The sequence below is a fragment of the Polaromonas sp. P1_F6 genome (assembly GCF_056405695.1).
Genome location: NZ_JBFUBQ010000003.1, coordinates 336,876 through 448,277 on the forward strand (window position 1 = coordinate 336,876; position 111,402 = coordinate 448,277).

A 111,402-nucleotide genomic window follows, 5' to 3' on the forward strand; every position below is an offset into this window, starting at 1 on the left:
TTGACGGTGATGTCGGTGAAGGGCTTGAGCAGGGTGTCGGCAATCCAGTCTTCCGTGCCGGTAGCCGCCGCAGCCTTCGTGCGCCGCTCAGGCGGCGGCGTGCCGCCATCGACCAGCGACATGGTCACGGAGATCAGCGCAATGCCGTCGGCGATGCAATGATGGATGCGCACGATCATCGCGCTGCCCTTGACGCCATCGGGCCCGGTGTAATCCTCGATCAGGTGGATTTGCCACAGCGGGCGTCTCGGATCCAGGCGCTGGGTGGCAAGCACGGCCACGCGGTCCTGCAGGGCCTGCTCCTGGTTGGCTGATTTGGCCAACTTCTCCTGCACGACATGGTTGGCCAGGTCGAAGTTGCGGTCCATCACCCAGGTGGCGCCGGCGGCGTCTTCCATCACGCGCTGCCTGAAACGGTCGTACTTCAGCAGGCTGTTTTCGATGCGTTCGCAGACGGCAGCGTACTTGACGCCCGGCGCCAGCTGCCAGACGCCCACGATCATCATGAGGTTGGCATCGTTGTCCATGCGCAGCCAGGCCGTGTCGACCTTGCTCATGCGCTCCCCTGAAATGCCCAGGGTTCCCGAGACGGCCCGCTTGACGTTCTTCTGGACGTTTTTTGCCACTTTGCGGCCTGCGGCCTGAGCGGTAACGCGTGTAACCATGAGCACTCCCGAATGCAAAACTGATGCGAACTCACCCCGGATGGGGTAAGTTCCCTATTTTGCAAGGAACGGCCTGGCTAAGATACCGGGCAGTTACCCCAAGCCACCTCATTGGTGACCCACTTCTAAAAACGGAGATTCTTCATGTCAGACCTGAAAGCCGCCTTCGACAAAGCCATGGCCGATTCGAAAAACCTCAGCGAGCGCCCTGACAACGCCACGCTGCTGAAGATTTATGCGCTCTACAAGCAGGGCAGCATCGGCGACAACGCCGAGAAAAAGCCCGGCTTCGGCGACATGGTCGCACGTGCCAAGTGGGACGCCTGGAACAACCTCAAGGGCACCTCGCAGGATGACGCGATGCAGCAGTACATCGATTTGATCGCCGATCTGAGCTAAGACTCTCTTCCACAAAAAAGCGGCACAGCCCTGGCGCAATTTGCACCGGGGCTGTGCCGCTTTTTGCTGGCTGTTAAAGACTTCAGTCGGCTTTAATGTTCGCCAGTTTCACGATCCGGTCCCACATCTTGCGCTCGTTGTCACCCAGGGTAGCCAGCTCGGCGCCGCTCATCACAACCGCTTTCGCGCCTTGCTCTTCGGCGCGCTTCCTGAAGCCTTCCGATTCCACCACCTGCTTGATGGCCAGCGAGAGTCGGCCTTGCAGGTCGGCGGACAGTCCCGTCGGCCCGTAGACCGCGAACCACGACGATGCCACCAGCGGCACACCCGTCTCGATAGCGGTCGGCACATTGGGTTGCGCGGCCAGGCGCGTGCGGCCGGTCACCATCAGCGCCTTGAGCTTGCCTGCGCGGATGTGCGGCAGCAGCGGCGGCGGTGTGGTGATGGTGAAGTCCACCGTGCCGGCCAGCAGGTCGTTAAGCGCCGGGCCCGTACCGCGGTAGGGGATGTGCACCATGAAAGTCTTGGTCAGGTCCTTGAGCAGCTCGGTCGTCACATGCTGCAGCGAGCCGTTGCCGCTGGATGCATAGTTGACCTTGCCTGGGTTGGCCTTGACGTACTTGATGAAGTCCACAAAGTTGTCGGCGGGAAAGTTGCCGCGTACCACCAGCAGCTGCGGCGCGTCAATCAAATGGCCTAGCGGCTTGAGGTTGGTCGCCGGGTCAAAGCCAGGCACCGGCTGGATCAGCGGCGTGATGCATTGGTAGCCCGAGTACTGCACCAGCAGGCTGGTGCCATCGGCCGGGCCTCGCGCGACCATCTGGCCGGCGATGTTGCCGTTGCCGCCGCCGCGGTTGTCCACGACCACCGAGGTTTGCAGAATCCTGCCCAAGGGCTCGGCCAGCATGCGTGCCGCAATGTCGGTGGTGCCACCGGCCGCTGTGGGCACAATGAGTGTGATGGGTTTGCCGGCGAGCTGCGCACGCACCGGGTTGAGCCATGCGGCCGTGCTCAGGCTGGCGACGGTCATGAGGGTTCTGCGGGAAATAAGGGTCATGGTTGTCTCCGGATAGTATTTTTTCGGGGAAGGGTGGCTCAGGCCGGGCAATGTCCGACCAGGTTTTGGCTGAAGGGCGGTGGATCAGTCGATGCGGGCGCCAGAGTCCTTGACGATCTTGTTCCAGCGCGGCAGGTCGCCCTGGATCAACGCAGCAAACTGCGCTGGGCTGGCGGTCATCACGTCGCAGCCTTGTGCCGCGAGCTTGTCCGCCACGTCCTTGCTGGCCAGGGTCTTTTCAAGGGCGGCCTGCAGCTTGACGATGACTTCCCTGGGCGTACCGGCGGGCGCCAACAGCCCATACCATGGTGTCGAGCCGAAGCCTGGCAGGGTTTCGCCAATCGTCGGCGCATTGGGCAAGGAGGCCAGACGCTTTTCGTTCACCACGCCAAGCACCTTGATTTTTCCGGACTGCAGGAAGGGCAGCGCCGACGGCAGGCTCTGCACCGACACCGGAATCTGTCCGCCGGCAACATCGGTGGCTGCGGCAGCCGAAGCCTTGTAGGGAACGTGCAGCATGTCCACGCCGGCCGCCCGCTTGAACATTTCGCCGATCAGGTGGTTCAGCGTGCCGTTGCCGGCCGAGGCATAGCTGATCTGGCCGGGGCTGGCTTTTGCCTGGGCAATCAGCTCGACCACCGAATTGGCGGGAAAGGCCGAGTTGGCAACCAGCACATAGCCGGCGTTGGCCACCAGGCCGACCGGCTCGAAATCCTTCACGGGGTCGAAACCGGTGCTTTTGTAGATGGCGGGATTGATGACGTGCGCGCTGTTGGTCGTCAGCAGCAGGGTGTAGCCGTCGGGCCTGGCTTTGGCCACCTGGGCGGTACCGACATTACCGCCCGCGCCGGGCCGGTTATCAACCAGAAAGGTCTGGCCCATGATTTCGCCGAGCTTTTGGGACACGATGCGCGCAATGGCATCGTTGGCGCCGCCCGCCGCCTGCGGCACGATGACGGTGACCGGGCGGCCGGGATAGGCCTGCTGCGCCGCGGCAGGCAGTATTGCCAGACCGGTCATCGCCCCTGCCAGGATGGCGAGATGGTGGAAGAAATTACGTTGTCTCATGTCGTTGTCTCCGGTTGTAGTTTTGGGATGCTGTTTCAGGCGGGTTCGGAAATCTCTATCAAATTCAGGTCGGGGTCGCGCACATAGACCGAGCGGATCTTTTGTGTGGCGCCGGTACGCAGCACGGGGCCTTCAATGATTGGACAGCGCTCCCGCTCGAGATGGGTGATCACGTCAGCAAGCGGGACACCGGCCAGAAAGCACAGGTCCAGAGCGCCGGGCACCGGCAGGTGGGCTCTGGGTTCAAACTCGCGCCCTTTGACATGCAGGTTGATCTTCTGCTTGCCGAACTTGAAGGCCTTGCGCTCTACAGGTGGTGTGCCGCCGGTGAAGGTTTCCAGCGTCATGCCCAGCACGCGGGTGTAGAAGTCCACGCAGGGGGCTTCGTCCGAGGTGGTCAGCACCAGGTGATCCAGTTGCCGAATCATGCCGAGGCGGCCCTTAGCTCGGCCACATAAGGCGGTGGCTCATGCAAATCGGTAATCCGGCCGGCCTTGGCCACCTGCCCAGGCACGTCATGGCCGACGATGCCGGGCATTTGCCGCGCCACCGCAAGCAGCTTTTCAAGGTCCATACCGGTGTCGTAACCCATCGCATGCAGCATGTGTACCGCGTCTTCGCTGCTGATGTTGCCGCTGGCACCGGGCGCGTAGGGGCAGCCACCCAGGCCACCCAGCGAGCCGTCAAAGCGCGTGATGCCGCCCTGCACGGCCGCCAGCACATTGGCCAGGCCCATGCCGCGCGTGTTGTGAAAGTGCAAGGTCAGCTGCAGGCCTTCAAAGCGTTGTTGCAGCGCTTCCACCATGCGGCCGACTTGAGCCGGGTGGGCCATGCCGGTGGTGTCGCAGATCGTGAGGCCGCGCACGCGGTCTGCGCCGAAGGCGGCGAAGCGATCGCTCCAGCGCAGCACTTCGTCCTCGACCACTTCGCCTTCCATCGGGCAGCCGAAGCAGCACGACAGCGAAATGTTGATGGGCGTGCGGCCGTCAACATGGCGAATGACATCAGAGAGCGCGGCAAAGCTTTTCTCGCGGGGCATGCGCAGGTTGGCCAGGTTGTGGGTTTCCGACACCGACATCACCAGGTTGAGTTCGTCGGCCCGCGACTCCAGCGCTCGCTCCGCCCCGCGCAGGTTGGGCACCAGCACGGTGTACTCCACGCCGGGCACACGGCGTATGCGGCCCATCACCTCTTCGGCATCGCGCAGCATGGGGATGGCCTTGGGCGAGGTAAACGATGTCACTTCGATCTTGGCGTAGCCGCATACGCTGAGGGCATCGACCAGCGCGACCTTGTCATCGGTTGGGATGAAATTCGGCTCGATCTGGAAGCCGTCACGCGTGGCGACCTCGTTGAAATGGATCTTGACCCCCACGCTTTTCACTTCGTGTAATACGCTGCCCCCCGAGGGGGCTAAGCTTGCTTGGGGCGGCCCGGCGCGGCGCACTTCACGTTTCAGGGTGTTCACGATTTGACATCCTTTCCAGCCACGATGCCTTTGTCCTTGAGCGCCTGAATCTGTTCGATTGAAAGCCCGATCTCGCGCAGCACCGCATCGGTGTCTTGCCCCACCTGCGGCGCATTTCGGCGGTGCCCGCCCGGCGTGCGCGAAAGCTTGGGCACGATGCCGGGAACGGCCAGCAGGCTTCCGTCGTCCATCTTTACTTCATCGAGCATGCCGCGCGCCTGGTAGTGCGGGTCAGCAACGATATCGGCCACGGTGTAGATGCGGCCGGCGGGCACCGAGACCTTGTCGAGCGCCGCCAGCACCTCGTCTACTGTGAGATTCAACGTCCATTGGCCGATGGCCGCATCGATCTCGGCCACGCGCGCCACGCGGCCCGCGTTATCGGCCAGCGCCGGGTCGTTGCCGAGATCGCTGCGGCCTATGGTGGTCATCAGCCGTTTAAAGATGCTGTCGCCGTTGCCGGCCACCAGCGCATAGCCGCCGTCCTTGCACAGATAAGCGTTGCTGGGCGCAATGCCGGGCAGGGCGCTGCCGGCCGCGCCGCGCACCGCGCCAAAGGCGCTGTATTCAGGCAGCAGGCTTTCCATGCAGTTGAACACCGCTTCATAAAGCGCCACGTCAATCACCTGGCCTTTGCCGGAGCGCTGGCGTTCCTGCATCGCCAGCAGGATGCCGATCACGCCGTGCAGCGCGGCCAGCGTGTCACCAATGCTCACGCCGACGCGCACCGGCACACGGCCCGGCTCGGCCGTCAGGTGGCGCAGGCCGCTCATGGCCTCGGCCACCACGCCGAAGCCCGGCTTGTCGCGGTAAGGGCCGGTCTGGCCGTAGCCGCTGATGCGAAGCATGATGAGTCGTGGGTTCAGCGCCAGCAATTCGTCGGGTCCCAGGCCCCAGCCTTCCATGGCGCCCGGGCGGAAGTTCTCGATCAGCACGTCGGCGTCAAGCGCGAGCTGGCGCACGATGGCCTGCGCTTCAGGACTCTTCAAATCCAGCGCCACCGAGCGCTTGTTGCGCGACTGCACCTGCCACCACACGGAAGTGCCGTCTTTCAGCAGGCGCCATTTGCGCAGCGGGTCGCCCGTGCCCGGCGTTTCGACCTTGATGATGTCGGCGCCGAAGTCCGCCAGCGTCTTGGCGGCAAAAGGCCCGGCAATCAGTTGGCCGAGTTCCAGCACTTTGAGCCCGGTGAGCGGGCCCTGGCCGGGAGCGTGGGTAGAAGCCGCGAGGGATTTTTCAGGGGAGGGCATGGGCGGCAGTGTGCCGCCGCGGTCCGGCTCCGTCTATTTCCGTTTTAGGGCTTTAGGTTTCGCGTTTTGCGAAAGCGGGGTAAGAAAATCCACCAGCGATGCAATCCCCGCATCTGACTGGCCCACCATGGTGGCCGTCAGCAGGCGGCGCTGGGCCCAGGCGTCGGCCAGCGGCCGCCAGCTGAGCTTCATGCTTTTGACCATGGGTAGCGTCGCGGCCTTGGGCAGGATGGCGACGCCCAGGCCGGAGGACACCATGTGGCAGACGGCGTCAAAGCTGCGGACCTGCATGCGCAGCTTCAGCGGTCGGTTGGCGGCCAGCGCGGCTTGCTGCTGCTTTTGCAGCATGGCGGCGCCGGCGGTCAGGCTGATCCATTCTTCGTCGAGCGCATCGACAAAGGCCAGCGGCGTTTTGCCTGCCAGCGTGTGGCCGGCCGGCAGGATCAGCACCAGCTCGTCTTCGCGAAAGAGACGCGTGTCCAGCCCTGTGGTGTCGGGCCCTTCCACAAATACCGCCACATCGGCCCGGCCTTCGCGCAGAGTGGCCGCCACGGCTTCCGACACCTGCTCTTCCAGGTCGATATGCACCTGCGGATGCAGCTCGCCATAGCGCGCCAGCAAGGGCGGCAAAAACTGGCTGATGGCGGCGCTACTCGCGCACAGGCGGATGTGGCGCGCGATGCCGCGCCGCAGGTCGGCCAGTTCGCCGCCCAACTGTTCCATGGTCTGCAGCAGCGTGAGCCCGTGTTTGACGAAGACGCGGCCCGCCGCCGTGGGGAGTAGCCCGCGTGGATGGCGTTCGAACAGCGCGTCGCCCAGGGCGTCTTCAAGCTCCCGGATGCGCCGGCTGGCGGCAGCCAGCGCCAGGTGCGAATCGCGTGCAGCGGCCGTCAGGCTGCCTGTCTGGGCGCAGGCCACCGCCAGGCGCACCGACACCAGGTCAAACCGGGCGAGGTTGTAGCTCACGGGGAAATGAGCCTGAAAACTCAGGCCGCTTTCTTTTTGGCGGTGGCTTTTTTGGCTGCAGGCTTTTTCGCGATCAGGGTGTCCAGGTTTTTCACGATTTCGTCCTCGATCCTGTCCTTGAAGGCGCCGAGCAGGAAACCCAGCTTGGCCTGGAGATCGAAGCGGTCCTTGGTGACGGTCAGCGTGCCGCTGACACCCGAGCGGGTAAAGCTGACCAGGTCTTCGTCCTTGCCCTCTTCGTAGGTGCATTCCATGTCGAATTTTTCTTCGGCCTGCTCGGCCCATTTGAAGGCGATCTTGCGCGCCTCCGCAAGGCCCAGGGTGTGTTCGCGCTGGATCTGGATGTCAGCCATTGGTGGTCTCCGTGTTGTTGATTTGAAGCGCCTTGTGCCGTTCGTCTTTGGCAGCCGGGCCAGCCGTTTGACTGCATCATAAAACGCTTACCGGTGCCGACGTTTCGTTCAGGCAGTATTTCAAAGCGGGCTACGCTTTCGGCCCTGTTCAAGACACTGCGTTGTGATGTGATACTGAGCACTGTTGACGCACCCCCATCTACCCGTGCGTTGTCAGACAAATTTGCAACAGCCCCCTCTTTTGAAGAATCCAAATTCCATTCATTTTTGCAAAAGCGCCGATGGAACGGCCATCGCTTTCACTGCAACTGGCTGCGGGCCGCCAGTCGTGTGGGTCACCCTGCAGTACACCGACAACGACCTGACATCGCCTGGACCCGCGAGCAGGCACTGGATGGACGCGCTGGCCGCCCGCCACACCGTGATCAGGCTCGATATGCGGGGCTGTGGGCTTTCGGAGCGAAAACCTGAGCGCATGTCCCTGGATGCCTGGGTGGAAGACATTGAGGCGGTCGTCAATGCAGCGGGTCTGACGCGCTTTGCCATGGTGGCGGTGTGTACGGGGGCGTATGCGGCAATCGAGTATGCCGCCCGCCATCCTGCCCGGTTGACGCGCCTGGTTATCTATGGAGGGGCCGTTCGCGGGCGTTTGCGGCGTGAACTGACTCCCGCGCAACGGGACGATGCCATGGCGGCGTTGCAGGTGTATGAATCCGGACTGGATGGGCGAAGCGAGTTTGCGGTGTCTTTCCGGCGCATATTCACGGCACAATTTCTCCCGGACGCCTCGGCCGGGCAACTTGAGGCCCATGATCGAATCGTCAGCCAGCGCATGAACGGCGCCATCGCTGCGCAGAGCGTCCGGGCGTTCTATGACCTTGACCTCAGCGAAAGTGCGAAGCGGATTGACACTGCATGCCTGGTTCTACACGCCCGCCGAGACATTTTGTATCCGATAGACGAAGGGCAAAGACTGGCCACACTCATTCCTGCCGCACGCTTCGTTCCGATTGACTCGCACAACAACATCCCTTTGGTGGAGGAGCCGGCATGGCCCGGGGTGCGCGATACCGTGCTTGAATTTCTCGCCGGCAACGAGGGCGCTGTGGCACCTGCTTTCCGGCTGACAGTGCGCCAAGCCGAGGTGCTGAGGCAGGTAGCGCAAGGACAGACCGACAAACAGATCGCACGCACACTATCCCTGAGTCCTCGTACGGTTGAAATGCATGTGAGCGCTGCCTTGAAAGCCCTGGGTAGCAAGACGCGGGCTGAAGCTGCGCACCGGGCCGCGCAATACGGGATTTTCTAGCCCGGTCGTGGTCAGAGAGTCGGCTTGGCTACGGTATTGCCTACCGGGCCGAGATCTCTGGATACCGTAGTTCACACACTGTGCAGAGCCTTGCAGGGGCTGGATACTGCTCTTTCGAGAATCACGTTGCTGGCGTCACATCGACGATGTATGCCTGACCGATTGGGGCATCCCGTGCGGGCACTTTGCCGCAGCTCTGGAACGACATGACAACCAAAAAAAAGGATCCATGAAGGATGAAAAGCTACCCGCTGCACAGCAGTGAAAAAGAGCGCGACAGGTTGAAAATGCAGGGGCTGGCGATACTGCCGCTTACCGAGAACCTGTTGACAGGGGCCGGCGTACAGCCTGGGTCCCAGGTCCTGGAACTGGGCTGTGGAAGCGGTGATATGACCTTGTTGCTGGCAAGCCGTGTGGGGCCCGGCGGCGAAGTGACGGCGGTGGACCGGAACCCGGCCCAGCTTGATGCCGCTGCGTTGCGCATCGCTGATTCGGGTTTTCAGAATGTGAAGTTTGTTTTGGCTGATCTGGACGATTTTGAGCCACCCCGGATGTTTGACGCTGTGGTTGGGCGGTACTTCCTGCTGTACATCGCAAGTCCCGAGGCTGCTGTTGCACGCGTGGCCAATTGGGTCCGGCCGGGAGGAGCGATGGCGTTTCTGGAAATGGATTTTTTCCGCGGCGTACACAGCAGCATCTGGCCGCCTGCATCGCCAGAAACACATGAGGCGATTGTGTTCATAGGCGATGTCATGCTGGACGCAGGCATCAATCCGTACATGGCAGCAAGGCTCCCAAGTATTTTGACGCGCTACGGCAGTGTGCAGGTGCAGACATCAGCACCTCTTCAGTATGGTGCACGTTCAATCGAACTGCCTCTGGAGGCGGTCAGGTCGGTCACACCCATGGCTCGAAAGCTCGGGCGTGCTGATGCGGATCATCACGATGTCGACGCGTTGCTGGCCCGGGAATTGGCGGGCCGCGACGAGCACACTGTGACCGTGCCGCCCATGTCTGTTGCTGCCTGGGTTCAACTGGCATGAGGCACGCAGCATCTCCTGTGTGCATTGGCCATCTTGCCGACCACCCGCAGCATCTCGCGGCGCTGGCCGTGTGGCACCAGGCGCAATTCGGCTATCTCAATACATCGGTTACGGTTGAGCAGCGCACGCAGAGGCTGAAGGCATCCGCGCAGAAGGGCGCGTTGCCGATGACCTTTGTGGCGGTCTGCGAAGGCCGGCTTCTGGGGTCGGCAAGTCTGCTGCCGCAAACGATTACCCATTCCCACTTATCGCCTTGGTTGTCCAGCGTTTATGTCGCGTCCGAGCACAGGAACAAGGGGATTGGGTCGGCGCTGGTCCGGCATGTGGTTCGGGAGGCCGCCGGCATGGGCAAAGACAAGGTCTACCTGTTTACGCCGAACAGCGAAGCCTTGTATGCCCGGCTCGGCTGGAAAGTCGTCGAACATACGGAACATCAGGGACACCGCCTCACGATCATGTGCGTGTAAGCCTATAGATACGCCCCTCGCCGCATGTGCTGGGACGCTGCCCAGGCTGAACTACTCTTTGGGCTGTCCGGCCTTGCGTTGGTGACTGTGTGCCTGCGCAAGGTTCACCATGTTGTGTTCAAGTGCCTTGCGCCGTTCGTCCTTGGGTAGCCGGGACAGCTTTTTGACCGCATCATAAAACCGTTGCCAGTCGCGGCCCTCGCGTTCGAACAGCGCTTCAAAGCCCGGTACCAGTTCGTCGTACGCGGCCTGTGCGCCAAACGAGGCATTGTTGGCGTTCGCCACCCACTGGTCGTAGCCGGCAAAGCCGCCCCATGATGCCTTGAGTTCAGCATAGGCGTCGCGAAAGCGCTGGTGCGCTATCATTTTGCTAGCTATTTGCGCAGGTTCTGATTGGGCTGCGGCATCTTTTTGATCATAAATTGCGGCCAATTCGCGGCGCGTGGCCAGTGCCAGCGCGCGGAACTGCCGGCGCCGGCCGTCAAATACGGCGTAGGCCTTGCGTGCGTCGTCACCGGCTTGCGTGGCCAGCCAGCGCTCGCTGCCCAGGCGCTCGACGGCAGTGGCAAACGATTCATTGAACATCATGTCACCCGGCGCATACACCACCTGATGGGACAGTTCATGAAAGATCAGCCGGGCGAGTTCCCCCTCAGGGTAGCCGATGAAGGTGTTGAGCAAGGGGTCGCCGCCGGCCCAGTTCATCCAGCCCAGTGTGGAATACGCGGGCACGCCGTAAACGCTGGCTTCCAGGCCTTCGGCCTTGAGCCGCGCCGCTTCGGCGCGCGCGTCGGCCTCGTTGAAGTAGCCGCGGTAGCCGACACAGCCTGTGACCGGGAAGCACCAGGTTTTGAGCGTGAGTGAAAACGCCGGCGCCGCCACCACGTTCCAGACCACGGCGCTGCGGCGCAGGTCGGCATAGCGGCGGTAGCTGGCGTTGTCCGGCAGTTTCAGCTCGGTCACCGCAAAGCTGCGGATGCGCTGCGACAGTTCCAGCCGGCTTTTTAATGAGGCCGATGTTTGCGCTTCGCCGAGCCAGTCGTCCACCGGCCGGGCGGCGTTGAGCATCTGCATGTGGCCGCTGACGGACTGCCAGTAGTAACCCAGGTCAGCACACCCCGTGAGGCATAACGCGGCTGCGGCCAGCGCAGCAGCCAGGCCGGTCAGTGTCTTGGCGCGCGTTCGGCTCACCGTGCCTCAGGCTGTTTCAGCGTCGCGCTGCACCTGCACCAGGCAATCGTAAAAGACGGGGCCGCGGCCCATGTCGGTCAGGTGCTGGCTGGTGAGCTGGTTCACGTTGGTGCCGTCCAGGCCCAGCTTGCGCCACCAGATACCCAGGCCGTTGACCACGCCGGGGCGTGCCCGCGTGGAGACTTCAGCCTTGACCCGGTACTCGCCGCGCTGGTTGAACACCTTGACGACCGCGCCCGTGGTGATGCCGCGTGCAGCGGCATCGTCCGCATGAATCTCCAGCACCGGTTCGGTTTCCATATCGCGCAGGCTTTTCACGTTGACGAAGGTGGAGTTGAGGAAGTTGCGCGCGGGCGGTGAGATCATGGCCAGCGGGAACTGGTCGGATGTGTTGGCTGCTTCGTAATTGGGCACGTGGCCGGGCAGGCCGTCGGCGCCGGTGGCCGCGAGGCGCGCACTGAAGAACTCGCAGCGCCCGGAGGCGGTGGGGAAGTTGCCGGTGGCAAACGGCGCATCGGGCAGCGCCAGCGTGGCAAAGCCCGTGTCCAGCAATTGCCCAAAGTCCACCTTGTCGCCAAACGTGGCGCGGCACAGCTGCTCATCGTTGTCGGCAAAGCAGGGGTCGGTAAAGCCCATGTGGGCGGCCAGCTCGCGAAAGATCTGCGTATTGGGTTTGGCCTGGCCCATGGGCGCGATAGCGGGGCGATTCAGCAGCACGTCGGTGTGGCCATAGGAGGCATGCATATCCCAATGCTCCAGCTGTGTGGTGGCCGGCAGGATGTAGTCGGCGTAGTCGGCCGTGTCGGTCTGGAAGTGCTCAAGCACGACAGTGAAGAGGTCTTCACGCGCGAAGCCCCGAACCACTTTTCCGGATTCCGGCGCCACTGCCACCGGGTTGCTGTTGTAGACGATCAGCGCCTCGATCTTCGGGCCAAATTGAGGCGATGCAGCTTCGAGCAAGGCGTTGCCGATGGTGCTCATGTTGATGGTGCGCGGCTGGCGGCCCTGCAGCAGGTCGGGCCGCTGCAGGGCGGCTTTGTCGACGGGAAAGAGCCCCGAGCTGCTGAGCAGCACGCCACCGGCGCGATGCCGCCACGCGCCCGTCAGCGCGGGCAGGCAGGCAATGGCACGCGCCGCATTGCCGCCGCCGTGAACGCGCTGCATGCCGTAGTTCAGGCGGATCGCTGCGGGCTGTTTTTTGACAAAGCATTCGCCATAATCGCGCGCCAGCGAGCGGATCTGTTCCGCCGGCACACCGCAGACTTCGGCCGCCCGTTCAGGCGGCCACTGCAGCGCGCGTTCGCGCAACCCGCCATCCGGGCTTTGCCAGCCCAGTGTGTGCTGCGCGATGTAGTCGTGGTCGAGCCAGTCGTGGGTGATCAGCTCGTGCATCAGGGCCAGCGCCAGCGCGGCGTCGGTACCCGGCAGCAGCGAGATGTGCTCATGGCATTTCTCGGCGGTTTCGCTTTTTCGCGGATCGATGCAGACAAGTTTTGCGCCATCGCGCTTGGCTTGTTGTGCGTAACGCCAGAAGTGCAGGTTGCTGCCGATGGAGTTGCTGCCCCAGATGATGATGAGCTTCGATTCGGCAAAAAACTCCACCCGCATGCCGACCTTGCCGCCCAGTGTTTGCGTCAGGGCCTCGCCGCCGGCTGATGAGCAGATGGTGCGGTCCAGGAATGACGCACCGAGTTGGTTGAAAAACCGGCCCGCCATGCTTTCGCCCTGCACCTGGCCCATGGTGCCGGCATAGCTGTAAGGAACGATCGCTTCGGGATTGCGTGCGGCGATGGGCTTGAGGCGGGCCGCAATGTCGGCCAGCGCCGCTTCCCAGCTCACCGGCTCGAACTGTCCGCTGCCTTTCGGGCCGCTGCGCTTGAGCGGGCTCAGCAGGCGCTCCGGATGGTAGGTGCGTTCGGTGTAACGCGACACCTTGTTGCACAGCACGCCGCCGGTATGCGGATGGTCCGGGTTGCCCTGCACGCGGATGGCCACGCCGTCCTCCACTGTGGTCAGCAGCGAGCAGGTGTCGGGGCAGTCGTGCGGGCAGGCACCCAGCACCTGTACGGCCGCAGGCTTCAGCCCGGTGTCAGGTTTGACCTCGGTCCTAGGGGAGATGCTGATGGTATTGCTCATGGTTCAACTTTATATTGACAGCCATACCGGCCCCCGGGGATGAGGAGACAACATGACAACAAAAACAGGAATGCAGTCATTCCGCGCGCTGGTCAGGATCACCATGGTAGCGGCACTGGTCGCCCTGATGGCGCCGTGGGTGTATGCCGAGGACGGCATCAGCAAAACCGCTGTAACGCTGGGGCAGTCACTGGCCATGACGGGGCCCGGCAGCACACTGGCTGTGCCGTTTGCCCAGGGCGCGCGCCTTTACTTCGACCACGTCAATGCCGGCGGCGGCGTCAACGGCCGCAAGATCGAACTGACGACGCTGGACGATGCGGGCAACCCCGATACCGCCGCGGCCAACACCCGCAAGCTGCTGGACCAGAAGGTGTTTTCGCTCTTCGGCTACTACGGCTCGCCGCAGGTCACGGCCGTCAACCCGCTGCTGAAAGACACCGACATTTTGCTGTTCGCCCCCATGGCCGGCGCCGACGAGTTGCGCGGCTCGCTGTACCCCAATGTGTATTCCGTGCGCCCCGGCTATTCGGAAGAAGCCGCCATGATCACGCGGCACGCCGAAACCCTGGGCATGCGCAAGCTGGCCATACTGCACGGCAAGGATGCCGAATCGCTGGCGGCACTGGATTCAGCCGAGCGCACCATGGGCGGGCTGGGCGCCAACCTGGTGGCCAAGTCGGCCCTCTCGGGCGGCAGTGTGGCCGCGAGCGTTGAACAGATTCTGGGCAAGAAGCCTGAATCCGTACTGGTCATCAGCGACGCTGCCGGCGCCGCCAGCGCGATACGCGATTTGCGCGCCAAGGGATTTCGCGGGCCCATCTACGGCTTTTCCAGCACTGGCGAAAGCCTGTTGGCCGAGCAGCTGGGTGCGGCCGGTGCCGGTGTGGTGGTGGTGCGCGTCACACCCAAGTCGGACAACGCCAAGAGCGTCCTGGTCCGTGAACTGCAGGCCGACGCTACAGCGGCCAAACTGGGCAAACCCAATGTGTACATGCTCGAAGGCTACATCGCTGCCTGGACGTATGTCGAAGCCCTGCGCAAGGCCGGAAAGGACCCGACCCGCGTCAAACTGCGCAAGGCACTGGACACCATGCAGGAGTTGAACCTGGGCGGTTTTCGGGTGCACTTTGACGGGGACCGCGTGGGCTCCAAACTGGTGGAACTCAGCCTGATCGATGCCACCGGACGGGTGCGGGAATAGGAAGAGTGAGATAGCGGAAATTGGCGAGTGTTGTGGGTTGGATGATGCAAAAGGTGACAAATTACCGGCTGTTGCGTTGCTGGCTTCCGCTAAAGTAGTGACCTATCTCACGTATTTGTAACTTAGTTTTTACAAATCAAACCGTTTGTAAATTTTTGTTGCGAAGATAGCGTCATGAACATTACTCGCAGAACCTTTTCCACCGCTGCCGGCGCTTCCGTGCTCGCGGGTTTCAACATCGCGCATGCCCAGACCGACAAGATCATCCTGGGCCAGTCAGCGCCTTTCACCGGCCCGGCTGCGCAGTTGGGCATCCAGTTCTACCAGGGCGCGAAGGTGTACTTCGACCAGGTCAACGAACAGGGCGGCGTCAACAAGCGCCTGATTGAAATCCGCAACCTGGATGACGGCTATGAACCTGCTCGCTGCGCCGAAAACACCCGCAAGCTGATCGAGGATGAGGTGTTTGCATTGTTTGGCTACATCGGCACCCCCACCAGCATCGCTGCCCTGCCGCTGGCCATCAAGGACAAGGTTCCGTTCATCGCGCCGTTCACCGGTGCCATGGCTTTGCGTGAACCTTTCAACAAAAATGTCTTCCATGTGCGCGCGTCCTACAACGACGAAACCGGCCTCATCGTCAAACAGCTGACCGCCCTGGGGCTGAAGAAAATCGCCGTGTTCTACCAGAACGACGCCTACGGCAAGGCCGGGCTGGACGGCGTCACGCTGGCCCTGGGTGCGCAGAACCTGAAGCCGGTGGCGCAGGCGACTGTTGAACGCAACACGGTGGACGTGGCCAAGGCCGTCACCACGCTGGTGGCCGCGGGCCCCGATGCGGTGGTGCAGATCGGTGCTTACAAGGCCTGCGCAGCTTTCATCCGCGAAGCCCGCAAGGCCGGCTACGGCGGCACGTTCTACAACGTATCGTTTGTCGGCACGCAGGCGCTGGCCGACGAGCTGGGCAAGGAAGGCGCAGGCGTGGTGGTGTCGCAGGTCATGCCTTCGCCCTACAACGGAGCGCGGCCGATTGTGCGCGAGTTTACCGATGCGGTGAAGGCGGCCGGCAAGGACGCGAAGGTCAATTTCTCCAGCATGGAAGGCTATGTGGCCGCCAGGATTCTGGTGGACGGCCTCAAGCGCGGCGGCCCCAAGATGAGCCGTGATTCGCTGATTTCCGGCCTGGAAGCCATCGGCACCCAGTCGCTCGGCGGGTTTTCCGTGACGTTCTCGCCGACCGACCATGTGGCGTCCCACTTCGTGGAGCTGTCGATGCTGACGGGCGACGGCCGGATACGGACGTAACCCCCGAAGCGGCCTGCGGCCGCCTCCCCCTAAGGGGGCGCCACCTGCGGCCCGGCAAAGCCGGTTCCGCGATGGCCTGCGCGAAAGCCCGCCTCTAGCGAAGCTCGCCGGTGTTCGCCAAGCCTTCCATGAACGCCTGGCAGCGCGCGAGCTGCTCCAGGCTCACAAACTCGTCGGGCTGATGCGCCTGGTTGATGCTGCCGGGCCCGCACACTACCGTGGGAATGCCGGCGTTTTTGAACAGGCCTGCTTCGGTGCCGAAAGCGACCAGCGTGGTCTCTCGTGTGCCGGCCAGGCGCTGCGCCAGTTGGGTCACCGCATCGCCGGCGGAGCCGAGAAAGGCCGGTACTTCACAAATCGTCTCAAAGCTGAAACCGGCGTCGGGCGCTATCTTTTTCATAGCTGGTTGCGCAAGTTCCGCATAGGCTACAAGCTCTTTTTGCATTAAAACTGCATCCGCCGTAGGCAGGTTGCGGAATTCGTAGCGGAACTCCGCGTCGCGCGGCACCACGTTGTCGGCAATGCCGCCGTGGAACTGGCCGACGCTGGCGGTGCTGAAGGGCACATCGAAGCCTTCATAGCGCGGCTCGTTCGCTTCAAAGCCGTCGGCCATGTCGCGCAGCTTGCCGACGACACGCGCCGCCATCTCGATGGCGTTGACGGATTGCGGCGTGAGCGAGGAGTGCGCCTCCTTGCCGCGCACGCAGCATTTGTAGCGGTACACGCCCTTGTGCGCGGTGGCCGGCACCATGCTCGTCGGTTCGCCCACGATGCAGGCGAGCGGCTTGATGCCCGCGTCCTTCATGTCGGCAATCAGTTCCTTCACGCCCATGCAGCCGACTTCCTCGTCGTAGCTCAGCGCCAGGTGCACCGCAAAAGGCGCCTGGCTGTTCAAAAAATCTCCGGCGTGGGCCAGTGCCAGGCCAATAAAGCCCTTCATGTCGCAGCTGCCACGGCCATACAGCCTGCCATCGCTGACCGTGGCCGACAGCGGATCCAGCGTCCAGTCCTGGCCGTCCCAGGGCACCGTGTCGGTGTGGCCTGACAGGATGATGCCGGCCGGTTTGCCTTCGCCCAGCGTGGCAAACAGGTTGGCCTTGGTTTTGTCGGCATTGGTGGTGATGCGGCTGGCAACGCCGAGCTTTTGCAGCTCGTCGCGCACGAAATGAATCAGCGCCAGGTTGCTGTTGTCGCTGACCGTGTTCATGCGGACCAGGGTCTGGACCAGTTGCAGGGCGCGGGGGGACACGGGAGGAAGCGAAGGGGATGGGATCAAGGTGGGGCCCGGGAAGATGGAGGAGGAAGGCGCGGAATCCATCGCCTATTTTGGCCGCATTCCCGGATATCTGGCGCCGGTCCTGTCAGGTATGCTTCAACGTCGCTTTCCTCCGGGGCGTTTTCGCCCATCCTGATGTCTTCCTTGTCCCCTTCTTCGTCCTCTTCCCCGCTTGCGCTGATACGGCTCATGCGGCCGCACCAGTGGCTCAAAAACGCCTTTGTGTTTGCCGGCCTGGTGTTCAGCCAGAACTGGCAGGACACCGCGCTGGACCTGCGCGTCTTCTACGCCTTTGCGGCGTTCTGCTGCCTCTCAAGCATGGTCTACATCATCAACGACTGGCATGACCGCGCGAGCGACGCCCTGCACCCCACCAAGCGCCACCGGCCGCTGGCCAGCGGCGCAGTGGCTGCCCCGGTGGCGCTGGTGCTGGCGGTCCTGTTGCTGATGGCGGGCCTGCTGCTGGCCGCGGGCAACCGCACGCTGCTGGTGCTGCTGGGCCTGTACACGGTGCTGAACCTGGCGTATTCGTGGCGGCTCAAGCAGGTGCCGGTGGTCGATGTGTCCATCATTGCCTCGGGCTTCATGCTGCGCCTGCTTGCCGGCACCGTGGCGGTGGGGATTCCGCCTTCGCGCTGGCTGCTGCTCACCGGCATTTTTGTGGCCCTGTTCCTCGGTTTTTCCAAACGCAAGGCCGAAACTTTTCATGAAGAAGCCAGCCAGCGCGCCGTGCTGGCGCACTACCCGGCGGCCCTGCTCGACACCTTTATGGCCGCGACCATGACAGCCACGCTCACCACCTACAGCCTGTTTGCCACCAGCCCCGAGGCGCAGCTGCAGCATGGCGAGCGCCTGCTCTACACCGTGCCGGTGGTCATTTTCGGCATGCTGCGCTACACCTACCAGGTGCACCGCGGCCGCGGCGAAGACGTGGCGCGTGACATGCTGCGGGACCCGTGGATCCTGGCGGCCGGCGCGCTCTGGCTGGCCATTTTCCTGAGCCGCCGCCTGTGATTCCCGAGGGCGCTCCGCCGCCCGCGCGCGGTACCTTGCCGTTCAAGCAGCTGTTGCTGGTGCTCGGCGTGGTAGCCACGGCTTATGCGGCCGTGCTGCTGATCTGGGGTGACAGCCCCAGGGCCTCGCTCGCGTTGCTGTGGTCGTGGACGGGCGCCCAGGCAGCAGGCCTTTGCCTGCTCAACTATTTGCTGCGAGGCCTCCGTTGGCGGCTCTGGATGGCCCACTTCGGGCGCCATTTCGGCTGGCTGCAGGGGCTGAGGCTCTACCTGGCCGGTTATGCCTTCACGCCCACGCCGGGCAATGTGGGTGAAGCGGTGCGCGGCCTGATGCTGGCCCAGCGCCCGCTAGGCACCGCGCAAAGCCTGGCCATCTTCGGCGCCGAGCGGCTGGCCGATTTGCTGTGCCTGTTGCTGCTGTGTTTGCCCGCCGTGTGGTGGGGCCTGAACCATGGCGCGATGCCGGCATCACCCGCCTGGCTGGCCGGGCTGCTGGCTGCCGCAGCCCTGCTGCTGGCGTTGGTGCTGGGCCTGCTGTTCAAGCACCGCGCACGGCTGTTCCTGCGCTTTGCCTGGCTGCAGGAAGCCTGGTTGTGCCTGGCGGTGCGTCCGCTGCTCTGGTTTGGCCTGACGTTCGCGGCCTGGGCAGCCCAGGGCGTCGCGGTCTGGCTGGTATGCCGCGAGATGAATGTCCCCCTCGGCCTGCTGACGGCCACCGGGTTTTACGCGACCGCCATGGTGGCCGGTGCGCTGTCTGCCTTGCCGGCGGGCCTGGGCGGCACCGAAGCCGTGCTGACCGGCCTGCTGGTGGCACAGGGCGCCACACCGGCTGCAGCCCTTTCCATCACGGTGCTGGTGCGGCTGCTGACCCTGTGGCTGGCCGTCGCCATTGGCGTGGTGGCCTTGCTTTATAGTGCGGCCATCCGCAAGGAAATCAGTTTTCGCTAGCCCCTGCGGGCCTTCTTTCCTGGCCTTCCCCGCACCATGCAAAGCCGCCAGACCTACCCGTTCCCCTAGTTTTCATGCCCCAGAACCAAGACACCGCCGCTTTTCCCGTTTCGCTGAGCCGCTGGCTGCTGGCCGCCGGCCTTCTGTCACTGCTGCTGCGGTTCTGGATCGCCGTCACCTTTCCGGTCACCGGTGACGAGGCCTTTTTCTATTGGTGGGGGGTGTACCCCGCGTGGGGTTATTCAGACCACCCGCCCATGGTGGGTTGGCTGATCGCGCTGATGCGCGCCACGCTGGGCGACAGCCTCTGGTCGATACGCTTGCCCATCGTGCTGCTGCCGCTGGCTCTGGGCGGGGCGCTTTGGTGGGCCCTCAAGCCGGCGGGCAAGGTGCGCGCTGCCTGGGCCGTGCTGTTTTTCTGGCTGGCGCCGCTGAACTGGCTTAACGTCCTGATCACCACCGACACACCGCTGATTTTCTGGTCGGCACTGTCGGTGGCCGCGCTGATGCGCGCCGAGCGACGGGCGCAGCTGGACCGCGCCGCTTACGGCCTCTACGCCCTGTCGGGCCTTTTCCTGGGCTGTGCCTTCCTGTCGAAGTATTTCTCGGTGGTGCTTGGCTTCACCTACTTCGTTTACTTCGTGTTGTACCGGCGTGAGCGGCTCGCGGGTTTTGCGCTGCTGGTGCTGTGTGCCTTGCCCGGCCCGGCGATCAACATCACCTACAACATGTCGCACGGCTGGTCGAACATCATGTTCAACGTCTACAACCGCAATGAAGACGCGGTGTTCGAATGGCGCAAGCCGCTGACTTACATCGGCATGATGGTCTACCTGATCACGCCCGTGGCGGTGTGGATGGCTGTGCGCTACCGTGATGCGCTGATGGCCGCCGCACGGAACCAGCGCCTGCTGGCCTGCCTGGTGGTGGTGCCGCTGCTGTTTTTTGCGCTGCTGTCAGGCAAGAAGGTGATTGGCCTGCATTGGGTGCTGTCGTTTTACCCTTTTGGCTTCGCCTTTTTGGCGTTTGCCTTGCCGGCTGACAGGCTCAAGGCCTGCGCCAAGGGGCTGGCCGTGTTTGCCGGCCTGCATGTGCTGGCGGTGGCCGGGCTGTACATGACGTCGCTGGATACCTGGAAAACGACCAAGCTTTATCCGCAGATCATCCGCAGCTACAAGACCGCCGAAATGCTGCAGCAGGTCACCGTGCCCGGCGTGGTGCTGATGGGCGAGGCCTACACGCCCGCGTCGATTTTCGGTTTCGAACGCCGCGAATACATGCCGGTGTTCGGCGTCGGCAAGTTCCATGCGCGCCAGGACGACATGCTGGTCGACTTTTCGCTCTACCAGGGCAAGACGGTGCGTGTCATCGTTGCCGACAAGCCGAAGCTGGAAGAGTTTTCGCCTTACTTCGAGTCGGTGCGTGTGCTCAGCTTCGAGCAGGACGGCGTGCCCTTTTACGCGGTTGAAGGCACGGGCTTTAAATACCAGGCCTACCGCGAAGGTGTGCTGGGCACGATTTTCAAGCGCTACTTCAACATCCCTTCGTGGCTGCCGATGACGGGCTGCCCGTTCTGCGTGCGCTACTGCGGGCAGGTGCGATGCACGAGGTGAGCGCTGCCGGGGCCGGTCCCGTCGTTGCGGCCTTTGACTTCGACGGCACGCTGACCCGGCGCGACACCTTCATGCCTTTCCTGGCGCGCGGCCTGGGCTGGCCGCGGTTCCTGGTGGCCGTGTTGCGCTGCCTTCCCTGGTTGGCCGGCTATGCGCTGCGCCTGGTGCCCAACCACGTCGCCAAAGGCAAGCTGATGCAGGCCACGCTGGCCGGCCGCAGCCTGGCCGAGATGGAGAGCTGGACGGCCCGCTGGCTGGCCCACGATTTTCCCGGCCAGCTGCGCGAGGACGCCATGGCGCGCCTGGCCTGGCACCGCGAGGCCGGGCATTGCTGCGTCATGGTCAGCGCGTCGCCCGACATCTACCTGCCCGTGGTGGCACGGCAGCTGGGGTTTGACGCGCTGCTCTGCACGGAAATGGAAGTGGTGGACGAGGGTGAGGACGGGCATCTCACCGGCCGCCTCACTGGTCGCATGAGCACCCCCAACTGCCATGGCGAGCAGAAGGTGCTGCGACTGCAGGCCTGGGCGCTGGCGCGCTATGGGGAAACAGCGCTGGACGGCGTCACCCTGTATGCCTACGGCGATACCTCCGGCGACAAGCCCATGCTGCGGCTGGCCCGGCATGCGTGGTACCGGGGCAAGCCTTGGGTGGATGCGGCACGGCCGGTGTGAGGGCTTGAGCCGGCCTGGCCGGCGCCTGACGCAGGTCGGTTCACATGGTGCTATGGTTTTGATAGCTACTTGCGCAAGACCCCTATGCCTTTCAGCCCTGTTTGGCACTCAAAAAATGCCTCAAAACCTGCTTTGCGATGCTGAAAATCGCCAAAACCGGCTCCAAAGCACCAGTTTGAAGGCCACTTCGACCTGTTTTTGAGCATCAATTTGGCCTCCAGCCCAATATTCACTTGCGCAAGTAGCTATCAAAACCATAGCAAAAAACAGGCAAGGCCCGTGCGCCTTGCGACGCGCGGGCCCTGCCGGGAGTGTTGAGTGAAGCTTCGCTGCCGGCTCAGTCTTCGAGTTCGGCCTTGGCCATCTCCACGTCCAGCCGTTCAGTGGCGTCCAGCGGCTTGCTGGCTGCGGCCTGCTCGTACAGCTTGGTGGCTTCCTTCATTCTCTTGTCGCCTTCCAGCATGACCAGGCCATTGGCGTATTCGATCATGCCGATGGCCGAGCCCGGGTGCAGCTTGAGCGCGTCCTTGTAGAGCGCCAGGCCGATGTCTTTTTTGGCGCCATAGGTCATGCCGCCGATCAGCGAACCCACCTTGTCGATCACCTCGGCATGGAAGGCCGCCAGTGCAATGTGCGCGTCTGCGTGCTTGGGCGACAGCTTGATGGCTTGCTCCAGCGAATTCTTCACCTTGGTCCCGAGGCCTTGGGCCAGCGCCTTGGCCACGCTGATGCCCTGGCTGTAGCGGCCCAGCGCGTAGGCCTGCCAGTACCACGCGTTGGCGTTCTTCGGGTCAGCTTTTTGCTGGGCTTCGGCGCGTGCGGCCACTTCCATGAACATGTCCAGCTTGGCTTTTTCCTTGGTTTCCAGGTAGGTGGCGTACATGCTGGTGGCCTTGTTGGCCACGGTGATGCCGTCGCCGCCGGCCTTGGCGCCGGCTTCAGCCGCTTTCTGAAAGTCGCCGTTATGAAACAGCACCCAGGCCTGCAATACATCGGCATCCTTGGGCAGGGGCTCACAGTCGCCCTGGTGCAGTCGGGCCCAGCTCTTCTTCAGGCTGGCAGCATCAAATGTGTAGTCGCCGGCGTGGGGAAAGGCAGTCCATTTGGCCATGTGTGTTGTCTCCTTGGTAAAAATTGTTGGTGTTATGAATGACGGCAGTTTGACGGAATTCAAGCCGGGTTGCTGTAAGCCCCGACCAGCGCCTGCAGATGCGCGCGCTGGCCTTGCTCAAGATAGGGAATCAGCAGGTTGAGCACGTGGTGCGCACCGCGCAGCAGGGCGGCCTGCGCGTTGGCAGGTTCCAGCGCGTTGCGTGGGTCGCGCACGTACTCAAAGCTCAGCCAGTAAGTGAGCACCACCACCATGCTGGTGGCCGTGGCCTCGACCTCGCGCGAATCAATCGTCACGGCGCCTGAGCGGCTCATGCCGTCCAGCAGGGCTTTCACGGCGCGGGTCTTGTTTTTGAGCACCCACTGGAAGTGGGTTTCGAGGCGGCGGTTCTTGCTCAGCAGGTCATTGAGGTCGCGGTACAAAAAGCGGTACTGCCAGATCAGCTCGAACAGCGTATGCATGAAAAACCAGGCGTCTTCCACGTCGCGAACGCCGTCGCTGGCATTGAGCAGCTCGCTCAGGGATTTTTCGTAGCGGTCAAACAGCGAGTTGATGAGCTCGTCTTTGGCGGGGTAGTGGTAGTACAGGTTGCCTGGGCTGATGCTGAGCTCGGCGGAGATCAGCGTGGTCGACACATTGGGCTCGCCAAAGCGGTTGAACAGGTCCAGGGTGACCTCCAGGATCCGCTCTGCTGTACGGCGCGGCGCTTTTTTCGCCATAAGTTGTCTACCTCGTGTTGTTCTTTACTCTAACCCAGCGTTTCCCCGGGCGACACTAGGGAAGTCCATCAATCCGCACGGCGGTTTGCAACAGGGTGAACGGCATGGCATGCACCTTTGGCAAACCTTTGGGTTAAGCCCGGGCCGACGCGGGCAGCTTGTGCGCGGCGGGCCGCAGCGCGTGGCTCAGATCTTCCATCACGTCTTCGAGCGAGGCAATGGCGCGGCCCACGCGGGTGGCGGCAGGCCTTTCCGCCACCAGGTGGCGCCTGGGGTCTTCCAGAACGTCCAGGTTCAGCGACACGCCGTGCCGCGCCAGCGTGGCAGACAGCGTGGTCTTGCGCGAGCGCAGCATTTGACGGGTGTTCTGGTAGGCGTGTTCGGCCAGCTCGCGGCGCTGCCGGTAACTGAAGGTATTGGCCAGGAACATCTCGGTGTCGCGGGCGTCGGGTTCCATCAGCACGATGTCAGTGCCGGGATAGGCGTGCGCGTAGTGCTTCATGCCGAGCTCCAGCCGCGAGTGGATCATCGAGCGGAAGGTCTGGCTCATCACGGCGGGCAGGCCGCCGTGCACGATGCGCGGAATGGCCTGCTTTTCAGCCGGCAGGCCGCGGCGCATGACGCGCTGGTTCATGGCCAGTGCGGGTGCGCGGGTGGCGTTGAAGGGCACCAGCGGGTTCAGGCAAAACATCAGGTCAACGCCGTCGTCCAGTGCCACGCCGGCGTGCATGGTCTTTTTCAGCGCGCCGTCCACGTAGTAGTGGCTGTCGATCTCCACCGGCGGAAACAGGCCCGGCAGGGCCGAGCTGGCCTGCACGGCTTTGGAAATGGGCACGTGGTCCCAGCCGGGGCGGCCGAAGGGCGCGGCGTCCCCGCTGTCAAGATTCGTCGCGACCAGTGTCAGCCGTGTGCGGAGCTGGCGAAAGTCGTTGGTGCGGCCGGGTTTGGAAAACAATGCGGTCAGGCGCGTGTCGATTTCGTCATTGGAGAAAACGCCGGTGGGCAAGGCCGGGCCCAGCGCCTCCAGCGCATTGACCAGTGACTTGCGCCCGAAGGTGGCGCGCCAGGCCGCCGACGCCAGCAGGCCGGGCAGCATGATGCCGCGCCGCAAAAATTCGCCATAGGCCGGCACCATGAGCCAGGCCGGGTCAAACACCTCCGACGCCTGGTCGCCGTTTTCAATGAAGGCGGCACACAGTTCGCGCGGCGTCATGCCGTTGGCAAGGCCCGCCGCGATAAAACCGCCGGCTGACACGCCGACATAGTGGTCCAGTTCGGTGAATGAAAGCCCCTGCAGGGATTCGTCGAGCGCGCACAGCGCACCGATTTCGTAGATGGCGCCCAACGGGCCGCCGCCAGAGAGTGCCAAAGCAATGCGCGGCCGGGCGGCGCACCGTTTCGTCATCTTTGCCGGGTCGGCTGGCTGCGTAGCAGCTAGATGACCACCGCCCGACAACGCAAGGGCGATGCGCGGTTTTGCAGGGCGTTTATTTTTTGCGGGCTTCGCTTGGGTCATGGCTGGAAAGTGTAGACGGCGGCCCTGGAACTATTTGCTGCTTTGCAGCAAAGTCAGGGCGCTGGGTGATTGCGCGCAGGCGTAAAAAAAGGGACGGCATGTCCCTTTTCTTGTGAGGCCGCCGTGCTTAAGCCGATTTGCGTGCGGCTGGGCGTTTGGCCGCGGGGCGGGCCGCCTTTTTTGCTGCGGGTTTTGCCGCTGCGGTTTTGGCTGCTGGCTTGCCGCCCATTTTTTGCACATTGCGGTTGAGCTCGTCAATGCGTGCGATCAGGGCGTCCACGTCTTTGGCGGAAGGTACGCCGAGTTTGTTCAGGGCCTTGGCTACGCGGTCTTCAAAGATATTTTCCAGCTTGTCCCACTGGTGGCCGGCCTTGGACTGGATGTCGGTGGCCATGCTGGCCATCTTGTTGGTGGCTTCAGAAATTTTGCCTTCAGCCACGGCCTGGGTCTTGCGCTGGATGGACAGGCCTTCCTTGACCAGGGTCTCAAACACTTTGCCGCCTTCTTCCTGCGCTTTCGAGAATGCGCCGAGGCCGGCCAGCCAGATTTGCTGGGCGGATTCCTTGACAGCACCGGACAGCTGTGGGCCGGACTTCTTGTCGGCGCTCATTTTTTGCAGTTTCTTGACCATGGTTTACTCCAGACAGTTTGTGGTTATGGAACTTCGCGGGCAGTATGCCGCACGCATGGGGAAAATATAAGCCCTCCTCGCGGTGGCGTTTAGGTGCGGCGTTCTAGAACCGTGAACAGGTTCTAGGCATGCGGCTCTACGGAAAAGCACGTGCAGTCAGGCTGAGCGCGGGTTTCTGCTGAATAGAGAGTCATGCCGTTTAAGCAAGAATCACTTTTTGACTTGGCCGTTCAGCGGAGGAAACACAAATGCATTATTTCGTTACAGGGGCCACAGGCTTCATTGGCAAGCGCCTGGTAAAAAAACTTCTGGAACGAAAAGGAACGACCGTTCATTTCCTGATCCGCAAGGAAAGCGCCGGCAAAGTGGCGGCGCTGCGCGAGTACTGGGGCGTGCCTGCTGCCCGTGCGGTGGCCGTGCACGGCGACCTGACCAGCAAAAAGCTGGGTGTCAGCAGTGAAGACATCAAGAAACTCAAGGGCGAGATCGGGCATTTTTACCATCTCGCCGCCGTGTATGACCTGAGCGCCGACGAGGAAAGCCAGGTGGCCGTCAACATTGACGGCACCCGCAACACGGTGGAGTTTGCCAAGGCGATTGACGCCGGCCACTTTCACCATGTGAGCTCCATCGCCGCTGCCGGCCTCTATGAAGGCGTGTTCCGCGAGGACATGTTCGAGGAAGCTGAAAACTACGAACACCCGTATTTCATGACCAAGCACGAGAGCGAAAAAATCGTGCGCAAGGAATGCAAGGTTCCGTGGACGGTGTTTCGCCCCGCCATGGTGGTCGGCGACAGCACCACCGGCGAAATGGACAAGATCGACGGGCCTTATTACTTCTTCAAGCTGATTCAGCGCATGCGGCAGCTGCTGCCGCCCTGGATGCCGGCGGTGGGGCTGGAAGGCGGGCGAGTCAATATCGTTCCGGTCGACTTTGTTGTCGATGCGCTGGACCACCTCAGCCACAAAACCGGCATTGCCAAAAAATGCTTTCACCTGGTGGACCCGGTGGGTTACCGCGTCGGTGATGTGCTGGACATCTTCAGCCGCGCGGCCCATGCGCCCAAGATGAACCTGTTCGTGAATGCCGCCCTGCTGGGCTTCATTCCGCGCGGCGTCAAAAAGAGCCTGATGGCACTTGCGCCGGTGCGCCGCGTACGCAATGCGGTGCTGGCCGACCTGGGCCTGCCGGAAGACATGCTGACGTTTGTCAACTACCCGACCCGCTTTGACTGCCGCGACACCATGGCTGCGCTCAAGGGTTCGAACATCGAATGTCCCAACCTGAAAGACTACGCCTGGCGCCTCTGGGATTACTGGGAACGCCACCTGGATCCAGACCTGCATATCGACCGGTCGCTGCGCGGCACCGTCAATGGCAAGGTGGTGCTGGTCACCGGTGGTTCATCCGGCATCGGTCTGGCGGCGGCGCACAAGTTTGCCGATGCGGGTGCCATCACCATCATCTGCGGGCGCGACCAGGACAAGCTCGACGAAGCCTGCAAGGAAGCCAAGGCCAAGGGCTATAACTTCGTGGCTTACCCGGCCGACATCGCCGACATGGTGGATTGCGACCGTTTCATCAAGGAACTGATCGCCAACCATGGCGGCGTGGACTTCCTCATCAACAACGCGGGCCGCTCCATCCGCCGCGCCATTGAGGCCAGCTACGACCGTTTTCACGATTACGAGCGCACCATGCAGCTCAATTACTTTGGCTGCCTGCGCGTGACCATGGGGCTGTTGCCCGGCATGGCGGCCAAGCGCAAGGGCCATGTGGTCAACATCAGCTCCATCGGTGTGCTGACCAATGCGCCGCGCTTTTCGGCCTATGTAGCCTCCAAGGCCGCGCTGGACGCCTGGACGCGCTGCGCATCCAGTGAATTTGCCGACGTCGGCATCAGCTTTACCACCATCAACATGCCGCTGGTGCGCACGCCCATGATCGCGCCGACCAACCTGTACAACAACGTGCCCACGCTCTCCCCTGAAGAGGCCGCCGACATGATTGCGCAGGCCTGCATCTTCAAGCCGGTACGCGTGGCCACCCGCCTGGGCATCACCGGCCAGCTCATGCATGCGCTGGTGCCACGCATCGCCCAGATCGCCATGAACACCAGCTTCCGTATGTTCCCCGACTCATCGGCTGCCAAGGGCGACAAGAGCGCCAAACCGACGCTGTCGGCCGAAGCGGTGGCGATGCAGCAGATGATGCGCGGGATTCATTTCTGAGAAAGCGAATAAGCGCGTGATCAGCGCTTTTAACGGGTGTCACCTGCTCGCAGCTCTCTTGGCTCGCCCGCTTTTTCATCGCCTCACCGCAGGGCGAGGGCATAATGCGAGCGTGGTGTCACGCTGCACCGGCACGTAGAAGGTGAGTACATGATTCTGGTTACCGGAGGCGCGGGCTTCGTTGGCATTAATTTTGTTCTTGACTGGCTGGCAAGCCACGAGGAACCGATCGTCAACCTGGACAAGCTCACCTACGCCGGCAATATGGAAGCTTTGGCACCTCTGCAGGGTGATTCGCGTCATATTTTTGTCAGGGGAGACATCTGCGACGGCCTTCTTGTTGCGGACCTGCTGGCCAGGCACACGCCACGCGCCGTCATCCACTTTGCCGCGGAATCTCATGTTGACCGGTCCATCGAAGACCCTGAAGCGTTTATTCAAACCAATATCATTGGTACATTTCGCCTGCTGGAAGCTGTACGGCAGTTCTGGACCGGCCTGCATGGCGATGCCCGTGGCGCTTTTCGCTTTCTACAGATATCTACAGATGAAGTCTATGGTTCGCTGCAGCCGGCAGATCCTTCTTTCAAAGAGACGAGCCGCTACGAGCCGAACAGTCCTTATTCAGCCAGCAAGGCTGCCGGTGATCATCTTGTTCGGGCTTACCACCAGACTTATGGCCTGCCAGTGCTCACCACCAACTGCGCCAACAACTACGGCCCCTATCATTTTCCCGAAAAACTGATTCCCCTCATGATTGTCAATGCGCTGGCGGGCAAGCCCCTGCCGGTGTATGGGGATGGCCAGCATGTGCGCGACTGGCTGCATGTCCGAGACCACTGCAGCGGAATCCGCCGTGTGCTTGAAGCCGGAACACCCGGAGAAACCTACAACATAGGAGGTGGCAACGAAAAGCCAAACCTCGAAATCGTTCACGCGGTCTGTGCCGTGCTGGATGAGTTGTGCCCACGTGACCGTGGCAGTTATCGCGAGCAGGTGATCTTTGTCAAAGACAGGCCCGGGCACGACCGACGCTATGCTATTGATGCCCGCAAGATCACACAGGAGCTGGGGTGGAGGCCGACTGAAACCTTCGAAACCGGCATTCGCAAGACTGTACAGTGGTATCTGGAAAATCCCGAATGGATAACACGCGCACAAAGTGGTGCCTGTCGCGATTGGGTCGGGGCCCGGCATGCGGCGGATGTTCTTTGATCGCCCCGCATGAAGATATTGCTCTTTGGCAAGAACGGACAGTTGGGTTGGGAACTGCAGCGTAGCCTGGCACCTCTTGGTGAGCTGGTTGCCCTGGATCGGCACAGCAAAGACCTGTGCGGTGACCTTGCCAACCTGAGCGGGATCCGTGAGACAGTGGGACGTGTCCGACCTGCATTCATCATTAATGCCGCAGCCTATACAGACGTCGACAAGGCCGAGGGCGACGCGACCCTAGCGCATGTTATCAATGCCCAAGCACCGGGCGTGCTAGCGGAGGCCGCTGGCATTATCGGTTCATGGCTGGTGCATTATTCGACGGACTATGTGTTCGACGGAAGTGGCAGCAGACCTTGGGAAGAAACCGACCTGACCGGCCCGCTCAATGTTTATGGTCGAACCAAGCTTGAGAGCGAGCAGCGCATCGCGACCCAATGCCCTCACCACCTGATTTTGCGGACCAGCTGGGTTTATGCAGCGCGGGATGGTAATTTCCCCAGAACGATACTGCGCCTCGCTACGGAGCGTGATCGCCTGGCAGTCGTCGACGACCAGTTTGGTGCGCCGACGGGAGCAGATCTGCTGGCTGATGTGACGGCTCACATGCTGCGTGTTGCGATGATGGGACCTAATGCGCGCGTGGCGGGGACTTATCATGTGGTCGCCGCGGGTGAGACGTCCTGGCACGGATACGCGCGATTCGTCATTGACTGCGCAGTAAAAAGCGGGATGGCACTCCAAACCTCCGTGGATACTGTTGACGCTATTCCCGCCTCGACTTTTCCCACGCTGGCCCTGCGCCCGCAGAATTCGCGCTTGAATACCTCTAAACTTTGCGCTGTGTTCGGTCTGCGGCCGCCGCCTTGGCAGCACGGCGTGGCTCGCATGCTGGCCGAATTAACCTGATCCCTCATATGACCCAACGTAAAGGCATCATCCTGGCCGGTGGCTCGGGTACTAGGCTGCATCCGGCGACATTGGCCATCAGCAAGCAGCTGCTGCCGGTGTATGACAAGCCCATGATCTACTACCCGCTGAGTACCCTTATGTTGGCGGGTATACGGGATATCCTGATTATCAGCACGCCTCAGGACACTCCGCGTTTCTTCCAGCTTTTTGGGGATGGATCTCATTGGGGAATGAATTTTCAGTATGCGGTACAGCCCAGTCCTGAGGGGTTGGCGCAGGCTTTTCTAATTGGTGAAGAATTCATCGGCGGATCAAGTAGTGCTCTTGTCCTTGGCGACAATATTTTTTATGGGCACAACCTGGCTGAATTGCTGACAACCGCTGGCACCCAAAGTTCTGGAGCTACGATTTTTGCTTATCACGTGCAGGAGCCCGAACGCTACGGCGTCGTATCTTTTGACGCCAGCGGACGGGCTAGCAGTATTGAGGAGAAACCGAAGCACCCGAGGAGCAGCTTCGCTGTGACCGGGCTCTATTTCTACGACAACCGTGTCGTCGATATCGCGAAGACCATTCGACCTAGCGCTCGAGGTGAGCTTGAAATCACCGCTGTGAATCAGATGTACATGCAGGCGGGAGAACTCGACGTCAAAATCCTGCAACGTGGATACGCGTGGTTGGATACTGGCACACATGACAGTCTGCTGGAGGCCGGTCAGTTTATTTCAACCCTTGAGCACCGACAAGGATTGAAGATTGCATGTCCTGAGGAAATCGCTTGGCGGCAGCGATTTATTACCGATGTGCAGCTGGAGGCATTGGCTTTGCCTCTGACGAAGAACGGCTATGGCCGATACTTGCTGCGGATTCTTAAGGAGGGTATGGTGCCGTGAAAGTCATTCCTACCGACTTGCCCGGCATGCTGGTGATTGAGCCGCAAGTTTTTTTTGATGGGCGTGGTTTCTTTCTTGAAAGTTTTAATACCCGAGACTTTGTGCAAACTACCGGGGTTTCTGCAGAGTTCGTTCAGGATAATCATTCGCGCTCAAGCAGGGGCGTGTTGCGAGGCCTGCATTATCAAATCGGCCAGCCGCAAGGAAAATTGGTACGGGTTGTTCAAGGCAAGGTGTTTGATGTGGCGGTTGACTTGAGACGCTCATCCGCCACCTTCCTGAAATGGGTTGGTGTTGAATTGACCGAAGACAATCGCCGGCAGCTGTGGATACCCCCTGGTTTTGCGCACGGATTCCTGGTGCTCAGCGAGTTTGCCGACGTGTTATACAAAACCACCGACTACTACGCTGCAGAACACGAACGATGCATCCGTTGGGATGATCCGGATCTGGCGATTGCGTGGCCACTGGCAGGAGGGGACGAGCCTCTGCTTTCTGCCAGGGATTGCCGCGGCTTGGCGTCGGCGCAGGCGGAGCTTCCACCGTAACGTCTTCGCGCACTACTTCTTCGACCAGACGACCCGGTTGATGTAGTCGATGTAGCTCGTCACGACACGCACGATCTGCGTCGAGACGAACGGGTTTTCGTAGTCGGAGATGGGTAGCACCGGGCGCCGGTTGCGGTCATATTGCGACGTCACGATCTCGATGGCGTCTATCACGCGGTCCTTCTTGAGGCCGCTCATGATGAGGGTGCCGACATCCATTCCTTCCGGGCGCTCGTGGGCATTGCGCAGGGTGATGGAGCAGAGGTTGAGCAGCGAAGTTTCTTCCGTGATCGTGCCGCTGTCGGACAGCACGCATTTGGCTTCGACCTGCAGCTTCATGTAGTCGAAAAAACCGAGTGGCTTGCCGAACACGATGCGCTTGTCCAGCCCTTCGTAACCAGCCTCCTCCAGCCGTTTTCGCGTGCGCGGATGGGTGGAAACGATCACCGGGAAGCCATACTTTTTGACAAGCTCGGTCAAGGTCTCGAGCAGGTCCTTCAGCGCGTCGGGCGAGTCAACGTTTTCCTCGCGATGCGCGCTGACCAGGAAAAATTCATTGGGCTTGAGGGACAGGCGCGAAATGATGTCGGACTTGTCGATTTGCGGGCGGTAGTGGTCGACGACCTCACGCATGTGCGAGCCGGTCTTGATGATGGTTTCGGGCCGCACGCCTTCGGCGATGAGGTAGCGCCGTGCATGTTCCGTCAGGACCATGTTGATGTCCGACAGGTGGTCGAGCACCTTTCGGTTGAGTTCTTCGGGAACGCGCTGGTCGAAGCAGCGGTTGCCTGCCTCCATGTGGAACACCGGGATTTTCCGCCGTTTGGCCGCGATCACTGCCAGGCATGAGTTGGTGTCGCCGTAGAGCAGGACGGCGTCGGGCTTCTCGGCCTGGAACACCTCATCGGCCTTCATGATGATCTGGCCGATGGTCTGGGCCGCGTTTTCACCGACCGCATTGAGAAAGTGGTCGGGCTTGCGAATCTGCAGGTCTTCGAAAAAAATCTGGTTCAGTTCGTAGTCGAAATTCTGGCCCGTGTGCACAAGAATGTGCTGGGTGTGCTTGTCGAGCGCCGCAATCACGCGGCTCATCTTGATCAATTCGGGCCGGGTCCCGACTACCGTCATCACTTTAAACACGAAGTGCCTCCTCAATAAAATCCAGTTTTCCCAAAAGCGCCTTGACCTGGGCGACATTGAGCCGCTCGGTGTTGTGCGATGTGTAGTCGTCCAGTTGCGAGATCCGTTCCTCACCGTCGCTGAAATACTTGGCGTAATTGAGATCGCGGTTGTCTGCGGGAATGCGGTAGTACGCGCCCATGTCGTCGATCCGGGCCATTTCCTCGCGCGACACCAGCGTTTCGTAGAGCTTTTCGCCATGGCGCGTGCCAATGATCTTGGTGGGTTGGTCGTTGCCGCCAAAAATGTCCTTGAGCGCTTGCGCGAGGTCGGCGACAGTCGAGGCCGGCGCCTTCTGCACAAAAATGTCGCCCTGCTGGCCGTGCTCGAACGCGTGCAGCACCAGGTCGACTGAATCGTCGAGTGACATCAGGAAGCGGGTCATGCTGGCGTCGGTCACGGTCAGCGGCGCGCCGCTCTTGAGCTGCGAGACGAACAACGGGATCACCGAGCCGCGCGACGCCATGACGTTGCCATAACGCGTGGCGCAAAGCACGGTCTCGCCATCGTTTTGCATGCGTGCCTTGGCGACCATGAGTTTTTCCATCATTGCCTTGGACACACCCATGGCATTGATCGGATAGACCGCCTTGTCGGTGCTCAGGACGACGACGCGCTTGACGTTGTGGGCGATCGCTGCGTTCATGACGTTCTCCGCGCCCAGTACATTGGTACGCACCGCCTCCATCGGATAGAACTCGCAGGACGGGACCTGCTTGAGTGCTGCCGCGTGAAACACGTAGTCAACACCCTTCATCGCCTGGTGAATGCTGTCGTAGTCGCGGATGTCGCCGATGTAAAACTTGAGCTTGTCATTGTTCAGCGCGATCCGCATCTCTTCCTGCTTTTTTTCGTCGCGGCTGAAAATGCGGATTTCGCGCACTTCGGTTGAGAGAAAGCGTTTGAGGACGGCGTTGCCGAACGAGCCGGTGCCGCCGGTGATCATCAGTATTTTGTTGTCAAACATGGCTGATTCTTACAGTTTGGAGGAATGCATGATGTCGATAAGCTCGGGCCAGGCCGGTGCGGTGTAGCCTGTCGCTTCGCGGAAACGGCTGGAATCGAGCGATCGGTCCATCGTAAACGTATTGTCCATCTGAATATCAATGGCCTTGCCGTAGGCTGCGGCGATCAGCTTGAGCAGGTCGTATTTGCCGATCGGGGAGGCGCCAACGTGGTACAGGCCGGTCAGCTCGGGCCGTGGAATCACGATGTCGCGGACGATTTCGGCGAACACGACATTCGGCAGACCCGAAAAAATGGCCTTGTTGAAGCCTTTGCAGGAACCCTGTTGGGCAAGGAACCATTCCAGCAACCCGTAAGCGCTTTGCAATTCGTGGCCTATTGTCGAGGTGCGCAAAGTGATCGCGCCCTGGCCCAGCACCTCGCCCAGGAGCTTGGACTTGCCGTAGACATCTTTTGCGTCGGCCGCGTCGGCTTCGATGTAGTGCCCCTTGGAGCCCGAGAAGACGCAGTCGGTGCTGATATGGATCAAACGTGCCGACGCCGCCAGGCACAGCCCGGCGAGCTGGTGTGGCAGCAACGCGTTGATGGGAATCGCGAGCAACGGATCATCAGCTTCGGTATGGTGCTTGGTCAGGCCGATACAGTTGACGACCACGTCAGGTCGGGCGTGGGCAAATGCGCGGATGACGCTGTCGCGGTTGTTGATGTCGACAAAAGTCAGCATGCGCTCGGTGATGGCGGGCTCAAAAAAGCGCAGCGCCGCGGCATTTCGCATGCTGCCGAAGACCTGCCAATCCTTTTTCTGGCTCAAGACGCGGATCATGGCGCTGCCGATCATGCCGCTGGCGCCCAATACAAGAACTCTCATCGAAAAACCTCAAGAAGATTCCGCAAGTGCGCGGAAATGGTCCATGAGCTGACGTGTCAGCATGTCGTGGTCAAAATGCGCTTTGAAATACCGTTGGCCGTTAGCGCCAAGAGCGGCGCGTTCCGGTGCACCCATCTCAGCCAGCCGAATCACCGCGGCGGCCAGGGCCCGCGCATTCTCGGCCGGAACCGAAAGGCCAGCTCCAGCTTCCTGGATGACGCGGGCACCTTCCCCGTTCAAACAGGCAATTATCGGTCGTCCAGCGGCCATATAGGCCTGGATCTTGTTGGGAATGGTCGCCGCGAAAATCGGCTGGTCGGTCAGGGTTACGAGTAGCGCTGAGGCCTTTTGCATGAGGCCGGGCATCAATTCGACCGGGAAACGGCCGGGCAGGTGCAGGTTGGTGAGCCCGCGCGCCGCAGCTTCTTCGGCCATCCAGGCCTGGCGGCTGCCCTGGCCGACGACCACAAACTGGACATCCGGACGCTCGCGGAGCAGGGTAGCGGCCTCGACAATGGCCTCGACGGCCTGGCCGGCGCCGATATTGCCGGCGAATACGACGCAAAACGCGCCGCTGTCCATAACCGGTATCGGAGGCGCAGGTGCGTCGCCGGGTGCGGCAAATAGCGGGTCAACCGAATTCGGGTAGTAGGCGATGGGTGTGTCGCCGGCCAGTTCGCGAACCTTGGGCACAAATGCCTGCGATTGCACCAGAAGCAGGTCGGTGCGTGCGTAGATACTTTTGACCACGGACCCCACCAACGCCAGTGCACGCGGATTACGCACATAACCCGTGGCCTCCAGGCTTTCCGGCCAGAGATCCTGGACCCAGACGGCAACCTTGCGGCTTTTCAGCCAACCGAGGAACAACGCCGGGATCGCCTGGAGGATCGGCGAAGTACCGTAGGCAAAAATGACGTCGTAGCGTTTGCCCCGCAGCTGCCACGCACCGAAAAGTGTGCCTGAGGCGACAAACGACAGATAGTTGAAGACCAGGTTCAACGCGCCTTTTTTCCGGCGCGGCGCAAGGGGTACCCGGTATATCGAGAGGCCGGCCCATGATTCACGCTGGCAGCCCCAAGCCCGGTAGCCGGGAAAAACCGAGCCTTCGGGATAGTTGGGCTTGCCGGTCAATACGTCGACCTCGAAGCCTTTTTCAACGAGCGTTTTCGCGACATCGTTGATGCGAAAGCTTTCTGGCCAGAAATACTGGCTGACGATCAGGATACGCAATTCGGTCACTCTTCGGGGAAAACATGGGCGAGGAATTCGCCGGCGTTCATGAGCGGAAGGGGCTGCTCGCTTTGGCCGAGAAAGCGCTTCACTGCCCTGGCAATGGAGACCGGTGAATGGGGGTCGAACACCTGTTCGGGGTCGACCACGTCGCGTACGTAATCGAGTTCTGACGCCAGGATTGCCAGGCCCGCCTGGCGCGCTTCGATCAGTGGCAGGCCGAACGACTCGAACAGTGAAGGATAAACCAGTACCTTCGCCTGGGCGTAGAGGCGCAGGATTTCGTCGTGTGGCCTCGCGCCGAGATTTTCAACATTCAGACCGTAACGGGCCTTCTTTTCATCGATCCATGCGCAGAGTTCAGGGTGGGCCTTCGCGTCGACGGTCAGCCAAAGCGAAGGATGCATACCGTCGTTCGCCAACAAGCTCCAGGCTTCCATGAGCCGCTTGTGATTTTTGTGAGGCTCACCTGAAGCTACATAGATGAAGCCGCATGCGCTATCACATGCCTTCGGGGTGCTGTTTCTCTCATAGCCGGCGCTGGTGCTCACAAAGGGCAGTACCGAAACCGGTTTGTTCTTTGCCAGACCCGAGGCATTCAGCAGGTCGCGCATTGAAGGAGTTTGCACGACGAAGGCTTGCGCGTTTTGGGCCTTTTGGGCGAACCATGCCCTTTCGATCAACAGCCGCAGGCGTGTCCTGAGAGGGAAGCTGGCGAGCGTCACCGGGTCGACGAGATAACGGTTCTGCACGAACACAACGGCGCGTCCCTTCAGCTTGAAGAGCGGCGGCAAATTGCCGAAACACAGCACGAGGTCAGCCGCCCCCACGGATTTGGAAAGCAACCATTCAGCCCAGAAACGACGCCACACGGTAGGCGCAACAGTAATGACTTTCAGATGCGGAAGATGAGACTTCGGCACTGGCATGCGGCTATCGAGCAACGCAGTTGTGTCACGACCAGCCGGCAGAGCCTCAAGCAGCGCGCGCAGCAACGACTGCCCTCCGCCGGAGTGCACATTGGTGGCGTGGACAAAAAGGGTTGTTGCCGTTTTAGTTGTCACGTGGTGGCGGGGCTTTTGCCAGTTTCAACTTGTACAGAGCGAACGCAAAACCTCGCGTATGGACCGTCCATACCAGCAGGATACCGCAGCCGAGAACCAGAAAATAAGGAATGCTTTGCCTTGGAGCTACACCAAATTGAACAACATTGCTCGCTAGCACGACCCCATATAGCGAACAGAGAACCGGGTTTCGGGTCAGGATCCGTATCAATGATTCGAAAAGCAGAACCAGGAGAGTAAAAACAGCCATTCCAAGCGTGACAATCCAGAGCGAATTGCTGTAGTAGAGAAAAGCTGGTCCGCCCGGCAGACTTGCGAATCTAAATTTTGTGCCATCGGATTTGAGGTACACCGATTTTGCGATGCTCTGGTAGGTATCTGGCTTGCCGATCGCGGGCTGTTCTGAGATGGAGTGCGACAGCAGCGTGAAGTTTTTTTGGGGGTAAGCCTGGACGGCCATCAACCCCTCCAGACCTATCCATCTGTCAACGCTTAGCTGCAAAAGGCGCGCCGAAAAACCGTCGGTCAGCTGAAAACCAAACTCATTAAGCAGCAGCCGGGATTGAGCGGAGTCCGAGCCAAAGGCCTCCGCCCATTTCTTCTTTTCGGCGGCCATGATTGCTTCCAGCTTTATTCTTTCAACATTTAGTTTTCGCATCAATTCAATGATGGGGGGCCGTTCTTCTGGTGCCGCTGTTTTTAGCTTGATTTCGAGATTGCTGAGCTGACCACCAACAATTTCCCAGCGATAGTAGGCTTCGTGATAAGCGGTGCTTCTATACAAACCGGTTTGATAGAAATAATTCCGAAATGTGGTGACGGCCGATATCGAAATCACCAGAAAAACGCAAAAGGAAATGACAAGTGTGACTGTTTTCAGGCGTGACCAGTTCGTTAACTTATGCCGGAACTGGTGCACAACCAGAAGTTGTGGAACGGCGTGAAAGATATAGGCTGCCCGGCTCAGGATCGATGTGCTCGAGAGAAATGCCTCAACCAATATGGCGTAAGCCCCCAGAGTCGGGCTCCTCCCGAGCGTGATGTCCCACCAGACGAAGAGGGCGACGGCTGTGGCTAAACCGATGTTGAGCAGCCAGGCTACAACTGAGTTCAGCGGCCACATTAGAGAATCTTTTGGTGCAAGACCAATTCGATGGATTCCGTATACCAGATTGACAACCAACACGCCTGCCATTGCAAGCGCCAGCCCGAGCCATAGCCATTTCCGATTTGGTTCGTACCATGAAGGCACAATGAGTTTTCTTTCCTCGTGCATGGGGCTGGCACGTCTTGCCAGGGCTGCATAGGCCATGCCGCCCGCAATGACACCCAAGCTGGCCACGCTTGCCACCAGCAGTACTTCGTCCCACGCTGCTGGCGCACCCTCGAACAATCCGATGGGTTCAATATACGGGTAGTTAAAAATAGTATGAATCGTCTGTTTGAGCCAGAGCCCGAGCCACAGAAATACCGTCAGAAACAAATAGCCGTAGCTGTGTTTCTGACGGCATCCGGTGATCAGCATGACGCCGGTCGCGATCGAAAAAAAGAGGTAGAACTCTTTCGCGCCGGCGTAGCCATACAGTCCCAACGCAAAAAAAATGAGCCAAATGCCGACCCCAGCTATCAGGATGCTCCTGGTCCAGAGGTTCTTCTCCGCCGGCATATCAATGGTTTTCAGGAGTCGTAAAATCATGTCTATCGGGATTTGAGGTGTGTGAAGTTGGAGGACCGCGGTTCAGTTTTTCCGCGATGAGTGTCGACTTCACAGGGTGCGCGAACCGGCATCGGCACTAGGTATCGTTGGCTGCAAAAAATGAAACCATATTGCATAGAGCCACATATGCCAGAAACTGAGATCAGGCTGAATGCGCTGAGCCCCCATTATGAGAACTGCACCGATGCTTAATGACACGACCACCTTCACGCGCCCATCGAAGGATTTGTCATCGACCTTGGCGACGGTTCGCAGGGCGAGCCAGCCCATTGTCGCAAAAAGGCCGAGGTAAAAAATTCCCCCGGCTACGCCAGATTCGAGTGCAGCTACCGCATAACCAACAGCGATTGAATTCTGCACTGTCTTCATCCCCAAGGCGGTACCCGTCCCCATCGGATGTGCTTCTAGGTAACTGATAACGGTGCGTATTCCTTCAAAGCGCTCATTGAAAGAGAGCTTTTTTCCATTGGCTGTGGTACTGAGAGCGTAAGTCGTACGGTTGACGCACGTCGCGTAGTCCGAGGATGTTCGTTCCATACAGCCTTGCACGACAGCTGCCGCAGAGGCATTTCCGGTGTTTTCGAGATAGTGTCTGGCGCACGCATTTGCCAACACATACATCAGGCCAATGGCGCAAATGGCACCCGACAGAAAAACCAGCAATTTGCAGTCTCCAACAGGTCTTCCGAAGGCTCGCAATAATAGAAGTAAACCCAATACCAATAACAGGAAAAGTCCGGCACCTAACGACATGCTGAACATGAGTCCTAGGACGATGGCGGCAGACTTGGCATACGCTTCTTCGGCGATCAGAAACCAGAACAGTGCCGGTAGCAAAGCGAACGCATAAGTTCCTGGCTCTTCGCTTAGGCCTTGAATGCGAAAAATTGGGGTGGGCGGGCATATTGGCGTATCTGTAACGTAAAACGCCCCAAAGAAAACGTCGCCCATTCTCCCGCCAAGATCCACGACAGCGATGGGACCAAAACCCATAACAATCGCGGCTACAGCCGCCAATGCCAAAACAACCGTCACCGCCATCACGTTCGCATATATGCGCATGGTGGTGAAAATGAATTTCTTGTTAATGTAGAGAATTAGGAACAAGAAGAATAGGAATTTTGTGAACAAAATACCCCACTGCAACAAACTGGTTCTTGAAGATGAACTGACGGAGGCGATCAGTAGCATCAACAGATAGCCAATCCAGCACGCAATCATGATTTTGTGCGGTCTTGTTAAGGTCGGTTTATTCCTGCGCAAGGTAATCGTCGTCACCGTACCAATCACAAAAAAGCAAATGGCGAAACCGGTCTGGAACAACGACAAGTTGAATTGCTTCACCATGATTGGAAAAAGCGACCATGAGAGTACCGTAATGAAAACCAGCAGGACATGTGGATTTCGCTCCCGTGTGTGTCGCAGCCAGGAATTTCTGATCATTTTTGGTTTGTTCCTGGCTTGGCCTGGAGATTATTGAAGCGGAGCCGCTTATGTCAGGTAAGGCACTATCGTGAGCAAAGAGTCCTGATACATACGACCTTTGTCGCTCCGGATAAAACTTCGGCCATGCTCACGCATGCGTTGGATTTTCTCGCCCGACATAGCGCTGATCGAGCGGAAAACCTCCTTCCATGACGGGTAGTCCCGGCAGTCTATATAAGCGTCCTTGGGAATCAGGTGTTCTATATCGGACGCACCCAGGTAGAGTGGAATCGTGCCCGCATAAAAACAGTCGAAGATCTTTTCAGTCACATAGCCCTGCATGACCATGTTTTCCAGACAGAGGCAGAAGTTGTATTGGCTTAAAACCTCGTACTTGGATTCGCAGGCGCCTTGATAGATGGACAGCAATTGTCGGCGTCTGCTAATGAAAGGCCACCAGAACGAGGTTCGAGCTTTAAGTTTTTTCCAGCCTCGCCCGTACAAATCGACAGCACCCAGAGACGCGAGTTCAACCATGGCCTCGATGCGTTTGCTGTAGAGCTCGTTGGGGACGTTGCGAGGGACGTGATTCCCGTTGATGACCACGATGCGGTTCTGTCGGTCAATGCGCGACCACCATTGCTCGATCACATCCTGTCGCGGCTGCGGCCAGTAGAGTTTTCGCAGCTTTGTGGTGTCTACGCCCTCAAGCGAATAGCCGTCGCCGACGGTATTATGGACATAGACCTCTTTGAAGGCCGCAGTCAATTCTGGCAAAGCCAGGTAAAGCCTCGGTTCCACCACTGGCGGCTCGAAAATCACAAAGGCTTGCAGCCGTATGTCCGGGCGTTGAGCCAATGATCTGAAATTCTCCATTACGCCGAGAGAGTAATAGTCAAAGGTGCCGCCCTCGGGACCTGGAAGCAGATCGGCGGTGTGTACTGGCATACCGGCAAGGCGGCAGTTTTCGCGCACCTGCGCGTAAGGCACCAGCGAGTCGTCGCGATTCAGTACCGGGTCGGAAAGGTCGAACAACTTGTTGCCATAGTAGGCTGGCGACGGTGGGTCGATATAAATCGCGGTAGGGCGATGGCTCGGGCTCATCTATTGGTCATTTTCTTGAAGCGACTCAGTACTGCCTTTGCCCATCCGCGGAGGCGAAGGAACAGCATGAGCCTGAGAAAGGCGCTGAGCGTAAAAACGGCAAACCCGCGGCGTGTCTGCACGGCCGCCTGGATTGCGGGCAATGAAAAAACGGTGGGACACAACTCGGCAGCGCGCCCGGGCTCGTTCTTGATGAGCGCATTGATGGCACGCATGACGCGGTCACGCCTCTCCAGACGTTCATAGTTCTCCCTGTCTCGTTGTGTGAGCATTACTTGAACATCGTCCATGTCCAGATAGTGGTCCATCACGCTGAAGAAGGCCGCCCGTTCGGTGTCGAGCCGGACACTGGCCGATCCCTGGTTGCCGCTGATGCGGTAGCGCATGCCGGGGAGCGAAAGAATTCCGACGGCACGTCCCTTTGCCATCCTGAACCATACATCAAGGTCCGCACTTGAGCCAAAACGATCACCGCGCCAGGCCTTGATGTCGTGCTGGTAAATGTGGGTCAACGCCATCACGCTTGGACAGATCAGGAAATTGGAGTGTTCCAGAACGGCCTTGAATATGGTCTGAAAATCGTGCAAAGGTCCAACCGCTGCGAGTGCGGCAGGTTGACGTATTTTGCCTATTTCACGGCCGGTCTCGTCGATCAACAGGGCTTCGGTGAATACGGCAGCAGCTTGAGGATGAGCCTCCAGGAATGTCACTTGCGCGGCGACCGTATCGGGCTCGTAGATGTCGTCTGCATGGTAGATCGCCGTGTATTTTCCTGTGGCCAGTTCGATGCAGCGGTTGAAGTTGCCCTCGCCGCCCAGATTTACCGGGTTGCGATGCAGGACAAGGCGAGGGTCATTGAAGCTCTCGACGATGCCTATCGTGTTGTCAGAGGACTGGTTGTCGACGACCTGCACGACAAGATTGGTATATGTTTGCCCCAATACCGAACGCAGGGTTGCTGCGATGGTCTTTTCGGCGTTGTAGGCAGGTATGCAAATGCAGACCAGCGGATGCACTGTGTCAGCCATGCATCAGGCCCATGCGGTCGAAGACATGCCGAAAGCGGCTTGCGAAGGTGTGATCCTTCAAAGTTCGCTGATAACCAGCTTCGGCAATTTTCTGCCGCCGCGGTTCGTTGTCGAGGTAGAGGGCAACTTTCTGCCGCAGATCATCAGGGTCGAGATAGATGGCGATCTCGTCGCCGATCTGGTATTGCTTTTCAAGCCCTTCCACGTAATAGGACAACTGGAACGCAGCGCAACCATTGATCTCGAAATGCCGCGCTTTTATCTGCTCGACATTTTTTTTGGAGCGTACCCTGTTCAGCGCCGCGCGCGGCGATGACAACAAATACCGTGCATCCCATGATGCGGAGTTTGACATGTTGAGATTCACGCGCGTTTCATTGAATATCGTTACCATTTCTTCGTGCGAGACGATGCCTTCAGGCCAGCGATAGCCTGCGGTCTTGACCTTGAAACCATCTTTGCGCAGAAGCCCCACCAGCCAATCGCGGTAGGGGTGCCATGCGCCAACAAAAGATACGTCGTATTTCTTTTCGGTATTGGTCCGGCGATAGATGTGCTCGTTGCAACCGAACGGAAAATGAATGGCGTTGGGTAGACCTAATGCCCGGTATTTTTGGACTCCATAGACGTCCGGTGTCGTGAAAAAATCAAACTGCGGCGCCCAATAGAGTGAAAATTCGATGCGCCAGGTGTCGTCGTGAAAGAAGCACAGCGTGCGCGTGTGCTGCTTCATGGCCCTGATCGCCTCGGGCTCGAACTGATCGGTATAGAGCGAAAACATTGCGAGATCGTATTTCGATGCCGTCACAACCTCGAGCAGCTTGCGGTTCATGGCTGGCTTGCCCAGGTGCTGGATCTCGGTCATGTAGTCAAACAGCTCGACCTCGTGTCCGAGCGCTAACAGGCTCTGGTAGAAGTTGTAGTACTCGTACGAATGACCCCGCGTCGGGTCTCCATAGTCATACGACATGCAAACGAGGAGAACTTTCATGAAACTTTGTCGTGCCTTGGCAAATAGGGATAAAGCAGCCAGTAGAACATCGGCAGGAAGGCCAGCCCAGTGACAACGATAAGTACTCCCGCCGCGATGATGCCCGGGCTGTTCATGGCCCACCGGCCGGCCGTCGCAATCAACATCAGGCTAGCGCCCATGGCAGTGCCTTTGAGCAGCATACGTAATGGCAGGTGCATGTCGAGCGCGACGATCATCAGGTAATGCATGGCGATCAACATGCCGACGCCGGCCAGCGAGCGGGCCAGACCGACGCCATGCGCACCCATGCTGGGTGCCAGGAACTTGATCAGCACGATGCAGATGACCGCGCCGAGCAGGTTCGGCAGCAGCAGTAGACGGGTCTTCATCTTTGCGTGAGCCGACATGCTGTAGACGCCGGCAACAACCCGTGCCCCTTCTGCCAGCACGCCCCAGATCACGAACTGCGATGCCGATTGGTATGCCGGGCCCACCATGAACCGCGTTAACTCTGGCGCCAGGCTGATCAACAAAAAGGTCACAAGCATCAACGAGGGCAGGATCGCCCCAGCGTATTTATTCCAGGCTGCCGATTGCTCTTCGATCGTGCTGGTACTCACCCGCTTGTAGAAACGCGGCTGGAAGTAGGTTGTCAGCACCGATTCGAACGCCGCCATCAGCCCCGCGCTGATACCGTAGCCCGCGACAAACAGGCCGAGCGCAGCCAGACCCAGTGAGTCGGCGACAAAAAAGCGGTAGCCTTGCGTCTGCAGCCAATTGAAGCCGACGGAGATTGCAACCGGCCAGGCGAAATCGAACAGCAGCTTGAGGTGCGAGCGCGATAGCTTGTCTGCGGACCGCTCCGGCCCGAGCTTATCGAAGAACAACTTGACGCCGATCACCGCGAAAACCGTTTGGCCGATCAGCAAACCGAGCAGCCAGTATTCAGCAGTCGGTGAGAAGTATTCGACCAGCGCATAGGCGCTCGCCAGGCCCATGCCGATCGTTGCCAGCGTGAGGACGATAAAACGCCCGCGCAACTCCAGCAGGTTCAGCGAAGGAATCGCCGTCTGGTTGATCGTGTTGAACAACAGCGAGCCGCATACCAGCACCAGCAACCATGTGGTGTTGAACTGAAAGCCGAAGGCGTGGATACGGTTAAGCACTGCAAGCGTCAGCGCGGCGATGACACAGACACCGAGTAAATAGACCCAATGGAGCTTGAGATAGTGTTTGGCCCGCCCAAGCTCATCCCATGCATGGAAGCGGCGGTTGATGAACATGCCGATCGGATTGACGAGAAACAGCGCAAAAAAAGCCGTCGCCGCCGTGATCAGTGAAAGCCTGCCCATCTCGCTTGGCGGCAAATAGGTTGTGGCCACTCGCATCACCAGCAGCAACAGGATGAACTGGGCCGCGCGGCCGAAAATGATAGTCAGCAAGTGGCGGTCCTGCTTATCTGGTTGGTTGTGATGTGTGGCGGTACAAACTGGGTTGCGCGCCCAAAAGTAATAAGGAACAAGCTTCAAGCTCCTTTGTCGTTTGGCGATTCGTTGAGAAATCGGCTTACCTGATCGGAAAGGCTCTGGTCATAAGTAAGATCCTGCAAGGTAATGTTGGATGAGTAATGCGGGCCGAGCTCGCCCAGATTCTTGATGAAGTTGTAGTTCAGATTTTTAAGTAGAAACTCGTAAACACCAAACTGCTTGGTACGGGGCATCAAGTGATACAGAAATATGGGTTGGCAGCCCCGCAGCAGTGCTTCGAACAAAGCCGTACTCATGGTCCCGGCGACCTGTTTCGGGCGATATGCTTTTAAGGTTTCAAGCACCGACATTGATTGCGCCACGATGCCGATTTTGTCACTTCGGAGGGACATGTAAAAATCGAAATTTTCGTTCTTCGCGATCCAGTCGGACGGATGAATTTTTATATATACCTTCGAGAAACGGGTAGCCAATACCTCGATGGCTCTTTTCGAAAGATTTCGCTCCTCGCTTTCGAGCCCGAAGCACGCAAAGTTCACCGCAAAAAAAACGATGACATTCGATTCCGACATGTCATTGGCGCGGACGCCATCTGGCGTGATTTGATAGCCGACGATCGGAATGTTTCTGTCGATCGGGAGTCTCATGCCGGAGAACACATGGTCTATGTACCGGTCGTTGATGCGCACGTGCATGCCTTCCTGGCCGGCGCATGCGTGAGCGGGTATGCCCATCGTTCGAAAGATGAGATTAAACACCGGCATCACAAAAAAGTTGCGAAATCTTTCGTGATTCTTGTGAAAAGGACTGTTATTGAAATAGAAGCCAATGCCCTCATCAAAAAGAAGAGTGCGCCCTCCTGCCTTCTTCATTTTTTGCGCAAACAGGGCATTGTTGAGTTGATATTCTGTGATCAGGATCAAGGTGTCTGCCGGCTTGAATGTGAAGCGCTTGGACAGTGATCTTTGATGCAAAAATGTTCGGATGTACGAGCGCACGCTTTTATATCCGCCTCCGCTGCATAAGGGGTGAGAGCTGAGTTCTTCGATCTGGAGGTCTGATTGAGGTATCAGCGTATTTCTCTTCGCAACATGCGACAGGAATACAACGTCGGAGCGGTCAAACCCGCACTGACTGACGATCGAAAGTGCGAGCTGTCCGTGGTAATCGTTATCGACCGATATGTAGATCATGTGTTGATCTATGTTACTAATCCGTAGCCCGCCATGGAGGGGGTGGAGTTATAGGTATGTTGAAGGGGTCTTACTGAAGCCAGCCAGCGCTGGCGGCCGACCACGACCCGACCAGCTGCCGCCGCTGGCTTGATCTCTGCACTTCGGCATTACTACACCCCTGCCCGAGCTCTTCCGTTTGAGCTTGGCTTTCATGACGTTCTGTCCATACCTCACGGCAACTTCGATTTCCCGCTGCAGTTCGGCCAATGTATTCATTATCTGTTCACGCTACTTGTAGTAATAAAAAATGCCTAGTCATGGACTGCGGCGTGTACAGGGACGATCCCGCGAAAAACACAAAGAAACGGCGAATAACTCGAGCCTAGACGGCCAGTTCCGCGTCTTCTGTCACTGCATGGTGTTGGTAGGTGAGGCGACCTCGCTTGCGTCCATACCAGACAATGTTCCGCGAAAACAGTTCCAGATTGCCTGCGAAGTTATAAGGCCTCTTGATCAGGTAGCTGACATTCCTTTCGACCAAATCCTTGGTTAATCCATTGCGGTGAGTGGAAACGAAGTCAGGTATGTCGTATTCAAAGATCATTTCCGTATCGTCAACATCATGCGGGTTCGCAATGATGATCTTCTGATAATTCAGCAGGGCTTTGATGATGTCGACATTGACCGGTATATCTTTTTGAGCCAAAAGTGCCCGTGTGAACTGGTACAGCTCGGCATATACCTCGTCCTTGTGCTTCGAGAGCCGTAAGAACGATGCCTCCTCGGCTGGCCAGGACACATCGGAGTCTTCCGGCAAGTACTGACCATACTCGCGTCCATCGAGAACACCGTCCAGAACGCCATTCAAAATCGTGATCTCTCGTCCAATATGGCTTGCTGGGTTCGCATACGCATACTGCAGCAATCCCGAGTAGATGTCGTGATAACTCACCTTGGCGTAGTTGCGCAGGAAGATGGCCGCGCTTTGGAACAGTCCGAGCATGTGAAAGCATTGGACAATCCATGCGAAGTGATGCATCGCGCGCCAATCACCCTTGTCCATGGTGTCCGTCTCGACGATGATGCGGTCATATTCCACAATCGCATTGGAATCATCTTTCTTGGAGTGCGCGGTAAAAATCGGAATCGCGACCGTCTTTATCCGGAACATCTCCTGGTAGACTTTGCCGCCCATTTCCGCATTGGGCATGATCGAGCAGTTGTATATGTATATCTGGCTGTGCTGGCCATTGTCCAGCAAGGTGCAGATGCCTTTTGCAAACGAGTCGCGAGACTCTCCCGGTAGTCCCAGGATCAACTCGGTGAATGTCGTTATTCCAGCCTCGTTATATTTGGACTGAAGTTGTTTGAACACTTCAAGCTTGATGTTGTCGCGTTTAATCGACTTGAGCGCGCCTTCGTCCAGACTCTGCATACTGATCGATACGGCTTTGAGCATTTCGCCGGCATGCAGGATTTTGCCCACGCCGAAGATTGCTTCGGTGCTGTTTTTCGTAAAGCACACCGCAAAATCCTTCGGATAGCCGGTGTTTTTCTTGGATGCGACCAGCGCGGTAGCTATGTCGATATCCCGCTTGCGAATGCCGAAATTCGCATCGCAGCCCAGAATGTAGCCAATCTTGTTTTTCGAAAACCATTCAATTTCTTGGGCAATCCGGTCGCCCGGAAATTCATTTACTTTTGACGCGATTGATGAGCCCCAATCGCAAAAAGTGCATTGAAAAGGGCATCCGCGATTGGTCTCCCATGGTGCCATCCATTCCACTTCCGGGTTATTCACCACCAGTGAATCAAATTCGCCCTCGAGATAGGGCGACGGAAGCTCCGAATAATCCTTCAGGCGTGGCGGCTTTTTGTTGGTGATGACTTCGCCATTTTTTCGGTCGTTGAAGGAAATACCAGGAATCTCCCGGAAACCTTCGTTGCTCAGGTACTTAGTCAGTATTTCATCGAAGATCATTTCACCTTCTCCGTGGACCGCTATGTCTATAAAGCCATATTGGTCGAAGAAGTCGGGGCTGGAGTCCGGCACGTGAGGGCCGCCAAATATGATCAGGGCATCAGGATTGACTTCTCGAATGCGCTGGGCGACTCTGACACTCAATTCCCAGTTCCAGGTATACGCAGATACACCGAACACATCGACAAACCCGATCGCTTCCACAATCTCTTCCACTGCAGCGCGTTTGTAGATGAAAGGATTGAACTTGAAAGCCTCTTTCAGCTTCCGGTTCTTTTTAACGTAAGCAGCGAGGACTCCAATACTGTAAGGAAGGTAATACTGATTCCCGTAATTGTTATTGAGCTGCATGAGCTGAATGATTGGGGTCGTATTCGTCATAATGTTTGACATTCAATTCAATATTGTTAAGCCACTCGATCGCGAGTTCGATTGACTGTATTCCGATTTATATCGTCACGCCTGCCGCTACACTTGTATGAGTCCGAGGGCGACCAGTTGGGGCTGGGTGGCTTCCTTGCCAGAATTTTCGTTGATTCCCGGGTGGATTGCAAAGTTATGGATCGCGGCTGCCGCATCGGACCAGCGCTCGGCCTTCACATGATGCCGGATATCCAGGTCCTTAAGCCCCGCCTGCTGCCTGGCTTTCATGAGGCTGAGCGGGCTTTTGAAGAGACTTTCGAACACTTCGTCGTCGTATTGCACCATCCTTAGATCCACTGTCGCCAGACCCATATAGTTTCCGGCCTCTGTGGTCATGATCGTGCAGGAGGAATTTGCGCATAGCGCGAATTCCTCCGCAATGCTCATGTTATGGTTCAATTCTTCGTAGTTCGCATCGGTGATGTCCAATGGCAACGCCGGCGTCCCAATGTTGATGACCTTGCAGTCGAATTTCAGCAGTTCAATGATCAATGGCCGCAGAATTGATTTTTTTGAATTGTGAACGACAGCCTTGTTCTGGAAATTCCTTGTTCTCAGGACGACAACAGGTTTTTCCTTTGCTTGCGGGGTGACATTCCTGGTTCTGCAGTAATCACCAGACGAAATCATGTCCTGTATATATTCAAGATTGGTAATGAACCATTTCGTCAGGTTTGGTTCCACCGCTTGACCTGTGGATAGATCGAAATAATCCGACATCCGGACGTATTTCTGGATTCCTAATTTTTCCCTGCATTTTTTCAGCAGCTTGCCTTCCAGCCCGCTTTTGATATAAAAAACATTCTGCCGGGGTGTTCGCCGGAAAAGGTGATAGCTCATGGCGCGGGTGAGCTCGAACCGGTAGAAAATTTTATGCAGTCTTTCCAGAACGGAGTACCACTTGAGTTCTATTCTGGAAGGGTGATATTCGGAAATGACCGAGTATTTTTGTATATTCGTTGCGCTGAAGGTTACGGTCGTGTCGGCATGGAAATACAGCCCGGCAAATATGTCGGGAACCAGCACCGCTATTTTTTCATTGCCGCCCATCACTTTTTTATAGCGCCAGATCTGGGCGTTTCTAATGACGGCCTCATTGACCTCTTCAAATCCAAAACTTACCAACATATAACAGGCATCCCTCGAGTATTCAGAAAAAGCTGGCGATTGGCCAAAATATTGGTGTTGCTGCGCACGTGGGAATTACCACGCCGACCTGCCACCATCCATGACGATGTTTTGTCCATTCATATAAGCGGAAGCATCGGAACAAAGGAACTGGATGGCTGCCCGATATTCATCTCTGCCAGCCATGCGGCCGATGGGGATAAGCGAAGTCAGGCGCGTAACAAATTCGTCGCCTTGGCCAGTGTAGACCCCTCCGGGGGATAGGGCGTTGGCACGCACGCCTTGTTCTGGCCAGTAAGTGGCCAGGTAACGGGTCATTCCCACCAAACCGGCTTTGATAACCGAATAGGTAATGGGTTTGACGGGTTGCAGCTCGGGAGGTAGTCCGTCTTTTCGGTACAGGCGCTGGTCGGGTGAAAATACCGAGAGATCCGACGCGATGTTCAGAATCACGCCGCCTTTGCCGTCGGCGGCCATGGCCGCACCGAACGTCTGGCTGCAGAGAAACGCGCCTGTGAGGCCGACCGCGATCTGCAGGTTCCATTGTTCGATCGGGAAATTCTCAAGGCGCGAACTCTCGACGATGCCGGAACCGTCAGTGACTTTCGGGTCGATCGCCGCGTTGTTAATCAGAATATCCACGCGTCGCCCCTTCACCGCGAGCTGCGCGGATAACGCTGCGACCGCCTCTGGGTTCGAGACATCGAGGATCGCGGTGTGGATGCGGCTTTCATCCGAGGAGCGGGCCAGGAGTTCTTTGGCTGAAGCGAGTGCGCCGTCACCGATGTCGGTAAGCACCACGGCCGCGCCACTTTCGAGCAACGCTGCTGCGTGCTCCCGACCGAGCAGGCCTGCGGCACCCGTGATCAGCGCGGTTTTTCCCGTGAGATCGAACTTTTTAAATGCGGTAGTCATGGGTATTCCTTCGAGTTTCCGCTATGCGCGGACCTGGCCGCCGTCGAGTGTCCAGACTGCACCGGTTGCAAAACCCGAGCGTGGTGAGGCGAGATAAGCCGCCAGTTGACCGATGTCCTGCGGCGTACCGAGGCGCGCCAGTGCGACGTTGGCGGCCAGCATTGACTGCACGGCATTTGCGTCGGCTGCCAGCTTCCTGTCCCACACTGAGCCGTCAAACAGAATGTTGCCGGGTGCTATGGCATTAATGCGTACACCCTGGGCGCCGAGTGGTCGGGCGATGCCGCGCACGTAGGCGTGCAGTGCGGCTTTGGCGGCCGAATAGGTAACTGGTGCGCCCGGGATGACCTCGAGCCCACAGATCGACGAGATGCAGATCACCGCGCCGCGCGAAGCGGCGAGCGCGGTACGCGCCGCCTCGACCGTATGGGTGACGCTCCAGAGGTTTAGCGCGAACACGCGTTGCCATTCCTCGGGAGTCTCCAGACCCGGTGCCACCGAACGGCCGCTACCGACATTGCAAACCAGAATGTCGAGCCTGCCGAGCGCCCGAGTCGCTTCGTCGACAACCTGTCGTGCCTGGCCTGCGTCGGAGACATCCCCCGCGACAGCCGCCGCGGATTTCAGGGCCATAGATGCCACTTTCAAGGCATCGGCGTCACGTCCGTTTATCGCGACCCTGCAGCCCTCGGCTTGCAGCGCCTCGGCAATGGCCCGGCCGATCCCGCGTGAGGAGCCGGTGACCAAGGCTGTTTTGCCGGCAAGTTCAAGCTCCATGGCGTGCTATCCAGTTGACAGCCATGTCGCGGTAGCGGCAAAGCGCGCCCGCATGGTCGCCGTCATGCGCCCGGGCAGTTTGCAGGATGTAATTGCCTTTGTAGTCAACTTTTGCGAGTGCTGAAAAAACAGTTTCGAAATCAGCGCTGCCTGTGCCAAGTGGCACCGTGGTACCGCCGAGCACGCGGTCTTTGATATGCACGTTGACGATGCGATGGCCGTAGGCCGCGATTTCGTCGGCAGGCCGCATTCCGAGCCCAGCGCTGTTGCCGATGTCGTAGTTCACCCCGAAAAGTGCGGGATCCAGCCGTTCGATAAAACGCGCGAGTTCGGACGGTCCAAAATCCGACTCAAAGACGACCTGAACGCCCAGCTCGGCCAGCAGCGGGGCGTGAGCCTGCAGCACGGAGACCAGATGGTCTTCCTGTGCGCGTGTCGCCAGGCTGCCGTTGTCGACCAATGGCAGGACCATCATGACGATGCCGACTGCGGAACAAGCCTTGGTCACGGCCCGAAAATCCTCTTGCAACTGCTCGGCTTGCGCCGTATCGGCCTTCCAGAACGGACTCTGCATGAAGCAGTCACCGGTCAGCGAACCGATGCGCACGCCATACCGCGCGCGCAGCGCCGTGATCTCCGAGCGGCCAACCTCGGTCAGCAACGGGTTGCTGTAGAGCAGGTCCTGATCGAGCGTCCACTCCATGAGGCCGAAGTCATGCTGGCGTGCCGATGCGAATTCGGCTTGCCAGCAATCCCAGGGGAAGGCCTGAATGCGACCGTTTACGAGCGGCGAAAGCCGCCCCTGCATGAATCCCAGACGTGTGTTTGTAGGCATATCAACCGGCCGTCGTTTCAAGAGGTTTGGTGGCGCTGGAGAGCAGCATGATTTCTTTGGAGAATCTGACCCATTTGCTGTGCTTTCTCAAAAAACCCGGCACCAGCAGTCGGGTGAGCTCGGCGAAGGGCAACAGCCAGGAGCCCTGGCCCCAGAGAACCGGCAGTTGCCGGAAACGCTCAACCTCGATGTTTTCGAAGCCATGAATCAACTGGATGTCGCGCAGCGAGGATTGCATGAACGGCGTGCGATGCGTGTAGTCCTCGAAATAAATCCGGTAGTTGAACTCCCAGTCCGGACACAGCGTGATCACGGTACCACCCGGTTTGAGCACCCGATAAATTTCCTGAACCAGACGTTCGGGGTAGTAAAAATGCTCGATCACTGATTTGGAATAGATTACGTCGAAGAAATTGTCTTCATAGGGTAGTGATTCCTTTTCCAGATCGGCGGTCCGCAGGTCGGCATCAGGGCAGTATTTTTCGGCGGAGCGCGAGCGATCCACGCCGTGGCCCAGAACGCCGCAGTCGATGAAGCCACCGAGAAACTCACCGCGACCGCAACCTATATCAAGCAGTTTCTGGCCGGGCCTGATCCGATAGCGGTCAAATAGATAGCGCGCCAGACGGGCGGGATAGTTGGTGAGGGGGCGGTCGATTTCGTTGTAGACGACATCCACGTAGTCGCGTTGGATTCTAGTCATGTTCTCAGCACTTCCACAAGTTCCAGAAGCACTCCGTCGGGGGCCTCGCAATAGATGACTTTCACTGCCCCATCGGGAGAGCGCTGTGGCGCGGCCTTGAAACGCACCCCCGCGGCGGCGAGCTTTTCATGGGCTTCGTCCATGTTGGAAACGGTCAGCGCGACATGCGTGAAACCTGTCGAGTACGGCGTTCCCGTCCAGCGAGGCTTGTCGGGATGCGAATGAAAGTACAGCAACTCGATCATGCCTCCGTCGGGTGCGGTGAGCTTCGAGGTCGTCACCCGCACATCGGTGAGGCCCATCATCGCGTCGATGTGCGGCCCGGACTCGTCCATCTGCCGTGCCACGGTGAACCCCAGCAGGTCCCGCCAGAAGCGCAGCGCCGCATCGAGGTCGGCGACGACCAGGCCGGTATGGCGAATCTGCGTGATCATTTGGCCGCGATCTCGGCGATAGCCTCGCCGAGCACATCCACACCTTCGAGCAGGGCCTCGTCGGTGATCGTCAGTGGAGGGCCGATCTTGATCGATTCGCGCCCGGTATGCACGACCAGCAATCCCTTCTGCATGCAGAGTTCGGCGACCTGGCTCGTGAACGGGCCGTCGGCCGCACCGGTCTTGGGGTGCTTGAACAGTACCGCCGCGATCAGACCTCGACCCAGCAGGTGTGAGATGCGGTCGGGAAAACGCGCCTGCAGTTTGTGCAGTGCGGCAAACAGCAGCTCGCCCTTGCGCGCGGTCTCGGCGACAAGATTGCGATCTTCCATCTCCTCGATGACGGCGAGGCCAGCGGCGCAGACCAGGGGATTGGCCGAGTGCGTGCTGCTCATGTTGCCGACATCGGGCAGGTCCATGATCGCGGCGCGGCCGATCACGCCGGACAGCGGTACGCCTCCGCCCATGCCCTTGCCGCAGCAGATCAGGTCGGGCGTCACGCCGTAGTGCTGGAAGCCGAAGGCCTTGCCGGTGCGGCCAAAGCCGGCCTGCATTTCGTCAAAGGTCAGCAGGATGCCGTGCTTGCGGCAGACGCGCTCGATGGCCTGCACATATTCAGGCGGGTAGAACACTGCGCCCCATCCCTGGAAGGTTTCGAGCATGAAGCCGCAAACGTCTTGCGCAATGTCGATACCGGCCTTCTCGAGCCTGGCCAGGCTTTCGTCCAGAAATGCTTCTGGCGTGCGCCCGGCCAGGGCCCATGGATAGGGGAACGGGATGTGATGAATGTCGGCGTCCTGGTAGCCTATCCATTCGCGCTGGGCCAGATTACTGCTGAGCATTTGTGCGCCCATCGTGCGGCCGTGCCAGTTGCCTTCGATGCAGATCACGCCGCGGCGGCGTTTGCCTTCCTTCTGGCCGTTCATGCGCATAAGTTTGAGCGCGCCTTCGGTCGCTTCGGTACCGGCAGAAAGCAGGAAAGCTTTTTCGAACGGTGCACCGGCGAACGCGACCAGTTTTTCGAGATAACGTGCGCGGTTCTCGTTCGCATAGGCATAACAACCATAGAGCGGGCGGTCCAGCGTTTCTTTCATGGCGGCGGTCACGCGCGGATTTGAATGTCCGACGTTCGCGACAAAAATGGTCGAGGTGAAGTCGATCCACCGATTCCCGGCGGCGTCGTAAATACTGTAGTCCTCGGCCCGGTCCCAGACCAGCGGCAACTGCCCGTGCATGGAACGCGATTCGCAGGCCTCAAGCCGTTCGAGCACTTCGCGCGTGCCCGGCGTCGGGATCGCGGTCTGGATCAGGCGGTTGGCGGTCGAGACCGGTGGAACGGATTGGGGCAGGCGGGAAAAGGAATGTGCGGCCATGATTGTCTTCAGTTGAAAAGTTTTTGTGACACACCCGGCATCCGGGTGATCTGGAATTCCAGGTGTTCGAAATCGTCAAGCGTGTCGACCTCGACCACCGGTGGCGTGACGAAGGGCAGCACATGGTTGCCGTGCATCAGACCCGACTTTCGGATGAACGCGCTCGACAGCACATCGACATAGCCATTGGCCTGGTAGGTGTTCGGAAATTGCTGGCGCGCGTTGTTCGCCGCGTCGAGCTCGGTATTGTCCGCGCCAAGACGCTTGAGCTGGCCCCCCTCCGCCATCTCGAAGGTCTTATAGGCGGACTCGGACATCTCATGTACCGATCGCAGGGCGGTTGCTTGCGGTGCTGCGATGAAAGCCTTTACCGCATCGTCGATCAACTGCGGGTCGCGCAGCGGCGTAGTTGGCCTGATATGCACGATGTATTCGGGCTCGCCGCTTTCAGCGGCCAACCAGTCGAGCGCGTGGACAATGAAGTCGTAGTCGGTCGAACGGTCGCCCGAGATCGCTTCGGGGCGGAGGAACGGCGCTTCGGCGCCGAGTTCCCGCGACAATGCCGCGTATTCGGCCGAATCGGTCGAAACGATGACGCGGTCGATGGTCGTCGACCGCAGGCAGGCGGCGATCGACCAGGCCAGCAGCGCGTGGCCGCCAAGGGGTTTTATATTTTTGTGGGGGACTCCCTTGGAGCCCGCTCGCGCCGGAATCAGCGCCACGATTTTTGTCATTTCTTTTCGGCTCCCTTTGGAAAATACCAGGCCTCGACCAGACCGCACAGAATATGCCCGACCAGAATGTGGCACTCCTGGATGCGCGCGGTTTCACTCGACGGAATACGCAGGCATTCGCAAGCTTCATTGAGCTTGCCACCGCTCGCGCCGGTCCAGGCGAATGTGCTCACACCGCGCCCGCGGGCGGCCTTGACGGCCATCAGGATATTGGCACTGTTGCCGCTGGTCGAGATCGCGATGAAGACGTCCTCCGGTTTCGCCAGTGCCTCGAGCTCGCGCGCAAACACGAACTCATAGCCGTAGTCGTTGCCGATCGCGCTGATCGCTGAATTGTTGGCTGCCAATACCACCGACGCGAGCGGCGCGCGGTCGAACAGGAAACGCGAAGTGAACTCCGCTGACAGATGCTGTGCATCGGCAAAGCTGCCGCCGTTGCCTGCAAAAATGATCTTGCCGCCGGCCTTCAGCGAGGCCAGGCAAGCCTGCGCGAGTTTCTCGATCTGCTGCAGCAACGCGCCGTCAGCCAGCAGCGCTTGCTTGACCGCGATGGACGCTTCGACCTGTGTTTTGATCTGCTCTAGGCTCACAGGGTACCTTCCAGCTTTTCGAGCGCGATCCAGAAACCCTCGCCGCCGTTCTTGTGGCCCTGCCAGATCTCGGGGATGAACGAAGCGGTCGGGCAGCCTTTTTTCAGGATTCTGCCGAGTCGCGTGAAGTCGATGTCGCCTTCGCCGATCTGCAGGCCCTCGCCGTTAAGACCCTGGGCGTCGCCGAGATGCAGGTGCGCCGAGATCGGCGCGATCTTTTCGGCGAAGTCATAGAAGTCGATGCCGAAATGGTTGCAGGTCAGGCGCGTGTGCGAGATGTCGAAACACATGCGCAAGTTCAGGCGTTGGCACCAGTCGACGATTTCCTCGATGCGGACGAAGATGTTCTGGAAGCGCTGACCGCCGAAATGCCAGGGGAACGGCGCCATGGTCTGCGGGATCAGTTCGACGCCTTCCATGTCGAGTTCGCCGAGGCTTTTTGCGAAGCGTTCGTAATAGGCCGTGATGACGTCGGGCGGCAGCGGCGCGTCCATCGTGAAGCCGCCGATATTCGCGACGATCGGCGGTCGGATGGTCTTCGGAAAGAAGCGTTTGAGGCCGCGCGTGATATCGATGACGCGCTGGGTTTCAGCGATCGACTGGCGGCGGTAGTCTTCGTCGGGCGAGGCCAGATCCATGAGCCGGCTGTTGGCGAACAGCTCGGGCGCATGGACCACAAAATCACAGGAATAGGTGCCACTCAGGAAATCGTCCAGCTTGAGCTCCATGTCCGAATACGACAGGTGAAATTCGAACAGATCGGGTTTGATGCGCGAGTTGTATTCACCGAAGTCGTGATAGCGGACGGGTACTCCCCAGGGACGCTTGAAGCGGTAGGGCCGCGGCTCGATCCGTTCGTCCTTGAGGTCCGACGGATAGAAGAAGTCCTCTGCCGCCATGTCGTGCTGCAAGGTGCGGCCCAGCAGTTTTTCGTAGTGCTGCGGCGACAGGCCCTGGCCAGGGCTGCGCACCTGCACATCCTCAGGCCGGACGATCGAGCCCTTCTTGAGGGCTTTCGCGGCGACCAGGCTTTTTCCGAGGTTCTCACGGTTGATCATCTCGCCTTGCGAGATGCGGCGCTCACGGCCGTCACCGAGCGCCTGCTCAATCTCGCGGATACCCTCGATCAGGCGCTTGAATTCCGCATGCTCGAGGCTGGCCGCGTGGTCGGGGCCTTCCATGCCGCGGTCCAGCGTGAAGTGGCGTTCGATCACGCAGGCACCGAGGCCGGTCGCGGCCAGGGTGACGGCGATACCTCGCTCATGGCCTGAATAACCAACCAGCGGATGGATCAGTTTGAGTTTTTCCATCCAGCGCAGGTGGATGTCATGCAGCGGCGCCGGATAGGTACTGTTGCAGTGCAGCAGCACAAACGAAGCGTTGCGCTTGTTGAGGAAGTCGACGGTAACCTGAACTTCCTCGCGCAGGCTCATGCCGGTAGACAGGATCAGCGGTTTGCCGGTTGCGCAGAGCTTCTCGAGCAGCGGCAGGTTGGTCAGATCGGCCGAGGCGACCTTGTAGGCCGGCACGTGCAACTGCTCGAGCACGTCGACGCTGTGTTGATCCCATGGCGTGCAGAGGTAGAGAATGCCCTTGCTCCCGCAATAGGCTGCGAGTTCGCGGTGCTGTTCAATTGAGAGTTCGAAGCGGCGCAGCAGGTCGAGCACGTATTCGGTGCCGAGGTCCTCGCCGTCCTTGCGCAGGGTGCGCTGGCGATAGACCTCGTCGAGTTTGCGCAATTGGAACTTGGCGCAGTCCGCGCCCATCTCGACGGCCAGGTCGACCATCTGCTTGGCACGCTCAAAGCTGCCGTTGTGGTTGTTCCCGATCTCGGCGATCACAAATGCCCTGCCGGCTCCGACCTCAAAATTGGCGATGCTGATGCTCATGTTTTTTCCGGGTGGGGTTGATTCTTGCCTTCGCGCGCGGACCAGGCGCGCAGCCCTTCCTGCTCGAAGCGGAATGGGCGCACATTCAGGCCCAGGCTTTCGAGTTTTCCAATGAGCTCGTGTTTACGGAACGGTGTGACATAAAAAAGAAAGAACCCGCCGCCGCCGGCGCCAAGCAGCTTGCCGCCAAGCGCCCCGTGCGCGCGCGCATCCTCATAGATATGGTCGAGCCGGTCGTTCGATATCTTGCTGCTGAATTGGCGCTTGAGCAGCCACGACTCATGCAATGCCTGGCCGAACTGAAGCAGCCTGCCGCGTAGTAGATGATTACGAATGCGGTAGGTGAGCTCGACATTGGTCTGCACTTTCTGCCTGATGTCATCCTGCTGCATCTGTTGGCGCTGGTCCTGATGGATGTCGCCGGAGTCGTGTGGTGAACCGGTATCGCAAAGTACCAGGCTTTCCTCGAGTTCGAGCTGGACATCGGCCGGTATCCGCAGCGGGTGAACGATGTTCTGGTCCATCCGGAATTCCATGAAATTGAAGCCGCCGAACACCGTCGCATACTGGTCCTGCCAACCGCCCGCAATACCCAGATAGAGCCGCTCGGCCTGAAATGCAAGTTCCGCGACCTCGTGCGAGTCCCAGCGGTCCTGGCGGAATTGATTGAAGCAGCCGAGCACGGCCGCGGAAACAACAGCAGAACCACCGAGACCCGAATTCATCGGAAAATCGGAGTGCAGATACAACTCGAAGCCGAAGTCCGGATGAACAGTCTTGAGCAGTGCCTGAATCAACCCGAAGTTACCTTTTTGATCCAACGCCCCTTGAAGGTTTTCGGCTTCAAGCGAGGCACCCAGATCCCGCGAGTGAATCCGTATCCGTGCGTCGCTGCGCTTGCGAAGTGTTGCGTGGCTGTACAGGGAAATGGTCGTGTTGATGACAGCGCCCCCTTCGCCCGCAAAGAAATGGGTGAGATCTGAACCGCCGCCGCCAAAACTGATGCGTACCGGGGAGCGGGCTCTTGCGTAGACGGGTTCTTCTCGTTGAGCGGGAAGGTAATCCCTGCTGACTATACCGACCAGCTTGCCGGCCTGATCAAGCAAAGGGATAACCTGAATCCGATTATCCAGTTGCTTCAGCAAAAGCTCACGCGGGGTGGAGCTATCGGCCCACACGAAGCTGGGGTTGGCGCAGGAAGAAATCCGATCGTCCAGCGATGCGCCGTCGAGTAGCTTGCGCCTGATATCACCGTCCGTCGCCAGACCGGTGGTTCGCCCTTCGACGTTCATTATCAGGACGATCCCGTGGTGGTTCGCCTCGATCTGTACAAGCGCCTCGCGCAGAGACGCCGATTCGGCAATCAGAAATACATCAAGGCTCACAAAGTACCTGCTTTCCGAGACTCAATCCATCGGCAAAACCGGAAGTAGTCAGCTGGAATACCGATGTCGATAAATTCAGTGCATAGTGGCACCGCCGTGAGTTCACCTGCCCTGGCCAGGCTCGGAAAGATTTCGTCCTCAATCGAGAAAGGCCGGCCGTCCCAGTCCCGAAAAGATCTGGCGTCAAGTCGGTACATGCCAGCATTGATCCAGCCCGGGCCGACGCTGTTCTTTTTTTCGGTAAACGTACTTATTTTATGACCTGCCATCTCCACGCGGCCATATCTCTCGGTATTGTCGACATGCACGACGGCAATTGCCGGCACTTCGGCATCGCCAAGCCGGTTCAGGCTCTGGCCCAACCATGTATCCGCGTTGGCCACAAGGAACGATTGCTTCAGGCCGAGTTCCCGGACGGCGTAGGCAATCGCGCCGCCGGTGCCAAGTGGCACAGCTTCGGTCAACGTATCAAGCTCACAGTGGCGAAGGCTTTCAGAAGCCCTTTTTTCGTTGAGGAATTGCTCGATCAGTGGCGCCTGATGATGTAGCAGGAACGTCATTCGGACAATTCCCTGCGCCGCCCACTGGTCAATCAAGTAGGCGAGATAGGGCTGGCCGGCCACCGGTGCGAGGGGTTTGGGCAGTTCGGGGACAGCGGTGCGCAGGCGAGTGCCAAATCCGCCGGCCAGTACCAGAAGGTGGTCAGGCCTCATGCCCCAGCTCCCATCGTCAAGAGCAGTTGGGCGGTGGCCTGCGCGAAATCCTGGCAGACCGCAAATTTGTCCGCTAGTCCGGCCTGGGTGAGTTCGTGATCCAGGTCGTGGACGCCCGTGTTTACGCCCACGCCTTGACAGCCGATGTTGGAGGCAGTCTGTAAGTCGGTCAGGTTGTCGCCAACATAGCACATGTCGACCGGCGCGAGGCCATATCGGGCCAGCAATTCATAGCCAAATCGCGGCGAGGGTTTCCGATAGACGATCACTTGCTCCGGTGATTCAGGAGAGATGCAAATTTCCTCGAAAATCTTCGTGTCGAAACCGAGCTTCCGAATGAGCTCCTCGTTGCAGCGCATGGCCGCCTCGATCGAAAAGTAGCCGCGTCCCACCCCGGACTGGTTGGTATGCAGGAATAATTTATGCCCCGCCTGCTTGAGTTGCGACAACCCCTCGCGGACTCCCGGGAGAAGTTCGACCTGGGCTGGGTCGCAGAGATAGGGAACATGATGAATCAGTGTTCCATCGCGATCAAACACGATCAGTTTTGACGCTTGACGAGGAGTTGACATGGGCGATCGGCCAGATGTACTTGGTAGTTGTTCAGGTACTGGCAATGGCGACAAGTGAGTCGTTGGCGTCGAGTCGCGAAAGCGCATCGGCATAGGCCCGCTTCAATGACGGCGTTTCCAGAATAGAAAGATTTGATTTGTGACCACCGGGGCGTTGATGTCTCAGCCAGTGGAGATGATTGGCAATGCCAAAACGTTGCACACCCTCGATAACAATCGACTTGAAACCGGCATCTTCGAGAAACGATTTCAATGATTCCCTAGTGTGCAGGATGAGATGCTGCGACCACAAGGTGAATTCGAGGAAATTGGGACAGGATAGCCCCTCGATCAGGAAATCCTTCGCATGGGGAACTTCAATGACGATCCGGCCAGCTCCATCTTTTTTAAGTACAGCGTGAAGATCGCGCAACACCGATGATGGGTTGGGAAGATGTTCGAAAGAGTGAAACAGGAATGCCGTATCGCATTCGCCTTCCATCTGATTCAGGTTATTGATGCAGGGAATGCCGCTGGACTTGAGGGTGTTCAGATAGTCGAGCTGTAGCTCTATGCCGCAGACTCGGCTCGCCAGTGTCCTTGAAGCGTTCAGGAAGGATCCGGCGCCACATCCGAAATCGCAAATAACTTTTCCGGTGACAAACTGCTTATAGCTTTCCAGCCTGCGGGTTGTATCCACATCATCTTCAAATTCCGGTTGAAGAGTCGCCGTCGGATCTGCAACGGAATTTTTCCGATACTCGCCGCTTTCGTATGTGTCGCTTCCCACATAGTGGCCGTCGATGAACACCACGCCGCTGACAGCGTCCTTGTAGACATTGATGTTTTTGACGTCGCGTGTATCGGTCGCGATCAGTCGCCGAGTGGTGTCGCTGGTCAGCCCCAGGCGAACCAACGCCTGATAAATCGATTCGTCGGGATGACGTGTGGAGAGAGGAGACGTTTTTCCAGGGGCTTGTTTCATGTTTAGTGCTCTTTCCTCGAAGCCTCTTTGTCGACCGTCTCGCTGGAGTAGTGCTGCAATTTTCGTCGAAAACTCGGGCTGTCGGCCAGCAGCTGGTCGTACGTGCCTTCTGCTATCAGCCGGCCGTTCTCGAGTTCGAAAATATGATCGCAATCCCGGACCGTCGACAGCCGATGCGTGACCACCACAACTGTCAAATTCTTGTCGAGCGACAGAATCGCCTGCATGACCTGATTCTCGGTATCCGAGTCAAGGGCGCTTGTGGCCTCGTCCATTACCAGGACCGATGCCCGTTTGTAAAGCGCCCGCGCAATTCCGATTCTCTGTCTCTGCCCGCCGGACATGAACGCCCCCCGCTCACCGATGGATTGCAGGTAGCTTGCCGGTCGGCTTTCGATAAAGTCGCGGATCTGGGCCCGTTCGGCGGCGTCTCGCACGCGCTCCATGTCTATTTCCGAAAGTGACATTCCGAACGCAATGTTTTCAGCAAAAGTCGAGTCGGTCAGGTAGATGTTTTGCGGTATGTGCGCAATGTTTCTTTGCCAGCGTTGATAGCCTTCCTCATTGAGTGGCGCTCCGTCAATGGTCATGGTGCCTTCATCCGGCGTGATCAACCCCATCAGGATATCGAGCAGGGTACTTTTTCCGCTGCCGGTGGAACCGACGACACCGATGCGCTGGCCGCGCCGAATGGTCAGCGAAACATTTTGCAGGACGTCGGCTTCGCCGCTTGAGTAGCGGAAGCCGACATTGTTGAGTTGAATCGAACGGTTGAAATCCGATGCGGAAAATCTGTTCCCTGCTGCATAGCCGGGCGTCTCTTGATCGAGCAGTTTTAGTATGGCGACGAGAGACGCCTGGCTGCCGTAGATGTTTGCCCAGGAGCTATAAATCTGCTGCAGCGCTGGCAGCATGCGCTGGGCTCCAAGCGCCAGTGCGCCCAGCGTGGGGAGCGCCGCCGCGAGACCCCCGTTGTTCTGGCTGAGCTTGTAGGCAAGGACGGCTATCAGCGTCATGCCCAAGGCCTCTACCGCATAGCGCGGGCTCGCGCTAAAAAAAAGATTGTTGCCCTGAGCTTTCCGGAGCGGCTTTTCCGCCTTCGCATAGATGTCGCAAAAAAAGGCTTGTGTGCCGTCCAGCAAAACCTCCCGGATGCTGCCCAAACCTTCCTGCAGTGCTTTGATGATTTGCGTCTGCTCGAGCGCAATACGCCGACTGTCCCGGCGCAGGCGGCGACGCGATGCGTAAATCACGAGGCCATAACTCAGGCTGAAACCAAGTGCGGCGACCGACGCGACCACCGGGTCTATCAGAAGCAGTGTGGTTAGTATCGCGGCCAGAAGCACGACCGAACTCAGCAACGTGGGGATGGCCTGAAGTATCCCGAACGCTACATCGTTGACTTTGTGCGTGACGCCGCTAATGACTTCACTGGTGTTTCTGGATATGTGAGTGTGGTACGGCTGATAAAGGGTTCTTCTGTATAAGTCGATGCTCAGGTCGGATGCGCTCGCATAGGCGATCCTAGTGCTGATCCAGAGCAGGAAAATTCGCAGCGCGCCCGCGGCCAGCGCGGCCGCAACAAATAGCACGGTCAAGGGCAGCACAAGCCCGGCGGGTGTGTCCGCGATCCCCGCGGGAGCAATCCAGGCGAGGATGCGATATTGAGTCACTTGTGCCGGATTGATCAGAACGGCAAGAAACGGCAACACGGCGCCGAGACTTATGACCTCGGCGAAAGTGCTGATGAGCATGACAAAAAGCAGAATGACAAAATGTCCTTTTCTGCGTTTGCTCATATGCCGCCACAGCAAGGTGAGCAGCTTCAGGATTCCCGGGTTTGGCGCCATACGATGCTAATCAGGTGCCACGGTCTTGGCGTAAGGTTGTCGACATGCCAATACCTGCGAGAAACTCCCCGACACGCCCAGCGATCGACGCCGGATCGATTTTGTGCTCCTGGAGCAGGTAGTCCCAGCTGCCGCAGAATGCCGAGAAGCGGTCTTCTATGCCTATGCGACAGAGCGGTCGCGGCCGCGACGAGGCCGCGAGCTCTTCGGCAATGCAGGCGCCGAGGCCACCCATAATCGAGTGTTCTTCGAGCGTCACGACCGCGTCGACGCGGTCGGCGAGCTGGTGCAATTGCTTGCGGTCTATCGGTTTAATCGACGGCACGCTCCAGATCTCGGCGGCCAAGCCCCGGGCGACCAGATCCATTGCGGACTTGACCATCGAACCGGTCGCTAGCAATGCGACGCGGCCCTGGCTTTCACCGACGCGCAACATCTCGCCGACACCGTGCAGCATCAGTGGTGTCGCGTGCACGTCGCCACGATCACTTTTGCCGACGCGCAGATACACCGGCGATTCCAGCCGCAGCGCGAGTTGCAGGGTCGCAGTCATCTCGAAGCGATCAGCCGGCGACAGCACTGTCAGCCCCGGTACCGCGCGCGTGCAGGCGATGTCTTCGGTGCACTGGTGGCTGCTGCCGAGATGGCTGTAAACGAGCCCGGCGCCATCACCTATCAGGATCACAGGCAGGTTTTCGTAGCAGACGTCGATCTTGATCTGCTCAAGCACACGCATCGGTACAAATGCCGCGAGGCCATAAACGATGGGCTTGAAGCCGGCTTTGGCCAGACCCGCTGCCACGCCCACCATATTTTGCTCAGCGATGCCGCAGTTGATGTATTGGTTCGGCCTGGCCTTGCGGAAAGCGTCGAACAGTGCATAGCCGTGGTCGCCTGTGAGAAGCAATACCTTTGGGTCGGCCAGCGCTGCAGCGACCAGCGCGTCGGAGAATGCGTTTCTCATGCTGTGCCTCCGAGCTCGGCTATCGCGGCCGCGTGGGTCTCAGCGGTCAGCCTTGTGTAGTGCCAGATGTTGTTGTGCTCCATGAACGAGACGCCCCTGCCCTTGATGCTGGTCGCGACTATTGCTTTCGGCTTTCCGTTGCGGCTGGCGCGCGCGTCACGGTAGGCCGCATCGATAGCGGCTTCGTCATGGCCGTCAATGGTGACTGCGTCGAAACCGAAGGCGCGGAATTTTTCCTCGATGTTGCCCAGTGCAATGACTTCGTCGGTCGGTCCCATGGCCTGGAAGCCGTTTTTGTCGACGATCACGACGAGGTTGTCGAGCTTGAAATGCGTCGCGAACAGCGCAGCTTCCCAGATCGCGCCTTCGTTGAGCTCACCATCTCCGACCAGTGCATAACAGGTCTGGTTTGTCTGGTTGAGCTTTGCACCCATGGCCAGGCCTGTTGCTACCGAAAGCCCGTGCCCCAAAGAGCCGGCCGTTGCTTCGACGCCGGGAATATGTGCGTCGGCCAATCCCTTGAGTCGACTGCCATCCTTGAAGTATTGATTGATGTCGTTGTCGTCAAGCCAGCCGATTTCGTGCAGGCAGGCGTACTGCGCCATGACGCCATGGCCTTTGCTGAGCACCATGTAGTCCCGATCGGGCGACTCGGGATTCGCAGGATCGAACCTCAGATGACTCCGGTAAAGCACGGCGAGCAGTTCGACAATCGAAAATGCGCAGCCGATATGCACGGTCGCGCCCGAATAGGCCATATCAAGGACAGTTTTGCGGATGCGGGTGGCGTTGAATTTGTTCATGATGTGATCGATGAACGACTCCAGTTGAATGTTTTGCGCAGCGCCGCGTCAAGCCCCGTGATTTCCGCAAGACCGAGTTCTTCCCGCGCCTTGCGCGTGTCGGGCAGGTAGCGTGGCGCCGGTTCGGCGGCAGGCGGTGCTTCGATCTTCACTTCAAGCCCAGCCCCCGAGGCTCGAACGATATGCTGCGCGAGCTCGGCGATACTTACCGCACTTTCCGAGCCCACGTTATAGGCTTGGCCCGGCTTGCCGGTGCCGAGAATGCGTAATAGCCAGACGCAGAGGTCCGCCATGTACAAAAATGATCGCAGAGGCCGGCCGTCACCCCTGACTTCAATGGGCCGTCCAGCGAGCGCGTCGCGGATGAAATTCCCGGCTGCGAATGGCCCGTTCAGCGGCAGGCCTGGGCCGATCAGCGCATAAATGCGTGCGATGCAGGCACCAAGCCCGAGCTGCGCGGCATAGGTGCATGCGAGCCATTCGGCCGCGCGTTTTCCGTTGCCGTACGCGGCATCCGGTTGCAGCAGATCGGGCGCGCATGCATAGGTCTCTGGCATTCGTTCGATTGAAGCAGGTTGGGCACCATAAATCGCGCCGCTGGACGTCAACAAAAAGCGCGATGCACCGCTTGCATCGGCGAGGTCGAGCGCGCGCCGCGTTCCCTGCATGATCGAATCAAATACCGCCAGCGGGTCGGCCGCCCGGTGCGGATCGCCGACATCAGCGGCTGCGTGAACCATCAGGTCAAGCTTGCCGGCCGGTACGGTGAAGTCGAGCATATCCCCCGCGACCAGCCGGGTGTCGCGGCGGTTGAACATGTGCGGTGACTCTTTCTGTGCACGTTCGGGATCGCGGCTCAGCACAATGAGTTCAAGACGGCTGCCGAGCGTGTCGTTCGCCCGCTGCAGCGACTGCAGCAGCCAGCTGCCGATGAAACCGGTGCCACCTGTCATGAACAGCCTGGCCCCGCCAAAGCGTGACCAGAACTCCGGTGTCAGAGACAACACCAGATCCAGATCATCGGCAGGAAAGGCAGCTTGCATGATGGTTTTTAGAAATTCACACCGAGATATGTCTCAATCTTGCGTGCGGCGAATTCAAGCATCGCCGGTGTCAGCGAGGGCTGCACACCGATCCAGAAGGTGTTGTTCATCACGTTGTCGGTGTTGGTCAGATCACCACTGATGCGGTAGTTGCAGCCGCTCATGTAGGGCTGGCGCGTCAGGTTGCCGGCGAACAGCAGCCGCGTGCCGACCTTGTTCTGGTCGAGGTAGGTCAGCAGATCGAGCCGGGTGACCGGGCAATTTTCTTTCAGTGTAATCGGGAAGCCAAACCATGACGGATCGGAGTGCTCAGTCGGCTCGGGCAGGTTGACGAATTCCTCACAGGCTTTCAGGCGTTCCTTGAGAAACGCGAAGTTGTCCTTGCGTGCCTGGATGAACTGCGGAGCCTTGTCGAGTTGCGCCAAGCCGCAGGCCGCCTGCATATCGGTGATCTTGAGGTTGTAGCCGAGATGGCTGTAGGTGTATTTATGGTCGTAACCTTCGGGCAGGTCACCGAGCTTCCAGCAGAAACGTTTGCCGCAGGTGTTGTCCTTGCCGGGAGGGCAATAGCAGTCGCGGCCCCAATCGCGGAAGCTTTCGGCGATGACTTTGAGTTCGTCATTGTTCGTGAAGACCGCGCCGCCTTCGCCCATTGTGATGTGGTGGGCCGGGTAAAAGCTCAACGTGGCAATGTCGCCGAAGGTACCGACCATCTGGCCACGGTAGGTGGTACCGAGTGCATCGCAGCAGTCTTCAACGAGCCACAGGTTGTGCTTTTTGCAAAGCGCAGTCACGACGTCAAGATTGAATGCGTTGCCGAGCGAATGTGCCAGCATGATCGCTTTGGTCTTGGGGCCAATCGCCGCTTCAATCTTGCCCGCATCAATGTTGTGCGTGAGGCGGTCGACATCAACGAAAACCGGGATCGCACCGAACTGGATGATCGGATTAACGGTAGTCGGAAAACCCGCGGCCACGCCAATGACTTCATCGCCACGCTTGATCGCACGCTCGCCGAGTTTCGGCGAGGTCAAGGTGCTGAATGCTACGAGGTTCGCCGACGAGCCCGAGTTGACCGTGATGAGGTGCTTGACGCCAATGAACGCAGCGAGTTTCTTCTCAAATTCGGCGTTGAAGCGTCCGGTCGTGAGCCAGCCGTCGAGAGACGCCTCAACCATGTTCTTGAGTTCAGCGGCATCGAGTAATTTGCCGGACGGCGGCACCACGCTCACACCGGGCAGAAAAGGCTCGGGGGCCAATGCGACTGCGGCATATTGTTCTACCAGCGCGGAGATTTGCTCGCGAAGAGCTTGGGTTTTGGAGTTTTGCATGATGGGGTTCGTAATTCAGTCAGGTGTCCTGGCCAGCGCCTGTTGCTGATAGGTGTCGATTTGCGCCTGGGTGACCTTACGCAGGTCCGCCCCCGCGAGTTTTTGCTGGTTCCAGTCGACGATCAGTCCGAGTGCACCGTTAAGGTCAACTGACGGGTGCCAGCCCAGTTTGTGGGCAGCTTTGGAGATATCCAGCTTGAGATAGCTGGCTTCGTGGGGATGATCGGCACCGTCGATTTGCCAGGTAGCTTCTCCCGCCCATTGATGGGCGAGCTGGCGGACTATCCATTCGACAGGGCGCGCGTCTTCGCTGGTCGGGCCGAAGTTCCAGGCTTCAGAAAATGCCGGTCCGTCATCGAAAAGTTTTTTTGCCAGCGTCAAATAACCGCGCAGGGGCTCCAGCACATGTTGCCAGGGGCGGATCGCATGTGGATTGCGAATTATCACAGGCTGCCCCTTCTCAAATGCCGCAAGTATGTCGGGAATCAGCCGGTCTTTTGCCCAGTCACCACCGCCAATGACGTTCCCGGCGCGAGCTGTGGCCAGCGCAACACCGTGCTGGGCATAAGCTGCGGGGTTGAAGAAAGATGCGCGATAGGCTGCGGTGACAAGTTCGGCGCAGCCTTTGCTATTGCTGTACGGGTCGTGACCGCCCATCGGCTCGTTTTCACGATAGGCCCAGACCCACTCCTGGTTTTCGTAGCACTTGTCGGTCGTGACGTTGACGACGGCCTTGACGCCTGACGTCTGACGCACCGCCTCGAGCAGGTTCACGGTACCCATGACGTTGACCGCATAGGTCTCGACGGGTTCGGCGTACGAGTGGCGCACCAGCGACTGGGCTGCCATATGGATCACGACCTCCGGACCCGCTCGGCGCATGGCCTCGCGCAGCGCGGTGAGGTCGCGCACGTCACCGTGCAACGATGTCATGCCGTCGGCAACGCGAGCCGCCTCAAACAGGCTGGGCATGGTCGGCGGCGCCAGTGAGTAGCCAGTGACTTCGGCACCCAGGCGCTGTAGCCACAAGGACAGCCAGCTCCCCTTGAAACCGGTATGACCGGTCAGAAAGACACGCTTGCCGCGCCAGAATTCGGGCGTCATTTCCACACCTTCCAGGGGGCCTTGCCTGAGGCCCAGAGTTCCTCAAGGTAATTCTTGTCGCGAAGAGTGTCCATCGGCTGCCAGAAACCACCATGCTGGAACGCCGCGAGTTGCCCTTCGTCAGCAAGCGATTCGAGCGGCTGGCGCTCCCAGGTGCAGTTGTCGCCGTCGAGGTAATCGAGCACGGCAGGCGACAGCACAAAAAATCCGCCGTTGATCATGCCGCCGTCGCCCTTGGGCTTTTCCTTGAAGCTGCGCACCTTGTCGTCCTCGAAGTCGAGTGCGCCGAAGCGTCCTGGCGGCAAGGTCGCGGTCAGGGTGGCCTTGACACCTTGCGCCTTATGAAACGCGATCAACGCGGTGATGTCGACGTCGCCGACGCCATCGCCATAGGTGAAGCAGAAGGCTTCTTCGTCCTTGACATACGATGCGACCCGGCCGAGCCGGCCGCCGGTCATGGTGTCTTCACCAGTGTCGATCAGGGTAACGCGCCAGGGTTCGGCGCTGCGCTGATGCACTTCCATGCTGTTCTTGCTCATGTCAAATGTCACGTCGGACATGTGCAGGAAGTAATTCGCGAAGTACTCCTTGATCATGTACCCCTTGTACCCGCAGCAGATCACGAAATCATTCACGCCGTGGGCAGAATAGATCTTCATGATGTGCCAGAGGATGGGTTTGCCGCCGATCTCGATCATGGGTTTCGGTCGGGACGAAGTTTCCTCGGAAATACGGGTGCCCAAACCGCCAGCAAGAATGACAGCTTTCATGGTTCAAATGCCTTTTAGTTGCCTGACCGCGTCTTCGATCGAGTAGTGATGGTTACCGACAAATAGACCGTTATCGTCGATATGCTCGGCGTTCTTCAGCTCACCGAAGACTTCCGAGTCGAAATATTTGACGACTTCATTCTTGGCAAAATTGCCGGCAACGATAGGTCGTACTTCGAACCCAAGGCCATTGAGTTTGGCGACCAGTGCCTCGCGCGTGAGGTTCACACCAGGCCGGATAACAAGGCTGAAACCGAACCAGCTGCTATTGCCAATCTCCTTCTGGATCAGCACTGTAGGATGATCGCGCATGACCGATTGCAGCAGCGCCGCATTTTTTCGCCGTTCGGCGACCAGCATCGGCAACTTCTTGACCTGCTCGATGCCGAGTGCACCCGACATTTCGAGTGGCCGTACGTTGTAGCCGGGCAGGACGAAGCGAAACGACTCTTTGAACGGATCGTCGCTTTTTTCGCCGCAGACATGGTTGAACTTCGGGAGGTTGCGGGTCCAGCCGTGCGCGCGCAGCGACAGCAAAATGTGGTGCAACTCCTCGTCATCGGTGCTGATCAGGCCACCTTCCATCGTCGAGATGTGATGTGAAAAGAATGAGCTGTAACTGCCCATCAGGCCGAAAGTGCCGGCTTGCTTGCCTTCGAAGGTTGCGCCGAGCGACTCGCAGTTGTCTTCGATCAGCGTGATCTTCTTGTCGCCGATGATGGATTTGATGCGCGCGAAGTTGTTCGGGTTGCCGAGCAGGTTGACGGCCATGATCAGGCGGGTGTTACCGGTGACGGCTTTTTCCAGTGCATCGAGGTCGTAGTTCAAGGTTTCGAGATCGATATCGACGAATTTGATCTTCAGGCCGTACTGGTATAGCGGGTAATAGGTTGTGCTCCAGGATACGGCGGGCACGATCACTTCGTCGCCCGGTTTGAGAGCAATCGCGTCATTCTTGGAATAGAAAAGCGCCGCGACCATTAACAGGTTGGCCGACGAACCGGAATTCACCATCACGCAATGCTTGACACCGAGGTAGCTTGCGAATTGTTTTTCGAATTCGAACACCTTGGGTCCCATGGTGAACATGCCCGAGGTGATGACCTCTTGCAGTGCAGCGTATTCAGCCTGGTCCCAGGTGGCGGTGGCGAGAGGGTATTTGTGGCTCATGCTTGGCTATCCTGCAAATAAAATTGATAAGTTTTTTCAATGCCTTGATTCAACAACGTCGACGCTCGCCAACCCCAGGCGCGCTGCCTCTCAATGTCGACAAGTTTTTGTTTCATGCCGACCGGCTTGCTTGTGTCATGTACAAACTCGCCGCTCCAGCCAACGACTTCGGCGGCAGCACGGTAGTAGTCGTTGATGCTGTGGTCGTGGCCGAGGCCGACATTGAGCAGCCCCGGTAGCTTGTCGAAATCGGACAGCGCATGCAGCACGGCGTCGGCCAGATCACCTGCATACATGAACTCGCGGCGTGCCGTGCCGTCACCCCATATCTCGACGCTCGGCAGGCCGCCAGCCTTGGCCTGATGGACCTTGTGGATGATCGCAGGGATCAGGTGGGAGTGCTTCGGGTCGAATTTGTCGTGCCGGCCGTACAGGTTGCACGGAATCAGCGTCTTGTACTGGTTGACCGGTGTTTCGCGGGCGATGTATTCGCACAGCCGGGTTGCGAAGATCTTGGCGATCGCATAGCCCTCGTTGGTCGGCTCAAGTTCGCCGCGCAGAATCAATTCCTCGCCGAGCGGGTTCTGCGCTTCGCGTGGGTACATGCAGGAGCTCGCGAGGTTCAGCAGCCTGGTAACGCCGGCCTCGCGCGCCGCCATGATCACATTGCGACCGAGGTCTACGTTCACCACGAGAAAATCGACAGGGTGCGCGATATTCGCCTGAATGCCGCCGACCAGTCCGGCGCAGTGAATTACAGCATCGGGCCGGACATCTGCGACGAAGCGGCGCGTCGCCTCGAAGTCGGCCAGGTTCAGTTCCCGGCTGCCAGGCGCGACAAAATCCCAGTTGCCCGCGAGCGGGTGCTCGAGGATATTGCGGCCGACCATGCCGCCGCCGCCGGTCAGGAAAACACGGGGTTTGGCCACGTTTAGCCCTGGTTGCGCAAGGCCTTGTGGCCGTGTGCCTTGACCTGCAAATCGAACTCGGCCTGTGTCATGTCGACTTTGGCCATTTCGGCAACCAGTTCTGCGAAGCTGATTTTCGGAACCCAACCGAGTTTTTCGCGTGCCTTGGTCGCATCACCGAGCAGCGTTTCAACCTCGGTCGGACGGAAGTAACGCGGATCGACCGACACGATGCATTTGCCGGTGGCAGCGTCATAGCCTTTCTCGTTCTCGTCGTGGCCTTCCCAGCGGATCTGCATGCCGTATTCCCGGGCAGTCGCCTCGACGAAATCACGCACGCTGTATTGGACGCCGGTGGCGATCACGAAGTCTTCGGGTTTGTCCTGCTGAAGCATGAGCCATTGCATTTCGACATAGTCCTTGGCGTGGCCCCAGTCCCGTTTGGCATCCATGTTGCCCAGATAGAGGCAGTCCTGGATGCCCAGCTTGATGCGGGCGAGTGCGCGCGTGATCTTGCGCGTCACAAAGGTTTCGCCGCGGACCGGGCTTTCGTGGTTGAACAGGATGCCGTTGCAGGCATAGATGCCGTAGGCTTCCCGGTAGTTGATTGTGATCCAGTAGGCGTAGAGCTTGGCAACCGCATAGGGGCTGCGGGGGTAGAACGGCGTAGTTTCTTTTTGCGGGATTTCCTGCACCAAGCCATAGAGTTCGGAAGTCGAAGCCTGGTAGAAGCGGGTGGTCTTCTCAAGTCCGAGAATGCGCATTGCTTCAAGGACCCGCAAGGCGCCCAGGCCGTCGCTGTTGGCTGTGTACTCCGGCTCTTCAAAACTCACGGCGACATGGCTTTGCGCCGCGAGGTTGTAGATTTCGTCCGGCTGGGTTTGCTGGATGATGCGGGTCAGGCTCGACGAGTCGGTCATGTCGCCGTGGTGCAGCACAAAGCGCTGGTTGGCTTCGTGCGGGTCCTGGAACAAATGGTCGATGCGATCCGTATTGAAGAGCGACGTGCGGCGTTTGATGCCGTGCACGATATAGCCCTTGTTCAGCAGAAACTCCGCCAGGTAGGAACCGTCCTGGCCGGTGATGCCGGTGATGAGTGCTGTTTTCATTGTTTATGCCCTGCCATAGTTGTCGGTAAATCGCACGATATCGTCCTCGCCCAGATAGCTGCCGGACTGGACTTCGATCATTTCCAGATCGGTTTTTCCTGGATTTTCCAGGCGATGAGTTTCGCCGATCGGAATGTAAGTGGACTGGTTTTCAGTGAGGAGAAAGGTGGCCTCGCCTTTGGTGACCAGCGCGGTGCCGGAAACCACGATCCAGTGTTCGGCCCGATGATGGTGTTTTTGCAGACTCAACGACGCGCCGGGCTTGACCATGATGCGTTTGACCTGGAATCGGGCGCCGCGGTCAATGCTGTCATACCAGCCCCAGGGCCTCGCTACCTTGCGGTGCAGACTCGCTTCCGGGCTTTGGCGCGTTTCGAGCTGGGAAACCACGCTCTTGACCTGCTCCACGTGGCTGCTCGCGGCGACAAGCAACGCGTCGGGCGTGTCAATCACCAGAAGGTCCTCGGTGCCAAGTGTCACCACGGTGCGATGCGGCGCGTGAATATAGGTGCGTTTGCTGTGCAGCGCCATGCCGTTGCCGTCGATGCGGTTGCCGTCGTCGTCCGGCGCCGTGAGCCCGGCGACGGCATTCCAGCTGCCGACGTCACTCCAGGCTCCCGCAAATGGCACGACAGCGACAGCGCCGTGGCGCTCGAGCACTGCGTAGTCGATACTTTCGGCGCGCACAGCACCGAATGCCGCTGCGTCGGGCCGCACGAACTGCTGGTCCTCTCCGACCGCTGACACAGCCAGCCGGCAGCCTTGCAGAATGTCGGGCGCGTGTTGTTCCAGGGCCGCGATCAGTGTGTCGGCGCGCGTCAGGAAGATACCGGCGTTCCAGAGCGTGTCACCCTGCAATATCAGTGCCTGGGCTTTTTCTGCGTCGGGTTTTTCAATAAAACGCGCGACTTTGGCGCTACCGTCGCCGCGCGCCGCGCCTTGCTGGATATAACCGTAGGCCGTTGCCGGAAAAGCCGGCACCACGCCAAAAGTCACGATCTCACCGCTCAGCGCCGCCGCCAGGCCCTGGCCCACCATGGCTGAAAAGGCCCCAACATCGGGGATATGGTGATCCGAAGGGCAAAACAGCAGGACTTGACCGGGTTTGGCGAGCAGCGCCGCGAGCGCCATCGCAGGCGCTGTGTTGCGCCCGGTGGGTTCCAGCACAATCCGGCCCTTGACGCGTGCTGCCTGCATGGCTTCACTGACGAGGAATCGGTGTTCTTCCGAGGCGACGCAGATCACATCGGGCGTGGTTGCGCTGTCTCCGTTGACGTGTGCCACCCGCTCCAGGGTCAGCTGCAGCAGGCTTTTACCGCCGATCAGCGGGACGAACTGTTTCGGGAAGCTTTTCCGCGACAGCGGCCAAAGCCGTGTGCCTGCGCCGCCGCAGAGGATGACAGGCGTGATGGTGACGGTTTCAGTCATGGTTGTGATCAGTGCTGGTTTTTGCCTGGGTGACTTCGACTTTGAGGTTTTCGATTTCAACCTTGAGGTTTTCGTACTCCGCCAACTTGCGTTCGAGAAAGCGCAAGGTCAGGCCGGCCTTCTCGGAAATGCCGTTCGGCGTCAACAAATAGGCGTAAGCCAGCTTTTTTTCGCTGCGGCTGAAGCTTTGCATCTTGATGAAGCCCTTGTCGAGCAGCGCTTTCAGGCAATAGTTGGTTTTGCCCAGGCTAACGCCCAGCGCATTGGCGAGATCGCGCTGGTTCATATGAGGATTGGCCTCCAGCAGGCGCAGTACCCGCAGGTGGTTTTCTTCCTGAAGTGAAGAATTCAGCAAATGGATGATTCGGCTGTTCAATGAGTGAACAGGATGTTACCACTGCTGCCGCGTGGGTAGGACACCGGCGTGAGGGATTATTTACACCCGTTGCGGCAGGTCCTGTCAGGGCTGTGAGGAAAGTGCAAGGGGCGGGCCGGGGGTATGCGCTGATAATTGCGGCAAATAAAGCGGGGGCCCCATGGTATTTCTGGTTTGTCTGAGTTTCACTGTGTCGCTAATCGCTTCGATGCTGGTTATCCGCATGGCGCGTGAGCATGCCAGCCGATACGACGTGAGCAAACCGCAGCGGTTCCATGCGGGAAACATACCGCGCGTCGGCGGCATCGGGATACTGCTGGGCTTATTGGCTGGCTTGCTTGCCGGCGTGATAGCCGAAACGACCGCCAGCCGGGTAAATGTGCCCATGACCTGGCATACCGCCTTGCAATTGGTGGTGGTCCTGTTGCCAGCCGTGCTGGGCGGCGTTTATGAAGATCTCACGCAGCGGCTGACGGTGCGTTACCGCCTGTTGCTGACGGGGCTGTCCGCAGCGCTGGCGTGCAGCCTGTTCGGGCTGGCGTTACCGCGGCTCGGCGTGCCTGGAATCGACATGCTGCTGCTGTCTTTTCCCTGGGTCGGCGTTGCCTTGGCTTTTTTCGCGTTCTGCGGCTTGCCGCACGCGTTCAATATCATTGATGGCTACAACGGCCTGGCGGGTACCGTCGCGTCGCTCATCTGCCTGGCAATCGCCTATGTCGCGCTTCAGCTTGGTGACCGTCAGCTGGCTGCCATCGTTGTATGCCTGGCAGGTGCGACCATGGGTTTTCTCATGTGGAACTACCCCCGTGGCCTGATCTTTGCGGGGGATGGGGGCGCCTATCTCTGGGGTGTTGTGATCGCGCTCGCCTGCATATTGTTGGTGCAGCGCCACCAGATGGTTTCGCCGTGGTTTCCGATGCTGTTGATCATTTATCCGGTCTGGGAGACTGTTTTTTCGATCTACCGAAAGCTGGCGCGTGGCGGATCGCCCGGGGTGGCTGATGCGCTGCATTTCCATCAGCTGATCTACCGCCGCCTGGTGCGTGGCGTGTTCCACGATGACGAGTCGCGGCGCATGTTGATGCGCAACAACCGGACGTCACCTTATCTCTGGAGCTTTACCTTGCTGACTGTGGTGCCGGCAGTGCTGTTCTGGCGTGAGACCTCGATCCTCATGATGTTTTGCGCGCTGTTTGTGTTGACGTATGTCGGTTTTTATATCGCGATCATCCGTTTCAAGGTTCCGCGCTGGCTGCGTCGCTGAGGCCGGCACGCTGGCCGCAGCGATGCGGCACAATTCGGGCAATATTTCCCGGCAATACCTGCTCCCTGTGTTCCTGCTCCCTGTTTCATCCTGACAAGGCCCCGCGAATGACCACCAATACCGCCAACGACCCAGACCTCTCTCATGTAGGCCCGCGCGACAAGGCCGAGATCCTGGCCCAGGCGCTGCCTTACATCCGCAAGTTTCACGGCAAGACCATGGTCATCAAATATGGCGGCAACGCCATGACGGACCCGGCCCTGCAGGCTGATTTTGCGGAAGACGTGGTGCTGCTCAAGCTGGTGGGCATGAACCCGGTGGTGGTTCACGGCGGGGGCCCGCAAATCGAGGCGGCGCTGAACCGCCTGGGCAAAAAGGGGCATTTCATCCAGGGTATGCGCGTCACCGACGAAGAGACCATGGAAGTCGTGGAGTGGGTGCTGGCCGGCCAGGTGCAGCAGGACATCGTCGGCCTGATCAACCAGGCCGGTGGCAAGGCCGTGGGCCTGACGGGCCGCGATGGCGGATTGATCCGTGCGCAAAAGCTCAAGATGGTCGACAAGGATGACCCGACGAAGGAGCACGACATCGGCTTTGTGGGTGACATCGTCAGCATTGACCCGAGCGTGGTCAAGGCGCTGCAGGACGATGCCTTCATTCCGGTGATCAGCCCGATCGGGTTTGGCGAGGAAAACGAGAGCTACAACATCAATGCCGACGTGGTGGCGGGCAAGCTGGCCACCGTGCTGAAGGCCGAGAAACTGGTGCTGCTCACCAATACCCCCGGCGTACTGAACAAGGCCGGGGAGCTGCTGACTGACCTGAGCGCCCGCGAAATCGACGAGCTGTTTGCCGACGGAACGATTTCCGGCGGCATGCTGCCCAAAATCGAAGGCGCGCTGGACGCGGCCAAAAGCGGCGTGAATTCTGTCCACATCATCGACGGGCGGGTGCCGCATGCCATGCTGCTGGAAATCCTGACCGATCAGGCCTACGGGACCATGATCCGCTCGCACTGATCCAGGCGTTCCTGGCGGCCCAAGGCTGTCCGGATGGGCGGCGCCCTTATTTTGATGAAATTGGTCACCAAGGCATATGGGATGTGCGCAAGCAGCTATAAAAAATATAGCAAATATGGGCATTTCTTTTGCCGTCAGGGTGGCGACAGTGCCGGTCTGGCAGACTGGCAGCCGATACCGGGCCAAAAACAAGACCAAAAACCAAATCAGGCAGCGGCACCGGCTTTTTCCTGAATTGACACTCCTCAGGCGGGGTCAATTGGCATTGGCGACGAAACGGACAATTCGTTATGCGACTCCTGTTGGTTGAAGACGACGTGATGGTAGCCAGCGGCATCAAGCTGGGGCTCAGTGACGCCGGCTACGCCGTCGACTGGGTCGGCAGTGCCGAACGCGCGGAGGAAGTGTTACAGGGTGAGACCTTCGATGCGGCGATCATCGACATCGGGCTGCCGCGCATTGACGGGCTGGAACTGACGCGCCGCCTGCGCCGCGGCGGAATGGCCATGCCAGTGCTCATCCTGACGGCCCGCGACGCGCTGCAGGACCGTGTCCAGGGGCTGGACCTGGGGGCGGATGACTACATGGTCAAGCCGTTTGAGCTGCCCGAGTTGCTGGCGCGCCTGCGCGCACTGCTGCGCCGCTCCCAGGCCGCCACCAGCGCCACACTGAGTTTTGGAGCGCTGGAACTGGACACGGCCAACCGCGAGGCGCGCGCCAACGGCCAGCTGATAGAGCTCGGACCGCGCGAATGGACGGTGATGGAGTATTTGCTGATCCACGCGCCCAAGCCGGCCAGCAAAGACAAGCTGCTGCAGGCCATGACGGGGTGGGACAAGGAAATCACGCCCAATGCCATTGAGGTGTACATCTCGCGTTTGCGCGGCAAGCTGGAGCCGCACGGCATAGCCGTACGCTCCATTCGCGGCTTTGGCTACCGGCTGGAGCTGGTGGAAGTTTCCCCGGGGATGCCGTCCAGCGCTGGCGCTGAATAGGCAGCGCAGGCATGAACCCTTTCGGCCAGTCCTGGGCCGTCCGCCTGAAAAACCGCCTGCGTACGCTGGCTGCGCGCACGGGCGGCAACGCGTTCGTGCCTGCCGCCATGAAGTCCGGCCTGCAGCGCCGGCTGCTCCTGCTGCTGCTTTTCCCGCTGGGGACTTTTGCGCTGGTGAGTATTTATTTTGACTACCAGACGGCCGGCGATGTCGCCCTGCAAAAAGATCAGCAGCTGCTCCGGCTGATTCCCCTGCTGGCCGATTCGGTTGTGGCGCCGGGCGCCACCCCGGAAAGTGCGCCGGTGCTGCTGATGGCCCCCGCCGTGGATGATTTCCTCAAGGGCCGGCCTGGCTTTGCCGGCTTTCGCCTCGCCGATGCCGAAGGCGACTTTCTGGCCGGTGAGCCCTGGATTCCCGAGTTGCTGCCGGCCACGCACGAGCCCGAATTCCACAGCATCGAATACAACGGCGTGACCTACCGGATTGCCGCGCAGCGCATGAAGACTGCGGTGGGTGAGCTGATCGTCCAGCTGGCGGATGGATCCGACCCGCGCCAGCAATGGGTACGCTCCGTGCTGTTCAAGGTGCTGCTGCCGAACCTGATCCTGGTTGTGGCGGCAGGTTTTGCCGTCAACTGGGCAGTCACGCGGGCACTCAAGCCATTGATTGAGCTCAAGGACGCGGTGGAGCGCCGCAACCCGCGCGACTTGAGTGCCATCGACCCGATGGCTACGCCGGCCGAGGTGCAGCCGCTGGTGAGTGCCTTGAACCGCCTTTTTGGCCTGGTGAACGACCAGGCGGAGGGGCAGCGGCGGTTTGTGGCTGATGCCGCGCACCAACTGCGCACGCCTCTGGCCGGGCTGCAGGCCCAGGTCGAGGCCTGGGCGCAAGCGGCCAAGGTGGCCCAGGCAGCAGGCTCGGACGGGGCGGTGACCTTGTCGGCCGAAAAAATCATCAAGCTGCGCAATGCCACACGCCGGACGTCGCAGCTGGCCAACCAGCTGCTGGCGCTCTCGCGCGCCGACGCGTCAGCCGCCGGCGCCCAGCCTATGCAACGGGTAGACCTGAAAGACCTCTGCGAATCCATCCTGCCCCTGCATCTGGATGCCGCCATGCGCAAGGGCATTGACCTGGGGCTCGAAACCCAGCCTGCACAGGTCAGTGGTTACGAGTGGTTGCTGCGCGAGCTGCTGGGTAATCTGGTGGACAACGCCGTCAAATACACACCGCCCGGCGGCACGGTCACGATCCGCTGTGGCCCGACGGCTGGCTTCGAAGCGCCGGACACGCCAAAACAGCCGGGTCCTGGTGGCGCTGCCGCCGAACACCGGCGCTGGGGCGTCTTCCTGGAAGTCGAAGACGACGGCCCCGGCATAGCCCCGGACGAGCGCAGCATGGCGTTGCAGCGCTTTTACCGGGTGCAGGGGACGGCGGGCGAGGGCAATGGCCTGGGCCTGGCCATTGCCAGCGAAATCGCGCGGGTTCACCATTCGCAGCTGGAGCTGGACCACACCGGGACTGGCCCAGCCGGACCGTACGGATTACGGGTTCGATTGAGTTTGTAGCTCGCCCACCACAGTAAGCGCTTGCTGTTACGGAACAGAACGTTGCGCCTTCGCCTCATGGGCGAAAACCCGGGCATGGTGAGAGACGAACTGTCACTTGGCTGTGCGAGAATCAATTGCAACGATTCCCGGTTTTTTGAAACATTTCCTACTTCATCGCCTATGTCCGACTTAGCGTCTGAATCCGAACTGAGCCCGCACGCCACGCCAGCCGAGCCTGCGGTGCGCAAGCGCCCCAAACCGGGTGAGCGCCGGGTCCAGATTCTGCAGGCGCTGGCCACCATGCTGGAGCAGCCGGGCGCCGAGCGCATCACCACATCGGCCCTGGCAGCCAAGCTGGATGTGAGCGAAGCCGCCCTTTACCGCCATTTCGCCAGCAAGGCGCAGATGTTCGAAGGCCTGATCGAATTCATCGAGCAAAGCGTCTTCACACTGATCAATCAGATTGGTGAACGTGAACCCGACCATTCAGCCCGCACCCGCAAGCTGGTGGTCATGATCCTGCAGTTCGCCGAAAAGAACCCCGGCATGACGCGCGTCATGGTCGGTGATGCGTTGGTATTTGAAAATGACCGCCTGCAAGAGCGCATGAACCAGTTCTTCGACAAGCTCGAGTCCAGCCTCAAGCAAAGCCTGCGCGACGCCGCGGCCGCCAGCGGCGCGGCGACCCCCACGGTGGACGCCCAGGTGCGCGCCTCGGTCATCGTTGCCTTCATGGTCGGCCGCCTGCAGCGTTTTGCCCGCTCAGGCTTCAAGCGCCTGCCGTCCGAGCACCTCGAAGCCAGCCTCGCGACTATATTGGGCTAACCCCTATCGGACGCGCACTTCGTGTCGCGCCTTTTCCCCTTTCAGGGGACGGGCGCCTTGGCGCCGGCAAAGCCGGACCCCGGCCCCCACTGGAAAAGAACAGTCCTTAGCTGGCCTCCCCGGGGGCATGTCAGTTGGGGCCGCGGAACGGGCTTTGCCCGGCCGCAGGCGCCGTCCCCTGCAAGGGGAGGGGGCGCTACACGAAGTGAGCGCCAGCAGGGGTGAGCCAGTTCACCAATTCCAGAGGGTGCCGTCGTGCTGCAACCGGTTCACCGGCAGGTAGGCGCGCTGGTACGGGTATTTGGCGGCGAGCTTCTCGTCGATTTCCACGCCATGGCCCGGCGTTTCGCCGCAGTGCATAAAGCCTTTGTCAAAACGATAGCTGTGCGGAAACACCTCATCGGTCTGCTCGGTGTGGCGCATGTATTCCTGCACGCCGAAATTGGGCACCCATGTATCGAAGTGCAGCGCTGCGCCCATGCAGACCGGTGACAAATCGGTCGCGCCGTGGCAGCCCGTGTGTACCTGGTACATCGCCGCAAAGTCGGCAATGCGCCGCAGGTGGGTGATGCCGCCGGCATGCACCACCGTCGCGCGGATGTAGTCGATCAGCTGGTTCTGAATCAGGTCCTTGCAGTCCCAGATGGTGTTGAAAATCTCGCCCACGGCCAGCGGTGTGGTCGTGTGCTGGCGGATCAGGCGAAAAGCCTCCTGGTTTTCGGCCGGCGTCGCGTCTTCGATCCAGAACAGGTGATAGGGCTCCAGTGATTTTCCCAGCCGGCCCGCCTCGATCGGCGTCAGGCGGTGATGCACGTCGTGCAGCAAATGAATGTCCGGCCCGACGGCGGTACGCACTGCGTCGAACAACTTCGGGGTGTGCAGCAGGTATTTTTCGCTGCTCCAGTCGTGTTCGCTGGGCAGGTCAGCGTCAGCCGGTTCGTAAAACAGCGTGCCCTTGCCGACGCCATAAACCTTGTCCAGGCCCGGCACGCCGCTCTGCGCGCGTATGGCCTGATAGCCCATCTCCTTGTAGCGCAACACCTCTTCCACGGTCTGCGCAATGTCTTTCCCATTGGCATGCCCATAGACCATCACACCGGTGCGGCTCTTTCCGCCCAGCAGCTGGTACAGCGGCATGTTGGCGGCCTTGGCCTTGATGTCCCAGAGGGCGGTGTCGACTGCGGCGATCGCGCTCATGGTGACCGGGCCGCGCCGCCAGTAAGCGCCCTTGTACAGGTACTGCCAGATGTCCTCGATCTGGTGTGCATCGCGTCCGATCAGGCAGGGGATGACATGCTCGGTCAGGTAGCTCACGACAGACAGCTCGCGCCCGTTGAGCGTTGCGTCGCCGATGCCGGTCAGGCCTTCGTCGGTTTCTATTTTCAGGGTAACGAAATTGCGGCCGGGGCTGCAGACGATGACGCGGGCGTTGGTGATTTTCATGGTGTTCAGATGGGGTGGGAGTGAAGTTGGTCCAGGGCGGCCAGCACGCCGCGCTGGTTGATCTGGGCCAGCCAGTGGGTCATGCGGGCCAGCCAGTGCGCTTGCTGCGGCAGGGCCTCACCCCAGATGGCCGGCAGCGTACCCAGGGCTTGCACTGTCGCTGCAGCGTCACCGGAATGGGCAAGCGCGAGAGCTTTCAGCGTTTCGGCCATCGGGTCGTTTATGGCGTAGGGCTGCCCCTGCTCGTCGATGCCGCGCAGATAACGCATCCAGGCCGCTGCCGCAAAGGCCAGCCGTTCCACGGGCTGGTTCGCGGCCAGGGCATCAATCACCGAAGGTACCCAGCGATATGGAATCTTCTGCGAGCTGTCAGTGGCGATCTGGTGCACCCTGTGCTGCAACTCGGGGTTGGCAAAACGTGCCAGCAGCGCGTCGCGGTAGGCGGGCCAGTCCGGGCGGTTGAGCTGCGGGCCGATCTCCTGCGTCATCAGGCCGTGGATGAAGCGATGCACCGCCGGCTGGGCGATGCAGTCGCTGACGACGGGCCAGCCCGCTACCGCGCCCATGCAGGCCATGGCCGTGTGGCTGCCGTTGAGCATGCGCAATTTGGCTTCTTCAAACGGCGCCACGTCGTCCACCACCGTGACGCCAGCGGCCGCCAGCACTGCGCCATCCGCAGGATCGGCAAAGCGGCGTTCAATCACCCATTCCCAGAATGCTTCGGTGCCCAGTGCAGCCTGGTCGGTCACGCCGAGCGCCTGCCCGGCAGCCGCCAGGCGCTCGCCGGTTGCGGCCGGCACGATGCGGTCCACCATGCTGTTCGGGAAGGCGCAGGCGGTGCCGATCCATTGCGCCAGCGCCGGATTTTCCTTTTGTGCGGCATCGATGCACAAAGCCTGCAACTTGCGGCCGTTGTGTGCCAGGTTGTCGCAGGAAGCCAGCGTCAACCCGGGCAGGCCCGCCGCATGGCGCGCCGCCAGGCCCTGCATCAGCAGTCGGGCCAGTTCCGGGGCGTAGCCTTTTTCAGTGACCGTCAGCGTGACCCAGCGCGTGGATGGCGCGGCCAGTGCCTGCACCACCTGCGCCAGCTCGCGGGCGGCCACGCAGGTTTGCCAGATGGCGCCACCGACCTGCCACTGCACACCGGTGCTGCTGGCAACCTGCACGGCATACAGGCCATCTTGCGCGGCCATGGCGTCGGCCAGCTCAGTGCTGCGCATGGCGACACCCAGCACACCCCAGCGCGCGTCACCGCGCTGCAGCAGGGTATCGAATACCAGTGCCTGGTGCGCACGGTGGAAGGCGCCCAGGCCCAGGTGCACCACGCCCACAGTACCGCGGCGTGAGTAAGTGGGGACGCCGATGCCGCGCGTGGCGATTTCCGGCAAAGCGCGGGTGTTCAGCATCGCGCGCTCAGTCAAACTGCAGGCCGCCATTGAGGTCCAGCACCTCGCCGGTGATGAAGCCGCTCATCGGGTGGGCCAGGAACAGCACGCAGTGAGCGAACTCTTCGAGCTCGCAGAAACGGCCCACCGGTATCTTCTGGCGCAGCTCGGCTTGCCGCTCGGCACTGACCTGCTCGGTCAGCATCTGGGTCTTCACGAAGGTCGGGGCCAGCGCGTTGCAGGTCACACCAAACGCGGCATATTCGCGGGCAAAGCTGAAGGTCAGCGAGATCACGCCGCCCTTGCTGGCCGCATAGGCTGGCAGCGGCGACAGCCCCCCGGTTTTGGCACCGTAGGACGATACGTTCACGATGCGGCCGAAACCACGCGCCTTCATGCCTGGCGCCACGCGCTGGCTGACGTAGAAGACACCGTCGAGGTTGATGCGCAGGGTCTTGTGCCAGAGCTCCGGCGTGGTCTGTTCGCAGTTGGCGTATTGCAGGAAGCCGGCGTTGTTGACGCAGACGTCGATGCGGCCAAAATGCGTTTCAATGGCGTCGCAGGCGGCGTGCACCTGGGCCTGCTCGCTCACGTCCATGGTGAAGCAGGCCAAACGGTCACCATACGCGGCAAGCTCGGCGGCCACACGTTCGGTGCCGAGGTCGGTGGCCGCCACTTTGTAGCCGGCGGCCAGCAGGGCACGCACCGTGGCCAGGCCCATGCCGGCGTTGGCGCCAGTGACAAGCGCAACCTGGTCTTGAATCGGTGGAGTCATGGCTTTTTCGGTGAAATTGAGGATCATTTTGGCCGCTAGACCTTATAGGGACTGCGCGAGCAGCTACTGATTTGATAGCGTTCGGTGCTCAGCCCGGCACACTTACACCGACCTTCTGGCCGGCTGCGACGATTTCGCGCCAGGTTTCGCCGTCCATTTCAATGCCGCCCTGTTCGCGTTCAAGCCGCGCACGGCGTTCCGGTTCACCGGCAATCTGCACAGCGTCCACACCGTCGGCCGGCGGGCTTTTGCGCAGCCACTCGACGAATGCCAGCGCTTCCATTTCGAGGGCCGACTGGGTGCCCAGCTTGCCCGGGTCAATCAGGATCGTGAGCATGCTGTTGTAGACCGCACGCACGCTCACTGTGGGGTGGTGCCAGGTGCCGCCGCCGGTGAGCGCGCCGCCCAGCAGCTCGCATGCCACCGCCAGGCCGTAGCCCTTGTGCTCGCCGAATGGCATGAGCGCGCCAAAAAAACCGTTCGGCTGCGGCACCACCACCACGCCGGGGTTGGTGGTGGGCTGGCCGTGTTCGTCGATCAGCAGGCCCGGCTGGACGGATTTGCCCTGGTTGTGCGCCACGCGCATTTTTCCCTGGGCCACGCGGCTGGTGGCGAAGTCCAGCACAAAGGGCGGGCTGTCCTTGAGTGGTATGCCTATGCAGCAGGGGTTGGTGCCGTAGCGGCCATCCGCGCCGCCCCAGGGTGCCACCACGGGCCGCGTCATGACGTTGACGAAGTGCAGCGACACCAGTCCCTGGGCCACGGCCATCTCGGCGAAATGGCCGATGCGCCCCAGATGGTGCGACTCGGCCAGCGCCATGATGCAGCTGCCATGGGTTTTGGCACGTGCCATGCCGAGCGCCATCGCCTGCTCGCCGATCGCCTGACCGTAACCGCGCTGGCCGTTCAGGCTGAGCAGCGAGCCGGTATCGAGCAGGGTTTTGACCTGGGCGTTGGGCGTCAGGCCACCTTCGAGCACCGCATCGACGTAGCGCGGAAGCATGCCGATGCCGTGCGAGTCATGGCCGCTCAGGTTGGCCATCACCAGGTTGGCGGCGATTTTTTCCGCTTCAGCGGCCGTGCTGCCGGCTGCTATAAAAATAGTAGCTGCTTGCGCCCGTAGATATTGGGCTTGAAGCACTTTTTGCATGTGAAAAGCCTTTACATCACCGCGCCGACTTGCCAGGGCACAAATTCGTTTTGTCCGTAGCCGTGCTTTTCGCTCTTGCTCGGTTCACCCGATGCGGTGGCCAGCACCATCTCGAAAATGCGCTGTCCCATCTCCTGCACCGTCACGCCGCTGTCGATGATCTCGCCGCAATTGATGTCCATGTCCTCTTCCTGCCGCTGCCACAGTGCCGAATTGGTGGCGAGCTTGAGCGAAGGCGAGGGCGCGCAGCCGTAAGCCGAACCGCGGCCGGTGGTAAAGCAGATGATGTTGGCGCCGCCGGCCACCTGGCCCGTGGCGCTGACCGGGTCGTAGCCCGGCGTGTCCATGTAGACGAAGCCGTGGTCCTTCACGGGTTCGGCGTATTCATAGACAGCCTCCAGGTTGGAGGTGCCGCCCTTGGCCACCGCACCCAGCGACTTTTCCAGGATGGTCGTGAGGCCGCCGGCCTTGTTGCCGGGCGACGGGTTGTTGTTCATTTCGCCTTCGTTGATCTGGGTGTAGTGCTCCCACCACTTGATGCGCGAGATCAGCTTTTCGGCGATGTCGGGGCGCACGGCGCGCCGCGTGAGCAAATGCTCGGCGCCGTAAATCTCGGGGGTTTCGCTGAGGATGGCGGTGCCGCCATGGGCCACCAGCAAGTCCACCGCCGCGCCCAGCGCCGGGTTGGCGCTGATGCCCGAGTAACCGTCGGAGCCGCCGCACTGCAGGCCGATGGTGATGTGCGCGGCGCTGCAGGGTTCGCGCTTGACGGCATTGGCCTGCGGCAGCATCTCCTTGATCATGGCGATGCCCTTGGCCACCGTCTTGGCCGTGCCACCCGTGTCCTGGATGCTGAAGACGCGCAGGGTTTCACCTTCGCGCAGGCTGCCGTGGGCCAGCCAGGCATTGATCTGGTTGGACTCGCAGCCCAGGCCCACCACCAACACGCCCGCGAAGTTGGGGTGCGTGGCGTAGCCGGTCAGCGTACGCTGCAGGATCTGCAGGCCCAGGCCGTCGCTGTCCATGCCGCAGCCGGTGCCATGCGTCAACGCCACCACGCCGTCGACGTTGGGAAAATCTTTCAGCGCTGCAGGGTTGTTCTGCCGCGAGAAATGGTCGGAAATCGCCCGCGCGGCGGTGGCCGAGCAGTTGACGCTCGAGAGAATCCCGATGTAGTTGCGCGTGGCCACGCGTCCGTCAGGCCGCTTGATACCCATGAAAGTCGCCTCGCGCCTGGCCGGTGCCGGTTTCACATCGGCGCCGAATGCGTAGTCGCGCGTAAAGTCGCCCTTGTCGGGGCCCATGTTGAGGTTGTGCGTATGCACGTGCTCGCCGGGCGCGATGGGTTTGCTGGCAAAACCGATGATCTGGTTGTAGCGCCGCACGGGCTCGCCCACGGCCAGCGCGCGCGTGGCGATCTTGTGGCCGGCCGGGATCAGGCCGCGTACGGTGATGTTTTCGACCTCGGTGCCGCCCACCAGCTGGGCTCGGGCAATCAGGACATCATCGGCGGGGTGAAGGCGAATAAACGGGGTCATGGTCTGAGTTTCTGTGCTTTTATCGGGGGGCCATCGCGGAACCGGCTTCGCCGGGCCGCAGGTGGCGCCCCCTCGAGGGGGAGGCGCCGAAGGCGTCTCAGGGTGATTGTTTCACTTTCAATAAAACATCTTCGGCAACCAGAGTACCAATTTGGGGAAATAGGTGATGATGATCAGGCTGCCCAGCAGCGGGAACAGCCAGGGCAGGATGGCGATGGTGGTCCGTTCCACCGACAGCTTGGCCACGCGGGCCAGCACAAACAACACCATGCCCATGGGCGGATGCAGCAGGCCGATCATCAAATTGAGCACCATCACCAGCCCGAAGTGGATCGGGTCCACGCCCAGCTGCGTGGCAATCGGCACCAGGATAGGTACCAGGATCGTGATGGCTGCGGTCGGCTCCAGGAAGCAGCCTACAAACAGCATCAACAGGTTGGCCAGCAGCAGGAAGACCCAGGCTTCCTTGGTGAAGTCCAGCACCCATTTGGCGATGTCGGTGGTCACGCCGGTGGCAGTGAGCATCCAGCCGAAGATCGATGCCGCGGCCACAATGAACAGCACGGTGGAGGTGGTCTCGACCGTGTCAAGGCAGACCTTCACAAAGCTCTTGAAGGTCAGCGTGCGGTACCAGGCAAACCCGAGGATCAGCGCCCAGACGCAGGCGGCAATCGCGCCTTCCGTGGGGGTGAAGATGCCGGTGGTCATGCCGCCTATCAGCAGCACGGGCGTCATGATGGGCAACACGGCCTGGAAATTGAAGGCTTTGTCGGCCGCAAACAGCGCTACCAGTGCGACGGCCACGGTGATCTGCGGCGGAAAGTTCAGTTTGCCGATCAGCAGCCACAGCAGCAGCGGCCAGCCGATGACCACGGCGGTTTCCACCAGCGCCTTGTTCAGGCGGCTCCACGCGAAGGGGACATCGGCGCCCCAGTTGTTCTTGTGCGCGAAATAGGCCACTGTCAGCATCATCAGGATGGCCATCAGCAGGCCCGGGAGGATGCCCGCCAGAAACAGCGCACCGACGCTGACATTGGCCATCATGCCGTAGATCACAAAGGGCAGGCTGGGCGGAATGATGGGGCCCAGCGTGGCCGAGGCCGCCGTCACGCCCACGGCAAACTCGGTGCTGTAGCCGTGGTCCTTCATGGCCTTGATCTCGATGGTGCCGAGGCCGGCGGCATCGGCAATGGCGGTGCCGCTCATGCCGGCAAACACCACCGAGCCGACGACGTTGACGTGGCCCAGTCCGCCCTTCATCCAGCCGACCAGCGCCAGCGCGTAGTTGTAGATGCGGTTGGTGATGCCGGCGTTGTTCATCAGGTTGCCGGCCAGGATGAAGAACGGCACGGCCAGCAGCGGAAAACTGTCGATGCCGCTGACCATGCGGTGAACCACCACAAAGGGCGGCGAGCTGTTGGTGAACAGGATGTAGACCAGCGACGCCCCGGCCATGGCCATGGCCACCGGCAGGCCGCCGCTCATCAGGAAGAGAAAAATAACCTTCAACATTCAGCGGTCCTCCATCGTGGATTCAGGGCGTTCCAGCACGCTGTAGCCGCGCTGCAGGTGAATGCGCATGACCCAGACCGAGCGCACGGCCATGGCCGCAAACCCCACCAGGCAGACGCCGTACACCAGGTTCATCGGCAGGTCGATGATGGTCATCTTGTAGTTGCCCATCTTGTCCATCATTTGCCAGGTCAGCACGACCATGGCGCCCAGGAAGGCGATGCGCAGCACGTCGGTCAACAGGGCCATGCCCCGGGCCAGCCACGCGGGCATGAAGCGATAGAAGAAGTCGACCTGGATGTGGTTGTTCTTGGCCACGCCAATGGCGGCGCCGACGAAGACGGTGGCGATCAGCAGGTAGCGTGCGATTTCTTCCGTCCAGGCGGCGGAATCGTTCATTACATAACGCGTGAAGAACTGGTAGAAAACCGTCAGGCCCAACGCCCAGAAGAAAAACAGCGCCGCCCAGGCTTCAACGGGCGTGCCGGACAGGTCAACTGCTTCATCCGTGGCGTGGAATTCGCCGTCGTCGCCCATGACCTTGGGCAAGGCGTCAATGTCGGGAATGGAAGTCATGATGGTGGGGTAGTGGGTAATGAGGCCCTTCCCTCCGATGGAGGAAAGGGCGGGAAGCCTTGGCCGGATGGGCAAGACTTACTTGATGGCCTGGATGCGGTCCCAATCCTTCTTGTCGTAGCCCATTGACGCCATGTCCACGGCCTTGACGATGTGATCGCGGAACTCGTCCTTGTTGACCGTGATCAGGTTGATGCCTTTTTTCTTGAACTCGTCCACCAGCTCGCCTTCCCGCTTCTGGATGTCGGCCGTGGCTTTGGCGGCCGCTTCCTGCATCACATCCGTGAAGACTTTCTTGTCGGCATCGCTGAGCTTGGTCCAGACGTGAGGGCCGATCTGCGTGACCAGCGAATCGAGGATGTGGCCGGTCAGGATGATGTTCTTCTGGACCTCATAGAACTTCTTGGCTTCGATGGTGGGCAGCGGGTTCTCCTGTGCATCGACCGTGCCGTTTTGCAGCGCCAGGTAAACCTCGGCAAAAGCGATCGGCGTCGGGTTGGCGCCGCAGGCGCGAGGCAGGGCCATGTAGGCCGGCACGTCGGGCACCCGCATTTTCAGGCCCTTCATCTCTTCGCAGGTCTTGAAGGGTTTGTTGCTGGTGGAGTGGCGCGCGCCGTAGTAGGTGACCGCGACAGTTTGCACGCCGGTCTTCTGTTTGTAGCCTTCGGTCAGTTCCTTGAAGACATCGCTCTTCGCGTATTTCAGCAGGTGCTCCGGGTCGCGGAAGGTGTAGGGGTAGTAGGCCACGCCGATGCGCGGAAAGCTCCGGGCCGCAAACGATGCGCCCGAGATGATGATGTCGACGGTGCCCAGCTGCAGGCCCTGGTTGATGTCGCTTTCCTTGCCCAGCGTGGAAGCCGGGAACACCTGAATCTCGTAGCGGCCGCTGGTGCGCTTCTTGATTTCGTCAGCCGCCCAGACCGACCACTTGTGGTAGGCCTCGGAAGTCTCGTAGACGTGCGCCCATTTCAGCTTGGTCTGCGCCGATGCGATGCCGGAAAATCCCATAGTGCCCGCCAGTAAAGCGCAGGCAGCTATTGTTTTGATAGCGAATCTCTTTTTGTTGAATGCGTTCATGTTGTCTCCTCGAAGGGTGGTTGCTGGCAGAAAGGAAATCGACGATGCGCGCCAGCGCGCACCGTCGTGAAGCCTGGGGTCTAAGAGCCTGTTCAATGTCTAAACGAGGCCTCGTTTAGACATTGAACAGGCTCATTGCTCAGTTCTTCAGGTTGAGCTTGGTCACGAGTTGTTTGAAGTTGTCGTTGTCGCGCACCATTTGCGCCTTGAAGGCAGGGCCGTCGGCATAGGCGTAGCCAAGGTTCAGTTTGTCCATCACTTCGCGCATGATGGGCTCTTCGGCCGCCTTTTTGCTGAAGGTCCGAATGGTTTCCACGACTTCAGGCGGTGTGCCTTTGGCCACGCCCAGGCCGCGCCAGGTGCCGATGGACAGGTCGATGTTGCGTTCCTTGAGGGTGGGCACGCTCTCAAAACCCTTGACGCGCTGGTCGGCCATCACACCCAAAATCTTCAGCTTGCCGGCCGCCACATGCACGGCAACCTCAGCCGGGCTCACGCCTACTGCGTCCACATGACCGCCCAGCAGGGCCAGCACGGCGGGGCCTGCGCCCTGGTAGGGGATGTGGTTGAATCTGGCGCCGGTTTTTTCTTCCAGCGACGCGGCCGCCAGGTGCCAGATCGAGCCGTTGCCGGCGTTGCCGACCTTCACGTCGCTGCCGGTCTTTTTGGCGGCGGCGAGGAACTCTTCAATCGTGTTGTAGGGTGAGTCCGCTTTCACGGTGATGGCAGCCGGGTCGGCATTCAGGCGGGCAATGGGGATGAAGTCGTCCTGCGTGATCCTGGTGATGCCCATGTGCGGCAGGATGGTCACCTCCACAAACAGCATGGCAATCTTGTAGCCGTCGGGCCTGGCATTGACCACATCGGCCAGGCCGATAGCGCCGCTGGCGCCGGGTTTGTTGTAGACCACCAGCGATTGCGTGGTGTATTTCTTGGCGGCTTCGGCATAGGCGCGCGCCAGCGAGTCGGTGCCGCCGCCAGGCTGGAAGGCCACCATCACTTCGATGGGCTTGTTCGGGTAGGTCTGCGCCCAGGCGTTGCCGCAGAGGCTGGTGAGCGCCATAAGGGCTGTTGCCAGCAATTTGCGCGGTGTCAGAAACTTCATGCTTGTCTCGCTTTCGCTTTTTGTTGGAAGGGAAATCAGGAGTGAGGTGAGCGCTGAAAGAAATCGTGACGGGTCATTTCTTTTGTACCTCCTGGCTTTTGGTCCGACTCCAGCTCACGCTGAAACGCTTGTGCGACTGGTCCATGTGCGCATGCATGGCCGCACGCGCGGCATCGGCGTCTCGGTTGCGCACCGCATCAAAAATGGCCTGGTGCTCGGCAATCGCCGAGCGCCACGATTCAACGGTTTCAAAATGCCCGCCCAACCGCTCGAACAACGGGCCGCGACGCGAGTCCCAGAAGCGCTGTATGGTTTCAATCAGCACTACGTTGCCGCAGGACTCGACAACGGCGGTATGAAAAGCGCGGTCGCCTTCCAGCGGCAGCACGCCGCGGTCGGCGTCAAACTGCATGCTGGCGATGGCCTTGTCCATCGCGTCTATGTGTTTGCGCTTGGCCTGGGTGGCGGCCATGGCGGCGACTTCGCCTTCCACCACGCGGCGGGCGCGTATCAATTCCAGGGGTCCCCATTCGTCGGGCGATATCTGCTCGGCCCGGCCACTTCCATTGCCGTCGTGGCTGGCGGGCTTGCTTCGGTCCAGAACATAGACACCCGAGCCGGTGCGTACTTCGACCCAGCCTTCAACCTCCATCGCGATCAGCGCTTCGCGCACCGAGGGCCGGCTCACGCCCAGCTGTCGCGCCAGGTCGCGCTCGGCGGGCAGCCGTGCGCCCACGGCCCATTCGCCGGCCGAGATCAGCGTGCGCAGCTGCTCGGCGATCTGGCGGTAGAGGCGCTGCGGTTCGACGGTTTGCAGGGGCATGGAGGGAAAAGGGTGAAAGGTGGGGCTTTAAGGGTTAGCCAGAATTGGACAAGTGGTAAGACCAATTGATAATCCCATGAAACCCCCGGGACAACATCCGGCAAAACCCTGTAGGAGTGAAGATGAGACTTGAAGGAAAAAAAGCGCTGGTGACCGCAGCCGGCCAGGGAATCGGCCATGCCACCGCACTGGCGCTGGCGGCCGAAGGCGCGCAGGTCTGGGCCACCGACCTGAAACCCGAGCTGCTGGAAAGCTACAAAGGGGCGGCCAACATCACGGCGCTGCCCCTGGACGTGCTGGACAAGGCGGCGATCCAGAAACTGGTAGGCGGCCTGCCGCCCATGGACATTCTTTTTAACTGCGCCGGTTTTGTCCACGGGGGCACAGCCCTGCAGGCCACCGATGCCGATCTTGAGTTCGCCTTCAACCTCAACGTGCGCGCCCAGTTCTGGATGATCCAGGCCGTGCTGCCCGGCATGCAGGCCAAAAAGGGCGGCAGCATTGTCAACATGGCCAGCGTCTGCAGCAGCATCAAAGGCCTGCCCAACCGATTTGTGTATGGCACCACCAAGGCGGCAGTGATTGGCCTCACCAAAAGCGTCGCGGCCGACTTTGTGGGTGACGGCGTGCGTTGCAATGCGATTTGCCCTGGTACGGTAGACACGCCTTCGCTACAGGACCGTATCAATGCCAACGAAGATCCCGTGGCGGCCCGCAAGGCCTTCATCGCACGCCAGCCGCTCGGGCGCCTGGCGCAGGCGCATGAGATTGCCCCGCTGGTGGTCTTTCTGGCCAGCGACGAGGCTGCTTTTGTGACCGGCCAGGCCTACAACGTGGACGGTGGCATCACCATATGAACCAGCTGGACCTGAAGGGGCGCCATGCGGTCATCACCGGTGGTGCGGTCGGCTTGGGTTTTGCGGTGGCTCAGCGCGTGCTGGCGTCGGGCGGCACGGTGACGCTTTGGGACATCAACCCCGAGGCACTGGCCACGGCCAGGGGCGCGCTGGGCGCCGGGGTGCATACGGTAGCCGTCGATGTGGCCAGCCATGCCAGCGTGGTGGAGGCGGTCAAACAAACTGTGGCCCACAACCCTGCTATTGACGCGCTTGTCAACTCGGCCGGCATCACCGGTCCCAACGTCAAGCTGTGGGACTACCCACCCGAGCAATGGATGCAGGTGCAGCAGGTCAACCTCAACGGCCTGTTCTTCTGCTGCCGTGAAATCGTGCCGCACATGCGTGCACGCAACTATGGCCGCATCGTCAATGTTGCCTCGGTGGCCGGCAAAGACGGCAACCCGAATGCCAGCGCCTACAGCGCGAGCAAGGCCGCGGTGATCGCCCTGACAAAATCCCTGGGCAAGGAACTCGCCGATACAGGTGTGCGCGTCAACTGCATCACACCGGCCGCGGTGAAAACGCCGATTTTTGAGCAAATGACGCCCGAGTTCATACAGTTCATGCTTTCTAAAATCCCCATGGGCCGCTTCGGCACGCCCGATGAGGTAGCCGCCATGGTCGGCTGGCTGTGCACCGAAGATTGCTCGTTCTCAACCGGCGCCGTTTTCGATCTCTCGGGCGGCCGCTCCACTTATTAATCTTTCATCCGATTTATCAAAAGGAAAAACCATGAAACTCGTTCGCTATGGCAACCCCGGCAAGGAAAAGCCCGGCCTTATTGATGCCAACGGCAAGCTGCGCGATCTGAGCGCTGTCATCAAGGACATCGGCCCGGATCAGCTTGGCGATGCTGCGATTGCCAAACTGCGCAAGCTCAAAGCCGACAAGCTGCCGCTGGTCAAAGGCTCGCCGCGTTATGGCAGCCCCGTCACCGGCGTGCCCAAGTTCATCGCCATCGGCCTGAACTACGCCGACCACGCGGCCGAATCGGGCTTGCCGATTCCCGCCGAGCCGGTCGTGTTCATGAAAGCCACCAGCTGCATCCAGGGCCCGAACGACCCCATCATGCTGCCCAAAGGCTCGGTCAAGACCGACTGGGAGGTCGAGCTCGGCGTGATCATCGGCAAGACGGCCCGCTACGTGTCGCAAAAGGAAGCGCTGGACTACGTGGCCGGCTACTGCACCATCAACGACGTGAGCGAGCGCGAATTCCAGATTGAGCGCGGCGGCACCTGGGACAAGGGCAAAGGTTGCGACACCTTCGGCCCGCTCGGCCCCTGGCTGGTCACGCGCGACGAAGTACCCAACCCGCAAAAGCTGGGCCTGTGGCTCGAGGTGAACGGCAAGCGCGTGCAAAAGGGCAACACCAAGACCATGATCTTCAGCGTCGCCAAAATCGTCAGCTACGTCAGCCAGTTCATGACGCTGGAGCCCGGCGACGTCATCACCACCGGCACACCGCCCGGCGTGGGCCTGGGCATGAAGCCGCCTGTGTACCTGAAGAAGGGCGACAAAATCTCCCTGGGCATCGAAGGCCTGGGCGAGCAGCATCAAACCGTTGTGCCCTACAAGAAGTAGCCCCCACGCTCTCTAGCCGCGTATCCAGGGTGGGGTATTCCACCAGTGGGTGCCGAGGGTCCGGCTTCGCCGGCCCCAGGCGCCGCCCCCTGGAGGGGGGAACAAGCCACACGCAGTGAGCTTGGACGGGGGTGAGCCAACATCCGAGGGTTTACCCGTGTTGGTCCTAGGCCGAATGCCCTAGAAAAGCCTATGGCCTTTGCATGGTCATCAAAGTGTTGCAAAATAGAACGACCGTTCGTTTTATTTTGTAGCACCTCATGGCCATCACAGAACTTCCCGCTAAAGCCTCCCGCGCCCCGGCAACGGGCAGCGCTGTGGCCAAAAGCCAGCAAAAAGGCCAGCAGACCAAGGCCGCCATTGTGGACGCCGCCCTGGGCCTGGCCACGCAGATCGGGCTGGAAGGCCTGAGCATAGGCGCGCTGGCCGAGGTCATGCGCATGAGCAAGTCGGGCGTGTTCGCCCATTTCGGCTCGCGCGAAGAGCTGCAGATCTCCGTTATCCGCGAATACCACGTGCGCTTTGAAGAAGAGGTCTTCTTTCCGGCGCTGCAGCAGCCGCGCGGCCTGCCTCGTCTGGCGGCACTGTTTCATAACTGGATGAAACGCACCTCGCTTGAAATCGACTCGGGCTGCCTTTACATCAGCGGCGCCGTCGAATTTGACGACAGGCCCGGCCCGGTGCGCGATGCGCTGGCGGGTTCGGTACGAACCTGGCTGGCCGCCATGTACCGCGCTGTGGTGCAGGCCAAAGAGGCTGGTCACCTGCATGCTGACGCTGACGAGCACCAGATGGCCTTTGAGATCCACGGCCTGATCCTGGCGCTGCACTACGAAGCCCGCTTCCTCAAGACGCCGGGCTCCATGGACCGCGCCAATACCGGCTTTGCCAACATCCTGGCGCGCTATGGCAGCGACGCCCCCCTTTCCACCTTGCCGAAGAAAGCTTCCGGCAAGGCATCCCCTTCCAAACCAGTTTAAGCAAAAGGAATCCACCATGCCTCAGTACAGCCCGCCCCTGCGCGACATGCAATTCGTCATGCACGAAGTGCTCAAGGTCACCGATGAATTCAAGGCCATCCCAAAGCATGCGGACGTCGATGTCGAGACCATCAACGCTGTACTCGAGGAGGCCGGAAAGTTTGCCGCTGAAGTGACTTTTCCGCTGAACATCAGCGGCGACGAAGAGGGTTGCAAGCTCGACAAAACGACACACGAAGTCACGCCGCCCAAAGGCTTCAAGGAAGCTTACGCGCAGTACGTCGAAGGTGGCTGGGCCGCGCTCAGCTGCGACCCGGAATATGGCGGCCAGGGCCTGCCTTTTGTGCTGAACCAGTGCCTCTATGAAATGCTGAACTCGGCCAACCAGGCCTGGACCATGTACCCGGGCCTGTCGCACGGCGCTTACGAAGCCCTGCATGCCCACGGCACCGACGAACAGAAAAAGCTCTACCTGCCCAAGCTCACCAGCGGCGAATGGACCGGCACCATGTGCCTGACCGAGCCGCACTGCGGCACCGACCTGGGCCTGTTGCGCACCAAGGCCGAACCGCAACCCGACGGCACCTACCGCCTGACCGGCAACAAGATCTTCATCAGCGCCGGTGAACACGACATGGCCGCCAACATCGTGCACCTGGTGCTGGCCCGCCTCCCTGATGCGCCCCAGGGCAGCAAGGGCATCAGCCTGTTCGCGGTGCCCAAGTTCAACATCGGCAAAGACGGCGCCATCGGCTCGCGCAACGGCATTTACTGTGGCGGCCTGGAGCACAAGATGGGCATCCACGGCAACGCCACCGCGCAGATGGTGCTCGAAGACGCTGTCGGCACCATGGTGGGCGCGCCCAACAAGGGTCTGGCCGCGATGTTCGTGATGATGAATGCCGCACGCCTGGGCGTGGGCAACCAGTCGCTGGGCCTGACCGAAGTAGCCTTTCAAAATGCGCTGGCCTACGCCAAGGACCGTATCCAGATGCGTTCACTGTCCGGCGTCAAAGCCAAAGACAAACCGGCCGACCCGATCATCGTGCACCCCGACGTGCGCAAGATGCTGTTGACGGCCAAGGCCTATGCCGAAGGCGGCCGGGCGCTGGCGATTTACTGCACGCTGCTACTCGACAAGGAACTGCATCACCCCGATGAAAAAGTGCGCAAGGACTCCGGCGAAATCGTTGCACTGCTCACGCCCATCGTCAAAGCCTTCCTGACCGACAACGGCCACATCTCCACCAACGCCTGCATGCAGGTTTTCGGCGGCCACGGCTTCATCAAAGAGTGGGGCATGGAGCAGTTTGTGCGCGACAACCGCATCAACATGATTTACGAAGGCACCAACACCGTCCAGTCGCTGGACTTGCTGGGCCGCAAGGTGCTGGGCAACAATGGCGCCACGCTGAAGAAATTCGGCAAGGTGATCGGTGCGCTGATCGCCGAAGAAGGCGTCAACGAGAAGATGGCCGAGTTCATCAACCCGCTGGCTTACCTGGCCGACCAGATGACCAAGTTCACCACCGAGCTGGGCTTCAAGGGCTTCCAGAACCCCGACGAAGTGGGCGCCGCCGCAGTGGACTACCTGCGCGTGGCCGGCCACCTGGTGTTTGGCTACTTCTGGGCATTGATGGCGCAAACCGCGCTGCGTGAAATTGCTGCCGGCAACACCGACAAGTTCTATGTCGCCAAACTGCAAACCGCACGCTTTTACTTCGCCAAGCTGTTCCCCGAAACCGCAACGCTGATGCGCACCGCACGCTCGGGCAGCAAGGCGCTCATGGAAACAGACGAAGCACTGGCCTGAACCATCTGAACAGATCAAGGGAGACACCACCATGAAACGCAATTTGTTGTTCCTGGCATTCAGTCTTTTCGCTATCCCCGCGCTTGCCCAGAACACGCCCGTAGGCTTGTGGCGCGGTTTCGATGAAAAAACCGGCGACCCCAAAGTCGAGGTGCGTATTGTCGACACAGGTGGCGTGTTGAGCGGAAAAGTCGAAAAGCGCCTGTCCCCGGGCGTCAAACCCGACGACATCTGCACCGAATGCACGGATGACCGCAAGGACAAGCCTCGGCTGGGCCTTGAGATCATTCGGGGCGCCAAGAAGTCATCCGATGGCGACGTTTGGGAAGGCGGCAAGATACTCGACCCCGAGAACGGCAAAAGCTATTCCCTCAAGATGACACCCGTTGAGGGTGGCAAGAAGATGGAAGTCCGCGGCTCCATCGGGCCTTTTGGCCGCACCCAAACCTGGGTGCGTGTGCAATGAGCATGCTGAAAGTGAGGACTCGCCATGGGTGAAGCCATTTCCCGTTTGCGGTCACTGCCTTTCGGCGCCGGTGGCAGCACTGTGCCGGCCGCGCGCCGCTGGTATGGCCACCATCTTCTCAAAAAGCCGTTTTTCGGCCGCTTCATGAAACCCTGGCGTTGGCCGGCGGACGTGCCGCAAGAAGGCTGGGAACGGGTGCAGATAGCCAGCCGAAGCACCAGCCAGCTTGAGGCCATCGTGGCGCGTACACCGCTGGCACCGCGCGGTGTGGTGGTGTGCGCCCATCCCATGGGTTTTGCCTGCAAGGGTTTTTGGCTGCGCCACGGCCATGCCCAGGCGCTGCTCGATGCGGGCTTTCATGTGGTGGCTTTCGACTTCAACGGTTTCGGTGAAAGCCCGTCGACCAACTTCGATTACCCCGGTGACGTGATATCGGTGGGCTCCTGGGCGCGTGGCGCTTTTGCCGGGCTGCCGGTGCATGCGCTGACGGCGTCTTTCGGCGCGATCAACACGCTGAGTGCGATTGACGAAGCGGATTTTCCTTACGACAAGGTGGTGGCTGAAGCTTGCGCGCCCTCGCTGCCCGATTTCTGGAAAGCTTATCCTTTTGCCCATGCCGTGCTCAACATCAGCCGGCGCATTAACCCGCAAGGCGAGTTGCGCCTGCGGCCCGTACACCACCTTGCCAACATGCGCGACGTAGACGTGCTGCTGATCCACAGCCAGGGCGACCGCTGGACGCCGGTGCATTTCGGCGATGCCTTGCAGCAGGCTGCTTCACGTCCTGAACGCATCCAGCGCCTGATCCTTGAACGCGCCGACCACACCCACGGCATGCGCGACGAGCCACAGCGCTACTGGAGCGCCGTGCTTGAATTTTTCAACCAGATTCCCTCAACCAGGTCTTAACCATGTCCCGATTCCAAGTCAAAAAAGTCGCCGTCCTCGGCGCCGGTGTCATGGGCGCGCAGATCGCCGCCCATCTGGTCAACGTCAAGGTGCCTGTGGTGCTGTTCGACCTTGCGGCCAAGGACGGCCCGAAGAACGGCATCGTCATCAAGGCGGTCGAAGGCCTCAAGAAGCTCAAGCCAGCGCCGCTGGGTGTGCCCGAAGACGCGGCGCTGATCCAGCAGGCCAACTACGAAGAGAACATGGAGCTGCTCAGGGAGTGCGACCTCATCATCGAGGCGATTGCCGAGCGCATGGACTGGAAGACCGACCTGTACCACAAGATCGCGCCCTTCATTGCTGAAGGCGCCATCGTGGCCAGCAATACCTCGGGCCTGTCCATCACCAAGCTCAGCGAGGCGCTGCCCGAATCCATCAAGCCGCGCTTTTGCGGCATTCACTTCTTCAACCCCCCGCGCTACATGACGCTGGTGGAGCTGATCAACACGCCGACCACCGAACCCAAGGTGCTGGACGACCTGGAGGCCTTTGTCACCAGCGCGCTGGGCAAGGGCGTGATCCGTGCCCATGACACACCCAACTTCATCGCCAACCGCGTCGGCATCGCCAGCATGCTGGCCACCATCAAGGAGGCCGACACCTTCAAGCTCAGCTACGACGTGGTCGACGACCTGACCGGCAAGAAGCTGGGCCGCGCGAGCTCGGGCACCTTCCGCACCGCCGACGTGGTGGGCCTGGACACCATGGCCCACGTCATCAAGACGCTGCAAGACAACCTGGGCCCCGGCAAGGTAGAAGACCCGTTTTCCGATGTCTATGGCACGCCGCCCGTGTTGGCCAAGCTGCTCGAATCCAAAAGCCTGGGCCAGAAGACCGGCGCCGGCTTCTATAAAAAGCAAGGCCGCGACATCCTGCGCCTGGACCCGGAGAGCATGGAATACGTGCCCGCCGGCGCCAAGGCCAATGAAGTCGTCGGTCGCATGCTGAAGAAGCCCGCGGGCGAACGCCTCAAGCTCTTGCGCGAGGCCGAAGGCGCTGAAGCGCGTTTTCTCTGGGCCATCCTGCGCGACCAGTTTCACTATGCTGCGGTGCACCTGGAAAGCATCGCCGAAACCGCACGCGACATCGACTTCGCCATGCGCTGGGGCTTTGGCGCCAAGCAAGGCCCCTTCGAGTTGTGGCAGCAAGCCGGCTGGAAGCAGGTCGCTACCTGGATCCAGGAAGACATTGATGCAGGCAAGGCGCTGTCCAAGGCGCCGCTGCCCGAGTGGGTGTTCAAGGGCCCGGTGGCCGACGCCGGTGGCGTGCACACGGCCGAAGGCTCGTGGAGCGCCTCGGCCAAAAAATTCATCCCTCGCCGCAAGCTGCCGGTCTATGAGCGCCAGTTCTTCCCCGAAGACGTGCTCGGTGCCAAGGCACCTGCTTTTGAGACGGCAGGCACCACGCTGCATGAAGACGACGCGATCCGCCTCTGGACGCTGGACGGTGCGGATGGCGACGTGCTGATCGCCAGCATCAAGACCAAGATGCACGCCATCAGCCCGGACGTGGCCGAAGGTCTGGCGATGGGTGTGGACCTGGCCGAGAAAAGCTACAAGGGCATGGTCATCTGGTCGAATGACGAGATGTTCTCTGCCGGCGCCGACCTGCAAGCCATGCTGCCCGCCTTCATGATGGGCGGCGCCAAGGCGATTGAAGGGGCCGAGGCCGAACTGCAGAACGTGATGCTCAAGCTGCGCTACGCGGCGGTTCCCGTGGTGTCGGCGATTCGCGGCCTGGCGCTGGGCGGCGGTTGCGAAATGGCAGTGTATTCGGCCAAACGTGTCGCCGCGATGGAAAGCTATATCGGCCTCGTCGAAGTCGGTGTGGGCCTGGTGCCCGGCGCCGGTGGCCTGGCCTACATCGCCCGCCGTGCCGCGGAAAACGCCGGCACCTCGACCAACAAGGACATCCTGCCTTTCCTCACCGAAGGCTTCACGGCCGCCGCGATGGCCAAGGTGGGCACCAGTGCCATCGAAAGCCGCAAGATCGGTTACCTGCTCGACAGCGACGTGATCGTGCCGAACAAGGACGAGCTGCTGTTCGTCGCGCTGAATGAAGCGCGCGCGCTGTTCAACTCCGGCTACCGCGCACCGCACAAGCGCCAGTTCCCGGTGGTGGGCCGCAGCGGCCTGGCCACCATCAAGGGCCAGCTGGTCAATATGCGCGACGGCGGCTTCATCAGCGCGCACGACTTCCATATTGCGAGCCTGATCGCGAATGTGGTCTGCGGCGGGGACGTCGATGCCGGCACGCTGGTGACGGAAGAGTATTTGATGACCCTGGAGCGCAAAGCTTTCTGCTCTCTTCTTGAGCATCCAAAAACCCAGGAGCGAATCATGGGAATGATGAGCACTGGCAAACCTGTTCGTAACTGATGACCAGCCAAACCGCCATGAGCGATCACAAGCCCAACCGCCTGGCACGGCAACTGCAGCGGCTCGAGGAAGTGCCGGCCTTTGCGCGCGGCTGGTTTCGCAGCGTGGTGCTGCGCCGCGCTGTGCCTTTTACCGGAACCGCCGGTCTGGACTTCCTCGAGATGGGCACAGGCCGGGTCGAGATCGGCATCAGGAATGAGAAGAAGGTACAGAACCACATTGGCGGCGTGCACGCCTCTGCGATGAACCTGCTGGCGGAAACCGCCACCGGCATGGTGGTCGGCATGAATGTGCGCGACGACTGCATCCCGCTGGCCAAGGAACTGAAGATGGCGTTTAAAAAGCGCGCCACCGGCGCCTTGCGCGCCGTGGCCACGCTGAGCGATGAACAGCGCGCCGCCATGCAGGCCAGCGACAAGGGTGAAGTCACTGTACCGGTCATCGTGACCGATGAAGCCGGCGTCAACCCGGTCGAATGCGAATTTGTCTGGGCCTGGATTCCCTCCGGCCCGCGGAAAAGTTAACCGAGAAATTGAAGGAAACCATCATGGCCAAACAAGTCCAGGAAGCCTATATCGTCGCCGCCACCCGCACGCCCATCGGGCGCTCGGGCCGCGGCTATTTCCGCAATATGCGGCCCGACGACCTGCTGGTCAAGGCGCTGCAGGCCGCGCTGGCGCAAGTGCCTTCGCTCGATCCGAAGGCAATTGAAGACATCATCTGCGGCTGCGCGATCCCCGAAGGCCCGCAAGGCCTGAACGTGGCGCGCATAGGCGCGGTGCTGGCCGGCCTGCCCACCAGCGTGGGCGGCATCACCGTCAACCGCTTTTGCGCCTCCGGCCTCTCGGCGATCCAGATGGCGGCCGACCGCATCCGCGTGGGCGAGGCCGACGTGATGATCGCCGCCGGCACCGAGAGTATGAGCATGGTGCCCATGTCCGGCAATTCTCCTTCGCTGTCACCCAATATGTTCATGAACGACGAGAACGTCGGCATCGCCTACGGCATGGGCCTGACGGCCGAAAAGGTGGCGCAGCAATGGAAAGTTTCGCGCGAGGCGCAGGACCAGTTCGCGCTCGAGTCGCACCTCAAGGCCATCAAGGCGCAGCAGGCCGGCGAGTTCAGCAACGAGATCACGCCGGTTGAAGTGACCGACCGCACGGCCAACCTGGAAACCGGTGAAGTTATCAGCAAGACCCGCACCGTGAGCCTTGACGAAGGCCCGCGCCCCGACACCTCGCTCGAAGGCCTGGCCAAACTCAAGACGGTGTTTGCCGCGCGCGGCTCGGTCACGGCCGGGAACAGCTCGCAGACGTCCGACGGCGCGGGTGCGCTGGTGCTGGCCAGCGAAAAAGCGGTCAAGGACTTCGGCTTGAAGCCGCTGGCCCGCTTTGTCAGCTATGCCGCCAAGGGCGTGCCGCCCGAGATCATGGGCATAGGCCCGATCGAAGCCATTCCTGCTGCCTTGCGCTACGCCGGCCTCAAGCAGGAAGACATCGACTGGTTTGAACTGAACGAAGCGTTTGCCGCGCAGTCGCTGGCGGTGATCAACACACTCAAGCTCGATGCCAGCAAGGTCAACCGCATGGGCGGCGCCATCGCGCTGGGCCATCCCCTGGGCGCGACCGGTGCGATCCGCGCCGCGACCGTGATCCATGCGCTGCATCGCCATCAGCTCAAGTACGGCATGGTGACCATGTGCGTAGGTATGGGTCAGGGCGCTGCGGGTATTTTCGAACGCGTGTAAGGCCGTCGGCGGCGGCCCCGCTGTCGCGCTTGCGGCAGCGGTTATGGCAGCTGCGGGGCAGACTGGGCTTTTCCTGACTGGAGACAGAAGATGGAGCGAATCACGGTTCTGACCCAGGACTCCTGGGCGCTGGCAGCGACGGTATTTGCAGCAGACCCCGCGGACGGTCTGGCCCGCGGCGGCGTACTGCTGGCCGGTGCCATGGCCACACCGCAGCAGCACTATGAGCCTTTTGCCCGCTGGCTGGCCGCGCAAGGCTTTACCGTGCTGACGCTCGACTACCGCGGCACTTTTGCCTCCGGCGGTGAGCGCGTGGCGTCCACCGATGCCACCTTCGACACCTGGGGCCAGCAGGATGTGAGCGCCGCTGCCCGGTTCTTGCGGCAACGTGTGCCGGACCTCCCGCTTTACTACCTGGGGCACAGCCTGGGCGGGCAATTGTTTGCCAGTTCCGAAACCACTCACCTCTTTCAGCGTGCCGTCCTGGTTGCCAGCGGCAGCGGTTACTGGCCGCGCCTGCGCAACGCCGTGCCGCGTTGGGGCCTGTTTGCCGCCACCCAGATCTGGGCGCCCTTGCTGGTACCGTTGTTCGGTTATTTCCCGGGCAGAAAACTGCGCAAGGTTGGCAACATTCCCGCAGGTGTGATGCGGCAATGGACGCGCTGGTGCCGCCATCCGGACTACCTGGCGCGCGATGCCCACCAGCGTGAACGTTTTGAACGCGTAGAGACGCCCATCACCTACTTCAACTCAAGCGACGACGAGGTTTTTTCACAGTGGTCGTCAGACCGGTTTGTGGCCTTGTTCGGTGTGCGGCGTGAACCGGTGCAATGCATGACCCTTGATCCGGAAAATCTGGGTGTCAGGCATATAGGGCACTTTGGCTATTTCCGTGACAAGCTGCGTGTCAGCTTCTGGCCCCAGCTGGTGCAACACCTTCACGCCTGATGCGTGTGCCCGAGTTCAGTTCATCCATTTCCAGGAGCATGTGATGCAGATGCAGATCCTCAGTTCAGGGACGGCGCAACTGTCCACTCGCGTTTATGCGCCTTCTTCGCCTGCGCGTGCCAGCGTGGTCATCGGTGGCGCCATGGGGGTGCGGCAAGACTATTACGCACCGTTTGCGCAGTGGCTTTCTGCCCAGGGCTTTTGCGTCGTGACTTTTGACTACCGGGGTTCGGGCGAGTCCTTGCCCAACACCGCCAGCGGCAGCCTGCGTGGTTTCAAGGCCGACCTGCTCGACTGGGCCGCCGACTATGAGGCTGTGGTGGATGCCGCCAAGGCAGCCTTGCCGGATGCACCGCTTTACCTGCTGGGTCACAGCCTGGGCGCGCAGCTGCCGGGTTTCCTGAAGAATCAGGACAAGATCGATGGCCTCGTCAGCATCGCGGCAGGAAGCGGGTACTGGCGCGACAACGCACCGCAGCTCAGGCGCCTGATTTTGTACTTCTGGTATGTGCTGGTGCCTTTGGCCACGCGTCTTTGTGGTTATTTCCCCGGGCGCAGGTTAAAGAAAGTTGGCGACCTGCCAGCCGGCGTGATGCTGCAGTGGCGCAAGTGGTGCCTGGATCCGCACTACAGCGTGGGGGCCGAGGGAGAAAGCGCACGGCTCAGTTATGGGCGGGTCAGTTTTCCGGTGACCGCGCTGTCCATGACCGACGACGAGCTGATGACCTGGCGCGGCACGCAAAACCTCATCAACCTGTACAGCAATGCACCGCGCAGCTTTGAACGCATCGCGCCGGCAGATCTCAAGGTCAGGCGCATCGGGCATTTTGGCTTCTTCCGGGAACAGTTCAACCAGACCTTGTGGCCCCGTGCCCAGCAGATCATCGACGGCATGACCGGTGCCGCCAAAGTCCCGGTTTGAACCGGAAAGCTCCATCACACCTGCCGACATGACAAGCACGCATTCTTTTGACGACGCGCTCAGGCTGGAAGCCGCCGGCAGCGACAGGCCCCACACCTGGCTGGGTCACAGCAGCCCCGCATACTGGAATATGGTGGGGCCCTTCGGCGGAACCACAGCGGCCACAGCCTTGCGTGCCATCCTGTTGCACCCGGCCCTGCTGGGCGAGCCGGTGGCGTTGACGGTGAACTACGCGGCGGCCATGTCCGAAGGTCCATTCACTGTCACGGCCAGGCCGGCCCGCACCAACCGCTCCACCCAGCACTGGGTGGTGGAGCTTTCGCAGGACGGCGATGCCGGAGGCGCTGTGATGACCGCCACAGCCGTTACGGCTGCGCGCCGCGAGACCTGGAGTGCCAACGACACACCCATGCCCGCGGTCACGCTGGCCGACGCTTCAGGCAGGCTGCGGTTTTCGACCTCCGCATGGACGAATCGCTACGACATGCGGCCGGTGCGCGGCGCGATTCCGCAGGTTTGGGACGGCAGCGGCACGGGCAGCCTCACGCAGCTGTGGGTGCGCGACGATCCACCGCGGCCGCTCGACTTCCCGGCGCTGGCGGCCATGTCCGACGTGTTCTATCCGCGGGTCTGGCTGCGCCGTGCCACACGTGTACCCGCCGGTACGGTGTCGATCACCACGTACTTCCACGCCGACGGCCGGCAACTGGCTGAATGCGGTGAAGGCTATTTGCTGGGGCAAGCCAGGGCCCAGGCCTTTCGCAATGGTTTCTTTGACCAGACCGCGCAGCTGTGGAGCGAAGCGGGAGTACTGCTGGCTACCAGTACGCAGGTTGTTTATTACAAAGAATAGGCCCGCGGGGGCAGCATGCATGGCTGGCCCCTACACTTGCGTCTTAACGGAAAACACATGAACACTCCCACCCCTATTTCCACCGGCAGCATTCCCGAAATCCTGAGCCACGTCGACGCGGGCGTGATGACCATCACGCTCAACCGTGTGGACAAAAAAAATTCCATCACCTCCGCCATGTATGGCGCCATGGCCGACGCACTGGAGTCGGCCCACCACGATGCAGCCGTGCGTGTGGTGGTGATCCAGGGACATGAAACCATTTTTTCCGCCGGCAACGATATCGGCGATTTCCTGAACAAACCGCCTTCAACGCCCGACTCGCCGGTCTTCCGTTTCCTGCGCGGCATCAGCAGCTTTCCCAAACCGCTGATAGCCGCTGTGTGCGGCCCCGCGGTCGGCATAGGCACCACGCTGCTGCTGCATTGCGACCTGGTCTATGCCGGAGACAACGCTGCGTTCTCCATGCCTTTTGTCAATCTGGGCCTGTGCCCTGAAGCCGCGTCGAGCTTTCTGGTGCCGCAGCTCATGGGTTACCCACGTGCCGCCGAAGCACTGCTGCTGGGCGAACCCTTCATGGCCGAGACCGCACTGGAGATCGGCCTGATCAACCGCATCGTGCCGCCCGCCGAAGCCAATGCACTGGCCCAGCGCCAGGCGCAAAAGCTGGTCGCCAAACCGCTCAGCGCGCTGATGGAAACCAAGCGTCTCATGAAAAAAGGCAACGCCACCCTCGTGGCAGAGCGTATGGCCGAAGAAGGCGTGAGTTTCGGCCGCATGCTGGGTGAGCCCGCGGCGCGCGAAGCCTTCTCTGCCTTCATGGAGAAGCGCAAGCCGGATTTCAGCGCCGTCTGAGTTTCTCGCTCCTTCCCCCGCTGGGGGAAAGAGAGGGGACTCGCGACTTTTAGATATCGAACCGGATCCCTTGTGCCAAAGGCAGGCTGCTGCCGTAGTTGACCGTGTTGGTCGCGCGGCGCATATAGGCCTTCCACGAATCGGAGCCCGACTCGCGTCCACCGCCGGTTTCTTTCTCACCACCAAAGGCACCACCGATTTCCGCACCGCTGGTGCCGATATTGACGTTGGCAATGCCGCAGTCGGAACCGCGCGCTGAGGTGAACTGTTCGGCTTCCCGCAAGTCCTGCGTGAAGACGGCCGACGACAGGCCGTGCGCCACGGCGTTGTTCAGTGCGATGGCTTCGTCAAAATTGTCGTAGGGAACCACATACAAAATCGGCGCGAAGGTCTCGTGCAGCATGGGGCCGGCCTGCTCCTTCAGTTCCACGATGGCGGGGCGCACATAGTGGGCTGATCCGTCGCCCGGTTGGCGCTCGCCGAAATGCACCGTGGCGCCCAGCTTCTTCGCTTCGCCCAGGGCCAACTGCATGACGTCAAATGCGCGGCCATCGATCAAGGGGCCGACCAGCGTGCCGTCTTTCAGGGGGTTGCCGATGGGCAGGCGTTCAAACACGGCGACGAGGCGTTTGACCAGCTCCGGGTAGATCGAGCGGTGAACGATCAGGCGGCGCAGGCTTGTGCAGCGTTGGCCCGCAGTGCCGGCGGCAGCAAAGGCTGCGCCGCGCACCACCAGCTCCAGATTTGCCGACGGGCAGACGATGGCCGCGTTGTTGCCGCCCAGCTCCAGCAGCGAGCGTTTGAAAAGGCCGGCGCAGGCAATCGCCACGTTCTTGCCCATGGCGGTGGAGCCGGTGGCGCTCACCAGCTTCACATGCGGGTGCTTGACCAGCACCTCGCCGGTGGCGCGCTCGCCGATCAGCAGCTCGCTCAGTCCTTCGGTGGCCAGGCCGAGGTCTTTCGCCGTTTGCAGCAGGAGGCCGTTGAGGGCGATGGCCGACAGCGGTGTTTTCTCTGACGGCTTCCAGGCCAGCGTGTTGCCGCATACCATCGCCAGCGCGGCGTTCCAGGCAAACACCGCCATCGGGAAGTTGAAGGCCGAGATGATGCCGACCACGCCCACGGGGTGCCAGGTTTCCAGCAGCTTGTGGTCGGGCCGCTCGCTGGCAATCGTGAGGCCGTAGAGCTGGCGCGAAAGGCCCACGGCGAACTCGCAGATGTCGATGACTTCCTGCACCTCGCCCAGGCCTTCCTGCAAAATCTTGCCGGTCTCCAGCGAGATCAGCCGGCCCAGCTCTGCCTTGTGGCGGCGCACGGTTTCGCCAAAAGCGCGCACCAGTTCACCGCGTTTGGGTGCGGGCACATTGCGCCAGGCTATGAAACGCTGGTGTGCGCCGTTCAGTGCGCTGTCGACTTCGTTGGCGCTGTGGATGGCTACGCGCGCCAGGAGGCTGCCATCGATGGGAGTGACCACTTCGATGGCCGCGGACGCCTTGCTGCCGAGGTCGGCGTTGACGCCCAGGGTTTTAAAGAGGGATGAAACGTCGCTGGAGTGACTCATGCGGAAGTCCTTTCGTGGGTTGTCCTGAAATCGGAAGCTGTGTGGGTGGCGAGGCTTTGCAGCCCGCGGCCCAGGCGCTCGGCGCCTTGCTGCAGCGCGGCCTGTGATGGGTTGGCAAAACTCAAACGCAACCAGGGTTGTGCGGCGTTGCTGATGCTGAAGGCGGCGCCTGGTACTACCAGCACTCGATGCCGAAGCCCGAAGTCCACCCAATCTTTTGTCGGCAACAGGGGCAAGTCCCTGCGCAGTCGTGCCCAGACAAACATGCCGCCTTGCGGCGCATCGAATTCGAGCAACCCGCCGGCATGCGCGCGCAAGGCGTTGGCCAGCGTGGCGCCTTTGGCCGCGTAGGCTGTGCGCAGCGAGGCCAGGTGCGACGCGAGGCGGTAGGAGCCCAGCATGGTCGCCAGCGTGAGCTGCTCCAGCGAACCGCTGTGCACGTCGGCCGCCTGCTTGGCCAGCACCACCGCGCGCAGAATGTCCGCCGGTGCGAGGAGCACACCCAGGCGAAGGGCAGGGGCCACCACTTTGGAGTAGCTGGTCATGTAGGCGACCTGCGCGGGCGAGCCGGCCTGCTGGTTGAGTTGTGCGAGCGGAGGTGGCGGCGCCTCGCCAAACCACAACTCACCATACGGGTCGTCTTCCATCAAGGTCACGCCGTATTGCGCGGCCAGTTCGAGCAGGCGCACGCGCCGCGCCAGCGGCATCACGGCGCCGGTCGGGTTGGCAAAGTTGGGCACCACATACAGCACGCGCGGGCGTTCGGCCTGCAGAATGGATTCGAGCCGGTCGATATCCATGCCCTGTGCGTCGGTTGGGACTTCAATCAGCCGCGCGCCCGCAAAACGAAAAGCCTGCAGTGCCGCAGGATAGTTAAACGACTCGACCGCGATGCCTTCGCCCGGTTCGATGAGTACGCGGGCCAACAAATCGATGGCCTGCTGCGAACCGGTGGTAATGAGCAACTCGCTCGCCTTGGCCGCCAGTCCGCGGTGTGTGAGCAGGGCCGCGCTGGCTTCACGCAGCTCGGGCAGGCCTTCGGTAGCGCCGTACTGCAGGTTGCGGCCTTGCAGTTTGCCGGTCACGTCCTGCAGCGATTCACGCAGCCAGTCGGCAGGCAGCAGGGCCGGATCGGGGTGCCCGCCGGCCAGCGAAATCATGCCCTCCTGGCCGGCCAGTGCCAGCATGGCGCGTATCGGTGAGCCGCTGGCCTGCGCGTACAGCGCACGCACAGCGCTCATGCGCGTGCAGCCGTCATGCCGAAAATGCCGGTGGCGTTGCCGGCGTCAAAGGCCAGGTCCAGCCGCGGCGCCTGCACGGGGTCGTTTGCTGCGATGGGTATCAGTGCATCACGTGTGATGAATTCATAGAAGGATCCCGGCACGTCGCGCGTGACGCGGCCCTGCGCGGTGATGAACTCGCGCTGCACCGTGGCCGCACGGAAGGCCGTCTGCCGCACACGCCCGCTGGCCGACACCTCGACCTTGTCCTTGATGGGCCGGCCCAGCGCGCGCTGGCGTTCGGCCACCGCGTCCACGTCACTTACACGGTCGGTGGCATGGTTGAAGGCATTGCCTTCGGTGGCAATCCACGCCATCTCGGCGGATTCGGCCAGCAGCAATTCATAGTCGTCCATGCCAAACACGCCGTGCTGGCGGTCAAAGCATTGCAGCAGCTGTGGCAGCAAGCGCAGTGCCAGTGCCAGGGGCAGCATGCCATCGCGTGTGAGCTGCTCCAGGTCGGCCACGTCCTGCGGGCCCAGTGGATCGCGCGAGGTCGACAGCACGCGTGTCACGGCCGACTGGAAGGGCGTGGAGAACTGCTCGGGGTGCAGTTCAGACACAAAAAACTGCGCGATGTCCTCAGGAAAATCGCGGTGGCTGTAGGCGCGGCCGGTCATCTTCAGGCGCGGCAGCGGGTAGGTGCCCTGCAGTTCAAAACCCAGCGGGCGCAGCACGCGGGTGAAGGCCGCTTCGCCCGCGGGCAGGGCGCCGCTGGCCCAGCGCACGGTACGCAGCGCGCCGTGGTCAAACACCACCTGGCGCTTTTGCGCCACCACGTCGCTGGCGATATAGTCCTGCCCGGCCGGCACACGCTGCACCAGGCCGTGAAACAGCGCCATGTTCAGCGCCTGGGCCAACTCGGCCCGGGTGACGATGCCCGAAGCGGCTTGCTGTAGCGACGGGTGAACGTACATCTGTTCATGGATATTTTTGACGGCTTCGGTTGGCAGGCAGCAGGCGAGGAGCTTCTTAAGATGGGTCATATCAGTCGTGTAATTGGCAGGTGAAAGCCGGATTTTCGGCAGTTTCAGCGCCACGCACAAAGGATGTATTTCGATGGAGCCATGAGATATATTCATGCGATGCGCCGAAAAATCCCATCCACCCAGGCCCTGCTGGCCTTTGAAGCGGCGGCCCATCGCGGCAGCTTTACGCTGGCGGCGCAAGACCTCTCGGTGAGCCAGAGCGCGGTCAGCCACCAGATTCTGGGCCTCGAGCAGGATCTGGACGTGAGCCTTTTCCTGCGCCTGCCTCGCCAGCTGGAACTGACGGACGCCGGCCGCTCGTTGCTGGCGCGTGTCAGCCCCGCGCTGGATTCACTCGAGGCCGCCATGCTGGACCTGGTGTCCTCCAAAGGCGAGGGCGGCACGCTGGAGCTGGGCGTGGTGCCCACCTTTGCCACCAAGTGGCTGATCCCGCGCATGCCGTCTTTTTTGAAAGCGCACCCGCATGTGACGCTGAACCTGGCCACGCGCCTGCAGCCTTTTGATTTTTCACTGACGGGGCTGGACGCTGCCATCCATTACGGCCGGCCCGACTGGCCCGGTACCGAGTCTGAATACCTGATGGGTGAAGACAGCGTGGTGGTGTGCAGCCCGGCGCTCATGAAAAAGCGGCAACTGCGCCGCCCCGCCGATGTTCTGAAGTTCACCCTCATCCACCAGAGCACGCGCCCGCATGCCTGGCGCGACTGGTTCCAGCTGGCCGGCATTGACGACGCGCAAGGCGCAGGCACGGGCCCCAAATACGAACTCTTTTCCATGATCGCGCAGGCAGTGAAGGCCGGGCTGGGGCTGGCGGTGCTGCCGCGCTTTCTGGTGGCCGACGACATCGCCGACGGCACGCTGGCTGTGCCCTTTGATCTTTCGCTGAGCTCTGACTTTGCCTACTACCTGGTCTGGCCTTCACAGAAAACCAGTTGGCGGCCGTTGGTGCAGCTGCGCGGCTGGTTGCGCGAGCAGGCGATTTCTTTGCCTTGATCCCGCGTGCCTCAGTCGACGCTTTTTCCTGAGTTCCATAGCTGTACAAGGCCCAGAGCCAGCATGAGCGTCCCCAGTGCCATCCAGATGCCGATAATTCCGCGCGGCCCCATCACTTCGAAGGCCCAGATCTTTGTCCAGGCCCACTTGCCGGTAAAGGGCGGAACGGAAGGCGTGAGCCATTCCATCCAGGCCAGGCAAAACGAAATCGCTGCGATTCCCAGTTTTGCAATGGCGCGCTCTTTGACCGAAAAGCCCGCGCGTTGCTTCTTGGCGAGTTCGTTGTCCATGGGGCTCCTTCTTTTAAGCCTGGCAGAAAAATTGTCGTTGTGTGAGTGTCTCAGGTGCTGTCCGCTGGAGCCAGGCTCTGCGCCGGCCGCCGCAGCGTGCTGTCAAACGGATTGATTTGCGCGCTGATGGCCGTGGCTTCGCGCTTGAGCAGCTCCACCACCGTGGGCAGGCGATCGGGGCTCAGGCGTGACGAGATCGTGCCCACGCTGAGCGCGGCGACGGCGCGGCCTTCGCGGTCCAGCACCGGCACACCGACGCCGGCCATGCCGTCGAGCAGGTTGGTGTTGCGCCCGGCGTAGCCAAGCTCGCGCACGCGCTCAATCTCGGTGCGCAGATACACCTCGTCGTACACACCGAACTCGCGCACACGCGGCAGGTTGTAGCGGATCACTTCTTCACGCTCTGTCTCGGGCAAGAAAGCCAGGATGGCCAGACCGCCCTGGCCCATGCCCAGCGCCACGCGACCGCCGATGTCGCCAGTGAAAGAGCGGATGGGAAACGGGCCTTCGCTGCGGTCCAGGCAGACGGCGTCAAAGCCGCTGCGCACCAGCAAAAAGATGGTGTCACCCAGGCTGGCGCACAGCCGCAGCATTGAAGGCCGGCACAGGCTGCGCAGGTCCATGGTGTTACCTGCCTGCGCGGCCAGTGCAAAAAAATCAATGCTCAGGCGATACAGCTTTGAGCCTGTTTCCTGCTCCACCACACGCTCGGCCACCAGGCTTTGCAGGATGCGGTGCGTGGTGGCTTGCGTGAGGCCTGTGGCCTTGGCGACGTGCGTGATGCGCCCACCCTTGGCCTGCGTGGCCGCCAGTGCCCGGATGATGGAAAAGGCGCGCTGCACGCTGCTGGAGCTATTGTCTTCATCTTTCATGGCGTCTCCTTTGGCGGAATCAGTATGGCATTAAGTGTATATAAATTCCATTAAACGGAATAAATCAAATAAAGATATCTCTATACGGAATAACCTATTGACGATTTTTTATAGGATGCCATAGCATGAAGTCATCAGGGTGTCATCGTTTTGCACGTCGTTTGTCTGTGCGGCGCTGGTCATTCCCTTTGTTGCAGAGGTGCTCCCCATGTCTTTTTTGACCCTGGCGAATGTGAACAAGTCTTACGGCGCTACCCGCGCCGTGGCCGACATGAACCTGTCGGTGGAAAAGGGCGAATTCGTCTCGCTGCTCGGTCCTTC

General features: G+C 60.4%; 106 protein-coding genes and 1 pseudogene (2 of these 107 running past the window's edge). 37 read left to right on the top strand and 70 right to left on the bottom strand.

The features are described from left to right. Positions 1-665, bottom strand: partial view of a wax ester/triacylglycerol synthase family O-acyltransferase gene (locus AC1DY9_RS11210; RefSeq protein ID WP_477666525.1) — the 5' end (the start) only. Its footprint begins 868 nt before the window's first position; only the first 665 of its 1,533 coding nucleotides appear in the window; its start codon is at positions 663-665; the stop codon falls past the left edge of the window. A 144-nt stretch (positions 666-809) separates the two neighbouring features. Between AC1DY9_RS11210 and AC1DY9_RS11215 the strand changes: the two genes are divergently transcribed. Further along, the gene (locus tag AC1DY9_RS11215) at positions 810-1,064 is read left to right on the top strand and encodes an acyl-CoA-binding protein (protein ID WP_457281267.1); all 255 of its coding nucleotides are present in this window, start codon (positions 810-812) and stop codon (positions 1,062-1,064) included. 82 nt (positions 1,065-1,146) lie between these two features. On the opposite strand, the gene AC1DY9_RS11220 is transcribed toward AC1DY9_RS11215, so the two are convergent. From AC1DY9_RS11220 to AC1DY9_RS11250, 7 genes are all read right to left on the bottom strand, one after another. Next, complete coding sequence (locus AC1DY9_RS11220) at positions 1,147-2,121, bottom strand: Bug family tripartite tricarboxylate transporter substrate binding protein (RefSeq protein WP_457281266.1); 975 nt, start codon at positions 2,119-2,121, stop codon at positions 1,147-1,149. Between the two features lie 84 nt (positions 2,122-2,205). Further along, positions 2,206-3,189, bottom strand: coding sequence for a Bug family tripartite tricarboxylate transporter substrate binding protein (locus AC1DY9_RS11225; RefSeq protein WP_457281265.1), 984 nt, complete (start codon positions 3,187-3,189; stop codon positions 2,206-2,208). A gap of 35 nt (positions 3,190-3,224) precedes the next feature. Continuing rightward, on the bottom strand, positions 3,225-3,617 hold the full coding sequence (locus tag AC1DY9_RS11230) for a VOC family protein (protein ID WP_457281264.1): 393 nt from the start codon (positions 3,615-3,617) through the stop codon (positions 3,225-3,227). Beyond that, the gene (locus tag AC1DY9_RS11235) at positions 3,614-4,564 is read right to left on the bottom strand and encodes a hydroxymethylglutaryl-CoA lyase (protein ID WP_457281650.1); all 951 of its coding nucleotides are present in this window, start codon (positions 4,562-4,564) and stop codon (positions 3,614-3,616) included. The genes AC1DY9_RS11230 and AC1DY9_RS11235 overlap by 4 nt, the downstream gene beginning before the upstream one ends. A gap of 89 nt (positions 4,565-4,653) precedes the next feature. Continuing rightward, complete coding sequence (locus AC1DY9_RS11240) at positions 4,654-5,907, bottom strand: CaiB/BaiF CoA transferase family protein (protein ID WP_457281263.1); 1,254 nt, start codon at positions 5,905-5,907, stop codon at positions 4,654-4,656. 33 nt (positions 5,908-5,940) lie between these two features. Next, the gene (locus AC1DY9_RS11245; protein ID WP_477666526.1) at positions 5,941-6,873 is read right to left on the bottom strand and encodes a LysR family transcriptional regulator; all 933 of its coding nucleotides are present in this window, start codon (positions 6,871-6,873) and stop codon (positions 5,941-5,943) included. Between the two features lie 20 nt (positions 6,874-6,893). Then, positions 6,894-7,226, bottom strand: coding sequence for a polyhydroxyalkanoic acid system family protein (locus tag AC1DY9_RS11250; RefSeq protein WP_457281261.1), 333 nt, complete (start codon positions 7,224-7,226; stop codon positions 6,894-6,896). Positions 7,227-7,620: 394 nt separating this feature from the next. Here AC1DY9_RS11250 and AC1DY9_RS11255 point away from each other — a divergent pair, with 394 nt between their 5' ends. From AC1DY9_RS11255 to AC1DY9_RS11265, 3 genes are all read left to right on the top strand, one after another. Then, entirely contained in the window at positions 7,621-8,535 is a 915-nt protein-coding gene (locus AC1DY9_RS11255) for an alpha/beta fold hydrolase (protein ID WP_477666527.1), read from the top strand. Positions 8,536-8,771: 236 nt separating this feature from the next. Continuing rightward, complete coding sequence (locus AC1DY9_RS11260) at positions 8,772-9,578, top strand: class I SAM-dependent methyltransferase (RefSeq protein ID WP_477666528.1); 807 nt, start codon at positions 8,772-8,774, stop codon at positions 9,576-9,578. Then, positions 9,575-10,045: a GNAT family N-acetyltransferase gene (locus AC1DY9_RS11265; RefSeq protein WP_457281259.1), complete on the top strand. Its 471-nt coding sequence runs from the start codon at positions 9,575-9,577 to the stop codon at positions 10,043-10,045. The genes AC1DY9_RS11260 and AC1DY9_RS11265 overlap by 4 nt, the downstream gene beginning before the upstream one ends. A gap of 51 nt (positions 10,046-10,096) precedes the next feature. Here the strand turns inward: AC1DY9_RS11265 and AC1DY9_RS11270 are convergent, their stop codons facing one another. Then, positions 10,097-11,236 (bottom strand): aminopeptidase, encoded by a 1,140-nt coding sequence (locus tag AC1DY9_RS11270; protein WP_457281258.1) that lies wholly within the window; start codon positions 11,234-11,236, stop codon positions 10,097-10,099. Between the two features lie 6 nt (positions 11,237-11,242). Next, positions 11,243-13,372 (bottom strand): molybdopterin-containing oxidoreductase family protein, encoded by a 2,130-nt coding sequence (locus AC1DY9_RS11275; protein WP_477666529.1) that lies wholly within the window; start codon positions 13,370-13,372, stop codon positions 11,243-11,245. 52 nt (positions 13,373-13,424) lie between these two features. Here AC1DY9_RS11275 and AC1DY9_RS11280 point away from each other — a divergent pair, with 52 nt between their 5' ends. Both AC1DY9_RS11280 and AC1DY9_RS11285 read left to right on the top strand, forming a co-directional pair. Further along, complete coding sequence (locus AC1DY9_RS11280; RefSeq protein ID WP_457281256.1) at positions 13,425-14,576, top strand: ABC transporter substrate-binding protein; 1,152 nt, start codon at positions 13,425-13,427, stop codon at positions 14,574-14,576. A 174-nt stretch (positions 14,577-14,750) separates the two neighbouring features. Continuing rightward, positions 14,751-15,881, top strand: coding sequence for an ABC transporter substrate-binding protein (locus tag AC1DY9_RS11285; RefSeq protein ID WP_457281255.1), 1,131 nt, complete (start codon positions 14,751-14,753; stop codon positions 15,879-15,881). Positions 15,882-15,975: 94 nt separating this feature from the next. On the opposite strand, the gene argE is transcribed toward AC1DY9_RS11285, so the two are convergent. Further along, entirely contained in the window at positions 15,976-17,130 is a 1,155-nt protein-coding gene (argE, locus tag AC1DY9_RS11290; RefSeq protein WP_477666530.1) for an acetylornithine deacetylase, read from the bottom strand. 162 nt (positions 17,131-17,292) lie between these two features. Between argE and AC1DY9_RS11295 the strand changes: the two genes are divergently transcribed. From AC1DY9_RS11295 to AC1DY9_RS11310, 4 genes are all read left to right on the top strand, one after another. Beyond that, positions 17,293-18,171, top strand: coding sequence for a decaprenyl-phosphate phosphoribosyltransferase (locus AC1DY9_RS11295; protein ID WP_477666531.1), 879 nt, complete (start codon positions 17,293-17,295; stop codon positions 18,169-18,171). Continuing rightward, positions 18,168-19,118: a lysylphosphatidylglycerol synthase transmembrane domain-containing protein gene (locus tag AC1DY9_RS11300; RefSeq protein WP_477666532.1), complete on the top strand. Its 951-nt coding sequence runs from the start codon at positions 18,168-18,170 to the stop codon at positions 19,116-19,118. Before AC1DY9_RS11295 ends, AC1DY9_RS11300 begins: the two co-directional genes overlap by 4 nt. A gap of 74 nt (positions 19,119-19,192) precedes the next feature. Then, positions 19,193-20,731 carry an ArnT family glycosyltransferase gene (locus AC1DY9_RS11305; RefSeq protein ID WP_477666533.1) on the top strand — a complete coding sequence of 513 codons (1,539 nt, stop codon included), beginning with the start codon at positions 19,193-19,195 and terminating at the stop codon, positions 20,729-20,731. Further along, positions 20,665-21,405: an HAD-IB family hydrolase gene (locus AC1DY9_RS11310; RefSeq protein WP_477666534.1), complete on the top strand. Its 741-nt coding sequence runs from the start codon at positions 20,665-20,667 to the stop codon at positions 21,403-21,405. Before AC1DY9_RS11305 ends, AC1DY9_RS11310 begins: the two co-directional genes overlap by 67 nt. A gap of 337 nt (positions 21,406-21,742) precedes the next feature. On the opposite strand, the gene AC1DY9_RS11315 is transcribed toward AC1DY9_RS11310, so the two are convergent. The 4 genes from AC1DY9_RS11315 to AC1DY9_RS11330 all read right to left on the bottom strand — a co-directional run bounded on the left by AC1DY9_RS11315 (position 21,743) and on the right by AC1DY9_RS11330 (position 25,382). Continuing rightward, positions 21,743-22,516: a tetratricopeptide repeat protein gene (locus AC1DY9_RS11315; RefSeq protein ID WP_477666535.1), complete on the bottom strand. Its 774-nt coding sequence runs from the start codon at positions 22,514-22,516 to the stop codon at positions 21,743-21,745. Between the two features lie 59 nt (positions 22,517-22,575). After that, positions 22,576-23,235, bottom strand: coding sequence for a TetR/AcrR family transcriptional regulator (locus AC1DY9_RS11320; protein WP_477666536.1), 660 nt, complete (start codon positions 23,233-23,235; stop codon positions 22,576-22,578). A 133-nt stretch (positions 23,236-23,368) separates the two neighbouring features. Continuing rightward, on the bottom strand, positions 23,369-24,640 hold the full coding sequence (locus tag AC1DY9_RS11325) for a patatin-like phospholipase family protein (RefSeq protein WP_477666763.1): 1,272 nt from the start codon (positions 24,638-24,640) through the stop codon (positions 23,369-23,371). Positions 24,641-24,878: 238 nt separating this feature from the next. After that, positions 24,879-25,382, bottom strand: coding sequence for a phasin family protein (locus tag AC1DY9_RS11330; protein WP_431098472.1), 504 nt, complete (start codon positions 25,380-25,382; stop codon positions 24,879-24,881). Positions 25,383-25,630: 248 nt separating this feature from the next. Here AC1DY9_RS11330 and AC1DY9_RS11335 point away from each other — a divergent pair, with 248 nt between their 5' ends. From AC1DY9_RS11335 to rfbC, 5 genes are all read left to right on the top strand, one after another. Beyond that, positions 25,631-27,616, top strand: a complete 1,986-nt coding sequence (locus AC1DY9_RS11335) for an SDR family oxidoreductase (protein WP_457281246.1) — start codon at positions 25,631-25,633, stop codon at positions 27,614-27,616. A 150-nt stretch (positions 27,617-27,766) separates the two neighbouring features. Continuing rightward, the gene (gene rfbB / locus AC1DY9_RS11340) at positions 27,767-28,831 is read left to right on the top strand and encodes a dTDP-glucose 4,6-dehydratase (RefSeq protein WP_477666537.1); all 1,065 of its coding nucleotides are present in this window, start codon (positions 27,767-27,769) and stop codon (positions 28,829-28,831) included. 9 nt (positions 28,832-28,840) lie between these two features. Continuing rightward, positions 28,841-29,737 (top strand): dTDP-4-dehydrorhamnose reductase, encoded by an 897-nt coding sequence (gene rfbD, locus AC1DY9_RS11345; protein ID WP_477666538.1) that lies wholly within the window; start codon positions 28,841-28,843, stop codon positions 29,735-29,737. Between the two features lie 8 nt (positions 29,738-29,745). Then, complete coding sequence (gene rfbA, locus AC1DY9_RS11350) at positions 29,746-30,633, top strand: glucose-1-phosphate thymidylyltransferase RfbA (RefSeq protein WP_477666539.1); 888 nt, start codon at positions 29,746-29,748, stop codon at positions 30,631-30,633. Further along, complete coding sequence (rfbC, locus tag AC1DY9_RS11355) at positions 30,630-31,181, top strand: dTDP-4-dehydrorhamnose 3,5-epimerase (RefSeq protein ID WP_477666540.1); 552 nt, start codon at positions 30,630-30,632, stop codon at positions 31,179-31,181. The genes rfbA and rfbC overlap by 4 nt, the downstream gene beginning before the upstream one ends. 12 nt (positions 31,182-31,193) lie before the next feature. Here rfbC and wecB read toward each other — a convergent pair whose 3' ends face one another. The 40 genes and pseudogenes from wecB to AC1DY9_RS11555 all read right to left on the bottom strand — a co-directional run bounded on the left by wecB (position 31,194) and on the right by AC1DY9_RS11555 (position 73,651). Next, positions 31,194-32,321: a non-hydrolyzing UDP-N-acetylglucosamine 2-epimerase gene (wecB, locus tag AC1DY9_RS11360; RefSeq protein WP_457281242.1), complete on the bottom strand. Its 1,128-nt coding sequence runs from the start codon at positions 32,319-32,321 to the stop codon at positions 31,194-31,196. After that, positions 32,314-33,327, bottom strand: coding sequence for a polysaccharide biosynthesis protein (locus tag AC1DY9_RS11365; RefSeq protein ID WP_457281241.1), 1,014 nt, complete (start codon positions 33,325-33,327; stop codon positions 32,314-32,316). The genes wecB and AC1DY9_RS11365 overlap by 8 nt, the downstream gene beginning before the upstream one ends. Positions 33,328-33,336: 9 nt before the next feature. After that, a complete protein-coding gene (locus AC1DY9_RS11370; protein WP_477666541.1) occupies positions 33,337-34,194 on the bottom strand; it encodes a dTDP-4-dehydrorhamnose reductase family protein in 858 nt (285 codons plus the stop codon). Between the two features lie 9 nt (positions 34,195-34,203). Then, entirely contained in the window at positions 34,204-35,436 is a 1,233-nt protein-coding gene (locus AC1DY9_RS11375) for a glycosyltransferase family 4 protein (protein ID WP_477666542.1), read from the bottom strand. Next, positions 35,433-36,491, bottom strand: coding sequence for a glycosyltransferase (locus AC1DY9_RS11380; RefSeq protein ID WP_477666543.1), 1,059 nt, complete (start codon positions 36,489-36,491; stop codon positions 35,433-35,435). Before AC1DY9_RS11380 ends, AC1DY9_RS11375 begins: the two co-directional genes overlap by 4 nt. Next, positions 36,481-38,187 carry a hypothetical protein gene (locus AC1DY9_RS11385; RefSeq protein ID WP_477666544.1) on the bottom strand — a complete coding sequence of 569 codons (1,707 nt, stop codon included), beginning with the start codon at positions 38,185-38,187 and terminating at the stop codon, positions 36,481-36,483. The genes AC1DY9_RS11380 and AC1DY9_RS11385 overlap by 11 nt, the downstream gene beginning before the upstream one ends. Before the next feature lie 69 nt (positions 38,188-38,256). Then, positions 38,257-39,651, bottom strand: coding sequence for a hypothetical protein (locus tag AC1DY9_RS11390; protein WP_477666545.1), 1,395 nt, complete (start codon positions 39,649-39,651; stop codon positions 38,257-38,259). Positions 39,652-39,699: 48 nt separating this feature from the next. Then, on the bottom strand, positions 39,700-40,737 hold the full coding sequence (locus AC1DY9_RS11395; protein ID WP_477666546.1) for a glycosyltransferase family 10 domain-containing protein: 1,038 nt from the start codon (positions 40,735-40,737) through the stop codon (positions 39,700-39,702). Beyond that, on the bottom strand, positions 40,734-41,765 hold the full coding sequence (locus AC1DY9_RS11400; protein WP_477666547.1) for a glycosyltransferase family 2 protein: 1,032 nt from the start codon (positions 41,763-41,765) through the stop codon (positions 40,734-40,736). Before AC1DY9_RS11400 ends, AC1DY9_RS11395 begins: the two co-directional genes overlap by 4 nt. Beyond that, a complete protein-coding gene (locus AC1DY9_RS11405) occupies positions 41,758-42,756 on the bottom strand; it encodes a CgeB family protein (protein WP_477666548.1) in 999 nt (332 codons plus the stop codon). Before AC1DY9_RS11405 ends, AC1DY9_RS11400 begins: the two co-directional genes overlap by 8 nt. Further along, positions 42,753-44,180 (bottom strand): lipopolysaccharide biosynthesis protein, encoded by a 1,428-nt coding sequence (locus AC1DY9_RS11410; protein WP_477666549.1) that lies wholly within the window; start codon positions 44,178-44,180, stop codon positions 42,753-42,755. The genes AC1DY9_RS11405 and AC1DY9_RS11410 overlap by 4 nt, the downstream gene beginning before the upstream one ends. A gap of 83 nt (positions 44,181-44,263) precedes the next feature. Beyond that, positions 44,264-45,418, bottom strand: coding sequence for a polysialyltransferase family glycosyltransferase (locus tag AC1DY9_RS11415; RefSeq protein ID WP_477666550.1), 1,155 nt, complete (start codon positions 45,416-45,418; stop codon positions 44,264-44,266). Between the two features lie 364 nt (positions 45,419-45,782). Then, entirely contained in the window at positions 45,783-47,732 is a 1,950-nt protein-coding gene (locus AC1DY9_RS11420; protein ID WP_477666551.1) for a B12-binding domain-containing radical SAM protein, read from the bottom strand. 117 nt (positions 47,733-47,849) lie between these two features. Next, positions 47,850-48,932 (bottom strand): hypothetical protein, encoded by a 1,083-nt coding sequence (locus tag AC1DY9_RS11425; protein ID WP_477666552.1) that lies wholly within the window; start codon positions 48,930-48,932, stop codon positions 47,850-47,852. A gap of 75 nt (positions 48,933-49,007) precedes the next feature. Beyond that, positions 49,008-49,847 carry an SDR family oxidoreductase gene (locus AC1DY9_RS11430; RefSeq protein WP_477666553.1) on the bottom strand — a complete coding sequence of 280 codons (840 nt, stop codon included), beginning with the start codon at positions 49,845-49,847 and terminating at the stop codon, positions 49,008-49,010. A 21-nt stretch (positions 49,848-49,868) separates the two neighbouring features. After that, positions 49,869-50,624, bottom strand: coding sequence for an SDR family NAD(P)-dependent oxidoreductase (locus AC1DY9_RS11435; protein ID WP_477666554.1), 756 nt, complete (start codon positions 50,622-50,624; stop codon positions 49,869-49,871). Continuing rightward, positions 50,614-51,459: a sugar phosphate isomerase/epimerase family protein gene (locus AC1DY9_RS11440; RefSeq protein WP_477666555.1), complete on the bottom strand. Its 846-nt coding sequence runs from the start codon at positions 51,457-51,459 to the stop codon at positions 50,614-50,616. Before AC1DY9_RS11440 ends, AC1DY9_RS11435 begins: the two co-directional genes overlap by 11 nt. 1 nt (position 51,460) lies before the next feature. Beyond that, complete coding sequence (locus AC1DY9_RS11445) at positions 51,461-52,162, bottom strand: class I SAM-dependent methyltransferase (protein WP_477666556.1); 702 nt, start codon at positions 52,160-52,162, stop codon at positions 51,461-51,463. Further along, the gene (locus AC1DY9_RS11450) at positions 52,159-52,596 is read right to left on the bottom strand and encodes a VOC family protein (RefSeq protein WP_477666557.1); all 438 of its coding nucleotides are present in this window, start codon (positions 52,594-52,596) and stop codon (positions 52,159-52,161) included. Before AC1DY9_RS11450 ends, AC1DY9_RS11445 begins: the two co-directional genes overlap by 4 nt. Continuing rightward, entirely contained in the window at positions 52,593-53,969 is a 1,377-nt protein-coding gene (locus tag AC1DY9_RS11455; RefSeq protein WP_477666558.1) for an aspartate aminotransferase family protein, read from the bottom strand. The genes AC1DY9_RS11450 and AC1DY9_RS11455 overlap by 4 nt, the downstream gene beginning before the upstream one ends. An 8-nt stretch (positions 53,970-53,977) precedes the next feature. Beyond that, positions 53,978-54,703, bottom strand: coding sequence for an acylneuraminate cytidylyltransferase family protein (locus AC1DY9_RS11460; RefSeq protein ID WP_477666559.1), 726 nt, complete (start codon positions 54,701-54,703; stop codon positions 53,978-53,980). Further along, complete coding sequence (locus AC1DY9_RS11465; RefSeq protein ID WP_477666560.1) at positions 54,700-55,293, bottom strand: D-sedoheptulose-7-phosphate isomerase; 594 nt, start codon at positions 55,291-55,293, stop codon at positions 54,700-54,702. The genes AC1DY9_RS11460 and AC1DY9_RS11465 overlap by 4 nt, the downstream gene beginning before the upstream one ends. After that, positions 55,290-57,182 carry an N-acetylneuraminate synthase family protein gene (locus AC1DY9_RS11470; protein WP_477666561.1) on the bottom strand — a complete coding sequence of 631 codons (1,893 nt, stop codon included), beginning with the start codon at positions 57,180-57,182 and terminating at the stop codon, positions 55,290-55,292. Before AC1DY9_RS11470 ends, AC1DY9_RS11465 begins: the two co-directional genes overlap by 4 nt. Then, positions 57,179-58,567 (bottom strand): GHMP family kinase ATP-binding protein, encoded by a 1,389-nt coding sequence (locus AC1DY9_RS11475; protein ID WP_477666562.1) that lies wholly within the window; start codon positions 58,565-58,567, stop codon positions 57,179-57,181. The genes AC1DY9_RS11470 and AC1DY9_RS11475 overlap by 4 nt, the downstream gene beginning before the upstream one ends. Further along, entirely contained in the window at positions 58,564-59,280 is a 717-nt protein-coding gene (locus tag AC1DY9_RS11480) for a sugar phosphate nucleotidyltransferase (protein ID WP_477666563.1), read from the bottom strand. The genes AC1DY9_RS11475 and AC1DY9_RS11480 overlap by 4 nt, the downstream gene beginning before the upstream one ends. After that, the gene (locus tag AC1DY9_RS11485) at positions 59,277-59,852 is read right to left on the bottom strand and encodes a D-glycero-alpha-D-manno-heptose-1,7-bisphosphate 7-phosphatase (RefSeq protein WP_477666564.1); all 576 of its coding nucleotides are present in this window, start codon (positions 59,850-59,852) and stop codon (positions 59,277-59,279) included. The genes AC1DY9_RS11480 and AC1DY9_RS11485 overlap by 4 nt, the downstream gene beginning before the upstream one ends. A 31-nt stretch (positions 59,853-59,883) precedes the next feature. Continuing rightward, a complete protein-coding gene (locus AC1DY9_RS11490; RefSeq protein ID WP_477666565.1) occupies positions 59,884-60,816 on the bottom strand; it encodes a class I SAM-dependent methyltransferase in 933 nt (310 codons plus the stop codon). A gap of 2 nt (positions 60,817-60,818) precedes the next feature. Then, positions 60,819-61,832, bottom strand: a complete 1,014-nt coding sequence (locus AC1DY9_RS11495; RefSeq protein ID WP_477666764.1) for an ATP-binding cassette domain-containing protein — start codon at positions 61,830-61,832, stop codon at positions 60,819-60,821. Continuing rightward, positions 61,821-62,666: pseudogene (locus AC1DY9_RS11500) on the bottom strand (ABC transporter transmembrane domain-containing protein); the annotation flags it as partial. The pseudogene AC1DY9_RS11500 and the gene AC1DY9_RS11495, both read right to left, overlap by 12 nt. Positions 62,667-62,676: 10 nt before the next feature. Next, on the bottom strand, positions 62,677-63,630 hold the full coding sequence (locus tag AC1DY9_RS11505) for a transketolase family protein (RefSeq protein ID WP_477666566.1): 954 nt from the start codon (positions 63,628-63,630) through the stop codon (positions 62,677-62,679). Further along, entirely contained in the window at positions 63,627-64,433 is an 807-nt protein-coding gene (locus tag AC1DY9_RS11510) for a transketolase (protein WP_477666567.1), read from the bottom strand. The genes AC1DY9_RS11505 and AC1DY9_RS11510 overlap by 4 nt, the downstream gene beginning before the upstream one ends. Further along, positions 64,430-65,476, bottom strand: a complete 1,047-nt coding sequence (locus AC1DY9_RS11515) for an NAD-dependent epimerase/dehydratase family protein (RefSeq protein ID WP_477666568.1) — start codon at positions 65,474-65,476, stop codon at positions 64,430-64,432. Before AC1DY9_RS11515 ends, AC1DY9_RS11510 begins: the two co-directional genes overlap by 4 nt. An 8-nt stretch (positions 65,477-65,484) precedes the next feature. Continuing rightward, on the bottom strand, positions 65,485-66,807 hold the full coding sequence (rfbH, locus tag AC1DY9_RS11520) for a lipopolysaccharide biosynthesis protein RfbH (RefSeq protein ID WP_477666569.1): 1,323 nt from the start codon (positions 66,805-66,807) through the stop codon (positions 65,485-65,487). Between the two features lie 15 nt (positions 66,808-66,822). Next, the gene (gene rfbG, locus AC1DY9_RS11525) at positions 66,823-67,911 is read right to left on the bottom strand and encodes a CDP-glucose 4,6-dehydratase (protein ID WP_477666570.1); all 1,089 of its coding nucleotides are present in this window, start codon (positions 67,909-67,911) and stop codon (positions 66,823-66,825) included. Beyond that, positions 67,908-68,681, bottom strand: a complete 774-nt coding sequence (gene rfbF / locus AC1DY9_RS11530) for a glucose-1-phosphate cytidylyltransferase (RefSeq protein ID WP_477666571.1) — start codon at positions 68,679-68,681, stop codon at positions 67,908-67,910. The genes rfbG and rfbF overlap by 4 nt, the downstream gene beginning before the upstream one ends. Before the next feature lie 3 nt (positions 68,682-68,684). After that, complete coding sequence (locus tag AC1DY9_RS11535) at positions 68,685-69,851, bottom strand: DegT/DnrJ/EryC1/StrS family aminotransferase (protein ID WP_477666572.1); 1,167 nt, start codon at positions 69,849-69,851, stop codon at positions 68,685-68,687. Then, positions 69,848-70,780 carry a GDP-L-fucose synthase family protein gene (locus tag AC1DY9_RS11540; RefSeq protein WP_477666573.1) on the bottom strand — a complete coding sequence of 311 codons (933 nt, stop codon included), beginning with the start codon at positions 70,778-70,780 and terminating at the stop codon, positions 69,848-69,850. The genes AC1DY9_RS11535 and AC1DY9_RS11540 overlap by 4 nt, the downstream gene beginning before the upstream one ends. A 2-nt stretch (positions 70,781-70,782) precedes the next feature. Beyond that, positions 70,783-71,868 carry a GDP-mannose 4,6-dehydratase gene (gene gmd, locus AC1DY9_RS11545; RefSeq protein ID WP_457281199.1) on the bottom strand — a complete coding sequence of 362 codons (1,086 nt, stop codon included), beginning with the start codon at positions 71,866-71,868 and terminating at the stop codon, positions 70,783-70,785. A 3-nt stretch (positions 71,869-71,871) separates the two neighbouring features. Next, on the bottom strand, positions 71,872-73,296 hold the full coding sequence (locus AC1DY9_RS11550) for a mannose-1-phosphate guanylyltransferase/mannose-6-phosphate isomerase (RefSeq protein WP_477666574.1): 1,425 nt from the start codon (positions 73,294-73,296) through the stop codon (positions 71,872-71,874). Continuing rightward, positions 73,289-73,651, bottom strand: a complete 363-nt coding sequence (locus AC1DY9_RS11555; protein WP_457281197.1) for a MarR family EPS-associated transcriptional regulator — start codon at positions 73,649-73,651, stop codon at positions 73,289-73,291. Before AC1DY9_RS11555 ends, AC1DY9_RS11550 begins: the two co-directional genes overlap by 8 nt. Before the next feature lie 181 nt (positions 73,652-73,832). On the opposite strand from AC1DY9_RS11555, the gene AC1DY9_RS11560 reads away from it, so the two are divergent. The 6 genes from AC1DY9_RS11560 (at position 73,833) to slmA (ending at position 79,322) form a co-directional block, all read left to right on the top strand. Next, positions 73,833-74,936, top strand: coding sequence for an MraY family glycosyltransferase (locus AC1DY9_RS11560; protein ID WP_457281196.1), 1,104 nt, complete (start codon positions 73,833-73,835; stop codon positions 74,934-74,936). Between the two features lie 107 nt (positions 74,937-75,043). Beyond that, positions 75,044-75,955 carry an acetylglutamate kinase gene (gene argB / locus AC1DY9_RS11565; RefSeq protein ID WP_457281195.1) on the top strand — a complete coding sequence of 304 codons (912 nt, stop codon included), beginning with the start codon at positions 75,044-75,046 and terminating at the stop codon, positions 75,953-75,955. A 54-nt stretch (positions 75,956-76,009) separates the two neighbouring features. Beyond that, positions 76,010-76,189: a hypothetical protein gene (locus tag AC1DY9_RS11570; protein ID WP_477666575.1), complete on the top strand. Its 180-nt coding sequence runs from the start codon at positions 76,010-76,012 to the stop codon at positions 76,187-76,189. 56 nt (positions 76,190-76,245) lie between these two features. After that, positions 76,246-76,950 (top strand): response regulator, encoded by a 705-nt coding sequence (locus AC1DY9_RS11575; RefSeq protein WP_457281194.1) that lies wholly within the window; start codon positions 76,246-76,248, stop codon positions 76,948-76,950. Positions 76,951-77,057: 107 nt separating this feature from the next. Continuing rightward, positions 77,058-78,515: a sensor histidine kinase gene (locus AC1DY9_RS11580; protein ID WP_457281646.1), complete on the top strand. Its 1,458-nt coding sequence runs from the start codon at positions 77,058-77,060 to the stop codon at positions 78,513-78,515. A 162-nt stretch (positions 78,516-78,677) separates the two neighbouring features. Next, positions 78,678-79,322 carry a nucleoid occlusion factor SlmA gene (gene slmA / locus AC1DY9_RS11585; protein WP_477666576.1) on the top strand — a complete coding sequence of 215 codons (645 nt, stop codon included), beginning with the start codon at positions 78,678-78,680 and terminating at the stop codon, positions 79,320-79,322. A 231-nt stretch (positions 79,323-79,553) separates the two neighbouring features. Here the strand turns inward: slmA and manD are convergent, their stop codons facing one another. The 10 genes from manD to AC1DY9_RS11635 form a co-directional block, all read right to left on the bottom strand. Further along, on the bottom strand, positions 79,554-80,765 hold the full coding sequence (gene manD / locus AC1DY9_RS11590) for a D-mannonate dehydratase ManD (RefSeq protein WP_477666577.1): 1,212 nt from the start codon (positions 80,763-80,765) through the stop codon (positions 79,554-79,556). Between the two features lie 5 nt (positions 80,766-80,770). Continuing rightward, a complete protein-coding gene (locus AC1DY9_RS11595; protein WP_477666578.1) occupies positions 80,771-82,171 on the bottom strand; it encodes a mannitol dehydrogenase family protein in 1,401 nt (466 codons plus the stop codon). A gap of 7 nt (positions 82,172-82,178) precedes the next feature. Further along, positions 82,179-82,925: an SDR family NAD(P)-dependent oxidoreductase gene (locus AC1DY9_RS11600; protein ID WP_457281190.1), complete on the bottom strand. Its 747-nt coding sequence runs from the start codon at positions 82,923-82,925 to the stop codon at positions 82,179-82,181. An 88-nt stretch (positions 82,926-83,013) separates the two neighbouring features. Continuing rightward, the gene (locus tag AC1DY9_RS11605; RefSeq protein ID WP_457281189.1) at positions 83,014-84,075 is read right to left on the bottom strand and encodes a malate/lactate/ureidoglycolate dehydrogenase; all 1,062 of its coding nucleotides are present in this window, start codon (positions 84,073-84,075) and stop codon (positions 83,014-83,016) included. Between the two features lie 11 nt (positions 84,076-84,086). After that, a complete protein-coding gene (locus tag AC1DY9_RS11610) occupies positions 84,087-85,613 on the bottom strand; it encodes a UxaA family hydrolase (protein WP_477666579.1) in 1,527 nt (508 codons plus the stop codon). 117 nt (positions 85,614-85,730) lie between these two features. Continuing rightward, entirely contained in the window at positions 85,731-87,125 is a 1,395-nt protein-coding gene (locus tag AC1DY9_RS11615; protein ID WP_457281187.1) for a TRAP transporter large permease, read from the bottom strand. Further along, on the bottom strand, positions 87,126-87,701 hold the full coding sequence (locus AC1DY9_RS11620; RefSeq protein ID WP_477666580.1) for a TRAP transporter small permease: 576 nt from the start codon (positions 87,699-87,701) through the stop codon (positions 87,126-87,128). Between the two features lie 78 nt (positions 87,702-87,779). After that, positions 87,780-88,778, bottom strand: a complete 999-nt coding sequence (locus tag AC1DY9_RS11625; RefSeq protein ID WP_477666581.1) for a sialic acid TRAP transporter substrate-binding protein SiaP — start codon at positions 88,776-88,778, stop codon at positions 87,780-87,782. Between the two features lie 139 nt (positions 88,779-88,917). Then, the gene (locus AC1DY9_RS11630) at positions 88,918-89,883 is read right to left on the bottom strand and encodes a Bug family tripartite tricarboxylate transporter substrate binding protein (RefSeq protein WP_477666582.1); all 966 of its coding nucleotides are present in this window, start codon (positions 89,881-89,883) and stop codon (positions 88,918-88,920) included. A 73-nt stretch (positions 89,884-89,956) separates the two neighbouring features. Next, positions 89,957-90,706: a FadR/GntR family transcriptional regulator gene (locus tag AC1DY9_RS11635; protein ID WP_457281183.1), complete on the bottom strand. Its 750-nt coding sequence runs from the start codon at positions 90,704-90,706 to the stop codon at positions 89,957-89,959. Positions 90,707-90,828: 122 nt separating this feature from the next. Here AC1DY9_RS11635 and AC1DY9_RS11640 point away from each other — a divergent pair, with 122 nt between their 5' ends. From AC1DY9_RS11640 to AC1DY9_RS11705, 14 genes are all read left to right on the top strand, one after another. Next, complete coding sequence (locus AC1DY9_RS11640; RefSeq protein ID WP_457281182.1) at positions 90,829-91,563, top strand: SDR family oxidoreductase; 735 nt, start codon at positions 90,829-90,831, stop codon at positions 91,561-91,563. Then, positions 91,560-92,306, top strand: a complete 747-nt coding sequence (locus AC1DY9_RS11645; RefSeq protein ID WP_477666583.1) for an SDR family NAD(P)-dependent oxidoreductase — start codon at positions 91,560-91,562, stop codon at positions 92,304-92,306. Before AC1DY9_RS11640 ends, AC1DY9_RS11645 begins: the two co-directional genes overlap by 4 nt. Positions 92,307-92,337: 31 nt before the next feature. Beyond that, entirely contained in the window at positions 92,338-93,186 is an 849-nt protein-coding gene (locus tag AC1DY9_RS11650; protein WP_457281180.1) for a fumarylacetoacetate hydrolase family protein, read from the top strand. Between the two features lie 260 nt (positions 93,187-93,446). Further along, positions 93,447-94,166, top strand: coding sequence for a TetR/AcrR family transcriptional regulator (locus AC1DY9_RS11655; RefSeq protein ID WP_457281179.1), 720 nt, complete (start codon positions 93,447-93,449; stop codon positions 94,164-94,166). A gap of 16 nt (positions 94,167-94,182) precedes the next feature. Continuing rightward, the gene (locus AC1DY9_RS11660; protein ID WP_457281178.1) at positions 94,183-95,979 is read left to right on the top strand and encodes an acyl-CoA dehydrogenase C-terminal domain-containing protein; all 1,797 of its coding nucleotides are present in this window, start codon (positions 94,183-94,185) and stop codon (positions 95,977-95,979) included. A 31-nt stretch (positions 95,980-96,010) separates the two neighbouring features. After that, on the top strand, positions 96,011-96,445 hold the full coding sequence (locus AC1DY9_RS11665; protein WP_477666584.1) for a DUF2147 domain-containing protein: 435 nt from the start codon (positions 96,011-96,013) through the stop codon (positions 96,443-96,445). 24 nt (positions 96,446-96,469) lie between these two features. Beyond that, positions 96,470-97,354, top strand: a complete 885-nt coding sequence (locus tag AC1DY9_RS11670; RefSeq protein WP_457281176.1) for an alpha/beta hydrolase family protein — start codon at positions 96,470-96,472, stop codon at positions 97,352-97,354. 2 nt (positions 97,355-97,356) lie between these two features. Next, positions 97,357-99,771: a 3-hydroxyacyl-CoA dehydrogenase/enoyl-CoA hydratase family protein gene (locus AC1DY9_RS11675; protein ID WP_477666585.1), complete on the top strand. Its 2,415-nt coding sequence runs from the start codon at positions 97,357-97,359 to the stop codon at positions 99,769-99,771. A gap of 17 nt (positions 99,772-99,788) precedes the next feature. Beyond that, a complete protein-coding gene (locus AC1DY9_RS11680) occupies positions 99,789-100,295 on the top strand; it encodes a DUF4442 domain-containing protein (RefSeq protein ID WP_457281645.1) in 507 nt (168 codons plus the stop codon). Positions 100,296-100,318: 23 nt separating this feature from the next. Next, entirely contained in the window at positions 100,319-101,518 is a 1,200-nt protein-coding gene (locus AC1DY9_RS11685; protein ID WP_457281174.1) for an acetyl-CoA C-acyltransferase, read from the top strand. A gap of 90 nt (positions 101,519-101,608) precedes the next feature. Further along, a complete protein-coding gene (locus AC1DY9_RS11690; RefSeq protein WP_477666586.1) occupies positions 101,609-102,466 on the top strand; it encodes an alpha/beta hydrolase family protein in 858 nt (285 codons plus the stop codon). A 43-nt stretch (positions 102,467-102,509) separates the two neighbouring features. After that, complete coding sequence (locus tag AC1DY9_RS11695; protein ID WP_477666587.1) at positions 102,510-103,388, top strand: alpha/beta hydrolase family protein; 879 nt, start codon at positions 102,510-102,512, stop codon at positions 103,386-103,388. 28 nt (positions 103,389-103,416) lie between these two features. Further along, a complete protein-coding gene (locus tag AC1DY9_RS11700; RefSeq protein WP_477666588.1) occupies positions 103,417-104,241 on the top strand; it encodes an acyl-CoA thioesterase in 825 nt (274 codons plus the stop codon). Between the two features lie 57 nt (positions 104,242-104,298). Next, positions 104,299-105,096 carry an enoyl-CoA hydratase gene (locus AC1DY9_RS11705; RefSeq protein ID WP_477666589.1) on the top strand — a complete coding sequence of 266 codons (798 nt, stop codon included), beginning with the start codon at positions 104,299-104,301 and terminating at the stop codon, positions 105,094-105,096. 49 nt (positions 105,097-105,145) lie between these two features. On the opposite strand, the gene amaB is transcribed toward AC1DY9_RS11705, so the two are convergent. From amaB to AC1DY9_RS11720, 3 genes are read right to left on the bottom strand one after another with little or no spacing between them, the layout of a single operon-like run. Beyond that, a complete protein-coding gene (gene amaB / locus AC1DY9_RS11710) occupies positions 105,146-106,657 on the bottom strand; it encodes an L-piperidine-6-carboxylate dehydrogenase (protein ID WP_477666590.1) in 1,512 nt (503 codons plus the stop codon). After that, positions 106,654-107,898, bottom strand: coding sequence for an aminotransferase-like domain-containing protein (locus AC1DY9_RS11715; RefSeq protein WP_457281168.1), 1,245 nt, complete (start codon positions 107,896-107,898; stop codon positions 106,654-106,656). The genes amaB and AC1DY9_RS11715 overlap by 4 nt, the downstream gene beginning before the upstream one ends. After that, positions 107,895-108,923: a 2-oxoadipate dioxygenase/decarboxylase family protein gene (locus AC1DY9_RS11720; RefSeq protein WP_477666591.1), complete on the bottom strand. Its 1,029-nt coding sequence runs from the start codon at positions 108,921-108,923 to the stop codon at positions 107,895-107,897. The genes AC1DY9_RS11715 and AC1DY9_RS11720 overlap by 4 nt, the downstream gene beginning before the upstream one ends. Before the next feature lie 99 nt (positions 108,924-109,022). On the opposite strand from AC1DY9_RS11720, the gene AC1DY9_RS11725 reads away from it, so the two are divergent. Beyond that, a complete protein-coding gene (locus tag AC1DY9_RS11725; protein ID WP_457306505.1) occupies positions 109,023-109,919 on the top strand; it encodes a LysR family transcriptional regulator in 897 nt (298 codons plus the stop codon). 11 nt (positions 109,920-109,930) lie between these two features. On the opposite strand, the gene AC1DY9_RS11730 is transcribed toward AC1DY9_RS11725, so the two are convergent. Continuing rightward, entirely contained in the window at positions 109,931-110,209 is a 279-nt protein-coding gene (locus tag AC1DY9_RS11730) for a hypothetical protein (RefSeq protein WP_457281165.1), read from the bottom strand. Between the two features lie 50 nt (positions 110,210-110,259). Then, positions 110,260-111,081: an IclR family transcriptional regulator gene (locus tag AC1DY9_RS11735; protein ID WP_477666592.1), complete on the bottom strand. Its 822-nt coding sequence runs from the start codon at positions 111,079-111,081 to the stop codon at positions 110,260-110,262. Positions 111,082-111,289: 208 nt separating this feature from the next. On the opposite strand from AC1DY9_RS11735, the gene AC1DY9_RS11740 reads away from it, so the two are divergent. Then, on the top strand, positions 111,290-111,402 hold the start of the coding sequence (locus AC1DY9_RS11740) for an ABC transporter ATP-binding protein (RefSeq protein ID WP_477666593.1). It continues 958 nt past the right edge of the window; 113 of the gene's 1,071 nt are visible here — the first part of the coding sequence; its start codon is at positions 111,290-111,292; the stop codon falls past the right edge of the window.

What these genes read in the sequence shown, in the direction of transcription:
- AC1DY9_RS11215 (WP_457281267.1), top strand. Translation starts at nt 810, where the DNA reads ATGTCAGACCTGAAAGCCGCCTTCGACAAAGCCATGGCCGATTCGAAA.
- AC1DY9_RS11220 (WP_457281266.1), bottom strand. Translation starts at nt 2,121, where the DNA reads ATGACCCTTATTTCCCGCAGAACCCTCATGACCGTCGCCAGCCTGAGC.
- AC1DY9_RS11225 (WP_457281265.1), bottom strand. Translation starts at nt 3,189, where the DNA reads ATGAGACAACGTAATTTCTTCCACCATCTCGCCATCCTGGCAGGGGCG.
- AC1DY9_RS11230 (WP_457281264.1), bottom strand. Translation starts at nt 3,617, where the DNA reads ATGATTCGGCAACTGGATCACCTGGTGCTGACCACCTCGGACGAAGCC.
- AC1DY9_RS11240 (WP_457281263.1), bottom strand. Translation starts at nt 5,907, where the DNA reads ATGCCCTCCCCTGAAAAATCCCTCGCGGCTTCTACCCACGCTCCCGGC.
- AC1DY9_RS11250 (WP_457281261.1), bottom strand. Translation starts at nt 7,226, where the DNA reads ATGGCTGACATCCAGATCCAGCGCGAACACACCCTGGGCCTTGCGGAG.
- AC1DY9_RS11255 (WP_477666527.1), top strand. Translation starts at nt 7,621, where the DNA reads ATGGACGCGCTGGCCGCCCGCCACACCGTGATCAGGCTCGATATGCGG.
- AC1DY9_RS11260 (WP_477666528.1), top strand. Translation starts at nt 8,772, where the DNA reads ATGAAAAGCTACCCGCTGCACAGCAGTGAAAAAGAGCGCGACAGGTTG.
- AC1DY9_RS11265 (WP_457281259.1), top strand. Translation starts at nt 9,575, where the DNA reads ATGAGGCACGCAGCATCTCCTGTGTGCATTGGCCATCTTGCCGACCAC.
- AC1DY9_RS11275 (WP_477666529.1), bottom strand. Translation starts at nt 13,372, where the DNA reads ATGAGCAATACCATCAGCATCTCCCCTAGGACCGAGGTCAAACCTGAC.
- AC1DY9_RS11280 (WP_457281256.1), top strand. Translation starts at nt 13,425, where the DNA reads ATGACAACAAAAACAGGAATGCAGTCATTCCGCGCGCTGGTCAGGATC.
- AC1DY9_RS11285 (WP_457281255.1), top strand. Translation starts at nt 14,751, where the DNA reads ATGAACATTACTCGCAGAACCTTTTCCACCGCTGCCGGCGCTTCCGTG.
- AC1DY9_RS11295 (WP_477666531.1), top strand. Translation starts at nt 17,293, where the DNA reads ATGTCTTCCTTGTCCCCTTCTTCGTCCTCTTCCCCGCTTGCGCTGATA.
- AC1DY9_RS11305 (WP_477666533.1), top strand. Translation starts at nt 19,193, where the DNA reads ATGCCCCAGAACCAAGACACCGCCGCTTTTCCCGTTTCGCTGAGCCGC.
- AC1DY9_RS11315 (WP_477666535.1), bottom strand. Translation starts at nt 22,516, where the DNA reads ATGGCCAAATGGACTGCCTTTCCCCACGCCGGCGACTACACATTTGAT.
- AC1DY9_RS11320 (WP_477666536.1), bottom strand. Translation starts at nt 23,235, where the DNA reads ATGGCGAAAAAAGCGCCGCGCCGTACAGCAGAGCGGATCCTGGAGGTC.
- AC1DY9_RS11325 (WP_477666763.1), bottom strand. Translation starts at nt 24,640, where the DNA reads ATGACGAAACGGTGCGCCGCCCGGCCGCGCATTGCTTTGGCACTCTCT.
- AC1DY9_RS11330 (WP_431098472.1), bottom strand. Translation starts at nt 25,382, where the DNA reads ATGGTCAAGAAACTGCAAAAAATGAGCGCCGACAAGAAGTCCGGCCCA.
- AC1DY9_RS11335 (WP_457281246.1), top strand. Translation starts at nt 25,631, where the DNA reads ATGCATTATTTCGTTACAGGGGCCACAGGCTTCATTGGCAAGCGCCTG.
- rfbB (WP_477666537.1), top strand. Translation starts at nt 27,767, where the DNA reads ATGATTCTGGTTACCGGAGGCGCGGGCTTCGTTGGCATTAATTTTGTT.
- rfbD (WP_477666538.1), top strand. Translation starts at nt 28,841, where the DNA reads ATGAAGATATTGCTCTTTGGCAAGAACGGACAGTTGGGTTGGGAACTG.
- rfbA (WP_477666539.1), top strand. Translation starts at nt 29,746, where the DNA reads ATGACCCAACGTAAAGGCATCATCCTGGCCGGTGGCTCGGGTACTAGG.
- AC1DY9_RS11365 (WP_457281241.1), bottom strand. Translation starts at nt 33,327, where the DNA reads ATGTTTGACAACAAAATACTGATGATCACCGGCGGCACCGGCTCGTTC.
- AC1DY9_RS11370 (WP_477666541.1), bottom strand. Translation starts at nt 34,194, where the DNA reads ATGAGAGTTCTTGTATTGGGCGCCAGCGGCATGATCGGCAGCGCCATG.
- AC1DY9_RS11385 (WP_477666544.1), bottom strand. Translation starts at nt 38,187, where the DNA reads ATGATTTTACGACTCCTGAAAACCATTGATATGCCGGCGGAGAAGAAC.
- AC1DY9_RS11390 (WP_477666545.1), bottom strand. Translation starts at nt 39,651, where the DNA reads ATGATCAGAAATTCCTGGCTGCGACACACACGGGAGCGAAATCCACAT.
- AC1DY9_RS11395 (WP_477666546.1), bottom strand. Translation starts at nt 40,737, where the DNA reads ATGAGCCCGAGCCATCGCCCTACCGCGATTTATATCGACCCACCGTCG.
- AC1DY9_RS11400 (WP_477666547.1), bottom strand. Translation starts at nt 41,765, where the DNA reads ATGGCTGACACAGTGCATCCGCTGGTCTGCATTTGCATACCTGCCTAC.
- AC1DY9_RS11405 (WP_477666548.1), bottom strand. Translation starts at nt 42,756, where the DNA reads ATGAAAGTTCTCCTCGTTTGCATGTCGTATGACTATGGAGACCCGACG.
- AC1DY9_RS11415 (WP_477666550.1), bottom strand. Translation starts at nt 45,418, where the DNA reads ATGATCTACATATCGGTCGATAACGATTACCACGGACAGCTCGCACTT.
- AC1DY9_RS11420 (WP_477666551.1), bottom strand. Translation starts at nt 47,732, where the DNA reads ATGCAGCTCAATAACAATTACGGGAATCAGTATTACCTTCCTTACAGT.
- AC1DY9_RS11425 (WP_477666552.1), bottom strand. Translation starts at nt 48,932, where the DNA reads ATGTTGGTAAGTTTTGGATTTGAAGAGGTCAATGAGGCCGTCATTAGA.
- AC1DY9_RS11430 (WP_477666553.1), bottom strand. Translation starts at nt 49,847, where the DNA reads ATGACTACCGCATTTAAAAAGTTCGATCTCACGGGAAAAACCGCGCTG.
- AC1DY9_RS11435 (WP_477666554.1), bottom strand. Translation starts at nt 50,624, where the DNA reads ATGGAGCTTGAACTTGCCGGCAAAACAGCCTTGGTCACCGGCTCCTCA.
- AC1DY9_RS11440 (WP_477666555.1), bottom strand. Translation starts at nt 51,459, where the DNA reads ATGCCTACAAACACACGTCTGGGATTCATGCAGGGGCGGCTTTCGCCG.
- AC1DY9_RS11445 (WP_477666556.1), bottom strand. Translation starts at nt 52,162, where the DNA reads ATGACTAGAATCCAACGCGACTACGTGGATGTCGTCTACAACGAAATC.
- AC1DY9_RS11450 (WP_477666557.1), bottom strand. Translation starts at nt 52,596, where the DNA reads ATGATCACGCAGATTCGCCATACCGGCCTGGTCGTCGCCGACCTCGAT.
- AC1DY9_RS11455 (WP_477666558.1), bottom strand. Translation starts at nt 53,969, where the DNA reads ATGGCCGCACATTCCTTTTCCCGCCTGCCCCAATCCGTTCCACCGGTC.
- AC1DY9_RS11460 (WP_477666559.1), bottom strand. Translation starts at nt 54,703, where the DNA reads ATGACAAAAATCGTGGCGCTGATTCCGGCGCGAGCGGGCTCCAAGGGA.
- AC1DY9_RS11470 (WP_477666561.1), bottom strand. Translation starts at nt 57,182, where the DNA reads ATGAGCATCAGCATCGCCAATTTTGAGGTCGGAGCCGGCAGGGCATTT.
- AC1DY9_RS11480 (WP_477666563.1), bottom strand. Translation starts at nt 59,280, where the DNA reads ATGAGGCCTGACCACCTTCTGGTACTGGCCGGCGGATTTGGCACTCGC.
- AC1DY9_RS11485 (WP_477666564.1), bottom strand. Translation starts at nt 59,852, where the DNA reads ATGTCAACTCCTCGTCAAGCGTCAAAACTGATCGTGTTTGATCGCGAT.
- AC1DY9_RS11490 (WP_477666565.1), bottom strand. Translation starts at nt 60,816, where the DNA reads ATGAAACAAGCCCCTGGAAAAACGTCTCCTCTCTCCACACGTCATCCC.
- AC1DY9_RS11495 (WP_477666764.1), bottom strand. Translation starts at nt 61,832, where the DNA reads ATGACGCTGATAGCCGTCCTTGCCTACAAGCTCAGCCAGAACAACGGG.
- AC1DY9_RS11505 (WP_477666566.1), bottom strand. Translation starts at nt 63,630, where the DNA reads ATGAGAAACGCATTCTCCGACGCGCTGGTCGCTGCAGCGCTGGCCGAC.
- AC1DY9_RS11510 (WP_477666567.1), bottom strand. Translation starts at nt 64,433, where the DNA reads ATGAACAAATTCAACGCCACCCGCATCCGCAAAACTGTCCTTGATATG.
- AC1DY9_RS11515 (WP_477666568.1), bottom strand. Translation starts at nt 65,476, where the DNA reads ATGCAAGCTGCCTTTCCTGCCGATGATCTGGATCTGGTGTTGTCTCTG.
- rfbH (WP_477666569.1), bottom strand. Translation starts at nt 66,807, where the DNA reads ATGCAAAACTCCAAAACCCAAGCTCTTCGCGAGCAAATCTCCGCGCTG.
- rfbG (WP_477666570.1), bottom strand. Translation starts at nt 67,911, where the DNA reads ATGACGCCCGAATTCTGGCGCGGCAAGCGTGTCTTTCTGACCGGTCAT.
- rfbF (WP_477666571.1), bottom strand. Translation starts at nt 68,681, where the DNA reads ATGAAAGCTGTCATTCTTGCTGGCGGTTTGGGCACCCGTATTTCCGAG.
- AC1DY9_RS11535 (WP_477666572.1), bottom strand. Translation starts at nt 69,851, where the DNA reads ATGAGCCACAAATACCCTCTCGCCACCGCCACCTGGGACCAGGCTGAA.
- gmd (WP_457281199.1), bottom strand. Translation starts at nt 71,868, where the DNA reads ATGAAAACAGCACTCATCACCGGCATCACCGGCCAGGACGGTTCCTAC.
- AC1DY9_RS11550 (WP_477666574.1), bottom strand. Translation starts at nt 73,296, where the DNA reads ATGACTGAAACCGTCACCATCACGCCTGTCATCCTCTGCGGCGGCGCA.
- AC1DY9_RS11560 (WP_457281196.1), top strand. Translation starts at nt 73,833, where the DNA reads ATGGTATTTCTGGTTTGTCTGAGTTTCACTGTGTCGCTAATCGCTTCG.
- argB (WP_457281195.1), top strand. Translation starts at nt 75,044, where the DNA reads ATGACCACCAATACCGCCAACGACCCAGACCTCTCTCATGTAGGCCCG.
- AC1DY9_RS11570 (WP_477666575.1), top strand. Translation starts at nt 76,010, where the DNA reads ATGAAATTGGTCACCAAGGCATATGGGATGTGCGCAAGCAGCTATAAA.
- AC1DY9_RS11575 (WP_457281194.1), top strand. Translation starts at nt 76,246, where the DNA reads ATGCGACTCCTGTTGGTTGAAGACGACGTGATGGTAGCCAGCGGCATC.
- AC1DY9_RS11580 (WP_457281646.1), top strand. Translation starts at nt 77,058, where the DNA reads ATGAAGTCCGGCCTGCAGCGCCGGCTGCTCCTGCTGCTGCTTTTCCCG.
- slmA (WP_477666576.1), top strand. Translation starts at nt 78,678, where the DNA reads ATGTCCGACTTAGCGTCTGAATCCGAACTGAGCCCGCACGCCACGCCA.
- manD (WP_477666577.1), bottom strand. Translation starts at nt 80,765, where the DNA reads ATGAAAATCACCAACGCCCGCGTCATCGTCTGCAGCCCCGGCCGCAAT.
- AC1DY9_RS11595 (WP_477666578.1), bottom strand. Translation starts at nt 82,171, where the DNA reads ATGCTGAACACCCGCGCTTTGCCGGAAATCGCCACGCGCGGCATCGGC.
- AC1DY9_RS11600 (WP_457281190.1), bottom strand. Translation starts at nt 82,925, where the DNA reads ATGACTCCACCGATTCAAGACCAGGTTGCGCTTGTCACTGGCGCCAAC.
- AC1DY9_RS11605 (WP_457281189.1), bottom strand. Translation starts at nt 84,075, where the DNA reads ATGCAAAAAGTGCTTCAAGCCCAATATCTACGGGCGCAAGCAGCTACT.
- AC1DY9_RS11610 (WP_477666579.1), bottom strand. Translation starts at nt 85,613, where the DNA reads ATGACCCCGTTTATTCGCCTTCACCCCGCCGATGATGTCCTGATTGCC.
- AC1DY9_RS11615 (WP_457281187.1), bottom strand. Translation starts at nt 87,125, where the DNA reads ATGTTGAAGGTTATTTTTCTCTTCCTGATGAGCGGCGGCCTGCCGGTG.
- AC1DY9_RS11620 (WP_477666580.1), bottom strand. Translation starts at nt 87,701, where the DNA reads ATGACTTCCATTCCCGACATTGACGCCTTGCCCAAGGTCATGGGCGAC.
- AC1DY9_RS11625 (WP_477666581.1), bottom strand. Translation starts at nt 88,778, where the DNA reads ATGAACGCATTCAACAAAAAGAGATTCGCTATCAAAACAATAGCTGCC.
- AC1DY9_RS11630 (WP_477666582.1), bottom strand. Translation starts at nt 89,883, where the DNA reads ATGAAGTTTCTGACACCGCGCAAATTGCTGGCAACAGCCCTTATGGCG.
- AC1DY9_RS11635 (WP_457281183.1), bottom strand. Translation starts at nt 90,706, where the DNA reads ATGCCCCTGCAAACCGTCGAACCGCAGCGCCTCTACCGCCAGATCGCC.
- AC1DY9_RS11640 (WP_457281182.1), top strand. Translation starts at nt 90,829, where the DNA reads ATGAGACTTGAAGGAAAAAAAGCGCTGGTGACCGCAGCCGGCCAGGGA.
- AC1DY9_RS11645 (WP_477666583.1), top strand. Translation starts at nt 91,560, where the DNA reads ATGAACCAGCTGGACCTGAAGGGGCGCCATGCGGTCATCACCGGTGGT.
- AC1DY9_RS11650 (WP_457281180.1), top strand. Translation starts at nt 92,338, where the DNA reads ATGAAACTCGTTCGCTATGGCAACCCCGGCAAGGAAAAGCCCGGCCTT.
- AC1DY9_RS11655 (WP_457281179.1), top strand. Translation starts at nt 93,447, where the DNA reads ATGGCCATCACAGAACTTCCCGCTAAAGCCTCCCGCGCCCCGGCAACG.
- AC1DY9_RS11660 (WP_457281178.1), top strand. Translation starts at nt 94,183, where the DNA reads ATGCCTCAGTACAGCCCGCCCCTGCGCGACATGCAATTCGTCATGCAC.
- AC1DY9_RS11665 (WP_477666584.1), top strand. Translation starts at nt 96,011, where the DNA reads ATGAAACGCAATTTGTTGTTCCTGGCATTCAGTCTTTTCGCTATCCCC.
- AC1DY9_RS11670 (WP_457281176.1), top strand. Translation starts at nt 96,470, where the DNA reads ATGGGTGAAGCCATTTCCCGTTTGCGGTCACTGCCTTTCGGCGCCGGT.
- AC1DY9_RS11675 (WP_477666585.1), top strand. Translation starts at nt 97,357, where the DNA reads ATGTCCCGATTCCAAGTCAAAAAAGTCGCCGTCCTCGGCGCCGGTGTC.
- AC1DY9_RS11680 (WP_457281645.1), top strand. Translation starts at nt 99,789, where the DNA reads ATGAGCGATCACAAGCCCAACCGCCTGGCACGGCAACTGCAGCGGCTC.
- AC1DY9_RS11685 (WP_457281174.1), top strand. Translation starts at nt 100,319, where the DNA reads ATGGCCAAACAAGTCCAGGAAGCCTATATCGTCGCCGCCACCCGCACG.
- AC1DY9_RS11690 (WP_477666586.1), top strand. Translation starts at nt 101,609, where the DNA reads ATGGAGCGAATCACGGTTCTGACCCAGGACTCCTGGGCGCTGGCAGCG.
- AC1DY9_RS11695 (WP_477666587.1), top strand. Translation starts at nt 102,510, where the DNA reads ATGCAGATGCAGATCCTCAGTTCAGGGACGGCGCAACTGTCCACTCGC.
- AC1DY9_RS11700 (WP_477666588.1), top strand. Translation starts at nt 103,417, where the DNA reads ATGACAAGCACGCATTCTTTTGACGACGCGCTCAGGCTGGAAGCCGCC.
- AC1DY9_RS11705 (WP_477666589.1), top strand. Translation starts at nt 104,299, where the DNA reads ATGAACACTCCCACCCCTATTTCCACCGGCAGCATTCCCGAAATCCTG.
- amaB (WP_477666590.1), bottom strand. Translation starts at nt 106,657, where the DNA reads ATGAGTCACTCCAGCGACGTTTCATCCCTCTTTAAAACCCTGGGCGTC.
- AC1DY9_RS11715 (WP_457281168.1), bottom strand. Translation starts at nt 107,898, where the DNA reads ATGAGCGCTGTGCGTGCGCTGTACGCGCAGGCCAGCGGCTCACCGATA.
- AC1DY9_RS11720 (WP_477666591.1), bottom strand. Translation starts at nt 108,923, where the DNA reads ATGACCCATCTTAAGAAGCTCCTCGCCTGCTGCCTGCCAACCGAAGCC.
- AC1DY9_RS11725 (WP_457306505.1), top strand. Translation starts at nt 109,023, where the DNA reads ATGCGCCGAAAAATCCCATCCACCCAGGCCCTGCTGGCCTTTGAAGCG.
- AC1DY9_RS11730 (WP_457281165.1), bottom strand. Translation starts at nt 110,209, where the DNA reads ATGGACAACGAACTCGCCAAGAAGCAACGCGCGGGCTTTTCGGTCAAA.
- AC1DY9_RS11735 (WP_477666592.1), bottom strand. Translation starts at nt 111,081, where the DNA reads ATGAAAGATGAAGACAATAGCTCCAGCAGCGTGCAGCGCGCCTTTTCC.